This is a genomic window from Devosia sp. P1_H9 (assembly GCF_056405135.1).
The window spans coordinates 56,688-166,766 of record NZ_JBFUCQ010000006.1 but is presented as its reverse complement, the minus strand read 5'-3'; the positions used below and the strand labels follow the sequence as shown (position 1 = coordinate 166,766).

Annotated in this window: 118 protein-coding genes (2 of these 118 running past the window's edge); 48 read left to right on the top strand and 70 right to left on the bottom strand. The window is 65.9% G+C overall.

Annotation, left to right across the window (positions count from 1 at the left end; genetic code table 11):
- Both AC1DYL_RS13285 and AC1DYL_RS13280 read right to left on the bottom strand, forming a co-directional pair.
- Window positions 1-2,262, bottom strand: the 5' portion of a protein-coding gene (locus AC1DYL_RS13285) for an alpha-mannosidase (protein ID WP_477173510.1). Its footprint begins 780 nt before the window's first position; 2,262 of the gene's 3,042 nt are visible here — the first part of the coding sequence; its start codon is at window positions 2,260-2,262; its stop codon lies beyond the left edge, outside the window.
- Between the two features lie 114 nt (window positions 2,263-2,376).
- On the bottom strand, window positions 2,377-4,869 hold the full coding sequence (locus tag AC1DYL_RS13280; RefSeq protein WP_477173509.1) for a beta-mannosidase: 2,493 nt from the start codon (window positions 4,867-4,869) through the stop codon (window positions 2,377-2,379).
- A 159-nt stretch (window positions 4,870-5,028) separates the two neighbouring features.
- Here AC1DYL_RS13280 and AC1DYL_RS13275 point away from each other — a divergent pair, with 159 nt between their 5' ends.
- Complete coding sequence (locus AC1DYL_RS13275) at window positions 5,029-5,775, top strand: ArsR/SmtB family transcription factor (RefSeq protein ID WP_477173508.1); 747 nt, start codon at window positions 5,029-5,031, stop codon at window positions 5,773-5,775.
- Between the two features lie 32 nt (window positions 5,776-5,807).
- Window positions 5,808-6,116, top strand: a complete 309-nt coding sequence (locus AC1DYL_RS13270) for a YciI family protein (protein ID WP_477150239.1) — start codon at window positions 5,808-5,810, stop codon at window positions 6,114-6,116.
- Window positions 6,117-6,152: 36 nt separating this feature from the next.
- On the opposite strand, the gene AC1DYL_RS13265 is transcribed toward AC1DYL_RS13270, so the two are convergent.
- Window positions 6,153-7,325 (bottom strand): FAD-dependent monooxygenase, encoded by a 1,173-nt coding sequence (locus tag AC1DYL_RS13265; protein WP_477173507.1) that lies wholly within the window; start codon window positions 7,323-7,325, stop codon window positions 6,153-6,155.
- 113 nt (window positions 7,326-7,438) lie between these two features.
- Here AC1DYL_RS13265 and AC1DYL_RS13260 point away from each other — a divergent pair, with 113 nt between their 5' ends.
- The 4 genes from AC1DYL_RS13260 to AC1DYL_RS13245 all read left to right on the top strand — a co-directional run bounded on the left by AC1DYL_RS13260 (window position 7,439) and on the right by AC1DYL_RS13245 (window position 9,904).
- Window positions 7,439-8,005 (top strand): TetR/AcrR family transcriptional regulator, encoded by a 567-nt coding sequence (locus AC1DYL_RS13260; protein WP_477173506.1) that lies wholly within the window; start codon window positions 7,439-7,441, stop codon window positions 8,003-8,005.
- Between the two features lie 257 nt (window positions 8,006-8,262).
- Window positions 8,263-8,679 (top strand): DUF4260 domain-containing protein, encoded by a 417-nt coding sequence (locus AC1DYL_RS13255; RefSeq protein ID WP_477173505.1) that lies wholly within the window; start codon window positions 8,263-8,265, stop codon window positions 8,677-8,679.
- On the top strand, window positions 8,663-9,220 hold the full coding sequence (locus AC1DYL_RS13250; protein ID WP_477150235.1) for a TetR/AcrR family transcriptional regulator: 558 nt from the start codon (window positions 8,663-8,665) through the stop codon (window positions 9,218-9,220). Before AC1DYL_RS13255 ends, AC1DYL_RS13250 begins: the two co-directional genes overlap by 17 nt.
- Before the next feature lie 81 nt (window positions 9,221-9,301).
- A complete protein-coding gene (locus AC1DYL_RS13245) occupies window positions 9,302-9,904 on the top strand; it encodes a dihydrofolate reductase family protein (protein ID WP_477173504.1) in 603 nt (200 codons plus the stop codon).
- A gap of 6 nt (window positions 9,905-9,910) precedes the next feature.
- On the opposite strand, the gene AC1DYL_RS13240 is transcribed toward AC1DYL_RS13245, so the two are convergent.
- From AC1DYL_RS13240 to AC1DYL_RS13225, 4 genes are all read right to left on the bottom strand, one after another.
- Window positions 9,911-11,779 carry an ABC transporter ATP-binding protein gene (locus AC1DYL_RS13240; RefSeq protein WP_477173503.1) on the bottom strand — a complete coding sequence of 623 codons (1,869 nt, stop codon included), beginning with the start codon at window positions 11,777-11,779 and terminating at the stop codon, window positions 9,911-9,913.
- Between the two features lie 120 nt (window positions 11,780-11,899).
- Window positions 11,900-12,313, bottom strand: coding sequence for a cupin domain-containing protein (locus tag AC1DYL_RS13235; protein WP_477173502.1), 414 nt, complete (start codon window positions 12,311-12,313; stop codon window positions 11,900-11,902).
- A gap of 111 nt (window positions 12,314-12,424) precedes the next feature.
- Window positions 12,425-14,293, bottom strand: coding sequence for an ABC transporter ATP-binding protein (locus AC1DYL_RS13230; RefSeq protein ID WP_477150232.1), 1,869 nt, complete (start codon window positions 14,291-14,293; stop codon window positions 12,425-12,427).
- A 188-nt stretch (window positions 14,294-14,481) separates the two neighbouring features.
- Window positions 14,482-16,332, bottom strand: coding sequence for an ABC transporter ATP-binding protein (locus tag AC1DYL_RS13225; protein ID WP_477173744.1), 1,851 nt, complete (start codon window positions 16,330-16,332; stop codon window positions 14,482-14,484).
- Window positions 16,333-16,649: 317 nt separating this feature from the next.
- On the opposite strand from AC1DYL_RS13225, the gene pepN reads away from it, so the two are divergent.
- The 5 genes from pepN to AC1DYL_RS13200 all read left to right on the top strand — a co-directional run bounded on the left by pepN (window position 16,650) and on the right by AC1DYL_RS13200 (window position 22,713).
- The gene (pepN, locus tag AC1DYL_RS13220; protein WP_477173501.1) at window positions 16,650-19,289 is read left to right on the top strand and encodes an aminopeptidase N; all 2,640 of its coding nucleotides are present in this window, start codon (window positions 16,650-16,652) and stop codon (window positions 19,287-19,289) included.
- A gap of 179 nt (window positions 19,290-19,468) precedes the next feature.
- Window positions 19,469-20,725 (top strand): sensor histidine kinase, encoded by a 1,257-nt coding sequence (locus AC1DYL_RS13215; protein ID WP_477173500.1) that lies wholly within the window; start codon window positions 19,469-19,471, stop codon window positions 20,723-20,725.
- Window positions 20,726-20,835: 110 nt separating this feature from the next.
- Window positions 20,836-21,204 carry a hypothetical protein gene (locus tag AC1DYL_RS13210; RefSeq protein WP_477173499.1) on the top strand — a complete coding sequence of 123 codons (369 nt, stop codon included), beginning with the start codon at window positions 20,836-20,838 and terminating at the stop codon, window positions 21,202-21,204.
- 400 nt (window positions 21,205-21,604) lie between these two features.
- A complete protein-coding gene (locus tag AC1DYL_RS13205; RefSeq protein WP_477173498.1) occupies window positions 21,605-21,901 on the top strand; it encodes a hypothetical protein in 297 nt (98 codons plus the stop codon).
- A 305-nt stretch (window positions 21,902-22,206) separates the two neighbouring features.
- Window positions 22,207-22,713, top strand: coding sequence for a hypothetical protein (locus tag AC1DYL_RS13200; RefSeq protein WP_477173497.1), 507 nt, complete (start codon window positions 22,207-22,209; stop codon window positions 22,711-22,713).
- 14 nt (window positions 22,714-22,727) lie between these two features.
- Here the strand turns inward: AC1DYL_RS13200 and AC1DYL_RS13195 are convergent, their stop codons facing one another.
- Complete coding sequence (locus AC1DYL_RS13195) at window positions 22,728-23,432, bottom strand: helix-turn-helix transcriptional regulator (protein WP_477173496.1); 705 nt, start codon at window positions 23,430-23,432, stop codon at window positions 22,728-22,730.
- A 71-nt stretch (window positions 23,433-23,503) separates the two neighbouring features.
- On the opposite strand from AC1DYL_RS13195, the gene AC1DYL_RS13190 reads away from it, so the two are divergent.
- On the top strand, window positions 23,504-23,929 hold the full coding sequence (locus tag AC1DYL_RS13190) for a VOC family protein (RefSeq protein ID WP_477173495.1): 426 nt from the start codon (window positions 23,504-23,506) through the stop codon (window positions 23,927-23,929).
- A 57-nt stretch (window positions 23,930-23,986) separates the two neighbouring features.
- Here the strand turns inward: AC1DYL_RS13190 and AC1DYL_RS13185 are convergent, their stop codons facing one another.
- Window positions 23,987-26,755, bottom strand: a complete 2,769-nt coding sequence (locus AC1DYL_RS13185) for a bifunctional [glutamine synthetase] adenylyltransferase/[glutamine synthetase]-adenylyl-L-tyrosine phosphorylase (RefSeq protein WP_477173494.1) — start codon at window positions 26,753-26,755, stop codon at window positions 23,987-23,989.
- 92 nt (window positions 26,756-26,847) lie between these two features.
- On the opposite strand from AC1DYL_RS13185, the gene AC1DYL_RS13180 reads away from it, so the two are divergent.
- Complete coding sequence (locus AC1DYL_RS13180; RefSeq protein ID WP_477173493.1) at window positions 26,848-27,456, top strand: hypothetical protein; 609 nt, start codon at window positions 26,848-26,850, stop codon at window positions 27,454-27,456.
- Window positions 27,457-27,832: 376 nt separating this feature from the next.
- Here AC1DYL_RS13180 and AC1DYL_RS13175 read toward each other — a convergent pair whose 3' ends face one another.
- From AC1DYL_RS13175 to ccmI, 9 genes are all read right to left on the bottom strand, one after another.
- Window positions 27,833-28,042 carry a hypothetical protein gene (locus AC1DYL_RS13175; protein WP_477173492.1) on the bottom strand — a complete coding sequence of 70 codons (210 nt, stop codon included), beginning with the start codon at window positions 28,040-28,042 and terminating at the stop codon, window positions 27,833-27,835.
- A gap of 81 nt (window positions 28,043-28,123) precedes the next feature.
- The gene (locus AC1DYL_RS13170; protein ID WP_477173491.1) at window positions 28,124-29,533 is read right to left on the bottom strand and encodes a sensor histidine kinase; all 1,410 of its coding nucleotides are present in this window, start codon (window positions 29,531-29,533) and stop codon (window positions 28,124-28,126) included.
- Between the two features lie 2 nt (window positions 29,534-29,535).
- Window positions 29,536-30,207 (bottom strand): winged helix-turn-helix domain-containing protein, encoded by a 672-nt coding sequence (locus AC1DYL_RS13165; RefSeq protein WP_477150221.1) that lies wholly within the window; start codon window positions 30,205-30,207, stop codon window positions 29,536-29,538.
- A 128-nt stretch (window positions 30,208-30,335) separates the two neighbouring features.
- Entirely contained in the window at window positions 30,336-31,892 is a 1,557-nt protein-coding gene (locus tag AC1DYL_RS13160) for a Do family serine endopeptidase (protein WP_477173490.1), read from the bottom strand.
- Between the two features lie 117 nt (window positions 31,893-32,009).
- A complete protein-coding gene (locus AC1DYL_RS13155) occupies window positions 32,010-32,759 on the bottom strand; it encodes a sulfite exporter TauE/SafE family protein (RefSeq protein ID WP_477173489.1) in 750 nt (249 codons plus the stop codon).
- A 100-nt stretch (window positions 32,760-32,859) separates the two neighbouring features.
- On the bottom strand, window positions 32,860-33,306 hold the full coding sequence (locus tag AC1DYL_RS13150; RefSeq protein ID WP_477173488.1) for a cytochrome c-type biogenesis protein: 447 nt from the start codon (window positions 33,304-33,306) through the stop codon (window positions 32,860-32,862).
- Window positions 33,303-35,270 (bottom strand): heme lyase CcmF/NrfE family subunit, encoded by a 1,968-nt coding sequence (locus AC1DYL_RS13145; RefSeq protein WP_477173487.1) that lies wholly within the window; start codon window positions 35,268-35,270, stop codon window positions 33,303-33,305. Before AC1DYL_RS13145 ends, AC1DYL_RS13150 begins: the two co-directional genes overlap by 4 nt.
- Before the next feature lie 58 nt (window positions 35,271-35,328).
- Window positions 35,329-35,772, bottom strand: coding sequence for a cytochrome c maturation protein CcmE (gene ccmE / locus AC1DYL_RS13140; RefSeq protein ID WP_477173486.1), 444 nt, complete (start codon window positions 35,770-35,772; stop codon window positions 35,329-35,331).
- Window positions 35,769-36,836 carry a c-type cytochrome biogenesis protein CcmI gene (gene ccmI, locus AC1DYL_RS13135; protein ID WP_477173485.1) on the bottom strand — a complete coding sequence of 356 codons (1,068 nt, stop codon included), beginning with the start codon at window positions 36,834-36,836 and terminating at the stop codon, window positions 35,769-35,771. The genes ccmE and ccmI overlap by 4 nt, the downstream gene beginning before the upstream one ends.
- A 101-nt stretch (window positions 36,837-36,937) precedes the next feature.
- Between ccmI and AC1DYL_RS13130 the strand changes: the two genes are divergently transcribed.
- Window positions 36,938-38,035, top strand: coding sequence for a hypothetical protein (locus AC1DYL_RS13130; protein ID WP_477173484.1), 1,098 nt, complete (start codon window positions 36,938-36,940; stop codon window positions 38,033-38,035).
- Complete coding sequence (locus AC1DYL_RS13125) at window positions 38,032-40,038, top strand: FAD-dependent oxidoreductase (protein WP_477173483.1); 2,007 nt, start codon at window positions 38,032-38,034, stop codon at window positions 40,036-40,038. The genes AC1DYL_RS13130 and AC1DYL_RS13125 overlap by 4 nt, the downstream gene beginning before the upstream one ends.
- A 58-nt stretch (window positions 40,039-40,096) precedes the next feature.
- Here the strand turns inward: AC1DYL_RS13125 and AC1DYL_RS13120 are convergent, their stop codons facing one another.
- The 11 genes from AC1DYL_RS13120 to AC1DYL_RS13070 all read right to left on the bottom strand — a co-directional run bounded on the left by AC1DYL_RS13120 (window position 40,097) and on the right by AC1DYL_RS13070 (window position 52,230).
- Entirely contained in the window at window positions 40,097-41,302 is a 1,206-nt protein-coding gene (locus tag AC1DYL_RS13120; protein WP_477173482.1) for a hypothetical protein, read from the bottom strand.
- Between the two features lie 135 nt (window positions 41,303-41,437).
- Window positions 41,438-41,923: a hypothetical protein gene (locus AC1DYL_RS13115; protein WP_477173481.1), complete on the bottom strand. Its 486-nt coding sequence runs from the start codon at window positions 41,921-41,923 to the stop codon at window positions 41,438-41,440.
- Between the two features lie 26 nt (window positions 41,924-41,949).
- Window positions 41,950-43,371 carry a sensor histidine kinase gene (locus AC1DYL_RS13110; RefSeq protein WP_477150210.1) on the bottom strand — a complete coding sequence of 474 codons (1,422 nt, stop codon included), beginning with the start codon at window positions 43,369-43,371 and terminating at the stop codon, window positions 41,950-41,952.
- Between the two features lie 218 nt (window positions 43,372-43,589).
- Window positions 43,590-44,249, bottom strand: a complete 660-nt coding sequence (locus tag AC1DYL_RS13105) for a response regulator transcription factor (protein ID WP_291311524.1) — start codon at window positions 44,247-44,249, stop codon at window positions 43,590-43,592.
- 94 nt (window positions 44,250-44,343) lie between these two features.
- Window positions 44,344-44,622, bottom strand: a complete 279-nt coding sequence (locus tag AC1DYL_RS13100) for a hypothetical protein (protein WP_477173480.1) — start codon at window positions 44,620-44,622, stop codon at window positions 44,344-44,346.
- A 56-nt stretch (window positions 44,623-44,678) separates the two neighbouring features.
- Complete coding sequence (locus AC1DYL_RS13095; RefSeq protein ID WP_477173479.1) at window positions 44,679-46,220, bottom strand: hypothetical protein; 1,542 nt, start codon at window positions 46,218-46,220, stop codon at window positions 44,679-44,681.
- A 116-nt stretch (window positions 46,221-46,336) separates the two neighbouring features.
- Window positions 46,337-46,612 (bottom strand): hypothetical protein, encoded by a 276-nt coding sequence (locus AC1DYL_RS13090; protein WP_477173478.1) that lies wholly within the window; start codon window positions 46,610-46,612, stop codon window positions 46,337-46,339.
- Window positions 46,605-50,303, bottom strand: a complete 3,699-nt coding sequence (locus AC1DYL_RS13085) for a baseplate multidomain protein megatron (protein WP_477173477.1) — start codon at window positions 50,301-50,303, stop codon at window positions 46,605-46,607. Before AC1DYL_RS13085 ends, AC1DYL_RS13090 begins: the two co-directional genes overlap by 8 nt.
- Entirely contained in the window at window positions 50,304-50,720 is a 417-nt protein-coding gene (locus AC1DYL_RS13080) for an NlpC/P60 family protein (protein ID WP_477173476.1), read from the bottom strand. It abuts the gene before it with no gap.
- Window positions 50,717-51,607 (bottom strand): DUF2163 domain-containing protein, encoded by an 891-nt coding sequence (locus AC1DYL_RS13075; protein WP_477173475.1) that lies wholly within the window; start codon window positions 51,605-51,607, stop codon window positions 50,717-50,719. Before AC1DYL_RS13075 ends, AC1DYL_RS13080 begins: the two co-directional genes overlap by 4 nt.
- Window positions 51,604-52,230: a phage distal tail protein, Rcc01695 family gene (locus AC1DYL_RS13070; RefSeq protein ID WP_477173474.1), complete on the bottom strand. Its 627-nt coding sequence runs from the start codon at window positions 52,228-52,230 to the stop codon at window positions 51,604-51,606. The genes AC1DYL_RS13075 and AC1DYL_RS13070 overlap by 4 nt, the downstream gene beginning before the upstream one ends.
- Window positions 52,231-52,300: 70 nt before the next feature.
- On the opposite strand from AC1DYL_RS13070, the gene AC1DYL_RS13065 reads away from it, so the two are divergent.
- Window positions 52,301-52,576, top strand: a complete 276-nt coding sequence (locus tag AC1DYL_RS13065; protein ID WP_477173473.1) for a hypothetical protein — start codon at window positions 52,301-52,303, stop codon at window positions 52,574-52,576.
- Window positions 52,577-52,579: 3 nt separating this feature from the next.
- Here the strand turns inward: AC1DYL_RS13065 and AC1DYL_RS13060 are convergent, their stop codons facing one another.
- From AC1DYL_RS13060 to AC1DYL_RS13020, 9 genes are all read right to left on the bottom strand, one after another.
- Complete coding sequence (locus AC1DYL_RS13060) at window positions 52,580-53,116, bottom strand: phage tail tape measure protein (protein WP_477173472.1); 537 nt, start codon at window positions 53,114-53,116, stop codon at window positions 52,580-52,582.
- Complete coding sequence (locus tag AC1DYL_RS13055) at window positions 53,116-53,313, bottom strand: rcc01693 family protein (protein ID WP_477173471.1); 198 nt, start codon at window positions 53,311-53,313, stop codon at window positions 53,116-53,118. Before AC1DYL_RS13055 ends, AC1DYL_RS13060 begins: the two co-directional genes overlap by 1 nt.
- Entirely contained in the window at window positions 53,310-53,624 is a 315-nt protein-coding gene (locus AC1DYL_RS13050) for a gene transfer agent family protein (protein ID WP_477173470.1), read from the bottom strand. Before AC1DYL_RS13050 ends, AC1DYL_RS13055 begins: the two co-directional genes overlap by 4 nt.
- Window positions 53,624-54,037 (bottom strand): phage major tail protein, TP901-1 family, encoded by a 414-nt coding sequence (locus tag AC1DYL_RS13045; protein ID WP_477173469.1) that lies wholly within the window; start codon window positions 54,035-54,037, stop codon window positions 53,624-53,626. The genes AC1DYL_RS13050 and AC1DYL_RS13045 overlap by 1 nt, the downstream gene beginning before the upstream one ends.
- 12 nt (window positions 54,038-54,049) lie before the next feature.
- Complete coding sequence (locus tag AC1DYL_RS13040) at window positions 54,050-54,439, bottom strand: DUF3168 domain-containing protein (RefSeq protein ID WP_477173468.1); 390 nt, start codon at window positions 54,437-54,439, stop codon at window positions 54,050-54,052.
- Entirely contained in the window at window positions 54,436-54,756 is a 321-nt protein-coding gene (locus AC1DYL_RS13035) for a phage head closure protein (protein ID WP_477173467.1), read from the bottom strand. Before AC1DYL_RS13035 ends, AC1DYL_RS13040 begins: the two co-directional genes overlap by 4 nt.
- Before the next feature lie 17 nt (window positions 54,757-54,773).
- Window positions 54,774-55,337, bottom strand: a complete 564-nt coding sequence (locus AC1DYL_RS13030) for a head-tail connector protein (protein WP_477173466.1) — start codon at window positions 55,335-55,337, stop codon at window positions 54,774-54,776.
- A 65-nt stretch (window positions 55,338-55,402) separates the two neighbouring features.
- Entirely contained in the window at window positions 55,403-56,629 is a 1,227-nt protein-coding gene (locus tag AC1DYL_RS13025; protein ID WP_477173465.1) for a phage major capsid protein, read from the bottom strand.
- Between the two features lie 11 nt (window positions 56,630-56,640).
- Window positions 56,641-57,126, bottom strand: coding sequence for an HK97 family phage prohead protease (locus AC1DYL_RS13020; protein WP_477173464.1), 486 nt, complete (start codon window positions 57,124-57,126; stop codon window positions 56,641-56,643).
- 572 nt (window positions 57,127-57,698) lie between these two features.
- Here AC1DYL_RS13020 and AC1DYL_RS13015 point away from each other — a divergent pair.
- Together AC1DYL_RS13015 and AC1DYL_RS13010 are read left to right on the top strand one after the other, a co-directional pair.
- Window positions 57,699-57,929, top strand: a complete 231-nt coding sequence (locus AC1DYL_RS13015; protein ID WP_477173463.1) for a DUF2442 domain-containing protein — start codon at window positions 57,699-57,701, stop codon at window positions 57,927-57,929.
- A gap of 22 nt (window positions 57,930-57,951) precedes the next feature.
- On the top strand, window positions 57,952-58,530 hold the full coding sequence (locus AC1DYL_RS13010; protein ID WP_477173462.1) for a hypothetical protein: 579 nt from the start codon (window positions 57,952-57,954) through the stop codon (window positions 58,528-58,530).
- On the opposite strand, the gene AC1DYL_RS13005 is transcribed toward AC1DYL_RS13010, so the two are convergent.
- Entirely contained in the window at window positions 58,527-59,681 is a 1,155-nt protein-coding gene (locus AC1DYL_RS13005) for a phage portal protein (RefSeq protein WP_477173461.1), read from the bottom strand. The two genes, AC1DYL_RS13010 and AC1DYL_RS13005, sit on opposite strands and share 4 nt — an antisense overlap.
- Window positions 59,682-59,753: 72 nt before the next feature.
- Between AC1DYL_RS13005 and AC1DYL_RS13000 the strand changes: the two genes are divergently transcribed.
- A complete protein-coding gene (locus AC1DYL_RS13000; protein WP_477173460.1) occupies window positions 59,754-60,050 on the top strand; it encodes a type II toxin-antitoxin system Phd/YefM family antitoxin in 297 nt (98 codons plus the stop codon).
- Window positions 60,047-60,460 carry a PIN domain-containing protein gene (locus AC1DYL_RS12995; protein ID WP_477173459.1) on the top strand — a complete coding sequence of 138 codons (414 nt, stop codon included), beginning with the start codon at window positions 60,047-60,049 and terminating at the stop codon, window positions 60,458-60,460. Before AC1DYL_RS13000 ends, AC1DYL_RS12995 begins: the two co-directional genes overlap by 4 nt.
- Here the strand turns inward: AC1DYL_RS12995 and AC1DYL_RS12990 are convergent.
- Together AC1DYL_RS12990 and AC1DYL_RS12985 are read right to left on the bottom strand one after the other, a co-directional pair.
- Window positions 60,457-61,704, bottom strand: coding sequence for a DNA-packaging protein (locus tag AC1DYL_RS12990; RefSeq protein WP_477173458.1), 1,248 nt, complete (start codon window positions 61,702-61,704; stop codon window positions 60,457-60,459). The two genes, AC1DYL_RS12995 and AC1DYL_RS12990, sit on opposite strands and share 4 nt — an antisense overlap.
- Window positions 61,685-62,104, bottom strand: coding sequence for a hypothetical protein (locus AC1DYL_RS12985; RefSeq protein WP_477173457.1), 420 nt, complete (start codon window positions 62,102-62,104; stop codon window positions 61,685-61,687). Before AC1DYL_RS12985 ends, AC1DYL_RS12990 begins: the two co-directional genes overlap by 20 nt.
- Before the next feature lie 45 nt (window positions 62,105-62,149).
- Between AC1DYL_RS12985 and AC1DYL_RS12980 the strand changes: the two genes are divergently transcribed.
- Window positions 62,150-62,398: a KTSC domain-containing protein gene (locus AC1DYL_RS12980; protein WP_477173456.1), complete on the top strand. Its 249-nt coding sequence runs from the start codon at window positions 62,150-62,152 to the stop codon at window positions 62,396-62,398.
- 82 nt (window positions 62,399-62,480) lie between these two features.
- On the opposite strand, the gene AC1DYL_RS12975 is transcribed toward AC1DYL_RS12980, so the two are convergent.
- Together AC1DYL_RS12975 and AC1DYL_RS12970 are read right to left on the bottom strand one after the other, a co-directional pair.
- Window positions 62,481-62,873 (bottom strand): VOC family protein, encoded by a 393-nt coding sequence (locus AC1DYL_RS12975; RefSeq protein ID WP_477173455.1) that lies wholly within the window; start codon window positions 62,871-62,873, stop codon window positions 62,481-62,483.
- A gap of 33 nt (window positions 62,874-62,906) precedes the next feature.
- Window positions 62,907-63,866: a LysR family transcriptional regulator gene (locus tag AC1DYL_RS12970; RefSeq protein ID WP_477173454.1), complete on the bottom strand. Its 960-nt coding sequence runs from the start codon at window positions 63,864-63,866 to the stop codon at window positions 62,907-62,909.
- A gap of 128 nt (window positions 63,867-63,994) precedes the next feature.
- Between AC1DYL_RS12970 and AC1DYL_RS12965 the strand changes: the two genes are divergently transcribed.
- The 6 genes from AC1DYL_RS12965 to AC1DYL_RS12940 all read left to right on the top strand — a co-directional run bounded on the left by AC1DYL_RS12965 (window position 63,995) and on the right by AC1DYL_RS12940 (window position 68,305).
- Window positions 63,995-65,398 carry an MFS transporter gene (locus tag AC1DYL_RS12965; protein WP_477173453.1) on the top strand — a complete coding sequence of 468 codons (1,404 nt, stop codon included), beginning with the start codon at window positions 63,995-63,997 and terminating at the stop codon, window positions 65,396-65,398.
- A 127-nt stretch (window positions 65,399-65,525) separates the two neighbouring features.
- The gene (locus tag AC1DYL_RS12960) at window positions 65,526-65,939 is read left to right on the top strand and encodes a cupin domain-containing protein (RefSeq protein ID WP_477173452.1); all 414 of its coding nucleotides are present in this window, start codon (window positions 65,526-65,528) and stop codon (window positions 65,937-65,939) included.
- A 64-nt stretch (window positions 65,940-66,003) separates the two neighbouring features.
- Window positions 66,004-66,339 (top strand): ArsR/SmtB family transcription factor, encoded by a 336-nt coding sequence (locus AC1DYL_RS12955; RefSeq protein ID WP_477173451.1) that lies wholly within the window; start codon window positions 66,004-66,006, stop codon window positions 66,337-66,339.
- Complete coding sequence (locus AC1DYL_RS12950) at window positions 66,339-66,854, top strand: SRPBCC family protein (protein WP_477173450.1); 516 nt, start codon at window positions 66,339-66,341, stop codon at window positions 66,852-66,854. Before AC1DYL_RS12955 ends, AC1DYL_RS12950 begins: the two co-directional genes overlap by 1 nt.
- Window positions 66,854-67,426 (top strand): dihydrofolate reductase family protein, encoded by a 573-nt coding sequence (locus tag AC1DYL_RS12945; RefSeq protein ID WP_477173449.1) that lies wholly within the window; start codon window positions 66,854-66,856, stop codon window positions 67,424-67,426. The genes AC1DYL_RS12950 and AC1DYL_RS12945 overlap by 1 nt, the downstream gene beginning before the upstream one ends.
- Window positions 67,427-67,735: 309 nt before the next feature.
- Window positions 67,736-68,305, top strand: coding sequence for a TetR/AcrR family transcriptional regulator (locus AC1DYL_RS12940; protein ID WP_477173448.1), 570 nt, complete (start codon window positions 67,736-67,738; stop codon window positions 68,303-68,305).
- Here the strand turns inward: AC1DYL_RS12940 and AC1DYL_RS12935 are convergent.
- The 4 genes from AC1DYL_RS12935 to AC1DYL_RS12920 all read right to left on the bottom strand — a co-directional run bounded on the left by AC1DYL_RS12935 (window position 68,299) and on the right by AC1DYL_RS12920 (window position 72,233).
- Window positions 68,299-69,150 (bottom strand): NmrA family NAD(P)-binding protein, encoded by an 852-nt coding sequence (locus tag AC1DYL_RS12935; protein ID WP_477173447.1) that lies wholly within the window; start codon window positions 69,148-69,150, stop codon window positions 68,299-68,301. The two genes, AC1DYL_RS12940 and AC1DYL_RS12935, sit on opposite strands and share 7 nt — an antisense overlap.
- Entirely contained in the window at window positions 69,147-69,980 is an 834-nt protein-coding gene (locus AC1DYL_RS12930; RefSeq protein ID WP_477173446.1) for an SGNH/GDSL hydrolase family protein, read from the bottom strand. The genes AC1DYL_RS12935 and AC1DYL_RS12930 overlap by 4 nt, the downstream gene beginning before the upstream one ends.
- 934 nt (window positions 69,981-70,914) lie before the next feature.
- The gene (locus AC1DYL_RS12925; protein WP_477173445.1) at window positions 70,915-71,436 is read right to left on the bottom strand and encodes an AAA family ATPase; all 522 of its coding nucleotides are present in this window, start codon (window positions 71,434-71,436) and stop codon (window positions 70,915-70,917) included.
- A gap of 209 nt (window positions 71,437-71,645) precedes the next feature.
- Window positions 71,646-72,233, bottom strand: a complete 588-nt coding sequence (locus AC1DYL_RS12920) for a DUF308 domain-containing protein (RefSeq protein ID WP_477173444.1) — start codon at window positions 72,231-72,233, stop codon at window positions 71,646-71,648.
- A gap of 147 nt (window positions 72,234-72,380) precedes the next feature.
- Between AC1DYL_RS12920 and AC1DYL_RS12915 the strand changes: the two genes are divergently transcribed.
- Entirely contained in the window at window positions 72,381-72,962 is a 582-nt protein-coding gene (locus AC1DYL_RS12915; protein WP_477173443.1) for a TetR/AcrR family transcriptional regulator, read from the top strand.
- Between the two features lie 176 nt (window positions 72,963-73,138).
- Here the strand turns inward: AC1DYL_RS12915 and AC1DYL_RS12910 are convergent, their stop codons facing one another.
- Complete coding sequence (locus AC1DYL_RS12910; protein ID WP_477173442.1) at window positions 73,139-73,516, bottom strand: DUF2147 domain-containing protein; 378 nt, start codon at window positions 73,514-73,516, stop codon at window positions 73,139-73,141.
- Between the two features lie 324 nt (window positions 73,517-73,840).
- Window positions 73,841-76,468: an autotransporter family protein gene (locus tag AC1DYL_RS12905; RefSeq protein ID WP_477173441.1), complete on the bottom strand. Its 2,628-nt coding sequence runs from the start codon at window positions 76,466-76,468 to the stop codon at window positions 73,841-73,843.
- A 468-nt stretch (window positions 76,469-76,936) separates the two neighbouring features.
- On the opposite strand from AC1DYL_RS12905, the gene AC1DYL_RS12900 reads away from it, so the two are divergent.
- The 4 genes from AC1DYL_RS12900 to AC1DYL_RS12885 are packed head-to-tail and all read left to right on the top strand — an operon-like array spanning window position 76,937 to window position 77,929.
- Window positions 76,937-77,167 (top strand): hypothetical protein, encoded by a 231-nt coding sequence (locus AC1DYL_RS12900; protein ID WP_477173440.1) that lies wholly within the window; start codon window positions 76,937-76,939, stop codon window positions 77,165-77,167.
- Window positions 77,164-77,475: a hypothetical protein gene (locus tag AC1DYL_RS12895; protein ID WP_477173439.1), complete on the top strand. Its 312-nt coding sequence runs from the start codon at window positions 77,164-77,166 to the stop codon at window positions 77,473-77,475. Before AC1DYL_RS12900 ends, AC1DYL_RS12895 begins: the two co-directional genes overlap by 4 nt.
- Entirely contained in the window at window positions 77,472-77,678 is a 207-nt protein-coding gene (locus AC1DYL_RS12890; RefSeq protein WP_477173438.1) for a hypothetical protein, read from the top strand. Before AC1DYL_RS12895 ends, AC1DYL_RS12890 begins: the two co-directional genes overlap by 4 nt.
- Complete coding sequence (locus AC1DYL_RS12885) at window positions 77,675-77,929, top strand: hypothetical protein (RefSeq protein WP_477173437.1); 255 nt, start codon at window positions 77,675-77,677, stop codon at window positions 77,927-77,929. The genes AC1DYL_RS12890 and AC1DYL_RS12885 overlap by 4 nt, the downstream gene beginning before the upstream one ends.
- 34 nt (window positions 77,930-77,963) lie before the next feature.
- On the opposite strand, the gene AC1DYL_RS12880 is transcribed toward AC1DYL_RS12885, so the two are convergent.
- Both AC1DYL_RS12880 and AC1DYL_RS12875 read right to left on the bottom strand, forming a co-directional pair.
- Complete coding sequence (locus AC1DYL_RS12880) at window positions 77,964-78,347, bottom strand: response regulator (RefSeq protein ID WP_477173436.1); 384 nt, start codon at window positions 78,345-78,347, stop codon at window positions 77,964-77,966.
- 263 nt (window positions 78,348-78,610) lie between these two features.
- A complete protein-coding gene (locus AC1DYL_RS12875; protein WP_477173435.1) occupies window positions 78,611-78,910 on the bottom strand; it encodes a hypothetical protein in 300 nt (99 codons plus the stop codon).
- A gap of 342 nt (window positions 78,911-79,252) precedes the next feature.
- Between AC1DYL_RS12875 and AC1DYL_RS12870 the strand changes: the two genes are divergently transcribed.
- The 3 genes from AC1DYL_RS12870 (at window position 79,253) to AC1DYL_RS12860 (ending at window position 81,030) form a co-directional block, all read left to right on the top strand.
- Complete coding sequence (locus tag AC1DYL_RS12870) at window positions 79,253-79,594, top strand: cupredoxin domain-containing protein (protein WP_477173434.1); 342 nt, start codon at window positions 79,253-79,255, stop codon at window positions 79,592-79,594.
- A 9-nt stretch (window positions 79,595-79,603) separates the two neighbouring features.
- The gene (locus AC1DYL_RS12865) at window positions 79,604-80,437 is read left to right on the top strand and encodes an FTR1 family iron permease (RefSeq protein ID WP_477173433.1); all 834 of its coding nucleotides are present in this window, start codon (window positions 79,604-79,606) and stop codon (window positions 80,435-80,437) included.
- Between the two features lie 146 nt (window positions 80,438-80,583).
- Window positions 80,584-81,030, top strand: a complete 447-nt coding sequence (locus tag AC1DYL_RS12860; RefSeq protein WP_477173432.1) for a hypothetical protein — start codon at window positions 80,584-80,586, stop codon at window positions 81,028-81,030.
- A 48-nt stretch (window positions 81,031-81,078) separates the two neighbouring features.
- Here AC1DYL_RS12860 and AC1DYL_RS12855 read toward each other — a convergent pair whose 3' ends face one another.
- On the bottom strand, window positions 81,079-81,534 hold the full coding sequence (locus tag AC1DYL_RS12855) for a YcgN family cysteine cluster protein (RefSeq protein WP_477150156.1): 456 nt from the start codon (window positions 81,532-81,534) through the stop codon (window positions 81,079-81,081).
- Window positions 81,535-81,666: 132 nt separating this feature from the next.
- On the opposite strand from AC1DYL_RS12855, the gene AC1DYL_RS12850 reads away from it, so the two are divergent.
- The 3 genes from AC1DYL_RS12850 to AC1DYL_RS12840 are packed head-to-tail and all read left to right on the top strand — an operon-like array spanning window position 81,667 to window position 84,959.
- Window positions 81,667-83,832 (top strand): transglycosylase domain-containing protein, encoded by a 2,166-nt coding sequence (locus tag AC1DYL_RS12850; RefSeq protein WP_477150155.1) that lies wholly within the window; start codon window positions 81,667-81,669, stop codon window positions 83,830-83,832.
- A 36-nt stretch (window positions 83,833-83,868) separates the two neighbouring features.
- Window positions 83,869-84,414 (top strand): DUF1214 domain-containing protein, encoded by a 546-nt coding sequence (locus AC1DYL_RS12845; RefSeq protein WP_477173431.1) that lies wholly within the window; start codon window positions 83,869-83,871, stop codon window positions 84,412-84,414.
- A complete protein-coding gene (locus tag AC1DYL_RS12840; protein ID WP_477173430.1) occupies window positions 84,411-84,959 on the top strand; it encodes a DUF1254 domain-containing protein in 549 nt (182 codons plus the stop codon). Before AC1DYL_RS12845 ends, AC1DYL_RS12840 begins: the two co-directional genes overlap by 4 nt.
- 1 nt (window position 84,960) lies before the next feature.
- Here AC1DYL_RS12840 and AC1DYL_RS12835 read toward each other — a convergent pair whose 3' ends face one another.
- Window positions 84,961-85,752: a hypothetical protein gene (locus AC1DYL_RS12835; protein WP_477157236.1), complete on the bottom strand. Its 792-nt coding sequence runs from the start codon at window positions 85,750-85,752 to the stop codon at window positions 84,961-84,963.
- 364 nt (window positions 85,753-86,116) lie between these two features.
- Between AC1DYL_RS12835 and AC1DYL_RS12830 the strand changes: the two genes are divergently transcribed.
- On the top strand, window positions 86,117-87,259 hold the full coding sequence (locus tag AC1DYL_RS12830) for a DUF2336 domain-containing protein (RefSeq protein ID WP_477157235.1): 1,143 nt from the start codon (window positions 86,117-86,119) through the stop codon (window positions 87,257-87,259).
- On the opposite strand, the gene AC1DYL_RS12825 is transcribed toward AC1DYL_RS12830, so the two are convergent.
- Genes AC1DYL_RS12825 through AC1DYL_RS12810 form a run of 4 tightly spaced genes read right to left on the bottom strand, consistent with a single transcriptional unit; the run spans window position 87,256 to window position 91,398 of the window.
- Window positions 87,256-87,591, bottom strand: coding sequence for a DUF1491 family protein (locus AC1DYL_RS12825; RefSeq protein ID WP_477173429.1), 336 nt, complete (start codon window positions 87,589-87,591; stop codon window positions 87,256-87,258). The genes AC1DYL_RS12830 and AC1DYL_RS12825 overlap by 4 nt on opposite strands.
- A gap of 32 nt (window positions 87,592-87,623) precedes the next feature.
- Complete coding sequence (locus AC1DYL_RS12820) at window positions 87,624-88,205, bottom strand: shikimate kinase (protein WP_477173428.1); 582 nt, start codon at window positions 88,203-88,205, stop codon at window positions 87,624-87,626.
- Window positions 88,206-88,252: 47 nt separating this feature from the next.
- The gene (locus tag AC1DYL_RS12815; RefSeq protein WP_477173427.1) at window positions 88,253-89,587 is read right to left on the bottom strand and encodes a peptidoglycan-binding domain-containing protein; all 1,335 of its coding nucleotides are present in this window, start codon (window positions 89,585-89,587) and stop codon (window positions 88,253-88,255) included.
- Window positions 89,584-91,398 (bottom strand): PAS domain-containing sensor histidine kinase, encoded by a 1,815-nt coding sequence (locus AC1DYL_RS12810; protein ID WP_477150147.1) that lies wholly within the window; start codon window positions 91,396-91,398, stop codon window positions 89,584-89,586. Before AC1DYL_RS12810 ends, AC1DYL_RS12815 begins: the two co-directional genes overlap by 4 nt.
- A 388-nt stretch (window positions 91,399-91,786) precedes the next feature.
- On the opposite strand from AC1DYL_RS12810, the gene AC1DYL_RS12805 reads away from it, so the two are divergent.
- From AC1DYL_RS12805 to AC1DYL_RS12795, 3 genes are all read left to right on the top strand, one after another.
- Window positions 91,787-92,044, top strand: coding sequence for a hypothetical protein (locus AC1DYL_RS12805; RefSeq protein WP_477173426.1), 258 nt, complete (start codon window positions 91,787-91,789; stop codon window positions 92,042-92,044).
- 270 nt (window positions 92,045-92,314) lie between these two features.
- Complete coding sequence (locus AC1DYL_RS12800; protein WP_477173425.1) at window positions 92,315-92,734, top strand: SufE family protein; 420 nt, start codon at window positions 92,315-92,317, stop codon at window positions 92,732-92,734.
- 21 nt (window positions 92,735-92,755) lie between these two features.
- A complete protein-coding gene (locus AC1DYL_RS12795; RefSeq protein WP_477173424.1) occupies window positions 92,756-93,433 on the top strand; it encodes a class I SAM-dependent methyltransferase in 678 nt (225 codons plus the stop codon).
- A gap of 17 nt (window positions 93,434-93,450) precedes the next feature.
- Here the strand turns inward: AC1DYL_RS12795 and AC1DYL_RS12790 are convergent, their stop codons facing one another.
- The 10 genes from AC1DYL_RS12790 to mbhE all read right to left on the bottom strand — a co-directional run bounded on the left by AC1DYL_RS12790 (window position 93,451) and on the right by mbhE (window position 101,181).
- Window positions 93,451-94,212, bottom strand: coding sequence for a DUF6456 domain-containing protein (locus AC1DYL_RS12790; RefSeq protein ID WP_477173423.1), 762 nt, complete (start codon window positions 94,210-94,212; stop codon window positions 93,451-93,453).
- Entirely contained in the window at window positions 94,199-94,612 is a 414-nt protein-coding gene (locus AC1DYL_RS12785) for a helix-turn-helix domain-containing protein (protein WP_477157229.1), read from the bottom strand. The genes AC1DYL_RS12790 and AC1DYL_RS12785 overlap by 14 nt, the downstream gene beginning before the upstream one ends.
- Window positions 94,613-94,755: 143 nt before the next feature.
- On the bottom strand, window positions 94,756-95,178 hold the full coding sequence (locus AC1DYL_RS12780) for a Ros/MucR family transcriptional regulator (protein WP_477150141.1): 423 nt from the start codon (window positions 95,176-95,178) through the stop codon (window positions 94,756-94,758).
- A 153-nt stretch (window positions 95,179-95,331) separates the two neighbouring features.
- Window positions 95,332-95,658, bottom strand: coding sequence for a monovalent cation/H(+) antiporter subunit G (mnhG, locus tag AC1DYL_RS12775; RefSeq protein WP_477173422.1), 327 nt, complete (start codon window positions 95,656-95,658; stop codon window positions 95,332-95,334).
- Window positions 95,655-95,960 (bottom strand): MrpF/PhaF family protein, encoded by a 306-nt coding sequence (locus AC1DYL_RS12770; RefSeq protein WP_477173421.1) that lies wholly within the window; start codon window positions 95,958-95,960, stop codon window positions 95,655-95,657. The genes mnhG and AC1DYL_RS12770 overlap by 4 nt, the downstream gene beginning before the upstream one ends.
- Complete coding sequence (locus tag AC1DYL_RS12765) at window positions 95,957-96,436, bottom strand: Na+/H+ antiporter subunit E (protein WP_477173420.1); 480 nt, start codon at window positions 96,434-96,436, stop codon at window positions 95,957-95,959. Before AC1DYL_RS12765 ends, AC1DYL_RS12770 begins: the two co-directional genes overlap by 4 nt.
- On the bottom strand, window positions 96,433-98,010 hold the full coding sequence (locus AC1DYL_RS12760) for a proton-conducting transporter transmembrane domain-containing protein (protein ID WP_477173419.1): 1,578 nt from the start codon (window positions 98,008-98,010) through the stop codon (window positions 96,433-96,435). Before AC1DYL_RS12760 ends, AC1DYL_RS12765 begins: the two co-directional genes overlap by 4 nt.
- Window positions 98,010-98,387 (bottom strand): Na+/H+ antiporter subunit C, encoded by a 378-nt coding sequence (locus AC1DYL_RS12755; RefSeq protein WP_477173418.1) that lies wholly within the window; start codon window positions 98,385-98,387, stop codon window positions 98,010-98,012. Before AC1DYL_RS12755 ends, AC1DYL_RS12760 begins: the two co-directional genes overlap by 1 nt.
- A complete protein-coding gene (locus tag AC1DYL_RS12750) occupies window positions 98,387-98,809 on the bottom strand; it encodes an MnhB domain-containing protein (RefSeq protein WP_477173417.1) in 423 nt (140 codons plus the stop codon). Before AC1DYL_RS12750 ends, AC1DYL_RS12755 begins: the two co-directional genes overlap by 1 nt.
- The gene (mbhE, locus tag AC1DYL_RS12745) at window positions 98,806-101,181 is read right to left on the bottom strand and encodes a hydrogen gas-evolving membrane-bound hydrogenase subunit E (protein WP_477173416.1); all 2,376 of its coding nucleotides are present in this window, start codon (window positions 101,179-101,181) and stop codon (window positions 98,806-98,808) included. Before mbhE ends, AC1DYL_RS12750 begins: the two co-directional genes overlap by 4 nt.
- 167 nt (window positions 101,182-101,348) lie before the next feature.
- On the opposite strand from mbhE, the gene msrB reads away from it, so the two are divergent.
- The 4 genes from msrB to AC1DYL_RS12725 all read left to right on the top strand — a co-directional run bounded on the left by msrB (window position 101,349) and on the right by AC1DYL_RS12725 (window position 105,436).
- Complete coding sequence (gene msrB, locus AC1DYL_RS12740; RefSeq protein ID WP_477157222.1) at window positions 101,349-101,750, top strand: peptide-methionine (R)-S-oxide reductase MsrB; 402 nt, start codon at window positions 101,349-101,351, stop codon at window positions 101,748-101,750.
- 235 nt (window positions 101,751-101,985) lie between these two features.
- Window positions 101,986-104,058 (top strand): S9 family peptidase, encoded by a 2,073-nt coding sequence (locus AC1DYL_RS12735; RefSeq protein ID WP_477173415.1) that lies wholly within the window; start codon window positions 101,986-101,988, stop codon window positions 104,056-104,058.
- A 103-nt stretch (window positions 104,059-104,161) separates the two neighbouring features.
- Entirely contained in the window at window positions 104,162-104,770 is a 609-nt protein-coding gene (locus AC1DYL_RS12730) for a superoxide dismutase (RefSeq protein WP_477150129.1), read from the top strand.
- Window positions 104,771-104,929: 159 nt separating this feature from the next.
- On the top strand, window positions 104,930-105,436 hold the full coding sequence (locus AC1DYL_RS12725) for a response regulator (RefSeq protein ID WP_477173414.1): 507 nt from the start codon (window positions 104,930-104,932) through the stop codon (window positions 105,434-105,436).
- Window positions 105,437-105,498: 62 nt separating this feature from the next.
- On the opposite strand, the gene AC1DYL_RS12720 is transcribed toward AC1DYL_RS12725, so the two are convergent.
- The gene (locus AC1DYL_RS12720) at window positions 105,499-106,485 is read right to left on the bottom strand and encodes an NADPH:quinone reductase (RefSeq protein WP_477173413.1); all 987 of its coding nucleotides are present in this window, start codon (window positions 106,483-106,485) and stop codon (window positions 105,499-105,501) included.
- Between the two features lie 82 nt (window positions 106,486-106,567).
- Here AC1DYL_RS12720 and AC1DYL_RS12715 point away from each other — a divergent pair, with 82 nt between their 5' ends.
- Window positions 106,568-106,948, top strand: a complete 381-nt coding sequence (locus tag AC1DYL_RS12715; protein ID WP_477173412.1) for a winged helix-turn-helix transcriptional regulator — start codon at window positions 106,568-106,570, stop codon at window positions 106,946-106,948.
- Between the two features lie 80 nt (window positions 106,949-107,028).
- Here AC1DYL_RS12715 and AC1DYL_RS12710 read toward each other — a convergent pair whose 3' ends face one another.
- Window positions 107,029-107,595 carry a hypothetical protein gene (locus tag AC1DYL_RS12710; protein ID WP_477173411.1) on the bottom strand — a complete coding sequence of 189 codons (567 nt, stop codon included), beginning with the start codon at window positions 107,593-107,595 and terminating at the stop codon, window positions 107,029-107,031.
- Window positions 107,585-109,102: a helicase HerA-like domain-containing protein gene (locus AC1DYL_RS12705; protein ID WP_477173410.1), complete on the bottom strand. Its 1,518-nt coding sequence runs from the start codon at window positions 109,100-109,102 to the stop codon at window positions 107,585-107,587. The genes AC1DYL_RS12710 and AC1DYL_RS12705 overlap by 11 nt, the downstream gene beginning before the upstream one ends.
- Window positions 109,103-109,349: 247 nt before the next feature.
- Between AC1DYL_RS12705 and AC1DYL_RS12700 the strand changes: the two genes are divergently transcribed.
- Window positions 109,350-110,079, top strand: partial view of a TIGR03808 family TAT-translocated repetitive protein gene (locus AC1DYL_RS12700; RefSeq protein ID WP_477173409.1) — the 5' portion only. The gene runs 599 nt beyond the window's last position; the window shows 730 of its 1,329 coding nt (coding positions 1-730); the start codon lies at window positions 109,350-109,352; its stop codon lies off the right edge, out of view.

Sequence of the window (110,079 nt, the reverse complement as noted above, 5' to 3'; positions counted from 1 at the left end):
GTCCTCGACCACCTTGATGCTCTCGGGCCGGTTCAGCTCGATGCCCTTCTTGGCGTAGTCCTCCTCGATGTCCCAGGCGTCCCAGTCGCGCGGCTTGTCGGCCGGATAGACCCAGAGCTGGTTGCCCCGCCCGGCCAGTGCCTCGCGCCCGGTCGCCTTGTGGATGAGGCTGGTGACCGAGCCATCGAGCCCGATGGTTGCGCGGATATGCGCGTTCTCGAGATGCCCCTCGCCTACCGACAGCCCCGGTAGCGGCTCGAGATCGGCGCGCGTGAACACCTTGATGCCGAGCGGTGCCATCACGTCGGTGCTCGAGTAGTGCGCGCCATCGCTCATCGTCACGCGCACCGGCCGGCGGCTGAGCGAGGGGTTGACCACCACCACCGCATCCTCCACGTCGCCGTCCGGGATCTTCGCGACGATCGCCGACATCGCCATCTGCTGGCGCGCCAGCGCCCGCCCGATGGCCTCGTTCAGCTCGCGCTCAGCGTCGTCATACACCTCGGCGATCGAGGAGCCCGGCAGGATGTCGTGGAACTCGTTCTTCAGCACCACGCGCCAGATATGCTCGAGGCTCTCCGGCTGCTCGCCACCCAGCAGCGCCGCCAGTGACCCCAGGGTTTCCGCCGTGATCAGCGCGCGCTCCGCCTGCCGGTGGGCCTTCTTGGTGGCGCTCTGCGTGGTCAGCGTCGCCCGGTGCAGTTCGAGGTAGATGTCGCCCTGCCACACCGGCAGCTGCGCCCGCTTCCCCGTCTCATGCGCCGCCGCGAAGAAGTCCTCGACCCGGCTCCAGCGCGCCTTCGGCAGCACGGGGAAATCCCGCAACTGCATCTCGCGCTCGACATATTCCGGCGTCACCCCGCCGCCGCCGTCGCCATAGCCCACCGCCAACAGCGAGGTCGGATGCGCCGACTTCTGCATGAAGTTGCGCCAGGTCTTCAAAATGCTCAGCGGGTTCACCGCCCCGTTGTAGCCGTGCCAGGGGTTGTTGAACGTGTGGGTCAGCACCCGCGAGCCGTCGATCCCCTCCCACCAGAAGAGGTCCGCCGGGATGGTGTTGGTATCGTTCCAGTTCACCTTGATGGTGAAGAACGAACTGATGCCGCCTTGTTTGAGCAGCTGCGGTAGCCCCCCGGAGAAGCCGAAGCAGTCAGGCAGCCAGCACACCGTATGCCGCACCCCGAACTTCTGCTGGAAGTAGCGCTGCCCGTAGAGGATCTGCCGCGTCAGGCTCTCGCCCGTCGGCATGTTGGTGTCGGGCTCGACCCACATGCCGCCCACCGTCTCCCAGCCGCCGGCGCTGACCTTGGCCTTGATCTTCTGGAACAGCGCCGGATCGTCTTCCTCGATCTGCGCGTAGTAGTGCGCCGTCGACTGGTTGAAGCGGAAGCCGGATTGCGCCAGGTACTCGTTCGAGCCCTCCATCAGCGTCACCGCCGTGGAGAACGTCCGCCGCATCTTCCGCCGCGTCTCGGCATAGGGCCACAGCCAGGCGAGATCGATATGCGCATGCCCGGTGAGCGCGATCTCGCCCTGCTGCGGGAACCGCTCCTGCAGCTCGCGCAGCCTGCGGATCAGCTTGAGATCGGCCTTCACCACGCTCTGCCGCTGCTCATCGGTGAGCGGGGCTGGATTGTCCTTCAGCGGCGGCAACTGCCAGATCCGCTGCTGCCCCCGCTCCGCTGCGAAGCGCGAGACATAGTCCTGCGTCGCCGACGGCCACTCGAGCGCATAGAACGCCTCCTCGGCCGCCGCGACGAGATGCGGCACCACCTCGTGATCCCCGAGTTCCCCCGCTGCCTCATGCGCCTGCAGCAACCGCAAGCGCAGCGCATCCACCGCCCCATCGAGCCAATAGAGTTTCGCCTCGTTGAGGTGCGGCTTTCGCACCGGCTCGCCGAACGGCAACCGCGCCACCGCCTCCGCCTCGATGCGAAAGTTGTGGGCCCTGACCGGGAATTCCTTGTGATAGGGGTCGTTGCCGAAGCCGACATTCTCGTCCGCATAGATCAGCGTCGCCAGCGCCTCGCCACCGAGATCGAGGAACAGCCGCGCCTCACCAATCGGCCAGTTCGGCGGCACCGACACACCCACGGCAAAGCTCTGCACTCCGTCGCGACTCGGCCACGGCGCCCCGACCTCGATCGGCTTGCCGTTCAGCATCCAGCCGCTAACCGGAACGGTCTCGCGCTCCCGCCACCAGGTGAGCTCTTCCAGCCGCACCTTGATCCGGTCCAGCCGCTGCTCGATGGAGAGAGCCATGCGAATATCCTCTTTTGCAACGTTACAATGCGCGGCGGACAAAACCACAACTGCCCCCGCCTCGCTAGGGTCGGGACGCATTTTTGACGATGCGTCTCAACGGATCTTTATGGGTCAGTAGGTCTCGCGCAGATGGCTGAGCTTCAGCCCTTTAGCGAGGTCGTCCTTGCTCACCTTCGCCCCATGCCGCGGCGTGAAGCTCAGCTTTACTTCGCGGCCGGGGAGCAGGGTCACGGCGTTGTCGGAGAAGTAGCCCGGCACGTCCACCGTGGCGGTGACGAACACCGCCGGCTTGTCGGCGGTCAGCGTCAGCACCGGCGCCTTGTCGCCGCCCGACCAGCTTGCCTTTACCTTGGCTTCGGCGAGGTCGTAGGCCTTGTACGCTTTGGGGAAGTAGTCGTTCTCGCCCAGGAGCTTTCCGTCTTCGGCGGTCCAGGCGAAAAACAGGAACTCGTTCGGGCCGAGATCGCTGAGCTTCACCTTGGTCGCGACCACCGCCTTGTCAGGGTTGGTCTTCGCCTTCGCGGTAGCAATCACGCGGGCTTTGCCATTGGCATCCACCGCCTGGACTTCCACAGCGATTTCAGCCTTCTCGGCGGTATCGTTGATGGCTTTGAGGAGGATCGTGTCGCCGTCCGGCACCGCCACAACGTTGATGGGGTTGAAGAAGCGCTTCGCCATGTAGTGCAGCAGCTTCCACTGCCCGCCATAGTCGAGACTCGACCAGCTGGCGACCGGGTAGACGTCGTTGATCTGCCAGTAGAGCGTGCCCATGCAGCGCGGCTTGGTGGAGCGCCAGTACTCGATGGCAGTCTTGATGGCGAGGCCCTGCTGCACCTGGCTCAGGAACACCATCTGCTTGAAATCGGAGGGGAAGCGGAAGTAGCGCGTCATGGTCTCGAGGATGCGCGAGTTGCCACCGGTGTTGCGCTGGTGCGCTTCCATCACCGGCGAGGTCGGGTTGCGATCCTCGGGCTTGGTGAAGCTCTCGATGACGTTCATCGAGGTAAAGCTCTGGAAGCCGAATTCCGAGGCGAAGCGCGGGTTGACGTCGCGGTAGGCCGAGAAGTCCTTGGCCGAGTGCCAGACGCTCCAGTAGTGCGTGTCGCCGCGCGTATCCATCAACCAGCCGTCGGAATAGTCCATGTAGCCGAGCGATGGCGAGGACGGCCAGAAGCGGCGCGAGGGGTCCTCGTCCTCGACGATGTAGCCGAGCATCGAGTTCAGCCGGTCGTAGTTGGCGACATAGCGCTCGGGTGCTGCCTTGGTCTCGGGGTACCAGTGCAGCGAGCCGATCACCTCGTTGTCGCCGCACCACAGCGCAATCGAGGCGTGGTGGCTAAGGCGGCGGATCTGCTGGGTGATCTCGGTGCGCACGTCGGCGAGGAAGGCGCGATCCGAGGGGTAGCTCATGCAGGCGAACATGAAGTCGTGCCAGATGAGGATGCCGAGCTCGTCGCACATCTCGTAGAAATAATCCGGCTCGTATTGCCCACCGCCCCAGATGCGCAGCATGTTCATGTTCACGGCCTTCGCGCTTTCGAGCAGGTCGCGAACGGTGTCGGGGGTGATGCGCGAGGGGATGGCGTCGGCGGGGATCCAGTTGGCGCCGAACATCGAGATATCGCGACCGTTGATCCGCACGTTGAAGCTGTGGTCGATCTCGTCCTTCTCGACCAGCCACTCGAGCTTCCTCAAGCCCAGCTTGCGCTTGGTCACCTCGCCGTCGAGCGTGGTCCAGAGTTCGTAGAGCGGCTGCTCGCCCTGCCCGTTCGGCCACCAGAGCTTTGGGTTCTTGATGGTGACGTTGTGGGTGAAGACGTTCTCGCCCGCGCGCACCACCACCTTGTCGGCCAGCTTCTGGCCATCGACTTCGTGCGTCAGCTCAACCGAACCCTCGGCGAAGGCGAAAACGCGAGTCGTGATCGACAGTTCGACCGATTTCTTGCCATGCGCCTGCTCGACCGTGACGCTCTCCTGCCGGGCGAGGCGCGAGCGGCGGATGGCCATCTTGCCGTAGACGCCGGTCGGCATCAGGCAGATGCCCCAGTCCCAGCCGGCGTGGCAGGCGGCCTTGCGCACGAAGTTCATGTGCACGCCTTCGAGGCCGTTCGACAGGTAGTTGTAGGTGAAGGGGATCGGGAACGGGTGCGCGTCGGAACGGGCCTTGGCCACATCGCGGGTCACCGCGAACTCGATGCGCAGCGTGTTGGTGCCGACCTTGATCTTGTCGGTGACGTCGATGTCGTAACGGATGAACTGGTTCTGCGTCTCGGCGATCGCCTCGCCGTTGAGGATCACAGTGGCGATGGTGTCGACGTTGTCGAGCGTCAGCGTCAGGTAGCCATCGATGTCGGCGGCAGTGGCGTCGAACTTCCGCTCCACAGTCCACGGGGTCTTGTTGACCCACATGACGTCGACTTCGTTCTGGCCGAAATACGGATCGGGGATTTGTTTGGCGTCGAGCAGCGCGGTGTGCACGTCGCCGGGCAGCGTGATCGGCGCCTTGATCTTGGATTTTGGCGAGGTGAGTTGGAACTGGCCCGCGAGATTGAGTTCGCCATAGCCGGTTGCGGCCGAAACAGCCGCAGTCTTGGTCTTCGCCACTTTGGGGATCCTCCGATCGATGCGCGGCCGCGAAATCGATTTCACCGCCAGCGGACGACTCTCTAGCCGCTACCATTCCAGCTGCCAATCCCCTCCTCCGTAGCACCCGCAATCGTCCACACTTGACACGTGACCATTAAGTCACCTATTGTGTACCTCGTGGATGCCGTCTTCAAAGCCCTGGCCGATCCGACCCGAAGGCAGTTGCTCGACAGCCTGCGCGACAAGGCCGGACAGACCCTGACCGAGCTCGAAAGCGGGCTCGGGATGACGCGGTTCGGGGTGATGAAGCACCTCAAGGTGCTCGAAGAGGCGAAGCTGGTGACGAGCCGCAAGGAGGGGCGGTTCAAGTACCACTACCTGAACGCCGCCCCGATCCAGGAAGTCGCCGATCGCTGGATCGCGCCGTACCAGAAACCGTTCGCGCGCTTCGCACTCGATTTGAAGAACCAATTGGAGAGTTCAGTACCGATGGCCGACAAACCGAACTTCGTGCTCGAGACCTATATCCGGACGACACCGGAAGCGCTCTGGGATGCGCTCACCAAGCCCGAGTTGACCGCGCTCTACTACTACGGCACGCGCGTCGACAGCGACCTCAAGCGCGGCGGGGCGTTCCGGTATCTGAGCGGCGACGGCCAGGTCATGCTCGACGGCGAAGTGATCGAGATCGAGCCGCTCAAGAAGATCGTCTCGACCTTCATTCCGAGCTGGGCCGAGAACTCGCAGCCAACCGTCGTCACCTTCGCGATCGAGCCGATGGGCGAGGTCGTCAAGTTCACCATCACCCACCACGACTACGAGAAGGCCAATGCCGGCATCGATACCGGCTGGCCGGTGGTCGTCGCGGGTCTCAAGACGCTGCTCGAGACAGGCAAACCGCTGAACCTGCCGACCAGTATGTGACCGTAAGCAGCGGCAAACAGGGAAACAGAAAAATGGCGAAGTACATCCTGGGCTTTCACGGATCGCCCGCTTCCTCACCCGCAGACGTCGAAGACTCGATGGCCAAATGGATCGCCTGGTACAAGGGCATGGGCGGCGCGGTCGCCGACATGGGCAACCCGGCCGGGCCGAGCAAGACCATCGGCGCCGATGGACGCGTCACCAGCACCAACGGCAACGCGCTGACCGGCTACTCCATCCTCGAAGCCAAGAGCCTCGACGACGCGATTTCGCTCGCGCGCGGCTGCCCGATCTATGCGGCCGGCGGCTCGGTCGAAGTCGCCGAACTGATGCCGATGTGAATAGGATGGGCGGCGTTCCGACGCCGCCCACTCCACTCAGATGCTGATCGCGTTGGCCGCAGCGTAGGTCTCCTTCAGCATCACTTCGACCGGCAGCAGCGGCAGCAGCTTCATCATCAGGTTGCGCACCCAGATGCCGAAGTTGCCCTTCGGCACGAAGCCGCCGACCGCCTTGTGCGCTAGTGACTGGCTGGCGTTCACGAAGGGCTGAAGCTTCCGCTGATAGTTGTCGAATGCGGTCTGGTGATCGTCGCGCGAGGCGTTCAGTTCATGCGCCAAGATGTACGCCCCGACCACCGCCATGCCGGTGCCCATGCCCGATAGCGGCGAGGCACAGTGGGCGGCATCGCCAAGCAGCGCCACCCGGCCCTTCGACCAGCGCTCCATCACCACCTGGCTGATGGTGTCAAAGTAGAAGTCGGGCGCCACCTCCATGTCGGCGAGGATCTGCGGCACGTGCCAGCCCTGCCCGGCGAAGCGCTCGCGCACGAACCGCTTCTGCGCGCCGACATCGCGATAGTCGTAATCGCCGACATCGCCGTCGAAGAACATCAACGCCCGGGCTTCGCGGTTCTGCCGCGCGCTGTAGACGCCGGCAAGCGTGCCGGGGGCGCTGAACAGCCGGCCGGAATAATCGAGGCTCAGGCGGTTCGGCACGGTGAAGATCGAGGCATAGAGCCCAAGATCGCGCACGAACTGCTCCTCCGGCCCGAAGGCCAGCGCGCGCACGTTGGAGTGGAGACCGTCGGCGCCGATCACCAGGTCGAAGGTCCGGTGCATGCCGCTCTCGAAGCGGACCTCGACGCCGTCGCCCAATTCGGCGAGCTCCGCGATCGAATCGCCGAAGATGTACTCGGTGCCGGCCTTGGTGGCGTCGTAGAAGATCCGCGCCAGGTCGCCGCGCATGATCTCGAGCTCGCCGCTGAACGCGGCGGCCGGCATGGTGGCGACTTCCCGGTCGCGGCGGTCGACGTAGTACATGTCGCCCATATTGGTCGCCTCGGCCTGCACCGCCTCGAGCAGGTCCATGCGGCGCAGCGCTTCCATCGAGGTGCCGCGGAAATCGACCGCGTAGCCGCCCTCGCGCAGCTTCTTCGAGCGCTCGACGATGGTCGGCTCGAAGCCGAAGCGGCTGAGCCAGAAGGCGAGCGAGGGGCCGGCGACGCTGGCGCCAGAAATCAGCACGGTACGGATCGGGTGGTGGGTCATCACGGCATCTCCCTGTTGCGATGCCGATATTCATACGTATGTATAAAACGGTTGTCTAGATGAATTTCATACGCTCGTATAGAACCGACTCGTCGAAGCCGTTAGGAAGGGTTATGGGACACAAGGAAGATCTGCTCGCCGGCGCCAAGAAGTGCCTCCGCGAGAAGGGCTACGCCAACTCCACGGCGCGCGACATCGTCGCCGCCTCGGGCACCAACCTCGCCTCGATCGGTTATCATTTCGGCTCGAAGGACGCGCTGATGACCCAGGCGATCGTCGAGATGCTGGGCGAGTGGGGTGAGCATTTCGGCGCCGAGCCGGCCGCCTCGATCCCCGACTACGGCGAGCGCTTCGAAAAGCACTGGCGCGACCTCGCCGCGGCCGTCGCCAGCGACCGCCAACTGTCGCTCGCCAGCTTCGAGAACGCCGCCACCGCCATGCGCATCCCCGAACTCGCCACCATCATCGCGAGCGGACAGGAGGATGCCCGCGCCGGTCTCGGCGACGATTTCGCCGCCACCGATGCTGATGCCGAAACCAAACGCGCCGTCGGTTCGCTGATGCTGGCGGTGACCACCGGTGTCATTGCCCAGTGGCTGGTCGACCCGGAGAGGTCCCCTACCCCCGACGACATCGTCAAAGCCTTCCACGCCATCGCCGATGCGTTCGGGCGGAAATAGCGGAGCCGACCGCAGTAGCCGCGCCATTCAGCCCCCACTACTCCCTCCCACCGGCGTCATCCCCGCGGAGGCGGGATCCAGTGGGATTTCTCAACGTTCACTTGCGACGCAGCATCCCACTAGGTTCCCGCCTTCGCGGGAATGACGGCGGACGTGTATCCGCACCATCCTTACGCCCCGCATCACACACCGCTTGACTCTCATGGCTAACACATGTAGCTATCATGGCTACATACGTTAGCCATTGAGGTTCCCCCATGTCCGTCACCCCCGGCTTTCCGCCCAAGTCCGTCGTCACGCACCTGCGCATCGAAGGCTTCATGGCGCTCGCCGCCGCTGTTACCGCCTACTGGTTCCTCGGCGGCAACTGGTGGCTGTTCGCCATCCTGCTGCTCGCCCCGGACCTGTCGTTCTTCGGCCTCTATGCTGGTCCGAAGACCGGGGCGAAGATTTACAACCTGGCCCATACCTATGCGGTGCCCGCCGTGCTTGGCGCCATCGGCTGGTTCGGTGGCATCTTCTGGCTCACCGAACTGGCGTTGATCTGGGCCGCCCATATCGGCATGGACCGCGCTGTGGGTTACGGGTTCAAGTATCCCGGCTTCGACCACCACACGCATCTCGGCCTCATCGGCCCAGCCAGGAAGGCGCAAAAGCTTGCCGACGCCCGCTAAAACCTCGCCCAGAGAACTCGCCGCCATCGCCCTGACGCTGGTCGAGGCGTCGGGTCCGGAGGCACTGACCATGGGTGCCGTAGCACAGAGCGCGGGGGTGAAAGCCCCCTCGCTCTACAAGCATTTCGCCGACCGCGCAGCGATCCTGAAGGTCGTCGAGATCGAGATCCTCAACGGGCTAGAGGCCTATCTCCGTCGCGAAACCCAGGGCGACACACCCAAGGCGCGGCTCCTCGCCATGGCCACCGCCTATCGCCGCTTCGGCCTCACGACGCCCAACCGCTACAAGGCGATCTACAGCGGCAACGCCTTCAACGACCCGGAGATCCGCGCCGCCTGCCTGTTCTCGGCCCAGCCGCTGTTCGAGGAACTGAAGGCCGCCGGCATCGCCGAGGCGCGCATCCTGCCGCTGTCACGCACCCTGGTGGCGTTCCTCCACGGCTTTATCCTGATGGAGATCGGCAACGCCTTCAGCCTTGGCGGCAGCGTCGAGGAGGCGTTCACCTCGTCGCTGGAGACGATCTTGAAGGAGATCGGCTAGGCGCTGTCGAAATCGGGATCGCTCGTTCGTCGGGAACATAGGAGGCCAGTTCCGGCGTTCCACCGAAAAGGAGTGAAACCCATGTCTTCGAGCGTGCTCTACATGTCCATGTCCCTCGACGGCTTCATCGCCGGCCCCAACGAGCGCCCCGACAACGGCCTTGGCGACGGCGGCGACCGGCTGCACGAGTGGATGTTCCCCGATGCCGAAGGCGGCGATTTCGACGCGGCCTTGGCCCGGTTGAGCGGGGTAAACCGGCAGGTCTGGGATGAGATGATGGCGACCGGCGCCGTGGTCGCCGGACGCGGCACGTTCGAGCCGGCCGGCGGTTGGAACGGCGACAATCACGGCGGGGCCCCCATCTACATCCTCAGCCGCCACGCTGCTCCCGACTGGGCAGCCAAGTGGCCGTTGGTCCACTACGTCGACGATCTCGCCTACGCCATGCGCGAGGCCAAGAAGGCTGCCGGCGGCAGGAACGTGCTGGTGCACGGCGCGAGCGTTGGCCCCATGGCGATCAAGGCCGGCTTGCTCGACGAACTGGAGATCCACCTGGTGCCGGTGCTGTTCGGCGACGGCCGGCGCCTGTTCGAGCATCTCGGCGTCGGGCAGCGCGAACTGGAACGTGTCCGGGTGCTCGAGGGCGACGGCGTCACGCACCTCCGCTACCGCATCCGGCGCTGAGGGCCGTTACTCCGCCGCCTTGAGATCCAGGAACCCGCCCGACTGCCGGGCCCACAGCGAAGCGTAGTGCCCGCCCGTCGCCAGCAGCTCGGCGTGCGTGCCCTGCTCGACGATCCGACCCTGCTCCAGCACGATCAGCCGGTCCATTTCAGCGATGGTCGAGAGCCGGTGCGCGATCGCCAGCACGGTCTTGCCGTCCATCAGCGTCTTCAGCTGACTCTGGATCGCCGCCTCGACTTCGCTGTCGAGCGCCGAGGTCGCCTCGTCGAGCACCAGGATCGGCGCATTCTTCAGCAGCACGCGGGCGATGGCGACGCGCTGGCGCTGCCCGCCGCTCAGCTTCACGCCGCGCTCCCCGACGAAGGCGTCGTAGGCGGTGCGGCCCTTCTGGTCGATCAGTTGCTCGATGAAATCGTCGGCCTCTGCCGATGCCGCCGCGGCGAACATCTCGTCGTCGGTGGCATCCGGCCGGCCATAGGTGAGGTTGGCGCGGATCGAGCGGTGCAGCAGCGAGGTGTCCTGCGTCACCACGCCGATATTGGCGCGCAGCGACTCCTGGGTGACCTGCGCGATGTCCTGCCCGTCGATGGAGATCGTGCCGCCCTGCACGTCGTAGAAGCGCAGCAGCAGGTTGACGATGGTGGACTTGCCCGCGCCCGAACGCCCGATCAGCCCGACGCGTTCGCCCGCCTTGATCTGAAGCTGCAGGTCATCGATCACCGGCAGCGCGTTGTCGTACTTGAAGCTCACACGGTCGAAGCTGATGGCGGCTTTCGTCACCACCAATGGCTTCGCATCCGGCGCATCGACCAGCCCGAGCGGCCGCGCGATCAACTCGGCCGAGTTCTGTGCCGTGCCGTAATTGCGCATCAGGCCGTTAAGCTGGTTCATCAGCCGGCCGAGCAGATTGTATAGCCGAAGGATCAGGCCGGTGGTGAAGGCCACGCCGCCGACGCTGATCAGCCCTTCCGTCCACAAATGCACCGAAAGCGCCGCGATGCCAGCGATCGCCACGCCCGACAGCATGCCCATCGCCGTCCGCACGCCCACCAGGGTACGCGCCAGTTTCGTCATCGCCGCGATGAAGGTCTCGAACCCGCCTTTGACGAACTTGTCGTCGGTCTCGGCAGTACCGAACAGTTTCAGCGTCTGGATGTTGGAGAAGCTGTCGACGATGCGCCCGGTCAGCACCGAGGCCTGCTCTGCCGCTCCGGCCGAGAGTTTGCGCATACGCGGCACGTAGTAGCGCGCCAGCCCCGCGAAGGCCGCGACCCACAGCAGCACCGCCGCCGCCAGCCGCCAGTCGAGCTGACCGACCAAGACGATGGTGGTCACGGTGTAGATGCCGATGAACCACACCACCTGCAGCAGGCTGACCATGAAGTCGCCCACCGCACCGCCCGACTGCCAGACCTTCGACGCGATCGAGCCGGCGAAATCGTTCTGGAAGAAGGTCAGGTTCTGCCGGATGACATGCGCGTAAGCCTGCCAGCGCACCAGGTTGTAGAATCCGAGGTTGACCGTCTGCTCTTCCACCGTCGCCGACAGCCAGGTGATGACGAAGCGGACGCCCAGCGTCACCACAAGCATCCACACCAGTTCCGGCCCGAAGCCGGCGATCAGCCCGCCCCACCCCGAGGCCTGGTTGGAGCTATCGAGAATGTCAACGATGCGGCCGACGTAATAGAACAGCGCCGCCTCGACCAACGCCACCGCCCCGCCCAGCACCAGCAGCGCCAGGAATGGCAGCTTTGCCTGCGAGATATAGAACCAGAAGAACTGCCACGTCACCGCCGGCGGCCGCAGGTCGCCGGACTTCCCGAACGGGTCGATCCAGTTTTCGAACAGCCGGTGAATGGGTTCGAGCAGTTTCATGGGTGTTCTCGTCGAACACTCAATAGCTTGGATTCTAACCGAGCGAACATGAAATCTCGGAAAGCCTGTACTCAAAGGTTTCCGGGTGAACGGACATTGCCACGACTGCGGAGGACGGGCCTAGGGAACGACGCCATCCATCTCAGGGAACAGGACCACGCTCTCGTTCACGGTTGCCTCGTTACGGGAACCGACGAAAACGGCCGGGGTCGAACTGCGATTGACGGCGACATGCAGTACATTGGCGGGGATATAGAGGTAGTCGCCAATGTTAGGCTGCTCATGATGTTCGAGATTGGGTCCGGAGTACAGGTCCACCGCCTCACCGGACAGCATGTACATTGCTGTTTCGTGGAACTGATGCACATGAGCTTTCGTGCGCTTACCGGGCGGCAACGTCACGACGCCCAGGAACAAAGACCTCGCACCTACAGTCTCTGCACTCACCCCGGGGGCGTATACCGAGCCCTGTACAGCAGCTTCACTCTTCTGCCCCTTAACAACAGAAGCCCGACCCTCGTCGCCGACGCTCATCGACTACCCCCTGTTGAGGACAATACGGTTCCGATACTGAAGCCAGTAGTTATCGATATTTCCAGGGCAAGGGCAAGGGGCGACGGACCAGTGTCCGCCGCCCCCCAATTCTTACTCCGCGGCTTCCGCCTCGGCCTTCATATCCAGGAACCCGCCGGACTGGCGTTCCCAGAGCTGGGCGTAGTGCCCGCCGCGCGCCAGCAGTTCGGCGTGCGTGCCCTCCTCGACGATCTGGCCCTTTTCGAGCACCACCAGCCGGTCCATCGCGGCGATGGTCGACAGCCGATGCGCGATGGCGATCACGGTCTTGCCCGCCATCAGCGACACCAGCTGCTCCTGGATCGCTGCCTCGACCTCGGAGTCCAAGGCCGAAGTCGCTTCGTCGAGCACCAGGATCGGGGCGTTCTTCAAGAGCACCCGGGCGATGGCGACGCGCTGGCGCTGCCCACCCGAGAGCTTGACGCCCCGCTCGCCGACATGGGCGTCATAGCCGGTGCGGTCGCGCGGGTCTTTCAACCCGGCAATCACGTCGGCCACCTTCGCCTGTTCGGCAGCGCGGATCATCTCCTCGTCGGTCGCACTCTGGCGGCCGTACTTGATGTTCTCGCGCACCGAGCGATGCAGCAGCGAGGTGTCCTGGCTGACAAGGCCGATCGCGGCGCGGACGCTCTCCTGCGTCACTTCGCGAACGTCCTGTCCGTCGATGCGGATGGTGCCGGCTTCCACGTCGAACAGACGCAGCAGCAGGTTCACCAGCGTCGACTTGCCGGCGCCTGAACGGCCAACCAGACCCACCTTCTCGCCCGGCTTGATGTGGAGGTTGAAGTTCTCCATCACCGTGCCTTCCTTGCCGCGCCAGTAGTTGAAGCTGACGTTGTCGAAGGCGATGTCGCCGGCCTTCACCAGCAGCTTGGGCGCCGTCGGGCTGTCGATCATGGTGATCGGCTGCGCGATGGTGTCCATCGAGTCCTTCACTGTGCCGATCTGGCGGAAGATGTTGGAGCCGATCTCGAGGATCCAGCCCGACATGTTCATGATCTGCAGCGCGAAGGGGATGGCGGTTGCCACGGCCGCCGCGTTCAGCGTGCCCTGGTTCCAGCCGGTGAGCGCGATCCAGGTGATCGACACCACGAGGCCGGCGTTCAGGATGAACAGGATCGACCACATGTAGGTGAACACCCGCATGAGCTTCCTGAACTCGACCGTGTGCTCCAGCACCGAGTCCGACACGTACTTGTCCTCGTGCCCGTCGGTCGAGAACGTCTTCAGCGTGTGGATGTTAGTGTAGCTATCGACGATGCGCCCGGTCATCACCGACTTCGCCTCCGAGAGATCCTCGGAATGCTTGGCGATCAGCGGCATGGTGACCGTGAACAGGATGCCGTAGAGCAGCATCCAGACCGCGATCGGCACCAGCAGCACCCAGTCGAGCCGGGCCAGCACGACGATCGCGACAACGACAAACACCGCCGCATACCAGGCGGCGTCGATCGCTAAGTTGACCGCCGTCTCGATCGCCTCGCCCGCCTGCATGATCTTGTTGGCGATGCGGCCGGCGAAGTCGTTCTGGAAGTAGGTCCAGCTCTGCCGGATGACGTGCCAGTGGCTCTGCCAGCGGACGACGTTGACGAGGCTGGGGACGATCGCGTGGTTACGGATCATCGTATCGATGACGAAGGTGATCGGCCGGATGAGCACGACAACCGCGATCATCCACAGGAAGGTCTGCCAGTTGAGGGTGAACATTTCGCCCGGCGGCGTTGTCGCCAGCATGCCGACGATCAGGCCGACGAAGATCGGCATCATCGCGTCGGCGATGGAGCCGATGGCGACCAGCACCATGCGCAGCGCGAACGCCGCACGGAACTGGGCAACGAAGTAAGTAATGAATTGGCGCACGCCCTGCGGGGGCTGCGGATTTTTCGCCAACGCTACCGGAGAGTAACGGGCATTGAACCAGTCGATGACTCGGTTGAGCATTTTGAACTCATTTTCCCGAGCCCGGTATCCGACTTACTGAGTCAGGTCAGGGCTCTAACAGATTGTTTTCGCTTTAGTTTGGTCCAGCTGGCATTGGGGCCCGCGCTGAGGTCGATGAGTCCGATGAAGTTACGAGTTTCCATTTGATCCCTCCTTGGGATGGTTGAAGTTCTCTGTTGCGAGGCGGCCTACTCGGCCGCCTCCTCCTGCACGTCCATCTCCAGGAACCCGCCCGATTGGCGAGCCCAGAGCTTGGCGTAGGTGCCGCCCAGCGCGATCAGCTCGGCGTGGGTGCCCTGCTCGACGATCTTGCCCTCGTCGATCACCACCAGCCGGTCCATCATCGCGATGGTCGAGAGGCGGTGCGCGATGGCGATCACCGTCTTGTTGCGCATCAGCAGTTGCAGCTGGCCCTGGATCGCGGCCTCGACTTCGGAGTCCAGCGCCGACGTCGCTTCGTCGAGCACCAGGATCGGCGCGTTCTTCAACAGCACCCGGGCGATGGCGATACGCTGCCGCTGCCCGCCGCTCAGCTTCACGCCGCGCTCGCCGACATGGGCGTCGTAGCCTTTGCGGCCCTTGAAATCGACCAGCCCCTCGATGAACGCATCGGCCTCGGCCAGCCGCGCCGCGGCGAGCATCTCCTCCTCGGTCGCGTCGGGGCGGCCATAGAGGATGTTCTCACGCACCGAGCGGTGCAGCAGCGATGTATCCTGCGTCACCACGCCGATCTGCTCGCGCAGCGTATCCTGCTGCACGGTGGCGATGTCGGTGCCGTCGATGGTGATCTTCCCACTCTCGCGGTCGTAGAACCGCAGCAGCAGGTTGACGATGGTCGACTTACCGGCACCGGAACGACCGACGAGACCGATCTTCTCGCCGGGCGCGATCTTGAGGTCGAGGTGATCGATGACGCCGGACGCCTTGCCGTAGTGGAATCCCACGTCGTCGAAGCGCACATCGCCCTTCACCGGGCCGATCGGCTTGGCGCCGGGCTGGTCGGCGACGACGCGCGGCAGCGAGATCGAGTTGATGCCATCGCGGACGATGCCGATGTTCTCGAACAGCTGCGACATCTCCCACATGACCCACTGGCTCATGCCCTGGAAGCGCAGCACCAGCGCCGTGGCGACCGCAATCGCGCCCGGCGTCATCGAGCCGTTCAGCCACTGGTTGATGCCCACCGCCATCACCGCGAAGAGCAGCAGGTTGTTCATCAGCGGGATGACGATCTGCAGCAGCGCGAACATCCGCATCTGCTTGTGCACGGTGCCCATGAACTGATCCATGGCCTCATGCGCATAGGCTTCCTCGCGGTGCGAGTGCGAGAAGAGCTTCACCGTCGCGATGTTGGTGTAGCTGTCGACGATGCGCCCGGTCATCAGCGAGCGGGCATCGGCCTGCACTTCCGCGACCTTGCCGAGGCGGGGGACGTAGTAGCGCAGCAGCGACACGTAGACGACGAGCCAGACCAGGAACGGCACGGCGAGCCAGAGGTCGCTCATCGCCGCCAGCACCACGGCGCCGGCGAAATAGACGACCACGAACACCGTGACGTCGAGCAGCTTCATCACCACTTCGCGCACGGCGAGCGCGGTCTGCATCAGCTTGGCGCCGATGCGGCCGGCGAACTCGTCCTGGAAGTAGCTCATCGACTGGCGCAGCAGGTACCGGTGCGCCATCCAACGGATGCGCTGCGGCAGGTTGCCGATCAGCGTCTGGTGGATGATCAGCGTGTCGAAGATCTGCAGCGACGGCAGCACCAGCAACAGCAGCACCGTCATCAGGGCGAGCTTCCACCCCTCCGTCTGGAGGAACGTGGCGCGATCGGCTGTGCCGAGCCAATCGATGATCGAGCCCATGAAGCTGAACAGCAGAATCTCGCCCAGCGCGACGCCCGCGCCGAGCACGGCCATGGCGATCAGCCAGCGCTTGGCGCCCTTGCAGTAATGCAGGCAGAAGGCGACGAGGCCCTTTGGCGGCTGCACGGGTTCGCCCAGCGGATAGGGATTGAGCCGATCCTCGAACCACTTGAACACTCTGTCGAACACGACCGTCTCCCTCTTAGTCAGGATGGCGGCACGGCTACGACCTCAACATAGGTTGAGGTCAAGCGGCTCTTGCCATCCGAGGGCTTTACCCTCTTCTGTATTCTGGATTACGCACGCGTCGCGCCAATAGCGTGACGGAGGTGCGTGCTGGCGGGCCAGCCAGGCGCCAATCCCAATACTGCCGAAATCGGCAAGGATCGTGTCCAAATGGCTGGTTGTCAGCCGCACAGAATACACTAACCATGGGATTCGGCTGTTGCGCCTGCGCCACAGTTGGTTAACGAGTTGATGTTGCGGAGAATTTAATGCGCGGCGAGAACGAAGAGACGGTCTTCCTCAAGGATTATGCCGAGACGCCCTACGCGATCGAGAAGGTCGAACTGGATGTCCGGATCGCTCCCGACACCTCTGTCATCCGGGCGCTGCTGACGCTGGTGCCGCGCGCCGACACCCTGCCCGGCACGCCGCTGGTGCTGGACGGCGAGGAGCTGACGCTGCGGAGCGTCGCCATCGACGGGCTGCCGCAGGCGCTCACCGCCTACGAGGCGACGGCGACCGGCCTCACCATCCACCAGCCGCCGACCAAGCGCTTCGTGCTCGAGACGGAAGTCGCGGTCGAGCCAGAGAAGAACATCCGGCTAATGGGGTTCTATCGCTCCAACGGCACCTGGTGCACGCAGTGCGAGCCCGAGGGCTTCCGCCGCATCACCTACTATCTCGATCGTCCCGACGTGCTGGCGCCGTTCAAGGTGCGGATGACCGCCGACCAGGTGCTGGCGCCGATCCTTCTCTCCAACGGCAACCTCGTCGAGAAGGGCGCCCTGCCCGACGGCAAGCATTTCGCCGTGTGGGAAGATCCGTTCCCGAAGCCGGCCTATCTCTTCGCCATGGTCGCCGGCGATCTCGGCTCGATCCATGACAGCTTCACGACCTCGTCGGGCCGCAAGGTAGCGCTCGGCATCTACTGCACGCACGGCAAGGAGAACGAGTGCCTCTACGCCATGGATTCGCTGAAGCGCTCCATGGCCTGGGACGAGCGCCGCTTCGGCCGAGAGTACGATCTCGACGTGTTCAACATCGTCGCCGTTTCCGATTTCAACTTCGGCGCGATGGAGAACAAGGGCCTCAACATCTTCAACGACAAGCTGGTGTTCGCCAAGCCGGAGAGCGCCACCGACGCCGACTACATCAACATCGAGAGCGTCATCGCGCACGAGTATTTCCACAATTGGACCGGCGACAGAATCACTTGCCGCGACTGGTTCCAGCTCTGCCTCAAGGAAGGCCTGACGGTTTACCGCGATCAGGAATTCTCGATGGACGAGCGCTCGCGCCCGGTGAACCGCATCGACGACGTGCGCCAGCTGCGCCAGACGCAGTTCCCCGAGGATGGCGGCCCGCTGGCCCATCCGCCGCGGCCGGATCGCTACAAGGAGATCAACAACTTCTACACGGCGACCATCTACGAGAAGGGCGCCGAGATCGTCCGCATGCTGGCGACGCTGCTCGGCGAGGCCGGCTTCCGTAGAGGTATGGACCTATACTTCGAGCGCCATGACGGCGAGGCCACGACGATCGAAGCCTTCATCAAGGTGTTCGAAGACTCCTCGGGGCAGAACCTGCAGCACTTCCAGCAGTGGTACCTGCAGGCCGGCACCCCCGAAGTCACCGTCACCGACCGGTTCGACCAGGCTACGCAGACCTACACGCTCGACATCGTGCAGGAGAACAAGCCCACGCCGGGCCAGGACGAGAAGCAACCGATGGTGCTGCCGATCAAGTTCGGCCTCATCGGCCCCAATGGCAGCCCGATGAGCTGGGCCTCGGTCTCCGGCGGCGAAGTGCGCGATGACCTGATCGTCATGGACACCAACAAGATCAGTGTCAGCTTCACCGGCATCCCCAACCGCCCGGTGCCATCGCTGTTCCGGGGCTTCTCCGCCCCGGTGGCGCTCAACAGCAATGCTAGCGAGACGGATCAGCTGTTCCTCGCCCGGCACGATGCCGATCCGTTCAACCGCTGGCAGGCGCTGCAGGACGTCTCGATGCGCCTTCTCGTCGCTGCCGTCGGCGGCAAGCCGTGGAGCGACACGCAGGTCGCCTCCATCGCCGATGCGCTCGAGGAGACGCTGGCCTCGAAGGAACTCGACCCGGCCTATAAGGCGCTGGCGCTCGTCCTGCCCAACGAGCAGACCATCGCCCGCGAGATCGGCCACGATGTCGATCCCGACCGCATCCACGAAGTGCGGACGGGCCTCGTGACGGCACTGGTCGCCCGCCTCGCCCCGACGCTGGAGAAGGTCTACCTCACTAATGACAGCCGCCTCGCCTACTCGCCGGATTTCCAGCAGACCGGCCGCCGTTCGATGAAGAACACGGCGCTCGGCCTGCTCGTCCTGGGCAAGGCCACGGGCGCCGACCAGCTGGCGCGCGAGCAGTATGAGCGGGCGCTCAACATGACCGACCGGCTGTCGGCGCTCTCCACGGTCGTGCAGTCCTGGACGCCCGACGCCGATGCGCTGCTGTCGGACTTCTACCGGCAGTTCACCGCCGATCCGCTGGTGCTCGACAAGTGGCTGTCGCTCAATGCGCTGGCTTCCGATGATGCCGCGCTCGGTCGCATCAAGGCGATCCTCGCCTCGCCGGATTTCCCGCAGAACAACCCCAACCGGCTGCGGGCGCTGATGGCGACGTTCGGCATGAACAACCCGACGCAGTTCGCCCGCAAGGACGGCGCCGGCTTCCGCTTCCTCGCCGAGTTCGTGGGCGACGTCGACAAGCGCAATCCGCAGGTCGCGGCGCGCGTGCTTACGGCCTTCCGCGTATGGCGTAGCTACGAATCCGTACGTCGAAGCGAAGCCGAGAAAGCGCTGAAATCGCTTCAGGAATCCGGCACTCTCAGCCGCAACACCGCCGATATCCTCGAGCGTACCCTGGCTGGTTAACAGAACCTTAGCGCTAGAAGAATTTTTCTTCGGCGCTAAGTGATTCAGCCGACTCATGATTTTGCGCTTCGCCGCCGCCCGTTCAGAAACCCCTCTGGACAGTGACGGCGAAGCGGATTCAAAGTCCCTTCACCGGGGCAAATCACTGGGTCGTCCCAATCACATAGACGGAGAACTTGATGCGGCCGACGGAGCAATCCGGCGACGAGGCGAAGCGATTCCGTGCGCCTGACGGCATGGTGCGAAGCAGCTGGCTGCGTCGTACCGCGGTCGGCGTGCTGGAGTGGTTGCTCACCCGTTTGACTGGTCGCGATGCGACCAGCGGCTACGCTGCTTTGATCGAAACGCTGCCGTTCGGCGTCGCCTGCTGGGGCGCCGACGCCCGGCTCATCGCCAGCAACGGCCGCTTCGCCGAACGGCTCGGCGTGACGCATGAGGCGCTCCCCTCCGGCTCCGCCTACCATGAGGTGGTCAAGAGCCTCGCCCAGGGCGGCTACATGCAATCGGTCCGCGAGGACTGGGAGAACCGGCTGCTCGAACTCCACCGCGAGGACGGCTCCACCCTCCTCATCGAAGAGCGCCCGCTCGAAGGCTCCGGCTTCGTCACCCTGGTGATGGACGTCACCGAGAGCCGCCGCACCAACCAGCTGCTCACCTCGATCCGCGAAGAGCAACGCCTGCTGGCCCGCCGCTATCACGAGGAAAAGCTGCGCGCCGAAGCCGCCAGCCGCTCCAAGACCAGCTTCCTCGCCCACCTCAGCCACGATATCCGCACCCCGCTCAACCACATCATCGGCTTCGCGGACATGCTGCGCCAGCAGCCCTATGGGCCGCTCGGCGACCCCAAATACGTGAGCTATGTCGAGGCGGTGAAAAGCTCCGGCGAACGCCTGCTCGGCTTCTTCGGCTCTATCCTCGAACTCGCCGAACTCGAAGGCGGCCGACGCGAACTGAAGTCCGACCGCTTCACCGCCGACGAGTTGCTGGTCGGGGTGTTCCGGCGCTTCGCCAGCCAGGCGCAGCAGGCGGGCGTCACCTTCGGCCTCGGCGGCCCGTGCACCGCCTACCTCACCGCCGACCGCTTCGCGATCGAACGCATGATGTCCAACCTCGTCGAAAACGCCGTCCGCTTCACCCCCCGCGGCGGCAAAGTCACCCTAGCCGCCTACGCCGCCGCCGACGGCGTCGTCCTCGAAATCACCGACACCGGCATCGGCATGACCCAGGACCGGCTGGATACACTTTCGCAGCCCTTCGTGTTCGGCGACGCTGCACTGACGCGAGACCGCGAAGGCGCCGGGCTGGGGATCGCGATTGCGCGGGCGATAGCGGAGCTCAGCGGTGGGCATCTGGCCATCGACAGCCGGCAGGGGCTGGGTACAACCGTAGCGGTGAGCTTGCCGCTGCTGGCCGAGGAAGGCGCGAAGGCGGCTTAGTGCCAAACTCCTCCTCAGGGAGGCCGCCATGCATTTGGCTGGACTCGGCCCCGCTCCAGCAGGATAATCGGCATGTGGCGGACCCACTCGGCAGAGTTAGGGAGATCGCCATGTCTGCCACCAGCACGCTCACCCATCGTCTCAACGCGGCATGCGCCCTGAGGGCGCTATGGCCCGTGCTGTTGTCCGCGACGCTCGCGCTCGGCCTCTCTTGGTCGGCACCCGCAATTGCCGAATCCAATAACGACACCTGGGACATCGGGGAATACGACAGCTGCATCAAGATGCCGTACGACAAGATCGATGTGCTGACGTCTGACTACGTCGAGCACATTCGCTACTGCTGTCACAAGTCCGGAGGCATCTGGACCGGCCGAAAGTGCGTCGCCCCGCCCGCCAATCCACCGCAGAGCACATCCAGCGTGCCTAAGCCCGGTCTCAAGCTGCCGCTGCAAAAGTTCGAGGAGAAGGTACGGTAAGAGCGGGTCGGGCGCGACTGAGGACATCGAATTCACGCCAGCGATCACATTATCTCTCGCCTATTGCGATCGAGCATCCGTCGGCGCACAGTACAATTTGGCTAAAATCTAGCCAGGTCAGCGTATGGCGCCCCGGGTAGGGTGTTCGACTATTGAGTATGTCTTGTTAGTGCGTCTCCTATTCGGGGAATGGCTCGCTGCGTCTGCGAGAGCGTCTGTGTACCCTCTATCTGCAGAGCATATTGCCCAACTTTTTCTCTCATCCCAACCGACCCGGCCGTCCTGCATTGGCGGAACGTGCGTGATTCTACGCCGCACTGTGCTTCCGGCCACTGCCAGAGGTGGACGACTGCTTGCGGAGTAGTGGATCGGCTCTGGCGACGAGCAAAGGAGAGAAATCATGCGTAGATACACTATGGTCATGGCCGCGGCAGCGACGATCGCGTTGCTCGGCGGTGGCCTGCCGATCGGCACCAGCAGCGCTCTGGCGTCTGGATCATCAACGGCGTGCGAGGCCGACGGCGGCACCTACACCAAGAACGGGCCCGACTCTACCTGTACGTACCCCGTGACCACCAAGGACGTTAACGGAAACGCCAACGGCACGGCGACGCAGGATACGACGACCGGGCAAGGTAACCTCAGCAACGACCCCGTTACCACCTGCACAGGCAACCCGGGCCACTGCAAGCAGTGATGAAGCGGGTGCGTCCCGGTTGGTGCCGCCTCCTCGATGCGGCACCTCCCTCGATGCTGGCGGAGGAAAATGCGAACGCCGCCTAGGGGCGCCCGTACCGCATAGGTTAGTTCCCACGCCGATCTCCGCCGACAAGATCGCTGGCAATACAAATTCGCGAAGATTTGGCCGCACGCATTCGGCGATTGTTCGGTATGCTTTACACTGAACACGAAGTCATTTCTGCCACCGGTCGACATGACCGATGGATAGAGGCTAGATAGTGGAACAGGGCACCGCCGGATTGTCTGCATTTGGAGACTATTATGAGGCCAACCCACACCCTGCTTGCGGCCATCGCCATGACCTGCGCCGGCCTTGGGGCCGTCATGGCCCAGGAGGCACCTCCTCCGTCATGGCTGGCGGGCGGAACCTGCACCCTGCGCTCGCCCGCCACCCCGCAGCAGCCGAAGTTCCTGCTGACCGTCTTCAGTTCGCTCAATGGTGAGAACCAGCGGCAGCTGACGCCCCGGCTGCAAGTCACCGCCGCCGACGCCAGCATTCCGGCGGCCACTTCACTCAAGGGCCTTACACTAGACATCCAGCCGGCGCAGTGGACCGAGCTCAGCGGCAAGGTCGAGATTGTCGACGGGTTGAGCATGGTAACGGTCGCCCCGAAGGTAGCGCCGGCGGAGCTCGTTGGCCCGATCAAGCTGGCCCGTACATTGGTCCTGACCTTGCCGGACAGCGCCGGCCAGCTCGCCGTCGACCTCTCGGGTTCACACGAGGCCAGCGGCCCGCTGGAGGAGTGCATCGCGGCGCTGCCGAAGTAGCGGCATCGGCAAGATCAGGCAGTTGCCGGCCCTGTCTCGCGCGCCCGCAACTCCGTCAGGTAGTCCCGCAGCAAGGCCGCGCGCCGTGGCCGAAAGCTGGTCCCCGCCATCTGCAGCTCCGTGATCCGATCCGACCGGAACATGCGGAACGCCTCGCGCAGGCAGCACCAGGCGAGCACCGTCAGCGTCCGGTCTGTGTAGACGACAGCCAGCGGCAGGATGGTGCGCTCCGTCACCGCGTGGCCCTGATCGGCATAGCGGATGGTCAGAGCTTGTTCGCGCCAGCAGGCCTGCCGGATCAGGTTCATGTCCAGGGCCGAAGCATGGCGCACCTCGGGGCGATAGACCTGCGAGATAGCGTGGAACAGATGCTGCTCGCCGTCATCGGGTAGCGTCGCCGCGACCTTGGCCAGCACCGCGGTGGCGGCCTTCGCCAGGTCCGGATCGCCCATCAGCTTCACCTGCGCCAGGCCCAATGCCAGCGCCTCGATTTCCGCCCGATCGAAGGTCTGCGGCGGCAGCGCATAGTCCTCGATCAGCCGATAGCCATAGCCCCGCTCGCCCTCGATCCGGGCGCCGGCGGCCCGCAGGCTGTCGATATCGCGATAGAGCGAGCGCAGCGATACGCCCATCTCGTCGGCGAGACGGGTCGCGGTGATCGGCGCGGGCATGACGCGCATCGCCTGCAGGAGCCGGAAAAGCCGGTCGGGTCGGGCCATCATCCAACTGACAGAAAGTGGCAGTTGCTGTGGCGTATAGCAGCTTCAGGCCAAACTCAGAAGGAGCCACCATGACCCTCAAAGCCACGACCCACCTAAACTTCCGGGGCGATGCCCGCGCCGCGCTGGCGTTCTACCACTCCGTCTTCGGTGGCGATCAGGCACTGATCACCTACAGGGATGCTGGAGCGGTACAGAACCCGGCAGAGGCCGATCAGGTGATGTGGGGCCAGGTCGCCGCCGAGAGCGGCTTCCGCATCATGGCCTACGACGTGCCGTCGCGCCTGTCGTGGAACCCGGGCGAAATCCCGTTCTTCGTCTCGATCCGCGGCGACGGCGCGGACGAGATCAGCCGCTACTGGGAAAAGCTCTCCGACGGCGCCACCATCCTCCAGCAACTCGCCCCCGCCGGCTGGTCGCCGCTCTACGGCATGCTCAAGGACCGCTTCGGCGTTACCTGGGTGCTGGACGTGGAGGTCGCATACACCGCGGCATGATTGTGGGCGCGGGCACGGGAGGCCACTCCCCTGCCCGCTACCCGGCACCCGTGAGGGCTACATCCGCTCGGCCCGAGCGTACCAGCCTTCAGCCGCCGCGCTTACTTCAGCCTCCATCTCGCGCACATCTGACGCCAGCCGCTCGAAGTTCGGCGTGTTCGTTCGCTGCGCCAGCAGTTCGCGGAAGGCTTCGGTCCAGCCCTCGTCCTTGAACGGGTCGGCCAGCGCGGCGCTCATCACCTGCAGCACGGTCGAATAGAGTTCGAGGATCTCGGCCAGCCGCAGCCCTGCGGGGACCAGCCCAGTCTCGGCCAGCCGCCGCAGCACCACGCCGGTGGTGGCCTGGGGCGCCGCGACGGTGTCTCCCGCCACCAGTTGGGCCGATTGGGCGATGAACTCGAGGTCGACCAGTCCGCCCGGCGCCAGCTTCAGGTCGAAGGCGTGCCGCGGCGGCCGTTCCTTGCTCATCAGCGCCCGCATCGCCAGCACATCGTCGATGGTCTTTGCCACCTCACGCGGCCGCGACAGGATTTCCGCCACCGTTGCATCCACCTTGGCGCCGAGTTCGCCGTCGGCGTAGACGAAGCGCGCCCGGCTCAGCGCCAGGTGCTCCCAGGTCCAGGCGCTCTCGTGGTGATACTGGATGAAGCCCGAAAGGCTGGTGGCCAGGGGCCCGGCGTTGCCCGACGGCCTGAGCCGCATGTCGGCCTCGTAGAGCACACCCTCTGAGGTCGGGGCGCTCAGCGCCGCCAGCAGCCGCTGCGTCAGCCGGGCGTAATACTGGCTCGCCGCCAGCGGCTTCTCGCCGTTCGATTCCTCGCCGCTCGCGTCATAGAGCATGATGAAATCGAGGTCGGAGCGTGCCGTCATCTCGCGGCTCGCCATCTTGCCGAAGGCCAGCAATGCCACCCGCGCCCCGGGCACCACGCCGTGGCGCTTTTCGAATTCGCGCCGCACCGCGTCGAACAGCCGGGTCAGCAGCGCCTCGGCGAGCGTCGTGAACTGCTCCCCTGCCCGCGCCGCATCCATCGAGCCGGCGAGCAGTCCCGCCGCGATCAGGAACATCTGCTCCTGGCCGATGATGCGGGCCCGGTCGATCACGTCCTGGTAGTCGCGCGCATCGGCGAAGAACGCCTCGATCTTGGCCAGCAGCGTCTCGCGCCGCCGCACGTCGTCGGCGAAGGCCGGATCGATCAGCCCGTCCATCACATGCGCGCGGTGGATCACCGCGTCGGCCATGCGCGGCGCCGAGGCCATCAGCGCGACGAGGAGGCTGCGGAGGTTCTCGTGGTTGCGCAGCAGCGCGAAGAGCTGCACGCCAGAGGGCAACCGGGACAGGAAGTTGTCGAAGCGCCCCAGCGCCTCATCCGGGTTGCCGGCGCCCGAAATGGTCGAGAGCAGCGCCGGCAGCAGCTCGGTCAGATGCGCCCGGGCGGCCGAAGCGCGGGTCGCGGCGTAGCTGCCGTAGTGCCATTTCTTCACCGTCTCGATGGCTTTGGAGGGCTGCTTGAAGCCCATCCCCGACAGTGTCTCGATGGTCTCCGGGTCGTCGTCCGAGCCGGTGAACACCAGGTTGCCGCCACCCGCCGCAAGGCTCTCGCCCTCGGCGAACAGGTCCGAGTAGTAGCCCACAACCTGATTCAACGCCGCCCGGTAAACCGTTTCGAACGCTGGCAGATCCTTCTCGCCCATCAGCGTGCCAATCACCGCGATGTCGGCTTCCGCCTCGGGCATTACATGGGTCTGCTCGTCGCGCAGCATCTGCAGACGGTTCTCGACGCCGCGCAGGAACCAGTAGATGCGGGTGAGGTCGGTGGCCGCCCGCTTCGAGATCCAGTTCGCTGCCGCCAATGCCTTGAGCGCCTCGGCAGTCGGCCGCACCCTGAGCGTCTGGTCGCGCCCGCCGGCGATCAGTTGCTGCGTCTGGGTGAAGAACTCGATCTCGCGGATGCCGCCCAGCCCGAGCTTGACGTTGTGCCCGGCCACGCGCGCATCGCCGACGTTCTTGGTGATGTTGATCTGGCGCTTCATTGCCTGGATATCCGCGATGGTCGCGAAGTCGAGGTGCTTGCGCCACACGTACGGCGCGAGGTCCTTCAAGAACCGCTCGCCCACCGCCTTATCCCCAGCGCAGGGCCGCGCCTTGATCCAGGCCGCCCGCTCCCAGTTCTGCCCACGGCTCTCGTAATAGGCGAGCGCGGCCTCGGTCGGCAGCGCAACCGGCGTCGCGCCGGGGTCGGGCCGCAGCCGAAGGTCGGTGCGGAACACGTAGCCATGCGCGGTGCGGTCCTGCATCAACGAGGCAAGCCGCTGAACAATACGCGTGAAGAACTTCGTCTCCTCGCCCCGCTCCGTCACCGCGCCCTTCTCGGGATCGAAGAACGCCACGATATCGATGTCGCTCGAATAGTTGAGCTCGCGCCCGCCGTGCTTGCCGAGCGCGAACAGCGCCAGCCCGCAGTTCGCTGCCGTCGCCTCGATCAGCCCGCGCGCCGACGCCAGCCGCAGCAGCACCTCGAGCCCCGCATCGAGTGCAGCATCGGCGAGGTCGGACAGCGCCGCTGTCGATTGCGCCGTGGTCCAGCGCCCCTCGACCTCGGACACTGCGGCCAGCAGCGCCACGCGCCCCTTGGCGATGCGCAATTCCCGGCCGATTTCGTCCTCGGTAGCGGCCGATTGCCCGGCCTTCGTCACCTGATCGAGCACCGCCGCCAACGCGACGTCCGGCGACAGTTTCCGCGCCGCGGCGAACCAGTCGGCGTGGCGTTCGGCGAGATCCCTAAGGTAGGGGGCGGACGACAACAGGGTTTCGAGCGCGACTTTCATCCCCGTTCGATATCAAGCCCCGCCCAAATGTCACTGGATTTCGCCATCGGCATCGCTATGTTCCCGCGCCAGCGAAATCCCATGAGCTCCCGATGTCCCGCAAGCTTGCCGCCCTCGTCGCCGCCCTCACCCTGAGTGTCGTCCCCGCTTCCGCCGCCTCCCTGGGTGGCATGGGCGAAGCGATCTTCGGCAACAGCTTCAACTTCGCCAAGGCCAACCTCGAGAAGCCGCCGGTGAAGGCAATCGGCGTGGGCAAGCTGACCGTTCAGCTGCAGCGCACCAAGCTCAAGGATGTGCAGAAGGCCTTCGGCGGCACCATCCAGCACGAGGGTGACGGGGCCGGCCGGGCCGATTGGCTCTGCTACGGCACCGACGGCGCTAATGTGTGGTTCATCTCGAACGCGCTGGGCGGCTTCGAGTTCGTGATGATGGTGGCCGCGGAAGCCGCGAAGAAACCCGCCGCCGGCTGCGACGCCGCTCCCGCCGGCTTCGCGGTTCCGTCCTTCGGCATCCCCGGCCTCGGCGCCTCGACCGCCGACCTCAAGGCAACGTTCGGCGCCGCTTCAGGCGGCAAGATCGCCTACCGCGCCGACCGCCCGGGCGGCTACTCCGATATCGCGCAGTACATCGGCTACGTGATCAAGAGCGGCAAAGTCGCCGGCATCGGCATCGGCGAGACCTCGGTACAGACGGCGCATTGAATGGCCTCGTGGGAGCTCACGCGAGAGCAGTTGTCAGCACTGGCTGCCGCTGAGCCCAATATTCCAGCCACCATCTGGCGAGCTGTCGATCTGCTTGTCACAGCGGCCGAGGGACGTAGCCGGCCTCCGAACGAAGTTGGCCGTAGCTATTGGCCGACCGTCTCGTTGGCGTGGGAGGCGCCGGACGGGGGTGCGCTGGAGATCGAAGTCAGCGGCACAGACTACGAATACTACGGCCCCTCGGATCAGCCGACAGACTTGAAACATTTCCCGCATGACGGCGGGACGCAGGTTCCTAGCGGTCTGTTGAAACTACTGCCAGCGGCGTAGCGGCAGATCACCCCGGCATCGGCGAGACCTCGGTCCAGACCGCGCACTAGCCGCCGAGCAGCGCCTGGAACTGCCAGTCGGGAAACATCTTGGACAGCTTGCCGACCGTACGGAAGGTCGTGCGGACAAGCGTGATCCTGCGATCCGGCCTCAGGCTGACGAGTTGTGGGACATGTACCCGCTCGACCGATGCCTGGTCGAACATGGACAGCCGGTGAAAATCGGTTGCCGGCAGATGGACTATGAACGTGGTCATAGCCGCCTCATGCCACGGTGCCGGTCTCCATTTGCTTACGCGCCGCCAGCAATTTGCGCATAGTTTCGTAGCGCGGGCGCACTAGGCCGGCAGATCAATCACTGCCCGCACACCCGGAGCGTTATCCTCCAGCCGGAGCTCGCCCTTGTGCAGTTGCGCCACTGCCGCCACCAGCGACAACCCCAATCCGGATCCCGCCTCGGTCCGGCTTTTCTCCAGCCGCACGAAGCGCTCGACCACCCGGCCCCGGTCCTCGGCAGCGATGCCCGGCCCGTTGTCCGCCACCTCGATGCGCACCCGGCCCGGCTCCCGCTTGAGGCTCACCTTGATCCGTCCGGCCTTGCCTTCTTCCGGCTCGTAGTATTTCAGCGCGTTCTCGATCAGATTGACCAGCGCCTGCCCCAGCAGCTCGCGGTTGCCGTTGATCTTCACTCCGTCCGGAATGTCGGTCTCCAGGGTCAGCCCCTCTTCCTCGGCAAGAGGCCCGTAGAGCTCGGCGACGTCGACCAAAACGGCGCTCAGGTCGATCTCGCTCAGGGCCCCGGACGGTGTCCCCGCCTCGGCGCGGGCGATCATCAGCAGCGCGTTGAAGGTCTTGATGAGCTTGTCGCTCTCCTCGATCGTGGTCTCGAGCGCTTCCTTGCGCGTCTCCTCGCCCTGCCCCTCGCGCAGCGCCGACTCCGCCTTGTTGCGCAGCCGGGTCAGTGGCGTCTTCAGGTCGTGGGCCACATTGTCCGTCACCTCCTTCATCCCCTGCATCAGCTGTTCGATGCGGTCGAGCATGAGGTTGAGGTTGGTGGCGAGCGCGTCGAACTCGTCGTTGCGCTTGGTCACCGGCACGCGCTCACTGAGGTTGCCGGACATGATCTTGTTGGAGGTCGAGGAGATGGTGTCGATGCGGCGCAGCACGCGCACTGCGGTCACGACGCCGGCCACCAGCGAGAATAGCAGGATGCCTCCGGCGCCGACCGCGAACCATTGCAGCACGATGGCGGTAAAGCCGCGCCGCTCCACCACGTCGCGCCCGACCACGAGGATCAGCCCGCTGGTCAGCTTCTCGGAGCGCACCATGGCGTAGCCCTGGCGCTGCGGCGATGCGGCGTCCTCGGCATCCGGATCGTCGAACGGCCGCGGCTTGGAATAGTTGAAGCTGTAGGTGCCGGGCTCGGCCAGCACTTCGGGGGGCAGGTCGGTGACATTGCCGACGATCAGCTGCCCCGAGGGGTCGGCGAGGAAGTAGATTCCCGGCCCGGGCTGGCTCGCCAGCCGCTGCACGGCGACGATGGTGCCCCGGAATCCCGCTTCGCTGTCGAGGCGCTTGAACTGGCCCACCTCGCGATCGATCGCGTCGGTCTGCTGGCGCTGCAACTGCACCGAGGTCTGCCAGGTGATCAGCCCCAGCAGCACCACCGCGAAGATCACGAAGATCAGCATGAACAGCGCGGTGAGGCGCACAGTGGTCGTGCGCCAGAGCTGGGCCAGCCTGAACATGGTCAGTCGCGGATCATGTAGCCCGCGCCGCGGATGGTGTGCAGCAGCGGGTTGGCGTGGCCCTTGTCGATCTTGGCGCGCAGCCGCGACATGTGCACGTCGATGACATTGGTCTGGGGGTCGAAGTGATAGTCCCAGACATTCTCCAGCAGCATGGTGCGTGTCACCACCTTGCCGGCGTTCTTCATAAGGTACTCGAGCAGCCGGAACTCGCGCGGCTGCAGCAGGATCTGCTCGCCATCGCGCTCCACCTTGCGGCTCAACCGATCGAGCGCCAGCCCGCCGACTTCGAAGCTCGTCGCCGCCTCGGCCGGCGACGAGCGCCGTGCCAGGACTTCGATGCGCGCCAGCAGTTCAGTGAAGGCGTAGGGCTTGACCAGGTAGTCGTCGCCACCGGCGCGGAGCCCGGTCACCCGGTCGTCCACCTCGCCCAGCGCCGACAGGATCAGGACCGGCGTCTGGTTGTCCTCGGCGCGCAAGCTCTCGATGATCGACAGCCCGTCGCGGCGCGGCAGCATGCGGTCGACCACCAGCACGTCATAGTCCATCGACGACGCCATGGCGTAGCCGGTTTCGCCGTCGCTGGCGTGGTGGGCGATATGGCCCGCCTCGTCGAGCGCCTGGATCAGGTAGCTCGCCGCCTCGCGGTCGTCTTCGATCAGCAGAATCTTCATGTCGCTAGCCCTGCGCTATTCTGCGTCATTCCGGCAAAGACCGGAACCCTTGCGGATCCCGGTCTTTGCGAGGAGGACGTAAGGGAAAAAGGGCCCCGGAACGAGTGCTCCGGGGCCCGGTAGTGTGATTACGACTTGGCTTCAGTGATCGGCAGCCCGATGAACCGGGTGTTGCCGTCGCGCTGCGCCTTCACCAGGGCCGTGCTGCGGCCCGCATCCTTGACGGCCGTGATGGCCTTCTCGAAGTCCTCGACCGACTTCACCGCCTGGTTGTTGACCTCGAGGATGGTGTCGCCCACGGCGAAGCCCTTCTCGGCGGCCGGCGAGTTCGGATCGACGTCCTGGATCAGCAGGCCTTCGCCACCCGAGTTCGGCACCAGCGTCAGGCCGACACTGGTCGGAGCCGGAGCGGCGGGCTCTTCGGCAGGCGCCTGCTGCTGCTCTTCAGTCGGAGCGGCAGCTTCGTCGAGCTTGCCGAGCGTCACCGAGATCTTCTGCTCCTTGCCGTCGCGCCAGATCGACAGTTCGACTGCCGTGCCCGGGTTCTTGCCGGCAATGGTGCGGCTCAGATCGAGCGCGTTGCTGACCGACTGGCCGTCAACCGCAGTGATCACGTCGCCGGACTTCACGCCGGCCTTGTCGGCCGGGCTGTCCTTGGAGGGCTCGGTGACGAGAGCACCAGCCGCATCCTTGAGGCCCACGCTGTCGGCGATGTCGCTGGTGACATCCTGAATGCCGACGCCGAGGAAGCCACGGGTCACGGTGCCGCTCTGGATCAGCTGGCCGGTCACTTGCTTCACGACGCTGGCCGGGATCGCGAAGGCGATACCGACGTTGCCGCCGTTGGGGGAGAAGATGGCGGTGTTCACGCCAACCACTTCGCCGTTCATGTTGAAGTCCGGGCCACCCGAGTTACCGGTGTTCACCGCCGCGTCGATCTGGAGGAAATCGCCGTAGGCCGAGCCGGCGATATCGCGGCCACGAGCCGAAACGATACCGGCGGTCACGGTGCCGCCGAGGCCGAACGGGTTACCGACCGCGACGACCCATTCGCCGACGCGCACTTCGGTTTCCGACAGCTTGACGAACGGCAGGTCGGTCGCACCCTCGACCTTCACCACGGCGAGGTCAGTCTTCTCATCGGTGCCGATGACCTTGGCGGTCATTTCCTTGCCGTCGTCGAACACCACGGTCACCTTGTCGGCGTTCTCGACGACGTGGTTGTTGGTGACGATGTAGCCGTCAGCGGAAATGGCGAAGCCCGAACCGGCTGCCATGAACTTGCGCGGCGGCTGCGGCTGGCCGGAGCCCTGCCCGCCCTCCTGGCCGAACTGCTGGCCAAACTGGTCCATGAAGTCCTTGAACGGATGGTCATCGGGCAGATCGGGGAAATCGAACTTGAACTGCGGACCACCGCGCTGCAGCTGGCGCGTATCCTGCTTCTCGCCGCCTTCGACGATGATCGAAACCACCGCCGGCTTCACGGCTTCGACCAGATCGGCGAAGTTCGGCGCGTTGGTCACGGCCGGAGGGGTGATCTGCGCGGCTGGCAGGAGCTTGGCGCTCTGGGCGGTGGAAGGTGCGGTCGCCGCCACGAATGCGGTGCCGCCGCCGATACCGGCGAGGATCGCCAGAGCCGAGGCCCCGATCCAGCGGCGAGCGCGGGAAGAGTTAGTCGAGGGCATGATGATCTCCTTCAGTCAGGCACTCATTTATGGGCCAGACATATGGAGCCGGCCGCCTTTCTGCACCGTGACCCGGGTGTTAATAATCGGTAATGTTCAGCCCGGCGGAGGCCGCGCTCAGAGCAGCGCCTCGCGCAGCAGGTCGAGCGCCACCAGCGTCAGCACGATCTTGAAACCCCAGCGAAATGCCGCCTCCGGCACCTTCACAAGCAGCCGGCTGCCGATCGCCGTGCCGGCGAAGCCGGAAAGGATCATCGCCAGGATCAGCGGCAGATAGGCCGCGAACGCGAAGCCAAGCAGCACGAACATGACGACTTTGAAGCTGTTCTGCAGCGTCATCAACATGGCGTGAGTCGCAACCAACTGCCGCCGGTCCGCCAACCCCTTGATGAACACCGCCACCAGCGGCCCGGTGGCCCCGACCACCATCGACACCGCCGCAATCACCGCACCGCCGATCACCTGTGCCACGCGGGACTTCCCGACGACCTTCGGCTGCGGCAGCCAGGTGGTCAGCAACACGAACGCCGCGATGGCCACCTGCAGCGCCGTCGCCGGCAACAGGCTGGCGAACTGCCCGCCGACAACGGTGCCGATCACTCCGCCCAGCGACAACCACAGCACCAGCGGCCACTGGATATGCCCTCGCTGCACCACCGCCCGCCCGGCATTCGAGCCAAGCTGGATGGCGCCATGCAGCGGCACGACGACGGTCGGAGGGAAGACGAGTGCGAGCACGGCCACCATCAGCGTGCCGCCGCCGAGCGAGAAGGTCGCGGTGATGAGCGAGGTGATGAAGCTCAGTGCGAAGAGCGCGAGGGCGGTAGTGAGGGGGAGATCGGCGGGGAGCAGGTCGGTGAGGGACACGAAAGAGGACTACCGGTCGCGGACCGAGTCGTCACCGACCCCGAGCTCTCCACAGCGCCTTCTCCCCGTGTGGGAGAAGGCGACTGCGGCAGCATCGTGCCTACCGCTCCAGCTCCTCGATCGCCTTCGCCTCATCCTCGGTCAGCGCCGCCTGCCCCGCCACCCGTTTCCGTCGCGCGCCGATGAACACCGCGATCCCGCCGATCACCAGCACCACCGGCGCTGCGACCCACAGCAAGATCGTGTGCGGCGCCATCACCGGGTTCAGCAGCACATACTCGCCGTACCGCGCCACGAGATAAGCCCGCACCTGGTCGTCGGTATCCCCGGCGGTCAGCCGCTCGCGCACCAGCACGCGCAGGTCATGCGCGAGGTCCGCATCGGAATCATCGATCGACTGGTTCTGGCAGACGAGGCACCTCAGGCCCTCGGAGATCGTCCGGGCCCGCGCCTCGAGCACCGGGTCCGACAACAGCTCATCCGGCCGCACGGCCAGTGCCGGAACGCTCAGCAACGCCAGCATCACTAGCGCGAGGATCGCCCTCATTCGGCTGCCACCCGCTGCGCGGCGGGTTTTGGTGCGCCGATGCGCAGCCGGCGATAGCTCAGCGACAAGAAGCCGGCGCCGGCCATCAAGAGGCACCCGAGCCAGATCAGCGTCACGTAGGGCTTGAACCACAGCCGCACCACCGACTTGCCGTCGGGCTGCGGCTCGCCCAGTTGCAGGTACAGCTGGCTGAAGCCATAGGTCTCGATGGCCGCCTCGGTGGTCGGCTGGCCGCTGGCATTGTAGACGCGCCGCTCGGCCAGCGCCTCGCGCACCCCGCCGCCCGGCGCCCGGATCGAAAAGCGCCCGGTATCGGAGACGTAGTTCGGCCCCTCAACGTGCTGCATGCCGTCGAACGTCACCTGGTGGTCGGAAATCACCACGCCCTGCCCCGGCACCACGGTGGTCACCAGCTCGGTGCCCCAGGCGCTCGCCGCGACGATGCCGATCACCGTGACGCCAATGCCGAAATGCGCGATCGCCGTCGACCACGCGGTGCGCGGCAGGCCGAACAGCCGCTTGAACGAGGTCAAGACGTCCGTGCGGAAGAACTTCGCCCGGTCGACCAGCTCGGCCAGTGCCCCGAACGCCACCCAGAATCCGAGCAGCAGCCCCAGCGGCGCCAGCGATACCTCGGCTCCACCAAGAGCAAAGCAGAGGATCGCCGCGAACAGCGCCAATCCGGCTGCTCCCGCCAGCCGCTGCGTCACCGCGATCAGGTCGCCGCGCTTCCACGCAAGGAACGGCCCGAACGGCAGGATGATCAGCAGCGGCGCCATGATCACCCCGAAGGTCAGGTTGAAGAACGGCGCGCCCACCGAAATGGTCTCGCCCGCCAGCGCATCGAGCAGCAACGGATAGAGCGTCCCCACCAGCACCGCCACGGTGGCCGAGGCGAGGAACAGGTTGTTGAGGATCAGCGCCCCCTCGCGGCTGATCGGCGCAAACAGCCCGCCATGCCGCAGCGTCGAAGCGCGGAAGGCGAAGAGCGAGAATGCCCCGCCGATAAACGCCGCGAGCAGCGCCAGGATCACCATGCCGCGCGTCGGATCGGAGGCGAAGGTGTGCACCGAGGTGAGAATGCCCGAGCGCACCATGAAGGTGCCGAGGAGACTCAGCGAAAAGGTGATGATGGCGAGAAAGATGGTCCAGATCTTCAGCGCGTTGCGCTTCTCCATCACCAGCGCCGAATGCAGCAGCGCGGTGCCGGCGAGCCACGGCATGAAGCTGGCGTTCTCCACCGGGTCCCAGAACCACCAGCCGCCCCAGCCGAGCTCGTAATAGGCCCAGTACGAGCCCATCGCGATCCCGAGCGTCAGGAAGCACCAGCTCACCAGCGTCCACGGCCGCACCCAGCGCGCCCATGCCGCATCGATCCGGCCCGAGATCAACGCCGCCATGGCGAAGCTGAAGCAGACCGAGAAGCCGACATAGCCCATGTAGAGCAGCGGCGGATGCACCGCGAGACCGATATCCTGCAGGATCGGGTTGAGATCCTGCCCCTCGAACGGCGCCGGCGAGAGCCTGAGGAACGGGTTCGAGGTGAACAGCGTGAACCCCGTGAACGCCGCCGCGATCAGGCTCTGCACCGCCAGCACCAGCGTCAGCAGATCCTTGGGCAGGTTGCGCCCAAAAGCCGCGACGGCAGCGCCCATGATCACGAGGATCAGCACCCACAGGATCATCGAGCCTTCGTGGTTTCCCCACACGGCGGTGATCTTGAAGATCAGCGGCTGCGCCGAATTGGCGTGCTCATAAGCGAGCTTCAGCGAGAAATCCGAGGTGACGAACGCCTGGACCAACGCCGCGAACGCCGCCGCAACCAGCAGGAACTGCAGGATCGCCCCCTGCTGCAGATACCCGGCCAGCGCCTCGCGCTTCCAGAACACCAGCCCGATGGTCGCCGAGATCGCCGAGATGGCGAAGGCGAGAACGAGGGCGAAATGGCCGAGTTCGATGCTCATCGAGCACCCCCGATAGGCGCTGGTGCGGTATCTTTCAGCCCCGATGCCAAAAACATCCTCACAGCGGAGCCCCCTCGCGCTGCCACTCGCCGCGCTTCTTCAACTCCTCGACCAGCTCCTTGGGCATGTAATTCTCGTCGTGCTTGGCCAGCACGTTGGTCGCGGCGAACGTCCCCTCGGACGTAACGCTGCCCTCGATCACCACGCCCTGCCCCTCGCGGAACAGGTCGGGCAGCAGCCCCACATAATGCGCCGGCATCTCGGTCTCACCGTCGGTCACCACGAAGTCCGACGTTTCGCCGGTCTTCTTCCAGGTGCCTTCCTTGACGAGTCCGCCCAAACGGATCGGCGTGCCGACGGCGATCGACCGTTCCTTCACTTCGCTCGGCGAATAGAAGAACACGATCTGGTCGCGCAGAGCCACGAAGATCAGCGTCGCCGCAACGACCAGAACGGCCCCGAGGCCGCCGATGATGGCGAGACGTTTCTGCTTGCGAGTCAATTGCTTGCTACCAATCCATTATCCGCTGCGAGAACATCGAGTTCCGCGCGAGCGCCCGCATCGGGATAGGCCTTGCGGGCCGCATCATAGGCCAGTTGTGCCGCCTCGGTCTGCCCCAGCACCAGCCGCGAGCGCACCAGGCGCGTCCATTCATCGATCGTGCCGCCGCTCTGCATCAGACGCTTCGACAACCCCTCGACCATGCCGGCGACGTCGGCATTGGCAGGCATGTCGCCGCCAAGCCCCGCCTCGGCCGCTGCCAGTCCGGCCTCGGCATTGGCGACCCAGCTTTCGCCACCGGTGCTCAGCTTCAGCAGCGCTTGCCACTGGGCCTTGGCGTTGGCGAAGTCGCCCGCGCGCGTCGCTTCGCTGGCGAGGTAGTAGCGCGAGCGCACGTGCTTCACGTCGCGGTTCGACGCGCTGCGGAACAACTCCAACGGCTCGCCGCTGGCGTCGCCGTCCTTGGCCATCATCAGCGCCTCGCCCAGGTCGGTCTCGCGATCCGCGGTCGGCCCATCGAGCTCGATCACCTTGCGCAGTGCCGCTGCCGCATCGGCAAAGCGCCCCAGTTGCATGTAGGCTGGCGCGATCACGCTCCAGCCCCGCAGATCGTCGGGCTTGGCCTTGAGTTGCGCCTCGATGCGAGCGATCGCGTCGTCGAGCGTCATCTCTGGAGGCGGCACGTCCTTGCGCTCGGTCAGCGGCTGTGCCGGCAGGTCCGGCCGGCCAAGCGCGCTATAGACGCCGAAGGCCAGCAATGCGGTCGCCACCGCTGCACCCGCCACGATGCCGCGCCGCGATCCGGTGTCGGTCAGAGGCTTGGTCGTCCCCTTCAGCCGCATCAGTTCACGCGCTAGTTCACCTTTCGCGGCCACGCCCTCAGCCGGCCCGAGCCGCCCGAGCGCCAGGTCCGACTCGATTTCCCTCAGCTGCAGCTTCAGGTGCGCGACCTCAGGGCTGTCTACAACAGCGGCAGTCGCGTTGACCCTCCGCCCGGCCCCCGCATAATAGAGGGCGGCGCAGGCTATGGCTGTGACCACAAAAGCGAGCGACCAAAATATCATGTGCAGGGCTCTGCCTCATGCGAAGGTGCGGAAACGCGCCCGATCTATAAAGGCATTCTGGCAATTTATGCATACGCACACATCGATGTGTGGGAGGCGCATTGCCGCAGCCCGAACAATGGTCCGCTAAACTCATGGCCGATGGCAGCTACGACTACCTGATCGTCGGCTCGACCCCACTTGCCGGGCTGCTCGCCGGCCTGCTCGCCATCGAGCACAAGCGCCGCGTCTGCCTCGTCGGCGAGCCGTTCTCGCCGTTCCGCCTGCAGCGCAGCATCGATATCTCCGTCGCGCCGGTCACCCGGCCGGAAACGCTGCTGCTGACCAAGCGCGTCGCTGCCGAAACCACCAGGCTGGTGAGCGGCTGGGGCAAGGGCCTGCTCGGCCGCGTCGATCCGCTGTTCGTCGCCGAAACCCCCTACGGCATCGCGGCGCTCGGCCATTTCCGCCATCTGGCCCTGGCGCTCGACTATGCGGTCGAGCCGGTCGCCGACCGCAGCATCTCCGAAGGCCTCATGCTGCGCGTCCGCGATGCGCAGATGCTTTGCCACGGCCGACTGGAGCCGGCCATCGAGGCCTGGCTCGCCGCGCATGAGGTGCGCCATCTCGATCGCGCCCAGACTGAGCTCACCATCCGCAAGGACGGTACCGCCCGCATCGTCCATGACGGCCGCAGCGTCGAGGCGGCACAGGTGATCCTCGCGGGCGACGACGCCGTGCTCGAGCACCTGCCCGAGGACGCACGCGATCGTAGCCTCGAGGCGATATCGGGGTCCGCGCACCTCCTCGAGACCGGCAAGCCCCTCCCCGCCCCTTACATCGCCTTCCTCGACCGTGGCGTCATCCTCGGGCAGGACGGCAAGGTCAGCGTCTCGGCGCTGGTCGCCGGCGATCCGGCGACGGCGCGCGCTCGACTCGGTAGCGCCGCGGCGAAGACCGGGCCACTGCGCCTTGCTGGCGAGACCATGGTCGGCAGCCTCCGCACCAGCGATGGCGCGCCGTTCGTCGGCCAGGCCCGCGGCCAGAAGACCACCGTCATAGCCGGTCTCGGCCCGACCGCGGCGTTCCTCGCCCCCGCGCTCGCCCGCCATATCGCCGACGTTTCGCCCGCCGACGAGGCGCAATGGTTCGCCGCCCGCGGCCCCACCCGCGGCAACCTCCGGCTGCAGGCCGCCGACTACCAGGCGGTGCCGGCGTGAGCGACACTCCCCACCGGCTCCGGGCCGACGCCCCGCACGGGCTTGGCGGCGCCGAGCTCGATCGCAAGACGCCGGTACAGTTCCGCCTCAACGGGCGAATGATCGACGGCTTCCTCGGCGACACCGTCCTCTCGGCGGCCCTTGCGACCGGCATCCAGATCGCCGGCCGCCACGGCGACGACGCGCTGGCGCTCGACGAGAGCTTTTCGCCGCTGGTCTCCTCGGGCAAGGGCGGCGCGCTGCCGATGGACCGCACCCCGGCGTTGCCCGGGCTCAACCTCGTGACCATCGGCCTCCGCCGCGATCCCATTGCCTCGGGCGGAATCCTCGGCGCCTTACGGAACAAGCTGGTCGGCCCCGCCCGCACCCTCAACCACCGCTTCGGCGATGGTGCGGTAGGCACCCCGCCCTGGCACAGCGCCCCCATCGACGAAACCATCGAGACCGATTTCGCCATTGTCGGCGGTGGCGTCGCGGGCCTCAGCGCTGCAGCCGCCGCCTCGGCCGCGGGCAAGCGCGCCGTGCTGATCGAGCGCACCCCCAGTCTTGGCGGCACCATCCGCTATTTCGGCGCCGTCGATGCCGAGGCCTCGCCGGATACCACGATCGAGCAGCTGGTCGCCGGCCTCGACGGTAAAGGCCAGGTCACCACCCTCACCCGCGCCGAAGCCTTCGCCATCACCGGCACCACGCTACGCGTCCACCAGGTGGTGGTCGAGGCCGACAAACCCGCCTCGCGGGTGATCGCCATCGTCGCCAGGCACATCATCCTTGCCACCGGCGCGACCGAGCGCCTGCCGCTGTTCCCGGGCAACCGCACACCCGGCATCGTCGGCGCGCTCACCGCCTTCCTCCGCGCCGAGCGCTTCGGCGTCTGGCCCGGCCGGCGGGCGCTATTCACCACCCCGCACAGCTTCGCCTACCGGCTCGCTTTGCACGCCGCCGATGCCGGGGTCGAGGTGCAGCGCATCGTCGACAGCCGCCTTTCCCCCACCTCGCGCTTCGTCGATTTCGCCAAAGCCACCGGCATCACCCTCGCCTCGGCGCTGGCGCCCAGCCACGCCGAGCCGCTCGAGCGCAACAAGCCGGGCCTGCGGGTCGGCTTCGCCGTCGCCATCGACGAGATCCGCCAGGATTCGACCGCCATCGAGACCGACCAGTTGATCGCAGCCGGCGCCTGGCAGCCCGAGATCCTGCTCTGGCTGCGCGCCGGCGGGAGCGCCGCGTGGGACGCCGCCAATGGCTGGCTCGCCCCGCGCGGCACCCTGCCAGCGATGGCGCTCGCCGGGGCAGCCGCCGGGCTCCACACCACCGCCGCAGCCCTCAGCAGCGGCAAGGCAGCGGTGCTGGGCTTTCTCGGCAAGACCGCCCCACCGGTGGTCGACACGGTCATCGAGGAAGCGTTCGAGACCCCTAACGCGCGGACGCCCGTCTCGCCATTCCGCGACGCGGCCCGCGGCGCCACCTATCTCGATCGCGGCCCCTCGCTGATCACCCGCCGTGCCGCCGCGGCCAGCAAGCACGGCGTCTCGGGCCTCGCCACCCGCGCCGTACAACTCGGGCTCGGCGACATCGCCGCCGCCGTCGACATCGGCGCCATGGCGCCGCGCGATGCCGGCTCAGTGGCTGCCGAGCGCTGCGCCCTGTCGGGCGAAGTCACCGACACCGGCTGGCGCGTTCCCGTCACGCCGGCGCCGGAGGAGGAGGTCCCCACGCCGCCCGGCTATCTCACCGGCCGGTTCGGCGACAAACCGCAGATCTGGCTGCTCACCGCCGCCGATGCCCGCTCGTTCGAGCCCGGCTGCCTGATCTTCGAAAACTCCGAAACCAGCGACCCCCTCAAAGCCATCGGCGTCACCTACGCCCCCCACCGCCCCGGCGCCAACGGCGGCATTGCGATCATGGGGAAGGTGCCCGAGGCGGCTGAGCTCTACGTGCGAGATGCGGGGACTGCGGTGGCCTCAAGGCTGGTCGAGCGACTGAAGCTCAGAAACGAGCGCTGATCCCTCAGTGGTCGCCTTCTCCCACAAGAGGAGAATGCGATCACCGATGGCCTAGATCTTACCCCGCCCGCTTCTCCGCGCTCTCGCGCGCCCGGCGCAGCACATCCGCATATTCCGGGTTGAACCGCAGCTCGGCCATCTTGATCGCCGCATCGAGCCGCGCGCCGGTGACCCGGTCGCCGGGGTTCTGGCGGAAGATCTCGAGGTTGCGCTGCACGTGCACTTCCAGCGCCTGGCCCACCTGGGTCCAGGTCTGGTCGAACATGGCGTTGAGCGCCAGCGAATCGCGGCAATCGCGGACCGTCGCCAGCACGTAGCAGCCGTTGAGCGCGGCCAGCACCTGGTCGCTGTCGAGCCGGTCGGTCCCCTGGTGCCGGCGAAGCGCCAGGTTCACGTCCGGCGCCACGTCGCGAAGCTTGGGCTCCACCAGCTCCGACACGGTCTTGGTCAGCGCGGCCACCGCCGTCGACCAGCGCGTCAGCCGTCCGAGCTCGACATAGCCGGTCACTGCCCGCATCAGCCGGTGGAAGCGGTCGATTGCGCGGCAGGTCAGGTCGATGTCGGCGAAGGCGCCATATTGATGCAAGGCCGGGATCTGTGCCTGCGCCTGCGACAGCATGGCGTCGATCAGCGGCCCAAATCCGGCGCGCGCCACGGCGTTCTCGGTGGCCGAGCCTGCCAGCCGGATCGCCGCCGCCATCAGCCGGCCGGGATTGCCCACCTGCCCCATCGCCGCCTGGAACAGCAGCGCCGAGACGGCATGGTCGTTGAGCGGCATGGATTGCAGGGCCATGCCCAGCGCCGTCTCGTCGGTCATCGAGTTGGCGGCGCGGCCAAAAGCCTGCGCCTTGTCGAGCAGGCTCCGGCACTTGAGCGCATTGAGGACCATCGGCAGCCGTGCATAGGCCTCGTCGCTGCCGAACTGGATCTGCATCCGCCGCACCGATTCCTGCGTCGCTGCCGTCGCCGCAAAAGCGGTACGGGCGCGCTGCAGCAGCTCGGGCATCAGCAGCTCGAGGGCGGCGCGGGCGGCGGGGTCGCTGTCGGAGGCGTTGGCGTCGATCAGGTCCGGCGCCACGTCGCGCACCAGCCAGGTCCATGCCGCCTGGGCATGCGCCTCGGCGATGCCGCCGTCGAAATCGAAGCCGGCCGGATCAGGCACCAGCACCGCATCGATCAACCCAAGGAACGGCCGGCCGACGTGCCGGGACCGGCGCGACGTCGCGGTTTCAGAGGGCTGGGAACGAACGGAAGTGTCAGGCATGCAAACCGGTGGGCGTCATGGGTCCAAGGGTAGTCCCCGAACCTAGCGCTCGCCGGTAAACAAATGACTATGCAGGCCGTTTCTGGCCGATCACTTCGCTGCCGGCCGGCAATCAGCCGGCCACACTACAGGCGGTTAGCCGGCGACACTCCACGTGCCGTCGATCTCGCGGCAGGCGGTGCCCTTGCGGGCGACGGCGGTGCCACCGATGGTCACGGTGTGGGTGAAATCGCGGCAGTTGATGTTGTTGACGGTGACATAGGGGCCAACCGTCACGTTGCCGGAGGTGCCCTTGTCGCCGGTCCAGGCGCGCGGCGCGCCGGGGCGACCGAAGGTCAGCGCATTGAACTGTGCGCTCGCCGCCTCGGACTTGTCCTTGGCGCTGAGCTTGCCGATGATCGAGGCATCGAGGAACGCCGTCACGTCGTTCATGGTGGTGCCAGCGGTCTGGATGGCGCCGGCCGCCGGGAGCGAAGCGGGGGTAATCGTCGGCTGCGTCGCCAGCGCCGAATTCGGAGCCGGCAGCGTCGGGCCGAGGGCCATGTCGGAGGAGCCCGTGGTGCCGCAACCGGCGAGCAAGAGCATAACGAGGACTGGAAGGGCGCGGGCGATCAGCTGCATGTGGGTCTCTAGGGGTGGCCGGGCCCTTATTCCTTGCGTATTGAGGCGAAAGTGCGGAAACCCGCCACCTTTGCGGCCGGGAGCCGCAATTCTGCCAGGAGCCCCCCCAGCACTGAGCGCTTCAATTGCAGGGAGCCGCCGTAGACGTCAACCAGTTCCTTGACGATATCCAGCCCCAGGCCCGAGCCGGGGGTCTTCTCGTCCAGCCTGACACCGCGGCGCAACACCTTGGTCGCCTCCTCCTCGGTCAGCCCGGGCCCGTCGTCGTCGATCTTGATCAGGAGGTTTGCCGTGCCGCTGCCACGCTCCGCCACCACTGTGACGCCGATCGATGACTTCGCCCATTTGCAGGCATTGTCGAGCAGGTTCCCCGCCATCTCCTCGAGGTCGCCCTCGTCGCCGCGGAACCAGGGCAGCGATGCGTCGGGCCGCACCATGGCGATGGTCACCTGCGGGTTGAGCTTCTGCATCACCCGGGTCAACCGCAGCATCACATGGGTAGCGTCCGCTTTCTTACCCACCACGGTCGAGCGCGCCGCCAGCCGGGCGCGGTCGAGATAGGTGGTCACCAGCTGGCTCATCTTTTCGGTCTCGGTCGCGACGACCTTCGCAAGCCCGTTCTTCTTGTCGGCCCCCGCCTCGTTGCGCAGCACAGCGATCGGCGTCTTCAGCCCATGCGCCAGGTTGCCCACCTGGTTGCGCGCCCGCTCGACAATCTGCTCGTTGGAGCGCAGCAGCTCGTTGATCTCCTCCGACAGTGGCGCGAGCTCTGCAGGATAGGCGCCGGTGAGCGATGCCGCATCGCCCTCGCGCACCCGCTCCACCTCGCGCCGCAACCGGCCAATCGGCCGCAATGCCAGCCGTGCGACGATGGTCGACATCACCGCCAGCATGATCGCCACCGCGCCGAGCACGATCAGCGTCTGGCCGCGGAACTCGTCGACCAGCGACAGGATTTCGTCGAGCGAGCCCGTCACCATGATGTGCAGCGGCAGGCCGTTCACCGTCACGGCACGCTCGATCACCCGGATCTTGATGTTGAACGGGTCGGTGAGCACCGCCGACTTGGTGTTCGTCTCGTCGAATTCGCCGGGCAGCGGGCCCAGCACCATGCCGACATAGGAATTGGAGAAGTTGAGCAGCTCGCCCTTGTCGTCGCGGATCGCCCAGTACCAGCCCGAGCCGGTGCGATCGAAGCGCGGGTCGGCCACCTTGATGGCCTCCGATTTCGGCGTGTCGGAGAGAAGGCTCAGGTCGGTGAGCGTCTCGATGTGGAATTCCAGCGTCTCGACGAGGCTGTTGTCCAGCGCCCGCGAGTAAAGCTCGGTGAGCAGAAACGCCGTCGCCACCAGCGCTACGATCAGCCACCCCGCCGACAGCAGGAACAGCGACGCCGCGATCGAGCCCTTCCGCTGCGACGCGGGTTGCACCGGCGGTGCGTCAGTCACGGCCTGCCCCTGCTCTATCAGTCGGGATGCCTTCTCCCCTTGAGGGAGAAGGTGGCCGAAGGCCGGATGAGGGGTTCCGCAACCAAGGGTTGCGCGATCGGAGCAAAGCGACGAGCGACCAAGCGCGCGGAGAGATACCCCTCATCCGCCCTTCGGGCACCTTCTCCCACAAGGGGAGAAGCCCGCTCGCCGATAGTGTCCCGGTACGAATGACAGCCTCAGTCCTCAGCGATCTGGTAGCCCAGCCCGCGCACCGTCTGGATGCAATCCTCCGGCAATTTCTTCCGCAGCCGCCCGACGAACACTTCGATCGTATTCGAATCCCGGTCGAAGTCCTGGTCATAGAGATGCTCGGTCAGCTCGGTGCGCGAGATCACCTTGCCCTTGTGGTGCATCAGGTAGCTCAACAGCCGCAGCTCATGGCTGGTCAGCTTCACCGAGTGCCCGTCCACCGTGACCTTGCCGGCCTTCACGTCGAGCCGCACCGAGCCGGCGCTGATCTCGTTCGACGCCTGCCCCGCCGCCCTGCGCACCAGCGCGCGGACGCGGGCCAGCACTTCTTCCATATGAAAGGGCTTGGCCACATAATCGTCGGCGCCGGCATCGATGCCCTGCACCTTGTCGCTCCAGCGATCGCGGGCGGTCAGCAGCAGTACCGGCATCTTCTTGCCGGCGCGGCGCCATTCCTCAAGCACCGAGAGGCCGTCCATCTGCGGCAGGCCGATATCGAGCACCACGGCGTCGTACGGCTCCGTATCGCCGAGGAAGTGCCCCTCCTCGCCGTCGAACGCCACGTCGACGACGTAGCCCCCCTCGGTCAGCGCGTCCTTCAGCTGCCGGTTGAGATTGGTGTCGTCTTCCACGACGAGAATGCGCATCGATACGTCCCCTTTGCCGCCACGACAGCTCCCGCGCCCGGCGACAGCCGGCCCTACGCGCGAAGAACGTCCGACTTTGATTTTACGTGAGGCTTCACTGAGCCGGCAAGCTCACAGGTTTGCTTTCGCCATATTCGTCCATGACGTTGACCTGCCACTCCCACTGGCCGTCCACCATGCAGACCTTGGCCTGCGAACTGATGATCTTGCCATCGACCCCCGACGACGCCATCGCCTCGGACAGCTGGATCAGTTCACCGGTATCGATCTTTTCCTGAATCTCGCGCCGGCTCAGGCACTCCTGCGCCACCGCCGGCGCAGCAATACCAAGAGCCAGCCCCAACGCCAACGCGCCGGCCGCCACCAATGTCACTATGTGTTTCATGGGAGGGTTATGGGGGAGGATGGCTGAATGTGGGATGAACGGGGCTAGGTACCCGGCCGGAAGATGGGCCAAGACAATATCTTGCCAGTTGCCGCTACCGCCTCCCTCACCTCCGGGCGGTTCCTTACCTCATCGTAAAGTGCATCCATCTGCCGACCCATCTCGGTGTTTGTCGGTAGAGGTGAGTAGATCTGCAAGTCCCGCAGCATGTCACGCCGTGTCGCTGGATCCTGGAGCCGGGCAACAATGAGTCGGGCCAGGCGATCGCTGTCTCCTATGCACAGTAATCCCAACTTCGCGGAGAGAAAATTGTCGGCAACGTGCTCCACCAAGAGGTTAAGGGCTTCGGCCGCCTTGGCCGTCTCGCCCTGCTGGTGAAAGGCGCATGCCTCGACCTCCTTTGCCGCCGAAACACCGAACTCATTGGCCTTTTCAAGGTCCATGTCGCCGACGGCCTCCAGCGCCTTGGCCGGTTCGCCAAGGAGGTAGTAGAGGTCGCCAAGGTTGATGCTCTGACTCACTGCACCCGGATCATATGAATGTGAAATGTCGCGGGAGCGAATTTGCGACTCTATGGCCTCATCCCAACGACCCAACCGCATCAGAATACGCGTGCGCGCGTTGTGTATCCATTCCAGATACTTTTCTTCGTCGTCAAAAGCGGGCCGACCAATGGCCGCGTCCACCCGGGCAATTGCCTCGTCCAGAAGAGCTAGAGCCTCCGGCAAGCTGTCGACGTCCGCCAACGTATTAGCCAGCAATGCAACAGCGCGAGCATCGCGCGGGTAAGTGGCCAGCAACGCCCGCCCATCTTCGACTCGCTTGTCCACCGCCTCGCGGAACGCCGCTTCGAGATCGGAAGGCGCAAACACGGCAAGTCGACCGTCGAAACCGAGGGCCGCAATGCTCGTCGGTTGTGTAAGCGTCGCGGCAACGGCAGCGGCCTCGCTGTCTTCGCCATCTTCGAGATGTATGTCGACTAGATCCAGCCAATAATTCTCGAGCGACAGGTAACCGGATTTCGGCCGATATCCGCTGTTCAACAGCGCCTGGAGAACATGCTTTTTAACCGAGCGATCGGCAGATTTCCCGGCTTCACGCAATATTCGCGTAATAAAGCGCTCGTTCCAAGTGTCGAGCAGATCCGGGTACTCTACAGCGATCTCGGCCATCGCATTCGCGGCGCCTGTATAGTCCTCCACATCCGCGGATACTTGGGTATAGGCCTGCCAGTAGGTTCCATCGCGGAACTGCGGCTCCGCCTCGCCGGCGGTGGTGAGATGCTGCATCGCGACTTCAGGCGATCCCAACTCCCGTTCCAGTATCCCAGCCATCAAATAGCACCGGAATTGGAGAGCGGCGTCCATCGTCGCAAAATCCGGCCGTGCCAGGATACTCCTTGCCTCCGCAAGTGCTCCGTTTCCATCGCCGGCATACAGCTTCGACGTCAGTGCGTCGAACTGGGTAAGGATATCGATCTGCGTCTTTTGGTTCGGAGATTTGTCTGTTCGGGCGGTCGGTAGCTGGGGCGACGCCTGGGCAATTACCTCCGTTGTTCCGAAAACCAGCGCAAGCAGCAACGTCATGAGTATTCGCAAGTGCATTCTGACCAACACCCCAGCCGATTAGATTGGAATGCTTATCAGCTCAAACTGAGTTGTCCAGTTGGCCAACACCCGAGGGCGCGCTCACATTGTGTCCGCTACCCCTTAATCCCCTTCCGCAAAAACAAGATCGCCAGCCCCTCCATCAGCAACTGTCCCGCCGAGTGCCCGTCGAAGCTGGGCAAGTCCACGCCGACCAGTTGGCTGATTGCAGCCAGCACCATGGCGGTGGCGACGAGGTAGGTTTTGAAGCCGTCGAGAAAACCGAGGTTCATCAATAGTCTCCTGAGGTTGTGAGAAACGAGGCTGGCCAGCAGCCTGAGCCGCTGGCGGGCCAGGGCGTCGCCGAGGCCGTCGAAAATCGTCTTACGCATCGAAGCTCCCCGCCGCGGCGTGCCCGGTCCCGAACACCGGGCTCAGCTGCGCCACGGTGAAATCGAACGCCGCCGGCGGGGCGCCGAAATCAGCGGCCTGCATCGCGGCGGTGTAGAGCGCCGCGGGCGCCGCGACATCGAGGCTCCGCACCGGCGTCGCGCCATCGAGGATGGTCACCCGATAGGCCTCGGGCAGGTGCTCGAGCGGCACTTCCATCGCCGCCCAGGCGCCGGCATCGAACCGGCTCCGCCGCACCCAGCCCAGCGCCACGTCGCCCCCTGCCCCGCGCACCGCGCGCAGATGCACCGGCGGCAGCGGCAGCACCGGGCCCAACCCCAGCGTAGCTGTGAACGCCGTCCCGGTCGCATCGTGCCGCCCGGCAAAGGCCCGCAGCGCCAGCTCACCGCCGAGCCAATCCGGCTCCACCGGCAGCACCGCGACAGTTGTGTCGAGCACCACCAGCCGGTTGCCCACCGCGGCTGGGCCCATCGCCACATCGCTGCCCCCGAGCCCGCGCAGCAAATCCGTCAGCCGATAGCGCCCCGGCGCGATCAGTTCGGCGCCGGCAAAGCCCAGCACCTCCCATTCGCCCGCGTCGGTCTCCACCGCGATGCGGTTGCCACCCGCCAGCGCCACCTCGAAATCCGAGGGCGACAGATGTCCGCCGACCAGCGAAATCTCGACGCTCCGCCGATCCCGTAAATGCAGCGGCCCGGGAGTAAGCGGGGTCGTCAATTCACCCATCGCCGCCGGCCGAGCCAATCGCGCCAACCGCGCACCCGTCGCCGAAAGCTGGATGTCCACCTGCCCCGGCCACGGGCTGGCATAAGCCGCCAGCAGCAGCCGCGATTGCGATGGCGTCGCCGGGTCCGGCGGCAGGTGCGCCGCCAGCAGCGCCGGCACCGCCCCCGGCGCCGGTCCCGCCGCCGCCCTTGCCGGCCGGTCGCTCAGCACCGCGGCCCGCAACGCCGGCGGCACCGCCCGCGCCGAGATCTTCCGCGCCATCCCATCGCGGATCTCCGCAATCTCGAACGGCCCCTCGCCCGCCCCCGCCAACGCCACCACGTCGCCCACCTCGAGCCCGGCCGCCGATGGCGGCAGCGCAAATTCCAGCGTGTCCCGCCGCGCGCTCGCCGCCAGCAGCAGGTGCTCCGCTGCCGCCCGCGCCGACGCCGCATCGAGCACCAACGCCGAGTTCTCCGCCGCCACCGCCGCCCCCTCGGGCCGCATCGCCGTCACTGTGCCGGCCAGGTAATCCCGCTCGCGATCGACAAACCCCAGCGCCAGCCGCGCCACCTCCTCGGACGGATCCGGCTGCCGCCGCGCGGTCAGCGGTCCGTCCTCCTTCACCAGCGCATCGGCAGCCAGTGTCGCCGCCACCGCCCCCGGCCGCACCAGTTCCAGTCCATTCGCCCCGTCGCGGACGCTCAACCCGGCCGCCGCCAGCGCCGAGCCGGTCGCATCGCGCCACGACACCACGCCCTCGATCGTCACCCCGTGCACCAGCGGCGGCGCCACGTCGGCCGCCCCCAGCGTCACGCCGTAATCTGCCGCCACCGCCCGGGCCAGTTCATCCGCCGCCAGCGCCCCGAGCCGCCCGGTCAGCCAATGCCCCGCCGCATGGTTTTCGGCATCGGCCCACGTGCCCGCGTCCGACGGAAACGCCGGATAAGGCCGCGCGTCCCAGGTCCACAGCGACACCCGCTCGACCATCGGATCGCCCTCCCAATGGCTCAGGTGCGCCCGCAAGAACTGCCGCTGCATCAGCGCATCCGGCGCACCCGACGAGAAATACGGCCGCCCGCCCTCGGCGCTCTTCGCATCCGGGAACACGTTCGGCTGGTTCGCCCCCTTGTCGCCCGCCCCGCAACCAAGCTCGGTCAGCCACACGGGCTTCGATCCCGGCACCCACCCCGTCGGCGTCGCCGAACGCACCCCGCCCACCCGGTCGTGATGCGCATTGCCCCACCAGCCGGCGATATCCTTGAACCGCCAGACCCAAGGCTCGCCATGCGCCCCGTCACTGATCGGTGTCCGCGCCCCGGCCAGCCTGTCGGCCTCCGACGCGTAGTACCAGTCGAACCCCTCGCCCCCGTCGATCCCCGCCTCGATGTAGCCGAGCCCATACGGCCCGCCGGCCCCCGCATCCGGCCCGTCCTCGCCGTCGCGCCAGTCGGTGGTCGGCATATAGCTGTCGATCCCCACCGCATCGATGTTCGGGCTCGCCCACAGCGGATCGAGGTGAAACAGCTTGTCCCCCGGCGCCTCCGGCGGCTGGAACCCATGATACTCGGTCCAGTCCGCCGCATAGGTCAGCGTCACCTCCGGCGCGAGCGCCCGCGCCTCCGCCGCCAGCGTCACCAGCGCCGTGACGAACGGAAACCCGCTCGTCCCCCGCAAGGTCGTCATCCCGACCATCTCGGAGCCGATCACCAGCGCCTCGGCCCCCGCCTCTTCGGCCAGATCAGCGTAGTGCCGCACCATCCGCCGGGAACCCCAGCCGCTGGACGAACCGACAAACGCCGCCACCTGCGCATCGAGCGCCCCTGTCCCCTCGGGCGAGCCCACCGTCCCCGGCGCCGGGTCACAGCTGATCCGCCCGCGCCACGGATAAGCCGGCTGCCCCATTGGGTTGCCGGCGGGAATGTCCATCAGCACCATCGGATAGAGCGTCACCGCCAGCCCGCGCGCCCGAAGGTCAGCAATCGCCGCCAACACGCTCGCATCCGAAGGCGTCCCGCCATAAGCCGGCCCGCCATCGTACTGGCTCACCACCTCCGCCGTCGCCCGCGTCAGCCCGGCGACGCTCCAGCTCGCGCCCTGAACAGCACGGTTCGCAGCCTCAACCTTCGGCCGGATCGAACACTCCCCGCACCGCAGATCGTCGCCGAACCAGCTCACCACCAGCGACACGTGCTCGAGGTTGGGACAGAGCGCCGTCAGCTCGTCGATCGACAGCGTCCAGTCGCTCACCAGCGCCGAGGCGTGCGCATTCTCATGCGCCGTCGCCCCGCGCCCCAGCACCCGCACCCGCGCCACCGGGTCGTAGCCGAACTCGGTCGCCCCGGGGATCACCGTCACCGAGCGGATCAGCGGCTCCAGTTCCCCCACCACCCGGCACAGCTCCACCGCGATGTTGGGGATGCGGTTGCCAAACTCCGTGAGCGGCAGCCGCTCGAACACCAGGTAGCAGAGCCCCCGATAAGCCGGCGCCACCCCCTGCTTCGCCTCGATCAGGCTGTCGACGTCCTGCGTCTCGGTCCCGCGATAGAACCTCACGCTCAGCCCCTCGGTCTCGAGCAGTTGCCCATCGGCCCAGATCCGCCCCAGCCGGTGCACCTCGCCCTCGCACAGCCCCACCGCAAAGCTCGCGACGATCTCGCGCTCCTCCGGCTGCGCCGTGCCCTTGGCGCCAGAGTCCTCGGCTGCCAGCTCCTCGAGCTCGGTCGCCCAGATGATGTTCCCCGCCAGCCGCCCCCAGCCATAAAGCCGCGGCACCGCTCCACCTTCGGCCGACCCGGACAGTCGAATATCCGCCCCCGGCACCTGCTGCGGCTTCTCGCCGAACAGCGCCTGGTCCACCACGCTCCCCGCCAGCGCCCCCAGCGCCCGCCCAATGGTCGCTCCGACAGGCCCGCCAATCGCCCCGCCAACGAACTGCCCGGCAACGGACAGCGCCAGAGTTGCCATTCACTCCACCTCCGGAAACGCGAACACCCCAGCCACTCGCCGCATCCACCCGTCGGTGAGGTTCGCTTCCACCACGCCCAGCCGCTCCTGCGCGTGGACGAACCGCCCCTCGCCCACGAGGATCCCGCAATGCCGCGGCAGCACCGCCGCCCCAATGCGGAACAGCACCACCGCGCCGGGCCCGATCACCCCCGGCCGCAGCCAGGTCTCTGCCAAGGCCTGCAGCTCCCCCGCATGCGACGCATCCCGCCAATCCGCCCGATAGTTCGGCAGCTCCGGCGGCTCAGTCCCATAAACCGTGCGCCACACCCCGACGAGCAACCCGAGGCAATCGCACCCGGCCCCCAGCGTCGCCGCCCGGTGCCGATAGGGCGTGCCGACCCACTCGCGGGCCGCCGCCACGATGTCTGCCCTCATCCGACCAGCTTCCGCCCGTCCAGTTGCCCACCCGCCCGCGGATAGCGCAGCACGAAGTCGTTGCCCGGAATGTGCGGAAAGCCGCGGAACCGCCCGGCATTGCCGAACTTCGCCCGGCACGTCGCAAACCGCCGGTCGCACCCCGCCGTCAACACCAGCGCATCGCCTTCGACCACCCAATCCCCCACCGGCGCCGCGAACCCCAGCACATCCACCCCGCCCAGCCGCTCCGCCGTCACCACGCGATCGCGCAATCCCTCGCGCTTCCCCGATCCCCACACGGCAACCCCGAACGCGAACCAGCCCTCGGCAAACCCATCGATCCCCTCGAGCACCAGCCGGAACCGGTCCCGCACCCCGAGCACCGTCGCCTCAGCCCGAAACGCCGGATCCAAGAGGTCCACCCCGCACCGCACATCGCCCAGCTCGGCGTCGCACAGCGCCTGATAGATCCGCCCGCGCTTCTGGTTGATGGCGTGCTGCCCCGAGCGCAGCTCGGCCCGGAACACTCCGTCCTCGCGCACGATCTCGCCGATCGTCGTCCGGCTCGCCAGCATCCGTTCGGCCGGCGCGCGCCAGTTCACCCGCCAGGTCTCGACCTCGGCCCCATCGAACCGCCCGAGCAGGATATCGTCTTCGTCGATCGCGTCCGAATGCAGCACGCCCACCACCTCGGCGGTGTCCACGCTTGCCCCGAGCTTGGCCGTCCCCGTCCCGCCATCCAGCCCATGCGCCGGCAGGTAATCGGTGTCGCCAAGGCTCAGCGCCGCGTCATGGTCGGTGAACCCCAACACCAGCCCGTCGCTCCGCGCGATCCGCCAGCACGTCGCCAGCGTCGTCGCGCCGCTCGCGATATGCGCGGCGAACCCCGCCTCCAGCACCCTCATTCGCGCACCTCGATCAGGGGGATAGCCGGCACCTCGGCGGCGCCGAAGCTGGTCAGCTCGACATCCAGCCGGTCGATATCGAACCGCACCGGCACATCGAACAGGAACCCCGCCGTCACCGCCGCGCCCATCGCCGGCGCTGCGTCCAGCGTCACCAGCCCGGTCAGCGCATCCAGAGAAAAGTCGGCGGCAGCGAGGGAGGCGCCCGCCACCGCCACCATCACCGTCCCTGCAACGGGCTTGGTGATGGGTCTCAGATACGGGTCGAAGTTCGCCCCGTATCGCTTTGTCAGCGCAAACGAAACCCGCACCCCGTCGCCGGTCCCGATCACTTGGTCCAGCGCCGTTGGCTCCTCGGTTCCATCAGACGAATAGTCGAGCCCATCGCGCCACAGGAACGCATGAAACCGCCCCCGGCGCTCCTCGAAGAACGCCAGCACCGCCTGCATATCGGCCCGCGATTTCACCCCGTACCCGGCATTGTACCGCCGCCGCGAATGCACCCACCGGCTGTTCCGCTCCTCGCGGCCGGAGGCGAGCGTCACGACATCGGTGGCGCGCTCGGGGCCGCCGCGTGCGCCGAGCGAGATATCGAGTGGGAAGCGAACTGCATGGAAGGCCATCCAAGGCTCCGTAGTGGGATTGTCGTGCCGTCGGCGTTCGTGTCTGCTGCGACAACTGCCGGAGGGGGGCGTGGGCGTGGATCAGGGTTTCGACAATTATCTGCCGCCGATGGTCGAGCCCGGCTGCGGCGGTTACCTTGAGTTCAAGCCCTGTGCTTCAGACGGGGCCATCGACATCAGCACGCTGTTCGACATCATCCAGACCCCGCTGATGGGGGTGGTTGTTGGCTCGGTTCTCTATTTCCAGATCAAGAACCAGCAGGGCCTGAAGCGCCCGGCTATCTGGGCTGTTGCGTCGGGCATAGCCGCCTCGGCTGTTTATGGTGCTTACAAGTTCCTGCTCTAGGAACTAACTCCCCCGCGTCCCCCGCCGCACGGCCCGCAGCAGCATCGCCGACACCTCCGCCTCGCTCGCCGCAAAGCTCCGCGCATCGCTCGCCGTCACGTTGAACGTCACGTTCACCGCCCCGCCGCCGCCACTCGCCACGCCCAGCCGCCCATCGCTCCCCCGCGCCAGCGGCAGGATCGCCTCGGCCCCGGCCTCGCCCGCCAGCCCCAGCCCGCGCCCGAGCGGAAAATACGCCGGGCTCGCCAGCACGCCGCCCTTGGCGAAGGGCGTCACCGCCGGGTTGGTGGCCTGGAACAGGCTCTCGATCGCCCCGCTGACGAGGTTGCCGATCGGCTGAAACGCCGCCTTCAGCGCGATCTCAGCAAAGCTCCGCGCCACCTCGCCCAGCACCGATTTCAGCGATTTGCCATCGAGCACCGCGCCGCGAAACGCCCGGCTCAGCGACCGCCCGACCCCATCGGCCAGGTCGCCGATCCGCTCCAGCTCCAGCGACACATCGCCAAGCGCCTCGACGCTCTCGCCGAACGGGTCCGCCATCACCTCACCTCATCGGGAAACGCCGACATCAGCCGGCCCAACACCTCGCGCCCGGGTGCCTCGCCCCGCGCCCGCCCGCTGGTCGCCTCGAACGCCGCCGCCAGCTCCCGCGGCGTCAGCCCCCAGAACTCCTTCGAGCTCAGCTTCAGCACGCCAAAGCCCAACTGCATCGCCTCCGTCCACGGAAACGCCCTCATGCCGCCTCCCCGAACGTCGCGCGCAGCAGCCGCGCCGCGATCTCCGCCGCGCCCTTCAGGCCGCCCTCGATCGCCATCCGCGCCAGGTCATCGTCGGTCACCGCATTGCCGCCACCCCGCAGCCCCGCCCCGATGATCGCCGTCAAATCCAGCGCCGAAACGCGCCCCGAGCTGAACCGCTCGCTCAACCCGACCAGATCCCCCGCCTGCAGCCGCGCCTCGAGCTCCGCCAGCGCCCCCAGCGTCAGGCAAAGCACCCGCTCCTCGCCCTCGAACACGGCCGAGATTTCGCCCCTCTGTGCGTTCGCCATCAGGACACCGTGAACCCGAGCTGCCCGGCGCTCTCCAGCGCCAGCTCGAACGTCACTTCGCCGGCGTGGTCGGCTGAGAACTCCAGCGCGACGATCTGGAATGGTCCCTCGACCGTGCCGAAGTCGGGCAGGATCAGCTGCCAGTTGCGGATCGTCCCGGCAAAGAACAGCGAGCGGATCGTCGCGTCCGACGCCTGGTCCTTGAAGATCCCCGAGCCCGCCACCGCCGCCCGTTTGATGCCGCCCCCAGCCAGCAGCTCCCGCCACCGTCCGGCGCTCTCGGCATCGGTCACATCGATCGCCGCCGCGTTGAAGGCGAGGCTGCGCGAGCGCAGCCCCGCCACCGTCGCAAAGCTCCCCGACCCGGTCTGGTCGAGCTTCAAAAGCATGTCCTTGCCGCTCTGGGCCGCCATGTCAGGTCCTCATCAAATGGGTTCGGAGAAAAAGCGAAACGCCACCGCCGCCCGGGCCTGCCCGGTGTCGGTATCAACAGCCGTATCGGTCCGCTCATGCTGGCGATGCGTCACCCGGATCGCCGCCGGCGAGAGTGCGTCCGCCACCGCCACCACCCGCTCGGCAATGGCCAACGCCGCCCGCCGGCTCGGCTGCCCCGCCCACACATGCAACGTCACCCGATGCTCATGCCCGGGGGCGACATCACCATCACGCGGCAGCAGGTCGTGCCGGGCGATCGCGACATAGGGCGGCGTCGCTCCCTGCGGCGGCGCATCGAAGATGCCGACGCCGGCAAGGTCCGGGTCTGCCTTCAGCGCAGCAACCAGCGTGGATTGCAGTTCGATGATCGGATGCGTCACCCCACCACCCCCGTCTCCACGCAAGCGCAGCTCAGCCAGGCCCGCCGCCCGTTCAAGTCCGCCGCCGACACCACGCTCAGCCACCGCCCGCGATAGCCGAACCGGTCGCCCGCCTTCACGTCGCTGCGAAACCGCACCACCACCGAATGGCTCACCGCCACCCCGCGCGCATCGGCCTCGGTCACCTGCCGCCCGCTCAACGCCCGCACGCGCGCCCACAGCGCCGCCACCGGCACGAACAGCACCGCGTGGCCGCCTTCGTCCTCGCCGGTGGTCTCGCGCCGCTGCAGCGCGACACGGTCAGTGAGACTCCCCACCGCCGGCGCTGTCTCGCTCACAGCCGCACCTGCCGATAACCGGCCACCAGCCGCTCGAACCCCGCCGGCATCACTGCGTCTGGCACCGCATCCCGGTGCTCGAACCAGTGCGCCACCAGCGCCAGCAGCGCCTGCTTCAAATCCCGCGGCACATCCGCCGCCTCGCCGAACCCGGCGACATAATCGATCTCGATCCCCAGCCGCTCGCGCAGCACCGGCATGCCGGCCACCGTCCCCGGCAGCAGCAGTCGCGCCGGCGCCACCCCGGTCTCGGCCTGGAACTGCCCGAGCCCGATCACGTGCTCGTCGTCCTGCTCGTCGAACACCCGGATCTCAGTCAGCTCGAGCAACGGCGCCACCGGCAGCCGCACCACGCGCTCGGCCGGCCACGCATCGAACACCGCCCGCCAGCTCTGGCGCACCAGCGCCCGCCCGGTCGTCCCCTCGACATGCAGCCGCGCCGCCGCAATCAGCGTCGTCACCAGCGCGTCCTCGGTGTCGGCATCGAGCCGCAGGAAAGCCTTCGCCTCGACAAGCGAAACCGGCTCCTCCGCGGGTCCCGCGAGAAGATAGGAAATCATCGGATGTCCTTGGAAATGAATCAAAAAAGGAGCGCCAGCGGCGCTCCTCGACGACCTTCGGCCGATCAGCTCACAGCAAATTTCAGCAGCTTGATCGCATCAAAATCCTGCACGCCACCGCCAACCCGCTTCGTCGTGTAGAACAGCACGTACGGCTTGGCCGAATACGGGTCGCGCAGCACGTTCACGCCCGTGCGATCCACCACCAGATACCCGCGCCGGAAGTCCCCAAACGCGATTGGCGTCGCCGCGGCCGCCACGTCCGGCATGTCCTCGGCCTCCACAAGGTCGAACCCCAGCAGCGTCGCCTTGGCGCCTGCCGAAGCCCCAGGCGACCACAGATAGTTGCCGTCGGCGTCCTTCAGCTTCCGCACCGCGGCCTGGGTCTTGCGGTTCATCACCCAGCTGGCGTTCTGCCGGTAGCCGGCCTTCAGCGCGTAGACCAGGTCGATCAGCACATCGCTGGCATCGCCCGACGGCCAGGCGCCCGACACGCCCGTCGCGATATAGCCCAGCTTGTCCCAGGCCCAGGCGCTCTCGGCCACTAGCGTTTCCGTCAAAAACCCCTTGGGCTTGTTGGTGCCGTTGCCGTTGACGAATGCCGCCGTCTCCTGCTCGGCGAAGGCGGCGTTCACCTCGTCGGCGATCCACTGGCCCACGTCGACCGCCGCATCATCGAGAAACGCCGAAGTCGCCGCCGGCATGGCGTAGAGTTCGGCCGTGGGGAAATCGATGAGATCAATGGTCTGCGAGTTGGTCTGCGGGCGGCTCGCCGCCTCCGCCACCCAGCCCACTGCCGGCCCGGTCAGCGTCACCGGCTTCTTGTACACCGTCGACGACACGTTCCGCACCGAAGCAATCGCCCGGATCGGCGACACCGCCGTCAGCCGCCGGGTGATCTCGCTCTCGGTCTCCGACGGCACCAGGTAGCCACCATCCGGGTTCGAGCCGATCGACAGCGCCTTCTCCTCGCCGCGCTTCACATAGGCCGAGAACGCGTCCTTGTACTCGTCGCCGAGGTCCGGGCGCCCCGCTTCCAGTGCCGGGCGGGTGCGGTCGAGGCTCAGCCGGTCCATCGCCGCCTTGGCGCCGTCGAGCGCCTGGTTCAGCCGCCCCAGCTTCTCCTCGGTCAGCGCATCGGTCGTCCCGCGCTTCTCGAGTTCTTTCAGCCGCCCGTCATTGGTGCGCTTGAACTCCTCGAACGCAGTCATGAACTCGGCGAACATGCCGTCGGAATCCGACGCAGCCACCGTCGACGCCTTGATCTCAAGACGCTCGGTCATATCGGTCATTGGGTGGTCCTCTATTGCTTCAGAAGCGAAATGGCCGCGCGCAGCGACCGTTCATGCCCGGCCGCCCCGGGCGCGATGCGGGCATCCGCCAGCATCGGAAACGTCACGATGGAGATCTCCCACAGATCGATCGCCCACAGTTTTCTGTGCCCGCCCCGCACCTCGCGCGTCGCCCGCTCGGTGCGAAAGCCGATCGACAGCCCGTCGATCGCGCGCCGCTCGATAAGGCGCCGCAACGCATCGGCTCGCGGCACCCCGGGCACCAGCCGCCCCTCGACCCACAGCCCGAACCCGTCCTCGCGCGCCACGTCCCAGGTGCCCACCGGCTCCTTCGGATCATGCTGGAACAGCATCCGGAGCTTCCCCGCTCCACGCCGCGCCAGCGACTTGGCGAACGCCCCCGGCATCACCAGGTCACCTGCATCGTCGAGCCGCCCGAACACGCTCGCGTAGCCCGCAAAGCGCCCGCGCTCGTCGATGGGGATTGCCTCGCTCAAGGCTTCGACCCCACCGCCGGCCGCGGCTTCGTCGCCCGCCGGACCGGCTTCGCCAGCGTGCCGGCAAGGTGCCAGGCAAACTGCCGGAACACCTCGCCGGCTAAGTGTTTGTCAGTAGAATTGCCCTTTGCGCCCATAGGCTTATTTCTCCCGGCGGAACAATTGATTCAGCGTCGAAATCTCTTTGACGAAGTCGTTGAAGCGGCGATTGGCGGCCTCCAATTCCTTCAGCGTTCAGACGAGCAACCCCGTCGCCCCCGTCGCCCAAAGAAACAGCGCCAGATGCGCCAAATCCCCCCGTGTCACGATCGATTTGGTGAGCTCGTCCATAATGGCCTCCACTGCTTAGTTCGGTAGTTGATCTCAACATGCCCACCCCCCACCGGCTGTCATCCCAGCGAAAGCTGGGACCCAACTCTCAGCAGGTGCAGGCGGCGAAATGGGTCCCTGCTTTCGCGGGGATGACATCTGTGATGAGCAGCAACACACACGGTGCGCTCAGGCGTTTCCCACCTTCTCGCACCGCCGGAACGCAGCTACGCTCCCCCGGCATGCTCTGAGGAGGAGGACCAATGAGCACGACAACCAACACCGGCTCCCGGGCCATCGACGTCCGCTTCGGCACCGCCACGCTTGAAGTGAAACTCGAAGACGGCCGCGAGCTGATCGCCCCGCTCTCCAACTACCCCCGCCTCCGCGACGGCCCGCCCGCCGCCCGCCTCAACTGGCGCTTCACCGAAGGCGGCGCCGGCATCCGCTGGCCCGATCTCGACGTGGATATCTCGGTAGAGGAACTGGAGTAGGCCCGGCAGTACGATGCTCGTCATGCCCTCCAACAAGGCCAACAGCCTGCGTGGGTTCCGGCTCGCGGCCGCCGCGCTATGCGTTGCCCTCTCGGGCTGTACGATGGCGCTACAGAACGAAGCTCGTCTCGGCCGCCTGACCACCTCCGACCTGAAGCCCACGAAAGCGACGTTGGTTTTCGGCCTCGACGCCTCACGCGGTCCGATCGGTGTTGCACTGCGACGCTTTGATCCGCCGCCTTTAGTCGCTGACGCCGATGGCAAGTGCAGCGAAGCCAGCGCGTCGACGCCGGAAGGCTCGACCGGCAAGACGTACTTCGTGTTCGACGTCCCACCGGGGCGCTACGCAATGCAAAACCACGAAGCTCTCGTGTTTGTCGTTCCAGCAGGCAAGCAGGTCTACATCGGCGATTTCGTCGGTACGCCCGAAGGGCAAGCCCTGATTACGGAGATGCACACCTGGAACCCCAGCACGACCTTCACCAGCGACCTCGCAACTGCCAAAGCCGCTCTCGGCCCCAAAGCCGATCGCCTTGAGCTCGCCGAAACCGGTCCGCCAAGGGCGTCCAATGTTGTGTCCGTTTTCGTCTGCACCCCTTAGCTCCCCACCCCCAGCATCGCCCGCTTCTCCGCATCACTGAGGAACTCCGCACCCCCGACCCGCGCCCACTGCGCCGCCCTGTCCTCCGCCAGTGCCTCCACCCCATCGAGGTCCGGCACCAGCGTCACCCCGCCGAACCCTGGCGCCAGCCAGAAGCTCAAGTCGTCCGCCACGCGCCGCACCAGCGGGATCACCGTGCCGCGCCAGAACGCCCGGTTGGCCTCGGCGTAGTTGGCGTAGGTGTTGTCGCCCGGTATCCCCAGCAGCATCGGCGGCACGCCGAAGGCCAGCGCGATCTCGCGCGCCGCCGTGTGCTTCAGCTCGATGAAATCCATCTCGGCCGGGGTCAGCGCCATCGCCTTCCAGTCGAGCCCGCCCTCCAGCACCATCGGCCGGCCGGCGTTCTTGGCCCCCTGGAACCCCGCCTCCAGCTCGTTCTTCAGCCGGGTGAACTGCGCCTCGGTCAGCGTGCCTGAACCGGCCGAATAGACCAGCGCCCCGCTCGGCCGCGCCGCGTTGTCGAGCAGCGCCTTGTTCCACTCCGCCGCCGCATTGTGGATATCGAGGCTCTGCGCCGCCGCCTCCAGCGGCGCCATGCCGTAGTGGTCGTCGAGCGGGTGGAACAGCGCCAGGTGCAGCAGTCCTGCCACTGGCTTCTGATCAAGCCGCAGCTCCGTCGTCCGGCCGCCGGCGGTATAGGCATAAGCCGCCGGATACCCGTCCCGCCCCAGCACCACCTTCACCCGGTCGGGCCGCAGCAGATGCAACTCGCGCACCGCCCCATCGACGATCCCGGCCGCCAGATAGGCGTTCCCCGCCGTCTGCAGGTAGGCATACACTGCCTCCAGTAGCTCGCCGCCCGATTGCCGCGGGTTGGGCCGCCCGAGCAGCCCCAGCACCGGATGCTCGCTGAGCCGCCGCCCACCACCCTCCTCCGCCTTCAGCGGCACCCGGTTCGACGCCTCGGCGATCATCCGCACGCAGCGATGCACCACCGGGTTCCGGGCGTAACCGGCATTCGCCAGGCTCACGAACCCCCGCCGGCTCCAGCTGGCATCCCCCAGCGCCGTCAGCGTCATCAAACTCTGCGGCCCGCCAGACTTCCGCTCGGCCGCCATCGCCCCGCCGAGGCGGGTGAACCAGTTGGGCATTGTTGCTCCCTTGAATTGACCGTGAGCGGCACGATGTAGTAACGTTGCTACATCAGCTAAGCGAGGTATCCTATGAGCGCCCCCGCGAAGGTCCGGCCGAACGCCGCAACGATGACCAGCCGCGAGTTCAACCAGCACACCAGCCGCGCGAAGGAGGCGGCAGACAACGGCCCAGTCGTCATCACCGACCGGGGAAGGCCTGCCTACGTGCTCCTCAGCAACGAGGAATTCGAGCGCATCACCGGCAAGAAGAAGTTTGTCAGCATTCTGGAGTCACTCGCCGACACCAGTCCCGAGGGTGACTTTCCGTATGAGTTCGAGCGTGCCAAGGGTAAAGCTCGAGAAGTCGACTTCGGTGACGACGCGTGACCTATCTCTTTGACACCAATATCGTTTCCGAGCTTCGCCGCCCTGAACTGGCTAACAGTGGGGTCATAAGCTGGACGGCCACAATCTCGAGAGATGAGGTGTTTGTCTCCGCGATAACGTTGCTTGAACTTGAACGAGGCGTGCTGAAGGCGGAGAGAAATGACACCACCAAGGGGCACGCGCTGCGCCGATGGATGACGACGCACGTTCGCCCTACCTACGATGCGCAAGCGCTGCCGGTCACGACCGAGATCGCACTTCGCGCGGCGCCGTTTGCACAGCTGCCGACAGTTGATCTCGCTGATCACCTGATAGCGGCAACCGCGATTGTGCATGACTTCACGCTAGTAACCCGCAACGTCTCGCACTTCACATCCACCGGCGTCCGTCTCTTCAATCCCTTCACCTAGATCGCTCGCACCCGCGGCACCGCCACCACCGGCATCAGTTCCGTCAGCGCCCAGACCAGCGCATCCACCCGGTCCGGCGAATGTCCCTCCGCCAACCCATCGGCCCCAAACGCGCACATCTCGTCCTCGAGCGCCGTCAGCCCCGGCCGATGCGCCACCCGGCCATTGGCATAAAGCGCCGCCACCGGCTCGGCCCGCATCCATTTGCCACGGCTCGCCCGCACCTCGCGCACCGGCACGTTCCGGTCCTCCTGCGCAATTACCGCCTTCACCATGTCGCCGCCCTGATTGACCTCGGCGACGATGCAGTCCGCCCCATACTCATGGAATGCCGCCACCGCCCGCCGCGCCCAGGCATCGGGTGCCGCCGGCGCAAAGCTCATATCCGCCAGCACCACCGCCCCCTCGCCGGCTCGCCCAGCCACCACGATCCCGCATGCATCCGAGCGCTTATGCCCGCTCACCGGCGGATCCACCGCCACCACGATCCGCTCCAGCGGCCCATCCTCCGCCACCCGAAACACCGACCGCGACCAAAGCGCATCCGGCCGATCCTCGATCAGCTCACCCTCGAGCTCCTGCCGCCCGAGCACGGTGTTCTCGTACCGAGCGACGATCGCCTTCAGGAACGCCTTGGCCAGATTGTCCTCGTTCTGCCGCGTCGCCATCCGCGTCACCACGGTCAGCGGCTCCGCGATCAATCGCCGGATCAGTGGCGTTGTCCGCGGCGTGGTGGTCGCCACCTGTCGCGGCCGGTCGCCCACCCGCAGCCCGAACTGCAGCATGTCCCAGGCCGCCTCGGCGTTGGGCCATTTGCCGATCTCGTCGCACCAGGCCGCCGCAAACTGCGGGCCGCGAAACCGCTCCGGGTCCGACGCGCCCAGCAGCATGCCCTCGACACCACCAGGCCACAGCAGCGTGTGGCCCCGGATGATTGGCCGCTCGTCCTGCGGCGTCACCTTCAGGATCCCGCTCTCACCGCGCACCATTATTTGCAGCGCCTCGGTTATCGTCTCGCCGACGATGGCGATCGGCCCGATCTGTTGCGCCGCCAGACTGCGCACCCATTCGGCGCCGGTCATGGTCTTGCCCGAACCGCGCCCACCCATCAGCAGCCAGGTGTTCCAGTCGCCAGGCGGCAGCTTCTGCTCGTCGCGGCTCCAGAATTCCCAGTCGAAGGCGAAGCGGCCCAACTCCTCGTCTTCGATCGCTGCCAGCAGCGCCTTAACGGACTTTGAGAGCATCCAGCCGCTTTGCGATCTTGGAGCGGAGTTCCGTCATCTCCTTGCTCTGTTTCGGTGTCGGCGGCTTGCCCCTCACTCTTGTCTCGAGTGCGATCAGCCGGTCCAGCGTCGTCGTCAGCCGCCCCAGCAGTGCCGTTTCGCGCGTCCCGTCGCTATCGCTCATTCTGTTCTCCACGATGCGGTCGATCTCATGTTCGACGGCGAGCATGAGCTTGCCGACGATGATCCCGCGGTCCTGCTCGCCGGTATCGACTTCGACATCCCACTTCTTCTCCCTGATGTGTCGAGCCAGCCGTTGCGGCGTGATGCCGTGCTCGGCACAGATCCTGTTGCGGGTCAGCTCGCCGCGCTCCACCTGGAGCCGGACCACCTCCCAGGGGATCTGTTCGTCCGAAGGCAACCGTCTCTCCAATGGCTCGTTGATTCCGCGACCGAGGAGGCATCCATGCCATCCACCGTGATCGCCGACATGGCTTACGACCCGGAGACCCAGACGCTTTCCGTCTGGTTCCGCCCCTCAGGCCGCCGCTACGATTATTTCGAGGTGCCGGCGGTCGTGTACGACGCGCTCCGGCACTCACCGTCCAAGGGTCGCTATTTCAACGCCCACATTCGCGACGGCTACGAATTCACCCAGTCGGACCGCTCCGATCCCCACCGCCGGCTGCAGCCCCATTTCTCCGACCGTAGCTGAACTATACCCGCCCACCGTGACGCGGGGATTCGATGGGCGAAAGAAATGATAAGTGATTGATTTCGCTGGAAATTCTACAGCATCACTCCGCATCAAACAGCGTCAACTGCACCCCGTCTGGCGCCTCCAGCCGCGAGTTGGTCGACCTGAACGGAGTCGGCCGCGGCGTACCCAGCACCTTGGCCCCCGCCGCCTCCAGCATGTCGGTCGCGGCAGGCACATCGTCGAAGCGCAGCGCCACGCGGAACTGCCCGCCCATCGCCCTGCCCACCTCGATCTTGTCGATGAACTCCGCGTGCTTCCGGTCGCTGATCTCGAGCGTCGCGATCCCTGCCCCGAGGATCGCCACATGCCCGTCGTCGTCCCCGACGGAGATCTGCTCCTTCAGCCCCATGGTGTCCCGCCAGAACGCCACCGCCCGCTCGAAGTCGTCGACAGTGATGACGAGGCGAAGTTCATGCACGGTATTCGACATCAGTCTCTCCAAGTAGGTTCCGAGAGTTTGCCCTCAGGCCGCCTGCATGATCCCGCAGCTGCACCCGCTCGCCTCCAGCGCTTCCGCGGCCACCTCGACGAACACCCGGCGGAACCACTGCGCCCGCCCATCCGCCCGGTCCACCCGACGATAGAGCAGCGACACCGGCGCCGCTTCCAGCGCCACCGGCGGGGCGGAAATCGCCAGCCCGTGCAGGGTCGCCATGCAGCGCGCAATCGACTCGGGGATGGTGGCAATCGCCGGCATGGCGCTCAGCGCCGTGGGCAGTGCCGAATACCGCGGCACCGTCGCCACCACCGATCGGCTGCGGCCGACCTTCTTCAGCGCCGCATCGACGTCGCCCGACATGTCACCCTCGAACGACACCGCGATGTGCGCCTCGCGCGAGAAATCCTCGAGGCTCAGCGGCGCCTTCAGCTTCAGCTGATCGGGGTCATAGATCGAGATCGAAGCCTGGTTGAACAGCGGCTGGCGGATGTGCCACGAGGCCGGCTCGGCATGCACCGAGACGCTCATGTCGAAGTCGCCGTTATCGAGCTGTTGCTCGGGGTGATGCGTGTGCGACGCCACCGACACCAGCCGAGCCTTCGGTGCCTCGCGGCGGATCCGTGCCGCCAGCGGCCCGAAGAACGCCGTCTCGAGGTTGTCGCACATGCCGATACGGAACGTGCCCTCGAAGCTCCGTGGATCGAACGCCTCCGGCACCCGGATCGCCCGCTCGATATTGCCCAGCGCATCCTCGATCGCCGGGGCGATCTCGAGCGCCCGCGGCGTCGGCTGCAGCCCGCGCCCGACGCGCACGAACAGCTCATCGTCCAGCGCCTCGCGCAGCCGCTTCAGCGCAGCCGAGAGCCCCGGCTGCCCCAGCAGCAGCCGTTCGGCGGCGCGGCTCACGTTGCGCTCCTGCATCAGCACCGAGAAGGCCAGCAGCAGGTTCAGGTCGATCTTGCGGAGGGCGGTATCATTCATCATTGCCAGTGATACCTCGCATGATCACTATCAATTTGCAATATGGATGGCAGATCGTCAGGTTCCGCTGCCTCTGCCGTCCGGCGCGAACCTCCCTTCGCGACGCCGGCATAGCGAAAGGGATAATTTCGATGACCTCCACCAAGATCGGAGGCGTCGCCGGGCTGGCTCTGTTGCTGCTCTGCGCCGCCAACTTCCTCGACGCCATGGACGTTTCGACCATCGGCGTCGCCCTCCCCGCCATCCAGGCCGAACTCGGCCTCCAGCCGAACGTGCTGCAGTGGGCGGTAAGCGCCTATGTGCTCGGCTATGGCGGCTTCCTACTGCTCGGCGGCCGCGTCGCCGATATCTTCGGCCACCGCCGCGTCTTCCTCTGGGCCCTCGGCATCTTCGCCGCGGCGTCCATCGCCGGCGCCTTCGTCGATTCGGGCCCGACCCTGATCGCCGCCCGGCTGATCAAGGGCATCGCCGCCGCCTTCACCGCGCCGGCCGCCCTCGCGCTGCTGCTCAACGTGTTCGGCGAAGGCCAGGCCCGGGCCAAGGCGCTCGGGCTCTTCGCCTCCACCGGCGCGGCCGGCTTCGTCCTCGGCATGGTGCTGGGTGGCGCGGTCACCGTGTTCAGCTGGCGCGCCACGCTGGTGATGGCCGGGCCGGTCGCCCTACTCGTCCTGTTCATCGCGCCGTTCGTCCTCCCGCCCGATCAGAAGAGCGGCAAGTCGCGCGCCTCGTTCGATTGGGCCGGCGCCATCACCATCACCCCGGGCCTGTTGCTCTTCGTCTTCGGCGTCACCAATGCCTCGGCCGCCGGCTTCGCTGCTCCCCTCACCTGGGGCCCGCTCGTCGCCTCCGTCGCGCTGATCGTCATCTTCCTCATCGTCGAGGCCCGCCATCACGATCCGATGGTGCCGCTGTCGATCTTCAAGCGGCGGAAGCTCAGCCACGCCAACATCGTCGCCGCGCTGTTCCAAGGCGTCTATGTCGGCTTCCAGTTCCTCGCCACGCTCTACTACCAGCACGTCTATGGCTGGTCGGCTTTCGCCACCGGTTTCAGCTTCGCCCTCGGCGGCGCCTGCGTCATGTTCCTCGCCCCGCGTCTGGCCGGCCTCGCCCAGCGCAAGGGCACCACGCGGCTGATGGCTGGCGGCGTCGCGCTGCAGGCCGCCGGTTACATCTTCTGGGTGCTGGCCATCGGCCGCTTCGATCCAATCACCCTGGTGATCATCTCGCAGCTGCTGCTCGGCCTCGGCTACGCCGCCACCTATCCCTCGGTGCAGGTAGCGGCCCTCTCGGACGTCGAAGACGACAAGTCCGGCCTCGCCTCGGGCCTCTTGTTCGCCTCGTTCCAGATCGGCGGCGGCATCGTCTTGGCAGCGGTCTCCGCCATCTTCACCGCCGCCCCCGGCTTCAGCTGGGAGCCCTACATCGCAGGCGGCACATTCGTCGCGCTACTGGCCGTAGTCACGACCCTGATCGCCGCGTCCGGCCCCCGCGCCAGCCGCAGCGTCCCGAGCGCCGTCCCGCAGGCGGCGGAGTAAGCACCCGCACCCCACGCTCAGAAGCGGCGTGGGGTGTCCGCGAGGCCATAACGCAGCACAGCTGCGCTTCCGAACCATCTCTTCACCCAGGCGCGCCGGATGTCGTATGGTCAGGAGGAGGTTCATCATGCAGACCCGCCCGTTTCCGCCCGCCCCGCATGCCCGATCGCCCGCCCGGGCAGAGGTCCGCTACCTGATCGGCGGCGACACGGGCGACATGATCCACTCCACCGTCCCACCGGGTCAGGTCAATCGGGCCACCGTCCACGCCACCGTGAGCGAGTTCTGGCACGTTCTCTCGGGCGAGGGGCAGATCTGGCGGCGCGACGGCACCGGTGAGGAGACGACCGACCTAAAGGCTGGCGTATCCATCGACATCCCGGTCGGAACCGCCTTCCAGTATCGCTGCACCGGCACCGACCCGCTCGAGTTCCTCTGCATCACCATGCCCCGCTGGCTCGGCGACCAGGAGGCCACGATCATCGAGGGGCCCTGGACACCGAATGCCCCCAAGGGTTGGCCACCTGAGTCAACACGCTAGACGGCCCTGCTGATGGCGCTGGGCGCGCCTTGACTAAACACATGCACAACAATACATATGCATCATGATGCAACAAATCGTATTCCAGACATTGGCCGATCCTACGCGGCTTCGCATCGTCGAAGCACTGGCAGGCGGCGAGCAGGCTGTGGGTGACCTCGTTCGCGCCGTGGACATCGATCAGTCAGGCGTTTCGCGGCACCTGCGGATTCTCGGCGAAGCTGGCTTCGTCACGATGAGGCCTGATGGGGCGAGGCGCCTCTATTCGCTCCGACCCGAGCCGTTCCAGGCGATCGACGACTGGGTTAGGAGCTATCGCAAGCTTTGGGAGAGCCGGCTCGATCGCTTCGACGCAGCCCTGGCTAGGCGCAGCTCGCGGCAATCCGAGGGGAAGAAGTGATGGCGCACGCCAGCGAGCTCGGTGCGGAGACCATCAGGTTCGAGCGGGTCTACAACGCATCGATCGAGGACGTCTGGGCGCTGTGGACGACGAAGGAAGGGCTCGAGGAGTGGTTCGCCCCCGAGGGAATGCGCTTCGAGGTGTCGATCCTCGAGCTGTGGGTCGGCGGTGCGTTCGATCACGTGATGACCGCGGTGGGTACTGAGCAAGTCGCCTACCTCGCGAACCTCGACAGGCCGCTGTCAGTCTGGGTAAGCGGTCGGTTCCTGGAGATCGAGCGCCACCGTAAGCTGCGCATTCGCTTCGACATCGACTTCGTCCCTGGCGTCGAGTCGTATCCCTACGACATGGCGGTCGAGCTCCGCGCCGAGACCGGGCAGGTTCGGATGATCCTGACGGCCGATCGTCACCCGGACCCCGAGATGACACGCGGCGCAATCGTCGGACTGACCAGCCAGCTGCAACGCTTCGACCTGGCCATCGCGGCACGAGCGACAAAGGACCAGCGACCGTAATGCGCCCTCTTCTCTACTCCATCAACGTGACGCTCGACGGGTGCGTCGACCACAACGCCATCCCGGCGGACGAGGCGCTGCAGCACGAGCAACTGCGTGCAACACATCGCCACGCCACCGCGAGCCTCGGCCGAGCCGACGCCCTGCTCTTTGGTCGCGTCACCTATGGAATGATGGAACAGGCGTGGCGGTTGGCGACGCGGACCATGACGCCGCCCGACTGGACGGAGCCTTTCGCGCGCAGCATCGACGCGATGAAGAAGTACGTCGTTTCGAGCACCCTCGACCGGGTCGACTGGAACGCCGAGCTCCTGAGCGGAGACCTGGGCGAGGCCGTCCAGGCGCTCAAGCAGCAACCGGGCAAGGCGCTGCTCACGGGCGGCGTGAAGCTTCCGATGGCGCTGGCGGAGCTGGGCCTGATCGATGAGTACGAATTCGTGGTGCAGCCCAGACTTGCCGGTCATGGACCCACTTTGTTCGCCGGGCTGTCCAGGTACGTCGAGTTGAGGCCCGTCGACCGCCTGGAACTCAGCTCAGGCGCCGTGGCGCTACGCTACGAGCCGAGAGGGTAGTGGGTGAGCACCCGACGATGAACCACGGTTCGCGCCGGAGACGATGCCCGCTTCTGGCGTAGCGGACGAAGGTCTGCTTATGGCCCACAGCGGACCTTGCTGAAAGCGCGTGGTCATGATTCGGCGAAATTCACCTGTCGACTCGTCAAGACTTGGCTGGCTCTCGTGGCGCGTTGCCCGTGAATGTCGCCGCTGTTATCGTCCTGTGTCGGGGTTCGGCCTCGCGATCACCTAGAGCAAGGCAGCATGACAACGGCCGAAAGTACCCTCACGCGGCGAGAGCCAAGGCAGCAGCGCTCGCGGCGGACTGTGGACGACGTGCTGGAGGCGGTCCAGCTTGTGGTGAAGCGCCACGGCGCGCGAGCCATTACCACGAACCGCATCGCGGAGATCGCCGGAGTCAGCGTCGGGTCCCTGTATCAGTACTTCCCCGACAAGCACGCAATCTTCACCGCCATCCATGATCGACACGTCGCCGATGTCCGGCAGGTCATCGAGCAGACGATAGCCGCGTGCACCCCGACTTCGCTGGAGGAATTCGCGCGCGAACTCGTCCATGGTCTGGTGAAGGTGCACGCGGAGATGGCGGAACTGCACGAGGTCGTTTCGTCCGCCGTTCCCGAAAGCGCGCTCGGCTTCAGGAGCGGGCTACAGCACACCTTCGAGCGGGTGCTGTCGCCGGCCGCTCAGGATCGGTACAGCGCCGACGAGACAGAGCGGATGCTCTTTGTGCTGCCACGCATGGTGGAATCGCTCGTTCACGGAGCGGCCCACGAGGCGCCGACCGCCCTGTCGCGTGACGGCGCCACCAGCGAGGCAATTCGCACCGTGCTCCTCTACGTAAATTCCTTCCGGAGCAGCGCGCCAAAGCCCTACTGAAACGAGGCAGCGTTCTCGGCGGCCCATTGCGCGAAAGGGATCGGTTGCCGCCCGGTCACCCGCTTCACCCCGTCCGTCATCGTTTCGAGCCGACCCTCGCGCACCGCACGCCAGATGTCGACGAGAGCGTCGGCGTAGGGGCCCTCTCCGGCCCATCGGACGATGCCGGCATAGGCCTGCCGGTCGGAGATTTCCTCGAAGCCGACGGGCCGGTCGATGGCCCTGCCGATGGCGGCCGCCATCTCGCCATACGACAGTGCCTCACGGCCGGTGATCACCAGAGCCTCTCCATCGTGGTCGCGCGTGGTCAGGGCGGCGGTGGCGACGGCGGCGATGTCGTCCGGATGGATGAAGGCGATCTTGCCTTGACCCGTGGATGAGCGCAGCACCCCGTCGCGGCTGATGGCTGCCGACCAACCAAGCGCGTTGGTCATGAACCCGGCCGCCTGGATGAACGTGAACGCCACCCCGCTTTCCCGCACCGCCTGTTCGCCGCGTGCGTGCCACGGACCGGTGCCGATCCCTGTGCGAACGTCGAGGGTCGAAAGCTTGACCACATGCCGTACGCCAGCATCGCGGGCAGCCAGGGAGACCGCGCGATCCCGCGTCTCGAGATCCCATCCGTCCGTCACGAGGAATACGCCGTCGACCCCGGCCAGTGCAGTTGCCAGCGCGCGGCCAGGCGTGTCGAGGTCTCCGGTATGGATATCGACCCGGTCGCCGAAGAGCGCTTTGGCCCCCTTCGCGCTGCGCACGAAAACGGAGGGACGGGCTCCGGCATCGACAAGCCGCTGCGTGACCCGGGAGCCGATGTTCCCGGTGGCGCCGATGACGAGGTATTTCACTGGAGCATGCTCCAGCCGCGGAGCACTTCGAGGGCCATGCGCTGCTGCCCCGCCAGCGAGAAATGCAGGCCATCGTCCATAAGCAGGTCGGACGGAGGCGGACTGCCCAAGCTCGAGAAGGCGTCGACGACCGGCCCGTCGCCTTGGCGGACGATCGTGGCGACCCGTTCCAGGTCTTCGTTGCGGAACCGAACCCCGAACCTCACCAGCCCCGGATGCGCGGCGACCTGCGCCTCGTTGACCGCGGGCGGAGTGATCCAGAGGCACTTCGCCGTGGTCTCGTCCGCAACGCGCTGGCGCAGCTCCGCCATGTTGCGGGCAGTCTCCTCATGGTGGACCAGCGTCTTAGTGGGATGCCGGCCCTGCGTGCGGGCGTCGTTCGTGCCAAGGAGGAAGAGGATCCAGTCGGGCTGAAGACTGGCGAGCTGTCCGGCCCGCACCAGGGCGTGCGTGGTCGTTTCGCCGCCGACGGCGCTGACGGTCGGCGAAATGTCGTCGCTGCCGCGGCGCAGCGCCAGCATGTCCCTGAGGATCACCGCCCAGGACTGCGGATCGGACGTTAGGCTGTCGCCGAACGCCACGACCTTGTCCTCCTTCCGCAGCGGCAGCCGGTCGACCATCGACGCCACGGCCGGGTCGGCAAGCAGCGCGCCGGCCGCGTCCGTGGCCTCCTGCCGCATGCGGCCAAGTTCGGCCGCGTAAGTCTTGATCGGGAGGCCGAGGAGCGCGGCGTGCGCCTCCTGACCAAGGCTGGCGCCTCCGGGAAGCGAGGCAAGGGTGCGCTCGGGCTGGATGACCTTCAGGAGCCAGCGCAGCTGCTCGTTCGACATGGGCTTCACCTCACCTTTGAATCCGTTAGCGGATGGGGAGATGACTAGCCGCGCGACGGGGACGTCGCTACTCGCGTTTCCGGTTCGTCAAAGCATTGTAATTTCATGGCAATTTGCCACCGCCCCGAGATCTCGTCAGGTTCAAGGACGGCCAGAGAGCAGCCCCCGCTCCGCGGAAGGTATGAAGAGCTTCTCAAATTTCATTTGGGTTGCAGCAGTCTATGGGGGAGTCTGCGCTAAGCTGCATCTCCTATTTGTCGATTCCACAGACAGCGGACAAGTGAGCGACGGAACTAATACATCCGAGGCCTTGCGCTTCGAGGAAAACCCTTTGCGAGTTCTCGGGAACATTGCCTTGTGCGTTGCCCTCGCAGGCATCGGTGCGCTGATGATCTGGGTTCCCAATCGAAGCGCTGGCTGGGACCAACCATTTTGGGGATGGGTCTGTCTGCTCATATGCGGAGGCCTGGCTGCCACGAGCGTTTGGCGCTTTTTCAGGTCGCCCGTCGACAGCATAGTTCTCTCGCCCGCGGGAATTCGAGTCTCACGGTTTGGGCCAAAGATTATCCCCTGGTCTGAAGTTCAGTCCGTCGGCGAGCGGACGATTCGCTTCAACAAATTCCTAACTCTGCGTCTCACGCCAGAGGGCATGGGTTGATCCGACGGTCCCGCATCTCGAGGCTTCTCTACGGCATCGATCGGGTGCTTGGCATAAAGTACGTCATACTGCCGCATGCCGCGTTGGACGTTTCTCGACGTGACTTCCAAGCGTCGCTTGCTGCGTACGCTCGAGCGCAAGGTGTGCACGTGGAGTATGAATTAGCCTAGACTCCAGTCGACCGACCGGCGCGTCGGGGCGCCAAGCTCCCCGTTCGGGTCCCCGGCCTCAATGTGTCGATCGCGATGGTCGCCTGGGGCTAGCGTCCTCCACACTTCATCGACACTTCGCCAGGATCTCATCGACGACGTGGGCGATCGGCGCTGTAGCGTCGATGCTCACCGCATTATCAGGAACATCCTCTCTGGTTGCCTGCAGTCGCAAGGCCAGCTCCCGTTCGACTGGCTTGCCACCGAACACGTCCTCAGGTCGCGCGGCCAGCCGCCGGTTCAAACTGCCCGGATCGACTTCAAGAACGAAAACGGCATCGAACAGATCGATGAAGCGATGGCGATTTCTCGAACCGCCGCAGAAGAAGGTCATCGCGTCGCGTTGATCGGCGATCAGCAGCCTGACCTTTTCGAGCGGCCAGATCCAATGCTGGTAGCCCCAGTCCACGGTGTCCTGTTCAGTCTTGCCGGTCGGCCAGTCCAGCGGTTCGCCGCTCTCCGGATCGCCGTAATAGGCGAACTGCCGGTCACCGTGGATGACGTGGTGGCCACGCCGCTGCAGTTCTTCGGCCACCGTGGTCTTGCCGGAGCCGGAAACGCCTTCGATCAGGTAGTTTCGAACGCCCATCTTCCCTTCCCCGACTGCCGGTCCCTTTTGGCGGGTCGCGTGGGACAGCGCAACTGCTTCGCCCCGCAGCCATTCTGCCGGTCACAGGCTCGGTGCACTTATCCCCCAGCCCTGCCCTCACCCGCATACTCGCAATAAAAGCCCCGCGCCGGCGGAGGCGCGGGTTTCGAGTTCGGCAGTTCGTGAAGGCTGCCTACGCTCGATGCCCGTCAGTTCAAAACTGGCGAGCGACGGCGGGTCGGCTTGACGGTCAGCCAGATGGCCGAGAGAAGGAAGTAGAATGCGCCGAAACCCGCATAGCCAGCGATAGGCGTGATGTCGACAGGCGTGGGGGCGACCGCCATCAGGATGAAAAAGCCGCCAGCCAGCGCTGACTGTGCTCCGCTGAGGATCATCACCCACTGCGCTCCAGCGGACTTCCAACGGCGGATGGCCGTTGCGAGCTGGAACAAGCCACTCAGTATCGCCCACACGCCGAAGACCACCAGCACGGCGTTCATGCTGACGCCCAGCGCGAAGGCGACGGCGACCGCGACGACGGCGCTCACCACGAGGTTGAGCGCCTGGGTCGGGTTGGCACGCAGCCCGCCAGTGTTCTTCGCGTCGAGATAATTCGCAAGCGCGTCCCAGGCGGGGTAGGCGACGAGCAGGACCGCGGCAATCGCGGGATTACCCCGCCCTACTATGAACGCCAGGGTTATCCAGACGATCGAAACCGCCGCGCGGGTGAAGTAGTAGGTTCGCAGCCAGTCGCTCGAAGCGAAAGGGAGGGACTGGTTTTCCGGCTGGTTCGCCATGGCGCATCTCCATTTTGACTACCTACTAGAAGGTAGGCTGACAGGAGTCAATCGGCGCAGCGGCCGGAAGAGCGTTGTCATGCTGCGCAGACCATCGGCTGCGCCCTGGGATTGACATCCAGACCTACTAGAAGGTAGGCGGTCAAGATGACAAACACGTCCACGACTTCGGATCAAATCCTGACGTCTGCTCGCAGCTTCATCATCTCGGGTGGCTATAGCGGCTTCAGCTATGCGGATATTTCCGCCGTGGTGGGGATACGCAAAGCCAGCATCCATCATCACTTCCCCAGCAAGGTCGATCTCGTCCGCACGCTGGTGACGCGGTACCGCGAGGATGCGGAGACTGGCCTTACCCAACTGGCTGGTGACGTTCCCGATTCACTGGAGTTGCTCCGGTCCTATGCCCGCAATTGGGCCAAGTGCATCGAGGATGCGAGCATTCCGTTTTGCGTGTGCGCTCTGCTCGCCTGCGAGCTACCGGCTCTGCCGCCCGAGGTGGCATTGGAGGTGACGGCGTATTTCCGTTTCCTCTCGTCCTGGCTGACCGCGGCTATGGAGCGCGGCGCCGATCAGGGCACTGTCGCGATCGAGGCATCGGCAGAGGTCGAAGCCGAGATGTTCATGGCGACCGTTCACGGCGCGATGCTGTCGGCGCGGGCGCAGAACAGCCCGGCCCTGTTTGACGCCATCCTCAAACCCACACTTGCAAGGCTGACGGCTCGCTGAACCTTGTTCGGTCAGTCGACTTCGACGCATCGGTCTTGAAGTCGCATCCGCACACCGGTGGAGTTTGTCCCCCTCCCCCCGCCCCGCCGGCATACTGACAATAAAAAACCCGCGCCGGCGGAGGCGCGGGTTTCGAGTTCGGCAGTTCTTGAAGGCTGCCTATTTCAAGCAGCGCCTCAGACGCGGCTGAGTTTGACCGTCTGGCAGAAGACGCCCTGGCAGCCGTTGACCTTGAGGCTGTTCTCGCCGGTCATGACCATCGTGCCGGAGTAGACGTCGCCGGCGTTCTTGACGGTGCCCGTCCACTTGTTGTCGGAGGCCTGCGTGCCCTGGACAATGACCTGGTTCAGGTACTGCCGGTTCTGGTCATCCTTGTCGCGGAGCCAGATCAGGCGCGCGCACAGGGCGCCGCTGCCACATTGGGTGATCTTGTAACGGCTCTTGCCGTCATCGGCTTGCCAGGTGCCTGTCGGGTCGGCGGCGAGGGCGGCGAGGGGGGCCGTGGCGCAGATAGTAGCGAGCACGGCGGCGGCGAGTTTGGTCGCGAGGTGCATGGTCATGCGTCTCCGGAAACGATCGGGGTCAGTTCGGGTTCGGTTGGTGCTGGCCCGATAAATGGGAACTTTGGCTGAATCTTGAATAAAGGGCTCGTTCATCTGCCGTTCATCTCTGCGGCAAAGTACGGCCCCGAAATGGCAGCGACGCTGACTTGCTGGCGAGACGGTTGTTCAGCATACATTCAGCCTGCCACAATCTCGTCTTGGCGAGACGGCCCGGCCATGCATGACGTTTCGATCACGAAGTCGTGAAGAAGCAAAACTGGCCGTCAGATCGCTCCGACGGCCCCGGTCAGGCCTGTCGCACCCGCGACGCCGCCTCTACCACTTGCCGCTGAAGCCGACCTTCGCACCCACGGCGTTGTTGCCGCCAAAGTCCTCCACGCTGCCCCGGACCAGGGCCTCGCCGAAGACGCTGTACTGCTCGTCGGCCCAGCTCAGCGAGCCGCCGACGCCAACGCCGCCCCACAGCCCCTGGTTCTGCGACACGAACTCGGTCCCGGACACGTCGACCGACGTACCATTGAGGAAGTCGTAGTAGAGGTTGGCCACGCCATAGAGGTGCCTGCGGTTGGTCGCGCCGGACGCATCCCGCCACTCATCCTCGTAGTCGGCGGAGAGGCCAAGCCGGCCCACCAGCGTGTCGCCGCTGTTGAGCGACACCGTGCCGTCATACTGGTCGGTGAAGTCGCTGAAGCGCACTGCCGAGTAGCTGAGCTGCGCCTGCGGCGTCAGCGACCAGTTGGCGTCGAGCCCGATCTTCTGGCCGGCTTCGAGGCTGAGCCCATAGCCGAAGGCATCGTTCCCCTCGACCAGCGTCGTCCCGGTGTCATCGGAGACGATATCGGCCGAGTACCAGGTCGCCTGCGCCTGCCCGTCCAGATAAAACCCGCCGGCGCCGTACCAGGTGAGCGTGCCGCCCACGCCGTAGCCCAAGGCGTTGACCGAGCCCGCGCCATAGAGCGACGTGATATCGGAGCTGACCGTGCCGAACTGCGCATTCACCCCGGCCACGAGCGAACCGGCCTCGCTCTGCTGCAGCACCCCATCCATGCCGGCCTGCAGCCGCCAGGTGGATACGTCATAGCTGGCGCCGGTCGTCGAAACACCCGGCTCGAAATGCGCCTGCGAGGCATCCATGCGGGCCCAGATGGCGTCGGGCGCAACCGCGCCGTCCTCGCCCGCCTGCCCGCCATTCAGCCATTCGCGGCTGCCGACGCGCTGCTGCAATGTGCCGAGCTCATTGAAGGCCTGCAGCACATTGGCGTAATTCTCGTAGAGCGGCACGGTGGGCGCATAGAGTGGGCCCGCGTCGATGATCTCGGACCGTAGGTACCAGTCACCGTTCGTGGGGTCGCTCACGCTGCCCTGATAGAGCCGATAGGCGTACGCGCCGCCGACCACCGCCTGGTCGCCTTCGAACACGTAGTCGCCGATGAGCGCGAAGGTGCCGGCCGAGGTGCCATCGACATTGATGACCTTGATGCCTTCGACCGTCTGGGCGCCGGTGCCCCCGACATTGGTCACGACGAGCGACGAAGTGCCGGACGTGTTGCCGTCCACGTCGAGCAGGTCGGTGGTCGAGTTATCGAGGCCAAGCGCCGTGTTGATGTAGACCACGCCGCCGCTGCCCACATAGTTGCCGGTCACGGTGAGCGTGGTGCCCGGCGCGCCGCCGAGCCGTACCGCCCCGGCATTGTCGAGCGAAACGAGCGTCTGGTCGAAGCCGGCAAGATCGAACGTGCCGCCGGAGGCGACGCTGAAGGCCGACGTCGTGCCGAAGATATTGGTGGCGCCTGCGCGCAGGGTGCCGCCGCTGACGTTGGTCGTGCCGGTATAGGTGTTGGCCCCCGAGAACGTCTGCGTGCCGCCGATGAGTGTCAGGTCGCCGCTGCCCGAGATGATGCCTGAGAACGTATCGTTAGCATTGGTGATCGTCAGGTCCTTGGTGCCCATCACGACGAAGCCGGTGCCGGCGAGGCTCTGGATGCTGGTACCGGTTGCGGAAATCCCAGAAATGCTGAACGTCCCGTTCGCCACCACCCGGGTCGACGCGGCGATCGAGCCATTGCTCGTCAGTGCGAGCGTGCCCGCCTGGATCACGGTCTCACCGGTGTAGGTATTTGCGGCCTGGAGAGTGAGGGTGCCGGTGCCGGTCTTGGTCAAACCGCCGACGCCGGAAAACCCGCTACCCGCGCGCACATTGAACGCCTGGGTATCAACGGTCAGACCGCCTGCAGCAATGTTGAGCGCTCCCGTCGAGAATCCGCTGATGAAGAAGTTGTTGTTAGCCCTCGCTCGTAGGGTGGCGTTGTCGAAATTGACTTGACCGGCTCCAAGATTGGTACGTGAAAGTCTGCTGGTTTCGAGCGTGCCGCCGCCATTGATGTTGAGCGTGCCGTCTCCACCGGCGAAGGTTCCGAAAGTGACCCCTCCTTGTGCGACAACCGTACCGCCGTTCTGAATGTTGAGCGTACCATTGCCGCCAGCGCCGATTTCGATCGTGGCACCGGATGTAGTCCACTGCGACCCGGCTCCGGTGACAGTGACTATGCCAATGCTCCCGGCACCGTTGCCGATGTGAAACTCGGTGCCAGTGCTTGTGAGCGTGCTGCCGTTCTGAATGGTCAGATTGCCAAACAGCCCAGTCGTACCGGCGACGTACAGGTCTCCGCTCGTGCCGACAGCGGCCCCACCAACGCCAAGGACAGTCGGATTCGGTGAGATTGTACCAATGTGCACGGCGCCGCCCGCTGGGACCGTGCTGGTCGACCAGTTCGTTCCGACCATCCAGTCGTTGCTGGTGTTTCCGGTCCAGGTCTGGGCCGTAGCCGAGCCAGCCGACAGCGCTATGACCAGCGCCGCAGCACCAACCCCCGAGAGCAGCTTGGCCGTGCCAAGATTCCGGACACGATTAGCGTAGCCGCGCCCGGTCGCCCCAATAGACATGCCGCCTCAAAATCCGCAAAACTACGACTGTAAGTAGTGAACCCACGTTGCCGGGATTCTGAAGCTTAGACAAGCACACCTTTGGACCTAACGCATTGTCATAATTAAGAAAGATTTGCGACAGAGCTTCGACGCGTCCTGCGCCCCAGTCGACAGCAAGCTCAGCTCGGCCGAGTGCTTCACTGGTGAAGCAACGTCCCGAGCTGGCGCGAAGCGCTCCCGCGCCACTTGCGCCGCCGCCGCCCGCAAAACGCACGCCTGCGGAGACAGGTGGCTCCTCCTCACCAGCCACGAAATTCCATGCTGAACTGCACAGGTGAGTTCGACCGGAACCGGCATCGACCCTTATAATTGGCTCGCCGAAGTACCATATGAGAGTGCGGCCAATGTGCCGCGTCCTTGGTCCCCACTCCCGCCGCCTGACCCTGGATTCATCCGCACAGCGGATTTGGCGGGCTGGACCTTCCAATGACACATTTAAATCGCGCCACGGAGCGCAGCCACTTCGGCAACTATCGCGCCGAGTTGATGTTCTCCCGGCACTTACAGAGGCATCGTCGGGCCAGCGCGTCCTGGTTCGGCGCGATCCACGAGGGCACCGAACCGTTGATCGAAGGCGTCGAGTTGCGGCGCCAACAGATACGCAATTCCCTGCTGGGTTCTCGCAAGGTACCCACCTCGGCAGCGATCGTCCGATGATGGCGACGTATCATGCTTACTCCAATGCTCCCCGGCTGCACGCCGGGGCTGTTGTTCTAATCACCGGCGGTTCCCAGCAAGTCGCGGTCAGAACCGGAGACCAGCTAGCGATCGAGGCACCCCAATACAGCCGCACTTCGGCAGTGGTGGTTGAGCGGACGGGCAGCAAATTGCTTCTCGGGCTTCCGGACGGGACATCGATCTGGCTCGAGCGCGCCCACGGCGAAACTTTTGACGAGCTGAAGCTGTCCGACGGCTTTTCACGCGAATCTTGGACCATCACGCGATGTCGAGAGGTTCTGCAATGAACACGGTCATGCGCAGCGATTTCGACCGCATCTACGACGAGTCCGGGCCGGCGGGCTTGATGCGTACGCTGCAGTTGCGGCTCGGAGATACGCCGAGGCTGGACAAGGAACTGGTTCGCATGGGCAGGTCCGGCAAGTGGAAGATCGTTTGGGACGACGAAACCGGCAAGGGCCAGGTCGTCACTCGATTGGCTGCGGAATGACCAGCACCTCGGAACTCGTCACGTTCCATCATCCGTTCCAGCTTCCGGGGCTGGATCAGCCGCATCCGGCCGGCGCGTTCACCGTCGTCACCGATCGGGAGGCATTGGATGTATCTTTCCCGGCATTTCGCGTGACGACGACGATCATGCTGTCTGATGGGCGTGGAACGATCGAGGCCCTTCAGGTCGCAAGGGCAGCGCTCGATGAGGCACTTGCACGGGACCAAGCCACTTCGAAGGCTCCCTCGTGATCCTGGGCCGTGTGCGTCGTCTGCCGAGTTCCCCTCACGCCCCCTGGTAGAAACGTTCGGGGGAAGACAGGGCGGTCACGGCCGCCACCAGATCGTCGTCGCTGAATGGCTTAAGCATCACGCGCGCACCGGGGAAGTGTTCGCAGACCTCTTCCGCGCTGGCCGCGGTGCAGATGATGAAAGGAATACCGCGCCGATCCAGCTCGGCGACGAGCCCTTCGGGCCCGCCATGGTGCAGGCGGAAGTCGATCAGGGCGAGATGCACCTGATGGGCATCCATCAACGTGAATGCCTCGGCCGGGTCCGTGGCAATCAGCACCCGATACCCGGTGTTCGCCAGCGGCGCTTCAATCACCGAGGCGACAAGAAAGTTGGTTTCCACGACCATGGCCGTGTGGGGGAACTGCTGAGTTGACATGCTCACTCACAAACGCGGGACAACCGTCCACCGGCTGGTGAACTGGCATAACTCAATGCGCTTGCTAGACGCCCGGAAGCAGCGAGTTCGGTGGTGCCCCGCAGGGCATCGGGCTCGTCCGGTAAACAACACTTTATGCCGATCCGGAGCCAACCGCACCTAAGAAAGACATGTCCGCGTACGCTTCCCCGAGCAGCCCGGCACTGCATTCAAACCCAACGGGAACCGTTCCGAGTCGGATCTGACTGCTTATGACACAAGGCTCAAGTGACAGCCGCAGTCTTCCGAGATCGACTGGCTCGCTTCGGAACACGCTCCCGCAGCAGCCGCAGCGTCTCCTCGAGGCTGCTCCGCATGGCGACGACCAGGTCCCGGACGCACCCAACCCTTATGGCATCGAAGCCGGTGAGGCCCGGGCTCACGCTGTCGATTGCGTCCAGTTCCTCCTGCAGGCTGGCAAGCAGCTTCTGCGCCCGTGTCACATGGTGTTTGCGCGCCGTGCCCAGACCATTTCCCAGCCGCCGCAACTGGTCCGCTTCGTCCTCCCAGTCCGAGTAGGACAAGCCATTTATCATCAGATACGTGCCAGCGGGCCGATCCAATATCTCCATAGGCACGGAAAGTACTTAGCCCAATGGGCCAAAATGCGACGGCTACGTCGCTCAGTGTTTCCAGGCTACGACCTGGATTGCACGGGCCGTTTTCCAGGCCATGGCCTGGATTCCTTCCAGCCCAGATCCCCTCCGCGGCCTCCCTCAGGCTGCGGCACCTGCTGCCGTCACCAGCCTTGGCGTAGGCCTCGGTTCCGTCCGCCAACCAAAGTAAGTTGACATGCGCGATCACCTTTCCTACTGAGCGGCCTGACCTGAAGACGCCGATCACCGGCCAGACCCGAACGAGGTAACATGATCCGCCAGACGACCCTTGGGGGGATGCTCATCGCCGCTGCCATCTGTGTCACCGCAGCGCCGGCCATCGCCGCCGAGCCCGAATTCACCCTGACGATCAAGGACCATCTGTTCACGCCGGCGACGCTTGAGGTCCCGGTCGGCCAGAAGATCAAGCTCATCGTCATCAACCAGGACGCCTCCGAGGAGGAGTTCGAGAGCCACGACCTGCACGTCGAAAAGATCGTCTCGGGCGGCAAGACCATCAGCGTCTTCGTCGGCCCGCTCGAGGCCGGCACCTACAATTTCGTGGGCGAGTTCCACGAAGACACCGCCAAGGGCACCCTCGTCGCAAAGTAGGAGCCCACGGTGGGTTCGACCTTCATCATCGCCTTCCGCGAAACGCTCGAAGCGGCCCTGATCGTCTCGATCGTTCTGGGCGCGAGCCGCGACATCCCGGGCCGGACCCTCTGGGTTGCCGGGGGGCTGGTTGCGGGGCTCCTCGGCGCCGGCCTCGTCGCGCTGTTCGCCGACGCCATTTCCGGCTTCTTCGACGGCATGGGCCGCGAGCTGTTCAACGCTGGCGTGCTGCTGATCGCGGTGCTGATGCTGGCCTGGCATCAGGTGTGGATGGGGGCGCATGGCGCTGAGTTGGCGGCCGAGAGCCGCCAGCTGGGCCAAAGCGTGCAAAAGGGCGTACGCCCGGTATCGGCGCTGGCGCTGGTGACGGCGATCGCGGTGCTGCGCGAAGGCTCGGAAACGGTGCTGTTCATGTACGGCATCGCGGCCGACGGCACCGCCGACACCAAGTCCATGCTTATGGGCGGGGGCCTCGGCGTCCTCTCCGCCGCGGCGCTCGGATGGGTGCTCTATGCCGGCCTCGTGCGTGTGCCGGTCAAGCACATCTTCAAGGTGACCGGCATCATCATGCTGCTGCTGACCGCAGGCCTCGCGGCGCAGGCCTCGGCCTATCTCGTCCAGGCGGGGTACCTGCCGGCGCTCGGCTACGATATCTGGGATTCCTCGGCGCTCCTCGCGCAGGACAACCCGATCGGGGTGTTCCTGCACATCCTCGTCGGCTATGTGGCCCGGCCGATGGGCATCCAGGTGCTGGTCTACGCGGCCACCCTCATCAGCATCCTTCTGGCCTCGGCCCTGGTGCTTCGCGCGCATCGTGCGCCCGCTCGGTCTGCTGCTGGCTAGGCCGGAGCGGGGTTGCATCAGTGCCCGGATGCTGACACCGCGAGCGACCACTTGAACCCACCGCCCAAAGCGACCGGTGCGGGGGGCCAGCTTGACAACCAACTACTTCTGCCACTCACCTAGCCCCGAGAACGCAGGGGGCTGGATTGAAACACTTGGCGTCGTCATGCCTTGCCGCCCTCGTCGTCATCGTGCTGACCGCCTCCGCTCAATCCTGCCCGCTGGTGCGGAACGGTGAATTGGCGCAACGCCTTGAGGATGGCGGCTTTCCCTTGGCCTTACTCAGCAAAGCGCACGTTGCGGAGCTCAATCACTACGGCGACTTCCTTCAGTGCGAATGGGGTTTTGGTCCGTATGAGGTTTGGTCCCTGTCTGCCTCCCGCCGATTGGACGACATCTATTGGGAGACAGTCGTTTTCAGCGCCTTTGGCTTTCCTACTCACGCGGTCGCAGTTGCAGAGATCGGCGGTCGCACGTCTTGGGAGGCCCACGCCAAGAACAACCCGGACACGGACATCTACTACTACCTCGCGCCTGGAAGTAGCACGGCATTCAGGGTGAGCCGGGCACGCCACACTCTGGGAGAGGAGTGAGCCGACGTTCGGTCGGCCACCTGGATTTAGGAGCGCGTTGGCGCTCCCCTAAATCTCCTCCGGTGGCTCCCAGTTGGGCCAATCCGCCACGTGGTCTTCCCACTCGCCCGGCTTCACCGATTGCTCCGGCACGGTGCGGCCGCGCACCGAGACGCCGACGGCCATCACTGTCTCCGGGTCGCCCGAGACCAGCGGGTGCCACCAGGCGAGGCCCTTGCCTTCGGCGATGCGGCGATAGGCGCAGGTCTTGGGGATCCACTCGATGGTGCGGACATTCTCGGGCGTCAGCTTGATGCAGTCGGGCACCACCTTCAGCCGGTTGGGATAGTCCGAGCACTTGCAGCTGTCGCCGTCGAGCAGCTTGCAGCGCACATCCGACACGTAGATGTCGCCGGTGTCCTCATCCTCGAGCTTCATCAGGCAGCAGCGCCCGCAGCCGTCGCAGAGGGCTTCCCACTCCACGTCAGTCATTTCCTCGAGCGTCTTTTCTTCCCAGAAGGCCATTCAGAATTCCCGTGTGGCGCCAACACGCTTGCGCAAACTATCCGCTGATCATATTCGAGCGACTGCCTTGCCAATGCGCCCCAAATTGGGGAGATTCAAGACCAGCGTCGGGGCACGTCGCGGAGTTTTCGGTTGCAGGACCCGTTCTACCACAAAGAGAAGCGGCGCAAGAAAACCCGCATGCTGGCAGCCGATGCCTGGCTCGACTCGGCGCTCTACGAGTTCGGCCAGTCGCTTGGCCGCGGCTTCACGCAGGTCGAAGACTTCTTCTCGCGCTTCCGCGTTTCGGGCATCAAGCGCTTCTTCGTCGAGATTCTGTCGGACGGCTTCAGCTTCCTCGCCATCGGCATGGTGCTGGTCACCGCGCTGGCGCTGCCGGCGTTCGATGCCACGGTCAGCGGCCGCTTCAACAAGGCCGAGGACTTCGCCGTCACCTTCCTCGATCGCTACGGCAACGAGATCGGCCGGCGCGGCATCCGGTCGGACGATTCCTACCCGCTCGACAAGCTGCCGGACTATTTCGTCAAGGCGGCGCTCGCCACCGAGGACCGGCGCTTCTACGACCACTGGGGCATCGACGTTGTCGGCACCATGCGCGCGCTGGTCTCGAACGCCCAGGGCGAGAATTCAACGCAGGGCGGCTCCTCGATCACCCAGCAACTGGCCAAGAACCTGTTCCTCAGCTCCGAGCGCACGCTCGAGCGCAAGATCAAGGAAGCCTTCCTCTCGGTCTGGCTCGAGTGGCACTATACCAAGGACGAGATCCTCAAGCTGTATTTCGACCGCGCCTATATGGGCGGCGGCAACTTCGGCGCCGCGGCCGCGGCGGAGTTCTATTTCGGCAAGAAGATCACCGAGGTGAACCTTGCCGAGGCCGCGATGCTGGCCGGCCTGTTCAAAGCGCCGACCAAGTATGCCCCACATGTCGACCTCGCCGCAGCCCGCGGCCGCGCCAACCTGGTGCTCTCCAACCTCGTCGATGCGGGCTTTCTCACCGAGGGGCAGGTCACGGCGGCGCGGCGCAACCCTGCCGTGCCGATCGACCGCTCGGCTGAGGCCAACTCGCCGAACTACTTCCTCGACTATGCCTTCGAGGAGGCCAAGAAGGTCATCGAGACCTCAAGCAGCAACTCCAACACGTTCGTCGTGCGCACCACCATCGATCCGGTGCTGCAGTCCTATGCCGAGGACGCCGTCACCTCCGTCGTCCGCGAGCAGGGCGAGGCCTACAACGTCAGCCAGGCGGCGATGGTCGTGCTCGAGCCCAACGGGCAGATCCGCGCCATGGTCGGCGGCATGGACTACGGCAAGAGCCAGTTCAACCGCTCGATCGTCCCCAACCGCCAGCCGGGCTCGGCCTTCAAGCTGTTCGACTATGGCGCGGCGTTCGAGAACATCCCCGAGTACGACCCCGACACCGTCGTCAGCGGCGCGACGCAATGCATCGGCAATTGGTGCCCGCGCAACTATTCGGGCAACGCCGTCGGCCGCATCAGCCTGATCTCAGCCTTCCAGCAGTCGATCAACACCGTGCCGGTCAACCTCTCGATCAAGATGGGCCGGCAGCCGATCGCCGATTTCGCACACAAGATCGGCCTCACCAACGATTTCCCGGTCACCCGCTCGCTGGCGCTCGGCGCCGCCTCGGTCAGCGTCATCGACATGGCGTCGTCCTACGCCGTGTTTGCGAACCACGGCTACAAGACGCCGGCCTACGGCATCACGCGCATCACCACGCTGGCCGGCGATCCGATCTTCGACGCCGAAGCCAACCCGCCGCAGGTGCGCGTGGTCAGCGAGCAGACCGTGCAGTACATGAACCGCATGATGCGCGCCGTGGTCGAAAGCGGCACCGGCCGGCGTGCGCAGATCGAGGGCGTGCCCTCCGTCGGCAAGACCGGCACCACCTCTTCCTATCGCGATGCGTGGTTCTGCGGCTTCACCGGCAACTACGTGGCGGCCGTCTGGTTCGGCAATGACGACTACCGGCCGACCAAGAAGCTGACCGGCGGTATCCTGCCGACTATCGCGTGGCAGAAGTTCATGGCCTACGCCCATACCAATATCGAGATCAAACCGGTCGAAGGCGTCGACTTCCAGCCCGCTCCGTTCGTCATCGCCAACGCCGAGGAAGGCCAGCCGCTGGCCCCGGTCGCCGAGCGCCCGCCCGGGCTGAAGCCCCGCGCCGCCGACAAGCTGCTGGAAGTTGCCGATCGGTTGCGCAGTGCCCTGGGCGGCGCCGGCAACCAGGCCGCACTCACCGTCGCCGCTCCCCCTACTCCAGCCAAGGCGCTGTAACCCTTGCGCTTTCTCGTTCATCTCGGGGCCATGCTGATGGTCGCACTGGTCGTGGGCTTCGGGCTCAGCTGGTACGCGCTCAGCGACGGCCGGCTGTTCGGCGCCATCGAGATCGGCCCCTGGTCCGCCTGGCGCGATGTCGGCATCCCCACGCCCGATCCCTACACCCGCGCCTTCATCGCCCGCTCCGGCGCACTCGAGCTCGGCGCCAGCGAGGGCATCCAGTTCGTCGCCACCACTGACAGCGACAACCGCCGGCTCGATCGAGCCTGCCGCTACCGCATCGATGGCACGACGCCAGCCGCGCGCTTCTGGACCCTGGTCCCCGTGGCGCCCGACAATGGCGCGCCGATCAGCCGCGAAGATGGCCCCATGGACTTCCACAGCGCCAGGCTCAGCCGGGCCGGTGACGGCTCGGTCGAGCTCTATGTCTCCAAGACCCTTGCCCCGCAGAACTGGCTGGAAATCACCGGCAATGGCGCCTTCGACCTGATCTTGACGCTCTACGACACATCCAGCCTCTCCGGCGTCGGCGCTGATGTCGCGGCCCTGCCCTCGATCATCCGCGAGGCCTGCGCATGATCCGCACCCTGCTCTGGCTGTTCGGCGGCGTCGTGCTCGGCGGCATCATCCACATCGCGGTGATCCTCAGCCTGCCGTCGCTGTCGGCCACCGCCGCCTGGGATCGCGTCGCCGTAGTCGGCGCCGGCCCCGGCCCCACCGTGCTGCCTGCGGCCAAGGCCGGCGAGGCCAACCCGCTGCGGCTCGACCCCGAACTCGCCTACGCCGTCTGCAAGATCGACCTCAGGAACGGGCCCGCTTCGGTCAGCGGCACCCTGCCCCAGGCCTATTGGTCGGTCGCGGTCTATAGCCGCGCCGGCACGGTGGTCTATTCCACCACCAACCGCGACGGTATCGGCACGGCGCTCGACCTGGGGATCTTCAACCCGGGCCAGACGCGCCTCCTCGCCGAGCAGAAGCTGGATGTCGCCGAAGGCCTGCTGATCGTCGAAGCCAAGGAAGACGACCTGTTCGTCGTCGTCCGCCTAGCCCCGTCTCATCCGGAAATGCGCGCCCGCTACGAGAAGGCGCTGACCGGCCTCAAGTGCGGCACCATCGCCACCTGAGCTACTTCCGATACTCGCCCTCGCTGGGCGCATCGAGCAGCACGCGGCCGGGGATGGCGGCTTCGTCGTCATCCCAGCCGTTCGGACCACCGCCGCAGAAGTCCCAGGCTTCGGCCCGATCGACCCACGGGGCCATGCGGCTCAGCCGTTCATCCACCTCGATGGCCTCGCCGTGCGGCGTCTCCACCAGGAAATGGTCGAGTGCGTAGCTGTAGGAGCCATAGCGGTAGCCGAGCGCGGCGATGAAGCGACCGACATAGAGGTCGTTCTCGGCCTTGCGCAGGTGCATCTGCTCGATCATGCCCGCCTCGATATCGCCAATCTCGGCGGCTGCCACCGCGCGCTGCCGGTCAATCTCGATCACCGCGCAGATCGCCGCGAAAGTGGTCGGCAAAGTCAGCAGGTCCGCCCCGATGTCATCGGCGATGGTGTTGTAGCGCACCCGCGACGAGGCGTAGCGCTCGTTGGTCAGCCAACGGTAATAGAGATCAACCCTGTCCGGGCGAGAGCTGAACACGCCGGCCACGAAAACGATCTGCTCGTAGTCGAAGGCCCAGTCCCTGGCGTGGCGCGCGATGAGGAACCGGTACACCCGGTCGTGCATCTCGCGCTCCTGGTCGGTGATATTGAAGTTCGAGACAGGTTGGTTGCCCAGCCGCCGCATCAGCCGGTCGGTCTCGGGAATGATCTCGTCATTGAGCACGCCGGGCTTCACCCGGCCGAAATCGCCAAGCTCGTGCCCGGCCACCGGCGCAGCACAAAGCAGCAGCGCCAGCCCCAGCGCGCGAAGCATCGTCCGGTCAGCCACGGCGGCGCTTGCCGCCCGATGCCGTTCCGACCGGCTTGTCCGGCAGCGGCGAGTTGCCTCCCCGCTCGTAGCGTATCCCGGTGAACAACAGGACCTCGCCCGTGCCCGCCGATTGGGAGCGCGTTTTCGTGCGTCCACGCTTTGGTAGTTGAACCAGCTTTCCCAACCTTGCCTCCGGCGGGCGGGCGATATCTGCCGGGGACCCATTTCCATCGGCAGATCGGGAGCGACGCAGGGACCCGATGAAAGCCATTAAGAGTTCGTCAAGGTTAACAGTTCGCTAACGATTTCCCTGAAATAGTCAGGCCAGTGGTTGAGGCCCGAATCCTGGGGCCTTTCAGGGCAAAATATGATCGGTTTCCAGCCTTACGAGACGTTTCAGCTCCTCATCGAGACGGGCGGCGTCGATCGAACGAACACGCTGCTCTGCGCAGCATGCGATGCGTTTGCGCGTCGCGGACGGCCGACCAGTGCCGAAATGGAACAGTTTGCGGCGCTGGCCCAGCGCCTGTTCCCGGCTGCGGCGCCCGCTGCCCGCGCCAAGGCTGCGGCAACGCTCGGCCGGTCCGAGGACCTGTCCCCCGAGCTCGAGCAACTCGTCGTGCGCCACCTCGGCGACGACCTGCCGGATTTCCTCGTTTCGGCGCCAAAGCTCTCCGAAGGTACGATGCTGAAGGTGATCTCGTCGAACGACGTGACGCTTGGTGCCGCCCTCGCTCGCCGGGCCGATCTCTCCAACAACGTGCTCGGCCGCCTGTTTCAGATGAACAGCCGCAAGGTCTATCGCGCGCTCGCCACCAACACGGCGATCTCGCCGCGTGGCCCCTATCTCAGCGCCCTCGCCCGCTCGGCGCAAATGGATCACCAGGTCGCCTGGTCACTCGCCGCCCGCGAGGATTTCGATGCCGCCCTTCTCGCCCCCGCCTTCTTCGATCTGGGTGAGAACGACCGGGTCAAGGTGATCAACGCCTTCGCCAAGCGCGAGACACCGGACGCCCCGATCAAGCGCACGCTCGAGCAGCTGTCGGTCGCCACCGGCGAGCTCACCCGCGCGCTGATGAAGCTGTTCTCCGAGAACCGCCGCCCGGAAGTCACCAAGCTCCTGCATCAGATCACCGGGCTCGACGAAGTCCGCTGCGGCCAGATCGCCCACGATACGTCCGGCGCCGCCCTGTTCGTGGTGCTGCGCGCCTTCGGCTGCAACGCCCAGGACGGCCTCAAGGTGCTGATCCACGCCACGTCCCACGACGAGGACCGCTCCAAGGCGCTTGCCGAGTTCTCCAAGCTGTTCGACAGCGTCAGCGTCGACGCCACGGCCTTCCTGATGAGCGCCTGGCGCGGCGAGGTGAACCTCCTCGACATGACCAAACCGGAATACCGGCCGTTCGAAATCGAACGCCGCCGCATCCCGCCCCCGCAAACCCGCGAGCGCAACCCGGTGGTGGATCAGGCGATCGAGGCGCTGGCGCGGATCGGGGCCAGGGCGAGCTAGCCCCTCGCCACCTCCAGCCCCAAATCCCCGCTCCGCATCTCCAGCGACACCACCCATAAATCCGGGTCGAAATCGTGCTCGCGCGCAATCCGCTCGCGCACCTTCTCGGGCTCCACATGGTCGAAGCGTAGCTGGAACACCCGGGCCTCGGAATTGTCGCCGAGGCTCGTCGCCGGCGCCGGTGTGTAGAGCGAAACTTCCCCGTTGAGGTGATCCACCTCGACGAAGATCTGCCCGGCGATCGGATCGCCGCGGCGGGATACCACGCACATGTGGCCGATATCGTTATGCCGGCGAACGAACGCCGAAACCCAGAGGTCTGTGCGAAACATCGTTCACGTGTGCCGGAAAACCCGGCGCCTGGCTAGGCTGGCGCCGTCAGGCCAAGGCTGGCGAGCACGGCTACCGCGATCTGGTCAGGCGCACCCACCGAGCAGACAAGCATATCCCCCGTCTCCCGGTAGATCTCGTACCGCACGCGAAACTTCTGATCCTCCGACTCGCGCTGAAACCCAAAACCACGCGTCAGCTGCCGCTCCACCACGATGGAGGTAGCAATGTCGATGTCGAGCGAAGGCAGCAGGGTCACGCCATAGCCGGAGGCAACCAACCGGTCAGCACGGCGGCGATCGTCGGTGGCCGGCGTTGCCGCAAGGAAACCGGAGGACGTAACGAAGATGCTCGACGGAGCCGCCTCGCCAACCAGCCGCTCGGCCAAGGCAAGATTCTCGGCCCGATACAGCTCGTAGCCATGCGTGCCGATGAAGCTGCCGATCACCTCGATCCGCTCGCAGAACTCGAGATCGAGATCGATCAGCGACCAACCGAGCGTTCTGGCCAGCGATCGACCAAGCGTCGACTTGCCGACGCCTCCCGGCCCCAGCAGCATGAGCATCTCACCCTGCCGCCAGGGTCGTCGCGTCTCGATATGAACCGCCGAATCCATGCCCCCATCGGACCGCGACCGGACGATGGGTGCAATCTCAAACGGCGCTAGATCGAAGCGCCGTTGTCAACCAGGAGGTCAAGCAGCTCGGGCGAGATCCGGCCGGTCACCTTGTAGTTGAAGTAGACCTCGAAGTTGCGGATCGCCTTGGCGGTCGCTTCGCCGGCCACGCCGTCGGCCGGGCCATGCAGGAACCCGAGGCTCCCCAGTCCGCGCTGCACCTTGGCAACGATCACCGGATCGGTCACCGAGAACGGCGCCATGATCTGGTCGGGGGTCGCTTCGGTGTCGAGCACGGCAATATCCTCGCCCGGCTTGGGCGGCGCTTCCTCGATCTGCAGGGGCACGCCGACCTGCGGGTTGTCGGGTAGAGCCGCGACCTCGGTTCGCTGCTGCGACTTCGGCACCAGCGGGATCGGCGCGACGGCTTCCGCCGTCGTCAGCGCGTTCGTCTCCGCGGCGAACTGCTGCTTCACCGGCTTCTTCTCGGGCGCCGTCGTCATCGCCATCGACTGCACACCGTCGATAATGGTGTTGATGGCGTCGCCTGCGGTATCGGCCGCCATCTCCAGCGCCGCTTCCGGCGTCTCGGGTACGGCGCGGCCGAGCACGGTGTTGGATTTGGCGCGCTTCACCGGTTCGATCGAGCCGGTCGTTTCTACGTCGGCGGTCAGCGGCTTCGGCTTCTCCAGCGCTGCCAGCGACTGCGGCTTCACCTTGGTGGCCGCCGGCAGGTCCGCCTCGACAGGCGGCGCCTGCAGCTTGGGCAGCGTCACCGCGGCCGGCTGTTCCGCCGCGACAGGCGCGGCAACCGGTGCCGCCGGCTTCGCCTCGGGCGTCGACAGCGGCGCTGCCAGCACCATCTCGATAATGTCGCGCGTCAGCTCGCCGGTCGGCTTCAGCCCGCGCAGCTCTTCGAACTTCTTCAGCGCCCGCGCCGTCTGCGGACCGTAATAGCCGTCGACGGTGCCGGTAAACAGCTGCAGCCGCTCGAGCTTGCGCTGCACCTCGAACACGTCCTTGTTGCCGATCGGCCCGCCCTGGGTGTCGACCGGCGTCGCCACTGCGAGCTGGCGCTGCACCTTGGCCGGCGTTGCCACGACGAAGCTCTTCGGCCGCGTCTTCGGAATCACCGGTTCGATATCGGCGGTGATCTGCGAATCGATCCCGGCCGAGAACAGCGGCGCAGGATGCTGATGGCGCTGGCCATAAAGTGCGTTCGAGCCGGCCATGGCGGTGGTTACCACCAGCGCGGCGATCGCGGAATTGGTGAGGGGCGAGCGCATGTAGCGCGCAATGACCCAGAGCGCCGCCCGGCCCGCCTGGGCCAATGCGACGCCGCCGACCTGCAAGGGCAGGTGCGCAAGAGTTGCTGCCGTCATAGGGCTCTTTTTCTTTCGTCGTGCCATGTGGTGGGCATTTGCTGCTGAACCGGGTCCCGATGAAGGGGCGTAACGGCAGCAGTTTCCTCCACCTTGGTTTCCGGACCGTTTATCGGCAGCAAAACCGTCATCACGGTGCCCTCGCCCGGCGACGAGCTGGTGTGCAGCACACCATCATGCAATTCGACCAGTCCCTTGACGATCGAAAGCCCCAGTCCGGTGCCTTCGTAGCGGCGCGCCAGGCCGTCCTGGGCCTGGAAGAACGGCTCGCCGATTCGGCGCACCGATTCCTCGCCCATGCCGATGCCGTGGTCGGCCACCGAAATGGCGAGATGCCGGCCCTGCCGCTTCATCGCGAGGGTCACCACCGAGTGCTCGTTGGAGAACTTCACGGCATTCGACAGCAGGTTGATCAGGATCTGCCGGCAGGCGCGCTCGTCGGCCACCAGCATCGGCAGGCTGCGCGGAATATCGGTCATCAGCCGCACCGATTTGGCCCGCGCCATGGCGTCGACCATCTTCAGGCACGGCTCGACCAGCGATTCGGGCGCGATCGGCTCGGTGGTCAGTTCGAACTTGCCCGCTTCCAGCCGGCTCATGTCGAGCAGCATCTTCACCACCTCGATCAGATGGTGGCCGCTCTGCTGGATCAGCGTGGCGTATTCCTTGTGCTGCGGCGAAAGCTCGCCGACGACGCCCGAGGTCATCATCTCGGAGAAGCCGACAATGGCGTTCAGCGGTGTGCGCAGCTCGTGCCCAATGGTGGCGAGGAAGCGCGACTTGGCGTTCGACGCCTCTTCGGCGATCTTCCGGGCCCGCTGCAGCTCGTTCATGTAGTCGTGCCGCTCGGTCACGTCGCGCAAGAGCACCACGACCTCGTTGCGCGCTCCGGGCGCATCGGCGTCGATAACCGGCGAAAGCGAGGCTTCCACCCACACGTAGCGCGGCGCGGCGGCGGAAGGGCCGGGCTCGTCGCGGCGCATGCGGATCTCGACGCGGCGGGTCTGGCCGTCCTGGTTGGCTTCGGCGAAGGCGGTGAGATAGGTCGGGCGATCCATCACGTGGATGCGCTCGACGAGGCCATTGCCGCTCAGTTCGAACCGCCGGCAGCCGAACAGCTTTTCAGCCGAGCGCGAGGTGAACAGCACCGTGCCGTCGCTGGCAAAGCGCATCACCGCGTCCTGCACATGCTCGATCAGGTGCCGATAGGCGTTGATCTGCGCCTTCTCGTACACCTCGAATACCGAGTTCAGCCGGTTGGCCGAGTGCGCGACGATCGCCGCCGAGGCGAGAAACACGAAGCCGCCGAGGAGCGTATTGCCGAAGTGGAACGGCTGCGGCCAGGCGAGAATGCCCAGGCTCGCCAAGACTCCGAGCGCCACCACGACGACGAGCATCGCCCACGCGCGCTTCTTCACCGGGGTGCGGGTCAGGAGCGACGCGTGCACCGGCCCGAGCACCGCCACGGCGAGGCCGAAATCGGCGATCGACGGGTCGGCGACGGTCAGAAGCGCCCCGCAGAGCAGCGTGGCATAGACCTGCCCGGCCGCCGCGCGCTCATACTGGCCACGCTGGCACCAGGCCATGGTCAGCACGCCCGCGGCGATGCCGGTGGTGGCGAGGACGAAGGGCAGCAGAATGGACTGGGTCAGCGCATAGAGCGCCGCCGGCATGCCGATGAGACTGAGGATCAGGATCAGCCGGGCGTTGGTTGCAATGGCCTGCCGCCGCAGGGCCTCGGGACGGCCGCCGGCGCCTCGCACCGGCTCGGTGCGCCACACATCGCTCAACCATGACCAGAGGCTACGCATAACTCGAACCAAACGCCCCGCCACCCTTTTTCTTGTTGCCCGGAGCTTCCACCCGAACGCCTAATGCGGGTTTAAGGGGAAGCCGTCCCGAGCGGGTTCCGCACCCGTTCCACGGGGTTACGCGGGGGCTTTCTGGGGTTAGCGTAAACAGTTCCTTGCAGCGACGCGTGGTTCCGAGGCGGCGGCCCGTCGACCCAACTCCCGCCGCACTCGCAATAGTCGCGATCCGACTCGACGCGACGCGACGCATTTGTGTCTAATTTTATCGAATAGGCGAAACCCGACTTAAGCCGCCGCGCCCAATGTCCCCCCAACAAAGGCAGCAGGTCTGCCGGTACGGGAAGAGGCGACGATGTTCTTGTTGAGGTCTGCATTCTGGCTGACGGTGATGTTTCTCATCATCGCGCCGAAGGACTTCGATCTGGGCAAGACCGCCGGCGAGGCATCCGAGCAGGCCCTCAAGGCCGGCCAGCAAGCCATCGTCTCTCAGGTTCTCGCCAGCGAATGCAGCACCCTCGAATGTGCCGGCGGCAAAGCCGCGCTCACGGTGCTCGCCGGCAGCAAGTTCCCGTCCGTCGACATGCCCATGCAAATGACGTCGAACCCGGTCCCGCTCCCCCGACCGCGACCGGATCGGATGGGTTAAGCCAGGGGTTGCGTCGCTTCCCCGACGCTACTCCAACAGCGATCCCTGGCCGAGCCGCAGTGCGCTGCCCCGCACTGCGGCTCTCTTTCTTCTGCGACGAGGAACCCTGCACATGCCCGGCGAGTTCAGGGGGCATGGCCACGCGATAACGGGCGGGCACTTCTTCCCCGAGGAGCATCGGGCCGAGACCGCCGCCGACCTCGCCACGTTCTTTGCGCGATTAGTCGGGAAGCGCTTCAATCGCCGCCCTTGATCGCCTATCTATCCCCTATGACTCATCCGCCAGCCTTCGCCGAGATCGCCGAAAACCTGTCCTTCCTTGACGATTGGGAGGACCGCTATCGCTACATCATCGAACTCGGCCAGGCCCTGCCGCCGCTGGCCGAGAGCGAAAAGAACGCCGAGAACAAGGTGCACGGCTGCACCTCGCAGGTCTGGCTGGTCTCCAACCACAACGGCGCGAGCCTCACCTATCGCGGCGAATCCGACGCCATGATCGTCCGCGGCCTCGTTGCCGTGCTGATCGCCCTCTATTCCGGCCGCCCGGCTCGCGAAATCGCCGAGACCGACGCCATCGCCATCTTCGACGAACTGGGCCTGCGCGAACACCTCACGACGCAGCGCTCGAACGGGCTCGTCGCTATGGTCAACCGCATGCGCCGTGAGGCAAAGGCGGTTGCGGCAGCTTAGCCGGTCGTACCGAAACCTCCGATGACCCAAACTCCCTTCAGCGCCAGCGCCGCCCATACCTATGCCGAGGGCCCGCCGCGGCAGGTGCCGGGGTTTGCGAGCCTCCATCGCATGGTCTCGCTGCTGCTGGCTGAACGCACGCCGCCAGAGGCCAGCGTACTGGTGCTGGGCGCCGGCGGCGGGCTCGAGCTCAAGGCGCTTGCCGACGCGCATCCCGGCTGGTCCTTCGTCGGCGTCGATCCGTCCGCCGACATGCTCCGGCTGGCTGAACACACGGTGGGTGAGCACCTGCCGCGGATGCAGCTGCACGAAGGCTATATTGACGGCGCTCCTTCGGGCCCGTTCGACGCGGCCGTCAGCCTCCTCACCTTCCACTTCATCCCGCGCGACCAGCGTCTCGAAACACTCCGGCAGGTTCGCACCCGCCTGGAGCCGGGTGCCCCCTTCGCCTTGGCGCATATCAGTTTCCCCCAGACCGAGCCCGAGCGCTCGCAATGGGTCGCCCGCCACGTCGCCTACGGCGCCCCGGAGGGCAGCGACCCCAGCAAGATGGCCAGCGCCCGCGAAGCCATCGCCACGAGGCTGACGATCCTCTCGCCCGAGGAAGACGAAGCCATGCTCCGCGAAGCCGGCTTTACTGAGGTCAGCCTGTTCTACGCCGGCCTGAGCTTCAGGGGCTGGGTCGGTTACGCTGGCTAGCGCCACTCCGCAGAGCCTCACCTAAACATCGCAACCCGCACCCCATCCATCCAGGCCCGCCGCCGCCTCGTCTCAACCCCGATCGCCATAGCACCGATCCCCCAGATCTCCGCCAGCCGGTCGAGCCCGATCCGCAGCACCAGCTTGGCGCTGCGGCGGGGCCAGCCGCGCTCGGTCTCGATCTGCTGCAGGCCCTTGCCGAAGCCGCAGACGTCGAGCACCACCTCGGCGCAGTCATGCGGAAGTTGCCGGTGCAGATCGGCCAGGCCGTTCCGCGCATCGGCCGCCATGTCGCCGATTTCGCTGGCATGCGCGGCTCCCTTGCCGGCGGTGTGCGCTGCCGAATAGCTCATCGTCAGCCGCGGCTGCAGTTGCGCCCGCTCGACCAGCCGGCGCAGCCGCTCGCCCGCCTCTACCTGGTGCGGCGCAAGAAAGGCTTCGCCCTCACCCGTCGCCACCGCCAGCCGTGCCAGCGGGCTCTCCACGAGGTTGAGCACTGTGTCGCCCTCACCGCGTGCCTCGACCCGGTGCTGCGCCGCAAACGCGTCTTCCTCGAGCATCTGCCGCTTCAGCCACTGCGCCGTGCCCCGGTTGGCCCGACAGGTCCCGGCATCGGCGTCGAGCACACCGAGCGACGCCAAACCCTGCACCTCCCCGGCGGCCAGCGACACCTGACGCCCGTCATGTTCAACGGCGAACACCTCATCCCCAACTCGTGCCACCCCATCCGGCAACAGCGCGCGCACGAACCGCAATGCCGCTTTGCTAGGCCGCTGCATCAGCAGCCTCCCGCTCGCGCTTTGCCTCGTCGAGGAGCGCCAGCCGCAGCCGCTCCAGCATCGCGTCGAACTCGCAATCGTCGCGCAGGTCTTCGATCAGCGCACAGGCGTGCGACACCGTCGTGCGGTCGCGATGGAAGAAGCGACCGACATCGGCATACAGCCGGCCAAATTCGACATGCATCAGGTACATCGCCAGCTGCCGCGCCAGCGCGATATCGGCCTGTCCGCGGTCTGGCTGGAACAGCGCCTTGAGGCGCACGCCGCGCTCGGCCGCCACCAGTTCAGCCAGCCGCCAGCCACGCGGGTCGGCGCGGCGCGGGTCGAGCCGCAGCAACCGCCCCCGGGTTCGCAGTCTCGATGCGGGGGCCTCGCCCGCCTGTGCCAATTCGCTCCGCATTGCCACCTCCGACGATATAGGACGATATTCCTATAACGGGCAATGCTGGAGCGGGGATAAGTCGGCCGAGATAGTCCGGAAATGCAGCGTGGCCGCCCCTTTCGGAGCGGCCACGGACGAAGTCGGCTATCGACTGGACGAGATCAGGCAGCCTTGCGGCCGAGACCATTGTCCTTGGCAAGACGCGAGCGGGTCGCCGAGTAGTTCGGCGCGACCATCGGGTAATCAGCCGGCAGGCCCCACTTCTCGCGATATTCTTCGGGCGAGAGATTGTAGTGCGTGCGCAGGTGCCGCTTCAGTGACTTGAACTTCTTGCCGTCCTCGAGGCAGATGATGAAGTCCGGAGCAACGGACTTACGAACCGGGACGGCGGGCTTCAGTTCCTCGGCCGGTTCGGCGGCAACGGGGGACTGCAGGTTACGCAGGGCGGAGTGTACGTCTGCAATCAGCTTGGGCAGGTCGGTAACGCTGAGTGCATTGTGGCTAACATAAGCGGAGACGATGTCGGCGCTCAGATCGATGAGATCGTTGTCAGCCGCGGCATTGCCGCTGATGATGTCGGTCATTTCGGGTCCTTTTCTGCGGTATGTCAGGGCGAAGGGGTGGCAGCCTTGCCCTGGACTGTTCATTAGAACCGCTGCACTGCAAATGCAATAGCAACTGTCGTCGATGTGTATAACCTTTGATTTGCGGCAATAATGTGCAGTCGCATTAGCACATCAACTGAAATCGTCGACAGTCGTCGCGGGCGTCGGGGCCTCGCCGCAGCGATATGCCGCACGGGCCAGCAGATGCGCCGAGACCGGCGTCGACAACAGCAAGAAGACAATGCCCAGCAGCGCGCGTAGCACCACCGCGCCGTCGAACGACGTCACTGCGAGGGCGAGGAAGACCAGTCCCGCACCTACGGCGCCCGCCTTGGAAGCTGCATGTAGCCGAGTATAGAGGTCCGGCAGCCGCAAAACCCCGATCGCGGCGATCAGGCTGAACAACGCCCCGGCAAGGATCAGCAACGCCGCAAGATATTGAGCAAGCTCGACGATCATTGCTCGGTCCCCTGCTTCTGGCGTCCCGCCGCCCGGCTCATCAGGTAGCGCGCCAGCGCCACAGTGGAGAGAAATCCGACCAGCGCCAGCGCGATGGCGATATCGACATAGAGCGAGAAACCGGTCAGCACCGCCACCCCGACGATGAAGCCGGTGGCGAGCACGGTAATCAGGTCGAGCGCCAGGATGCGGTCACCCAGATTCGGCCCACGGATCAGCCGAATCACCGCCAGCAGCATCCCGAACAGCAGCAGCCCCAAGGCCGCCTGGCTCGCCCACTGCAGTGCCAGCGCGCCGCTCATCGGAACGCTCCCATCACCTTCGCCTCGAAGCCGTCGGCGATATCCTTGATGAACGCCGCACGGTCGGTGACGTGGATGACGTGGATGTAGAGGAACCGCCGATCTTCGGAGACATCGACGCTCAGCGTGCCCGGCGTCAGGGTGATCAGGTTGGCCAGCAGCGTGATCTCGGCGTCGCTCGTCACGCTGAGCGGAAACGCGATGATCGCCGGCCGGATATGCGCGTTGAGATCAGGCCGGATCACCAGCCGCGCCACGCGCAGCGCGCTGATCACCAGCTCGCCGATGAACAGCAGCGCCAGCGAGACGATTCGCCAGGCGCGCGGCAGCAGTTGCGGGCGCGACACATACCGGCGCACCACGAACAGTCCGGCACCGCTGACCAGAGCGCCCAGCAGCAGGTTGGGTAGCGTGAAACTGCCGGTCGCCGCCGCCCAGCCCAACGCGAGGACAATAGTAAGGAGGACAAGGCTCATGGCACGGCTCCCTCCAGCCCGACGGCGGCAATGTACCCCACCGGCCGCAGCAACCCAGCAGCCGCCTGTTTGCCGAAGCCGAGCAGCGGCTCCGGCCACAGCCCGAGCGCCAGCACCACCAGCGCCAGCACCCCGGCCGAGCCGAGCCCCAACCAGCTTGCCGGTCGCGTCAGCGGCCTCAGGTCCGGGTTCGGCGCCTCGGACGCGGCCCCCTCATGCCCGGCGCGCCAGAAGATATGGGCCCAGAGCCGGCTCACCGCGATCAGCGTCAGCAGCGCGTTCACCAGCACAGCGACCCAGACCGCCAGCCCCCAGCCATCGCGCCCGAGACCCCAGTCCTCGATACCGCCCTGCACCAACAACAGCTTCGGCCAGAAGCCGAGGAACGGCGGCACCCCCGCCACCGCCAGCATCAAGACGAAGAACAGCAGCGACGGCCACGACGCCGCAGCATAAATCCCGCCCATCCGTCGCGTATCCGTCTCGCCGGTCATAGCCTCGAGCAGCCCAGCGACCAGATACAGCCCGGTGATCGTCAGCATGGCGTGCAGCACGTAAGTCGCCGACCCCGCCAGCCCCGCTGCGTTGCCCAGCGCCGCGCCGGCAATCGTCGCGCCGATCCCGCCGATGACGAGGAACCCCAGGGCCCGCCGCAAATTGGTCTCGGCGATCGCCCCCAGCGGCCCGAGAATCAGCGTCGCTATCGCCACTACCGCCAGCACCGGCTCCAGCACCTCGCGGCTCGCCGGCAGCAACATCACCAGCGCGCGCAGCAGCGCGTAGACGCCCACCTTGGTCAGCAACCCCGCCAGCAGCGCCGAGATCGCCGCCGGCGGCGCGTGGTAACTCGCCGGCAGCCACGCATTCACCGGGAACGCCGCCGCCTTCATGCCGAAGGCCAAGAGCAGCAATGCCGCGATCGAGGCCATCACCGCCGGGCTCGCCACGCTGGCGCGCGCCACGATGTCGGCCATGTTGAGGGTACCGAGCGTGCCGTAGAGCAGCCCGAGCGCGGCGAGGAAGAACGTCGTCGCGAGGAAATTGAGGAAGCCGTACTTCACCGTGCCGTCGAGCTGGATGTTGCGCCCGCCCAGCACCATCAGGCCGAAGCTGGCGATCAGCATCACCTCGAACCACACGTAGAGGTTGAACAGATCGCCGGTGAGGAACGAGCCGCTCACCCCCGCCAACAGCAGCAGGATCAGCGGATAGACCCCGTCCCGCCGCGCCCGGTCGGGCATGTCCATCCGCAGGTAGACCAGCAGCAGCAGTGTCACCCCCGCCGCCGCCATGGCGAACACCGCGCTGGTGATGTCGGCGACAAAGCTGATGCCGAAGGGCGGCAGCCAGCGCCCCATGGTCATCGCCACCGGCCCCAGCTCGCTCACCCGCAGCGCCAGTGCGATGTCGGAAACGAAGATCACCGCCACCACCGCCAGCGCCAGCCAGAACTGCGCCTCCTTCGCCTCGCGCAGCATCAGCAGCACGGCGCCACTGAGCAGCGCCAGCACCACCGGCAGGATCACCAGCCAGTCGGTTGGATGCGTCGCGAAATCCTGGAACGCGCCGGCCATCAGTAGCTCATCGGTGGTTTGGGGCCACCGCGCGGCTCGGCGACGCGCATCCGGTCGGTATCGTCTGCCTCGAGCGATTGGTAGGCCCGATAAGCCAGCACCAGCAGGAACGAAAACATCGCAAAGCCGATGACGATCGCAGTGAGGATCAGCGCCTGCGGCAGCGGGTTGGCGGCGCCCTCCAGCGGCGCCCTCGCGTCACCCAGCGCGATCGGCGGCACGATCCGCCCCAGCCGCCCGGCGACGAGGATCAGCAGGTTCACCGCGTTCCCCAGCAGCACCAGCCCGAGCAGCATGCGGATCAGCGAGCGCGATAGCAGCAGGTACATCGCGGCGGTGAGGAACACGCCCGAGAGCGCGGCGATGACGTGATCCATCAGCCCTCGCCCCCCTCTTCTTCGAGGGCCAACGCCACCGCGGAAATGGTGCCGAAGACGACGAAATAGACCCCGATGTCGAACACCATCGGCGTCGACACCGCGACCTCCACCTCGTCGAACTCGAAAATGGTCCAGAGCCCGGTAAGGAACGGCACGTCGAACAGGATCGACAGCACCCCGACCAGCGCCGCCAGCGCCACGCCGAAGCCGGCATAGGCTAGCGGATGCGCCTTCAGCGCGGTGCGCGCCGCGTCAGGGCCCATGGCCATGCCGTAGATCGCCAGTGCCGACGCCGCGATCAGCCCGCCGATAAAGCCGCCGCCCGGCTCGTTGTGCCCGCGCAGCAGCACGAACACCGAGAACACCAGCATCACGGCGACCAGCAGCGGCGCGATGGTGCGGAAAATCAGCGAGTTCATGCCGCCGCCTTTCGCGTCCGCCGAGGCTTCGACGCAGGCGTCGGCTCCGTCTCAGGCACTACCGGCTTCCGCCGCTTCGCCCCGCGGATCAGCGCGAGAATGGCGATCCCCGCCGTCATCACCACCGAAATCTCGCCCAGCGTATCCAGCCCGCGGAAGTCGACGAGAATGACGTTGACGACGTTGTGGCCATGCGCCAGCGGCACGCTGTGCGCGTTGAAGAACGTCGAGAGCCGCGCATCGAACGGCCCCTCGATCACCGCCCAGAGCAGCATCGTCACCGCCACGCCCCCGAGCAGCGCCACGGCGCCGTCGCGGGCCCAGTCCTCGAGCGGGCGCGGGTCGGCGGTGTCGAGATCGAGCCGGGTCATCACCAGTGCCAGGATCACCACACTGAGGATCTCGACCATGAACTGAGTGAAGCTCAGGTCCGGCGCGCCGACCAGCAGATAGAGCAGCGCCACCGCCAGCCCCTGCACCCCGAGCGCCAGGATCGCGAACAGCCGGCTCCGCGCATAGACCACCGTCACCACGCCGAGCACGGCCAGCCCGACCAGCCCCCATTCGTAGAACTGCAGGTCGACCCTCCGAGGTCCCCGCGGCAGCCCGTCCATCAGCCAGAGCGGCCCGATCGCCGCTGCCGCCAGCAGCACGAACACCACGAGCAAATACAGCTCCAGCCGCCCGTGATGCAGCAGCCGCGTCACCCCGCCGGCAATCCGCACGATGCCGAAATACACCCAGTCGAAGCCGATATCGAAGCTCCAGCCGATCACCGTCGCCGCCCGCCGCAACAGCGTCCGCGCAAAGTCGAGCCGCATGAACAGCCCGATCGCCAGCAGCCACGTCGCCACCGACAGCCAGAACGCCGGCCCGAGCAGGTCCAGGCCGAACGCCAGGTGCGTCACCACCTCGACCCCGAGGATCGCCGATGTCGCCGGAGCCACCGCCAGTTGTCCCGCCAGCGCCGGCACGAAGCCGAAAAAGATGCCGAGCACCCCGAGCACGATAGGCCCCGCCAGCATCGCCACCGGCGCCTCGTGCGCCTCGATTGGCGTCGGCAGCAGTTGCCCCATGAACGGCTTGATCAGCAGCGCCAGCCCGATCGCCCCGAGCAGTGCGTTGCCGGCGACCAGCGCGGCCAACGCCACCAGCGACTCGAACTGCCCGAGCGCCAGCGCCGCGTACATCTCTTCCTTGGCGAAGAACCCGATCAGCGGCGGCAGCCCGAACATCGCCGCGCTCGCCATGATGGTGCCGATGAAGCTCACCGTCATCGGATCGCGCAAACCCCCGAGCATGGTGATGTCGCGCGTGCCGGTGCCATGGTCGATCGCCCCGGCGACGAGGAACAACCCCGCCTTGTAAAGCGCATGCGCGATGAAATAGAGCACCGCCGCGGTCACCGCGAGTTCGGTCCCTGCCCCCAGCAGCAGCATCAGCAGCCCGAGCGAGGCCAGCGTCGTCTGCGCCAGCATCTGCTTCAAATCGGTCTGCCGCAGCGCCGCGATCGCCCCCCACAGCAGCGTCGCGCCGCCGAACGCCATGAGCGTCAAGTTCCAGATCGCCTCACCGCCCAAGTGCGGTGTCATCCGCGCTACGAGGTACACGCCGCCCTGCACCATGGTCGCCGAATGCAGGTACGCCGAAACCGGCGTCGGCGCCTCCATGGCGTTGGGCAGCCAGAAATGGAACGGCAGCTGCGCCGATTTGGTGAAGGCAGCGAGCAACACCAGGCCGACCAGCAGCGGATAGGCGACGTTGCCCTTGAGATCGCCTGCCGCACTCAGCTCCCAGCCACCCGAAATGCTGTAGATCACCACCCCCGCCGCCAGCAGCGCCAGCCCGCCGAAGCCGGTCACCACCAGCGCCTGTATCGCCGCCCGCCGCGCCGCCTGCCGCGTATGGTCGAAGCCGATCAACAGGAACGAGGCGACTGAAGTCAGCTCCCAGAACAGGTAGAGCGCCACCAGATTGTCAGCCAGCACCAACCCCTGCATCGCCCCCATGAAGGCCAGCATGAACCCAAGGAACCGTCCCTGCTTGTGCCCCTTCAGGTAAGCGCCGGAGTAGAGCAGGATGAACGCCCCGATCCCGGCAATGGTCAGCGCAAAAACGAGGCTCAGTCCATCGATCAGGAAGCTCAGCTCGAGCCCCCAGGATGGGGCCCAGGGCCAGGCGACGGTGATCATCTCGCCGTCGGAGACCCGCCCGACCAGACCCCAAAGCGCGATGAACCCGCCAACCGGGACCAGCGCCACCACCCAGCCGGCGAAGTCGCCAACCAGCCGATGGACCAGCGGCGCCAATGCCGCCACCACGAAGGGCAGCAGCACGACGAGTGCAATCGCTATTGCCGGTGTGGCCTCCACCCGGGTCCGCCCCCTGTGGGATTCGCTGGCGCCAGCTTAGCCCCTCCCCCCGCCCCGGCAAGGCAAACCGGTCGGCCCAGTCAGATGCACCACAGCTTTGTGAGTGCTCGGGGATTTGCGATCCACGGCCACAATCGCCATATCTTGCGCCGTAACGGAGATTCCCGATGAGCGAGACCTTCAAGGTTCAGAAGTCTGATGAAGAGTGGCGTGCCACGCTCACCCCCGAGCTCTACCGCGTCGCGCGCGAGCACGGCACCGAGCGTCCGTGGTCCCACATCTACAACACCGAAAAGCGTGACGGCATCTATCACTGCGCCTCGTGTGGCGCTGCGCTGTTCACGGCCGACACCAAGTACGAATCCGGCTCCGGCTGGCCCAGCTTCTTCAAGGCCATCGAGGGCTCGGTCGCCCAGACCATCGACAAGAGCCACGGCATGGTCCGCGTCGAAGCCCACTGCGCCAACTGCGGCGCCCACCTCGGCCACATCTTCCCCGACGGCCCCAACCCCACGGGCGATCGTTACTGCATGAACGGCACGAGCTTGCAGTTCGAGCCGAAGGCGTAATCCTCTAAACCTCCCCCACGCGCTCTTGCCTTCTCCCCTTGAGGGAGAAGGTGCCCGAAGGGCGGATGAGGGGTATCGCATCGCCTGGCGATGCGCGCTTCGAGCGCCAGCGAGAAGCGAGTGCCCCTCACCCGTCTCGGCTTCGCCGAGCCACCCTCTCCCTCACGGGGAGAGGGACACCACGTCCTCAGCCGGTGTATAGGCGCACCTGTTAACTCCCCCGAGACCCTCCCCCATGCCCACCCCACCCGTCGCCGAACGCCGCCAGCATGCCACGACCAATCACGGCATCACGCGACTGGACCCCTACCATTGGCTGCGCGCCGACAACTGGCAGGAGGTGATGCAGGACCCGTCCACCCTGCCCGCCGATATCCGCGGCTACATCGAGGCCGAGAACGCCTATTTCGCCGAAGCCTTCGAAACCCCGCACGAGGCGCTGACCGATAAGATCTACCGCGAGATCCGCGGCCGCATCAAAGAGGACGAGACCGGCATTCCGTCGGCCGATGGCCCCTGGGCCTACAACTCGCGCATGGAAGAAGGAAAGCAGTACCCGATCCTCGTTCGCACACCGCGCGACGGCGGCGCGGAACAGCTGCTGCTCGATTGCAACATCGAAGCCGGCGACGAGTATTTCGGCTTCGGCGGCGGCGACCACGATCCGTCGCATCGCCTGCTCGCCTGGAGCGCCGACCGGCAGGGCTCGGAGTTCTACACGCTGCACATCCGGGATCTCGCCACCGGCAAGGACACCGGCGAGATCATCGAGGACATCGCCGGCGGCGGCGTCTGGTCAGCCGATTCCAGCGCCATCTACTATTCCGAGTACGACGACAACCACCGCCCGTACCGCGTCCGCCGCCACGTGCTCGGCACGCCGCAGGCCGATGACGAAATCGTCTATGAGGAAAAGGATCCGGGGTTCTTCGTCGGCGTCGACGAGACGCTGTCGCGCAACTACATCGTCATCGACGCGCACGACCACCAGACCTCCGAGTTCTGGCTGATCGACACCCGTACCGGCGGCGCTCCCAAGCTCGTCTCCCCCCGCCTCACCGATCGCGAGTACGATGTCGAGGACCGCGACGGGGTGTTCTACATCCTCACCAACGCCGAGGGCGCCGAGGACTTCAAGATCGTCACCGTGCCGGCGGATAACCCCGCCGCCGAGAACTGGATCGACCTCGTGCCGCACCGGCCGGGCGTGTTGATCCTCGACATCATCCTCTTGCAGCATCACCTCATCCGCCTCGAGCGCTCCGAAGGCCTGCCGCGCATTGTCGTGCGCGACCTCGAGGATGGCGACGAGTGGACGGTGAAGTTCGATGAGGAGGCCTATGCGCTGGGCATGTCGGCCGGCTACGAGTTCGACACCAAGACTATCCGCTTCACCTATTCCTCGCCGACGACGCCGTCCCGTACCTATGATCTCGACCTCGTCACCGGCGAGCGTACCCTGCTCAAGGAGCAGGAGGTCCCTTCCGGCCACAACCCTGCCGACTATGAGACCAAGCGCATCTTCGCCACCGCCACGGATGGCGAGCGCGTGCCGGTCACCCTGCTCTACCGCAAAGGCCTGAAGCTCGACGGCACCGCACCCGCCCTGCTCTATGGCTATGGCGCCTACGGCATGGCGCTCCCCGCCGGCTTCTCCGTCTCCAAACTCAGCCTCGTCGATCGCGGCTTCGTCCACGCCACCGCGCATGTCCGCGGCGGCATGGACAAGGGCTATGCCTGGTACAAGACCGGCCGGCGCGAGCAGAAGACCAACACCTTCACCGATTTCATCGCCGCCGCCGAAACGCTGATAGAGCTCGGCTACACCAGCCAGCGCCGCATCGTCGCCGAAGGCGGTTCCGCCGGTGGCCTGTTGATGGGCGCCATCGCCAACCTCCGCCCCGACCTCTGGGCCGGCGTCATCGCCGAGGTGCCGTTCGTCGACGTGCTCAACACGATGCTGGACGAAACCCTGCCGCTCACCCCGCCCGAGTGGCCGGAGTGGGGCAACCCGATCACCGACAAGGCGGCCTACGACCGCATCGCCAGCTACGCCCCCTACGAGCAGGCCGGCGCCATCGACTATCCGCCGATCTTCGCCCTAGCGGGCCTCACCGATCCGCGCGTCACTTACTGGGAGCCGGCCAAGTGGGTAGCCAAGCTCCGCGCCACCAAGCTCGGCGACGCGCCGCTCTATCTCAAGACTCACATGGGCGCCGGCCACGGCGGCGCCTCGGGCCGCTTCGACCAGCTCAAGGAGACCGGCCTGAGCTACGCCTTTGCGCTCTGGTGCGTAGGATTGGCATAAATCCACCCAAAGCGGGAATTGTTGAGCAATGCCAAAGGGCCTATATCGGAGCCAGCCCAGCGGCCAACAATCATAGAGACTGTCCCCCAAGGAGGCATCCAGAATGGCATACGAACTTCCCCCCCTGCCCTACGCCTACGATGCGCTCGGCCCCTACATGAGCAAGGAAACGCTTGAGTTCCACCACGACAAGCACCACCAGGCCTATGTCACCAACGGCAACAAGCTCGCCGAGGGCAAGGGTCTCGAAGTGCTCGAGCTCGAGGACGCGGTGAAGGAAGTGTTCGGCAAGGATCCGGCGCTCTTCAACAACCTTGGCCAGCACTACAACCACGTGCATTTCTGGAACTGGATGAAGCCCAATGGTGGCGGCGGTGCCACCAAGGTCCCGGCGGCGCTGCTCAAAGCCATCGACTCTGATCTCGGCGGCTTCGACAAGTTTCGCGCCGATTTCATCGCGGCCGGCACCACCCAGTTCGGTTCGGGCTGGGCCTGGCTGTCGCTGAAAGATGGCAAGCTGCAGGTCACCAAGACCGCCAATGGCGAGTCGCCGCTGGTGCACGGCAATGCCAAGCCGCTGCTCGGTGTCGACGTGTGGGAGCACTCCTATTACATCGACTACCGCAACGCGCGCCCGAAGTACCTGGAAGCCTGGTTCGACAACCTGGTGAACTGGGAACATGTCGAGCTGCTGTTCGACGAAGCCAAGTAAGCCTTTCCGGCCAAGCCAGTTCGAGGGCCCGTCTGCTCAGCAGGCGGGCCTTCTCTCTTTACGAATATCGTAAAATTGTCGGCAGCCGCGCTTCTGTCGCTTCCGCTCGCCTCCACACAATGGTAACAATTGCTTAACCATTCGGAGCTTCGCGAGACTTTGGCCGAACCAGTCCGCACCATCGCCGTTCTTGTCGCCAATCCCGCGCTGAGCTCGATCCTCAGCATGGTGCTGGCCTCGGTGCCGAGCTTCCGCGTGCGCCCGTTCGAATCGGAACTCGCGCTCGTCACCTATATGCGGCTGGCGCCGGTCGATGTGGTGGTTACCGATTTCGACAGCGCCGGCGCCCGCGCCGACCGCGTCACCCGCGACCTCCGCGCCGATGCCGCCATTCCCTACCGTGACTACCAGGTGATCGCGCTCGCCAGCACGGTGTCGCCCGAGACCAAGGAACTGTGCATCGCGTCGGGCATCGACGAAATAATCGTCAAGCCGATGTCGCCGAAGTATTTGCTCGAGCGGGTGCAATCACGCCTCGCCCGCCGCGCCGCCAGCCTCTCGGGCTACCGCCCGACTCGCCAGCCAACGCTGCGCCGCCCGGATTTCTCGCAATACAGCAACGTCATCCCGCTCTGGACCCGCGAACGACCGCTGCCGACCCACTGACAGCCGGGCTCCGCGCCCCCTCATCCGCCCTCCCTCCCCAGTGGACCAATCAGGCTGTTGCCTCAGGCCAGCGTAATAATCGTCTTGCCGAGTTCGCCGCGTTCGACGGCTTCGTGGGCGGCGACGATGTCGTCGAGGGTCAGCACGCGGCCGATCTGGTGGGTGAGTTGATTGGCCTCAAGCGCGGCGTTGATGCCGGCGGCGGCTTCGCGGTGGGCCTCGGCAGTCATCACATAGACCAGCACGAAGCGGATGGTGGCGTCGAGAAAGATCATCGGCCAGAACGGCAGGGTGGGCTGAGGCACGGTATCGCTGGCATAGGTGGCGACGACGCCGTTGGGCGCCAGGGTCTTGCCGATCAGGTCGAGATTGGCGCCAAAGGCGACTTCGACGAAGCGGTCGACACCCCTGCCCTTGCTGTCGCCAGTGAAGGCAGCAACCCGGGCGGGCAGATCATCAGTATGGCGGTTGAGGACCAGATCGGCACCGGCCGCAGTGGCTGATGCGGCGGCCTCGTCATTGCCGACCGAGGCGATGACGCGGGCACCACCGAGCTTGGCGAACTGGATGGCGTAGCGGCCGACCGCGCCGGCACCGCCGGAGACGAAGACGGTTTTACCAGTGACCGGACCATCGACGAAGACACAGCGATAGGCGGTCATGGCGGGAATGCCGAGGCAGGCGCCTTCCTCGAAGCTGACGCCATCGGGCAGGTGGACGGCCTTCCAGGCGGGGAGCGTAGTGTATTCGGCGGCTGAGCCGTTCCAGCGGCCAAGCTGGGATTCGTAGAACCAGACGCGCTCACCGATCCGGCTGTCGAGTTCGGGGGAACCGACGGCGACGATCTCGCCCGCGCCATCCTGATTGGGCACGACCTGCGGGAACGCCGGGGCACCGCTGCCGCTGCGACCCTTGGTGTCGGACGGATTGATCCCCGAGGCGCGGACGCGGATCAGCACTTCGCCGGGCGCGGGTTGTGGCGTCGGCAACTCGCCGACCTGCAATACGTCGCGGGCGGGACCCTTGGTGGAAAACCAGGCAGCTTTCATTCGCATGTTCCTCTTGTTTCCCAGCCTAACTAGGTCTTCAATGCATCTGAGAACAGTACGTACAAAGGCAACATGTACTATCATGAATGATAGCACCCCTATCCTGACCCGCCCGCGCCGCAGGGCTGGCCGCACCGGTTGCGCGGTGGAAGTCACCCTTTCGGTAATCGGCGGCCTGTGGAAACCGGTGATCCTGTTTCACCTGCTCGACGGCAAATTGCGCTTCAATGCGCTGTGCCGGATGGTGCCCAATGCGACGGCGCGCATGGTGACGCTGCAATTGCGCGAACTGGAGCGCGACGGGGTGATCAATCGCATCGTCTATCCGGAAGTGCCCCCGCGCGTCGAATATGAGCTGACGGAACTGGGCCGTTCGCTCGAGCCGGTGCTGCTCAGCATGCGGAATTGGGGGATGGGCTTCAGCTCGGACGAGGAGCGCGAGCACCTCCATGTTTGCCCCTGAGCCCGCTGTCGCGGCAGTCCGCCTAGGCTGACCCTCCGACGCGGGGATGACATCAGGTGTGGTTTGGAGAGCGTGCTGCCCTAGGCCGTCACGTTCAGCGCCCAGGCCACCTTGTTCCAGAGGTCGTCGACATTGTCCGTGAACACCACCACGCGATCCGCATGGCTCACCGAATGGCTGAGGATATCGGTCGCCATGCCCCGCATCGCCTCGAACGCCCGGTGATGGTTTAGCAGCACCACCGGCTTGCCGCCGCCGCCCGCGCCGGTGCGCACCCAGGTACGGTAGAGCGCCGCCGCCGAGGCCAGCGAGCCCGGCAGCCCGACAATGGCCTGCGCCAGCTCACCCACACGCTTCACCCGCGCCTCGGGGTCGTCGATGCGTTCCACCGGCACCTCGGCCAGCGCCGCCGGTGCCTGGAACGCCGCATCGGCGACGATCAGCACTTCGCCGCCCGCCGCACGGGCGCTGGTGATCAGCGGAATGTTGTCCAGCGTCTCGTCGGCGAGGCAAATGATCCGCGCCCCATGCCGCGCCAGGAGCGTTCCCGCCTGCGACATGATCGAGCTGCGCTCGGCGTCCCCCGGCCCCTTGTCCGAGGCAAACACCGCCAGCGCCGGGTGGTTCTGCGCGACGTTACCGGCCACGGGTCAGGCCACCGAGAATGCCGCGCAGCAGCGCCTTGCCGAGCCCGTTCGCCATGGTGCGGCTGAACGAGGTGATCGCCGCTTCGGTCGGCGACTGCCGGGTCGACCGCCGCGGCTGCGCCGCCCGCTCGGCCCGCTCTTGCGCCGCCGCAGCCTTGGCTTCCGCAGCAGCCGTCTTGGCGTCGAGCTCGGCCTGCCTGGCCTCCGCCTCGCTCGCCTGCCGTTCCTGGGTCTTCTTGGTCAGCACCTCGAACGCCGACTCGCGGTCCACCGGTGTGTCGTAAACTCCGGCTACCGGCGAGTTGGCGATCACCGAGCGACGCTCTTCCGGCAACAGAGGCCCGACCTGCCCTGAAGGCGGCCGGATCAGCGTCCGCCCGACGATCGACGGCACGCCCTTCTCCTCCAGCACCGAAACCAGCGCCTCGCCGGTGCCCAGTTGGGTGATCACCTCGGCAGTCGAGAAAGCCGGGTTGGGGCGGAACGAGTCCGCGGCCATGCGCACCGCCTTCTGTTCTTTCGGCGTGTAGGCGCGCAGCGCGTGCTGCACGCGGTTCGACAGCTGCGCCAGCACCGGATCGGGGATATCGATCGGGTTCTGCGTCACGAAATAGACGCCGACGCCTTTCGAGCGCACCAGCTTCACCACCTGCTCGACCTTGTCGACCAGCGCCTTGGGCGCATCGTCGAACAGCAGGTGTGCCTCGTCGAAGAAGAACACCAGCTTGGGCTTATCCGGGTCGCCCACCTCCGGCAGCACCTCGAACAGCTCCGACATCAGCCAGAGCAGGAACGTTGCGTAGAGCCGTGGCGCGCGCATCAACTCGTCCGCGGCGAGGATCGAGACATAGCCTTTGCCGTCGGTCGTGGTGCGCATCAGGTCGCGGATGTCGAGCGCCCGCTCGCCGAAGAACTGGTCGCCACCCTGCTGCTCGAGCACCAGCAGCGAACGCTGCACCGCGCCCACCGTCGCCGAAGCGACATTGCCATACTGCACCGAGATGTCCTTGGAATTGTTGGCGATTTCCACCAGCAATGCCCGCAGGTCCTTCAGGTCGAGCAGCAGCAGCCCGTTATCATCGGCATACTTGAAGGCGATGTTCAGCACGCCTTCCTGCGTATCGTTGAGATCGAGGATGCGGCTCAGCAGCAGCGGCCCCATCTCCGAAATCGTGGTCCGCACCGGGTGGCCCTGCCGCCCGAACAGGTCCCAGAAGATCACCGGGAACTTGTCGGCGACATAGTCGGTGAAGCCGATCTCCTCGGCCCGCTTCACCTGCCAGTCGAGCATCTTGCCCATGGCGGCAATGCCCGACAGGTCGCCCTTGATGTCGGCCGCGAACACCGGCACGCCGGCCGCCGAAAACCCCTCGGCCATCGACTGTAGCGTCACCGTCTTCCCGGTGCCCGTGGCGCCGGTCACCAACCCGTGCCGGTTGCCGTACTTCAGCGCCAGATATTCCGGCCGAGTGCTTTGGCCGAGATAGATCTTGTCGGGAAGGAGCATGACGCCTCACTGGATTCGATGGCCGGTTCAGGACTCTATAGCGGCGAGGGGTTGGGCTGCCAAATGAAAGCGGGGCGACGGAGGCTGTGCGCCACGTCCATCGTGCGCAAAGGATACCCCCACCAGCCTATCCGCGAGCCGGCCCCGTGAACCGGTGTCCAATTTCAACCCCGCATCCCCTGGGGAAGCCACAGCATTCGGCAGTTCCCAAAAGCGCCCCTACGCCCTTACACTCCGTGCCATGCGCATGAACCGCCGTCACATCCTCGCCGGCCTCGCTGCCCTGCCGCTCGTCGGCGCGGTGCGCGCGCAATCGCTCGATTCGTCGTCGCTCAACCTGACGCCGGGCAGTCTCGACGATCAGAGCAGCGCGATGCAGGAGGCCCTGCTGCGCGCCGCGGGCGAAGGGCGGCCGCTGTTCCTCCAATCCGGCAACTACTACGTGCAGAACCTTCAGGTCCCCAGCAACGTGGTGGTCCATGGCATCCCGGGCGGCACCATCCTCGCCGCCGCAGACGGCGCGCCGGTGATCCGCATTGCCGGCAGCGCCCATGTCAGCTTTTCCGGCGTCACCTTCACCCGTGGCAATGGCGGCCCCTCGGGAGCCGACCGCGGCCTTGTCGAGATCGAAGCCAGCGACCACGTCACCATCAGCAATTGCAGCTTCGTCGGCGGCGCGGCTAATGGTCTTGCCGTACGCGATGCCGGCGCCGATATCGAGGATTGCGATTTCACCGGCCACGCACTCGCCGCGATCTTCTCGGTCGATGGCCGCGGCCTCAACATCGCATCCAACCGCGTCGACAAGTGCGGCAATGGCGGCTTCCTGATCTGGGGCAGCCAGCCGCGCCACGATGGCTCGGTGATCACCGGCAACACCATTACCGGCGTCGGCAACACCAATGGCGGCAACGGGCAGAACGGCAACGGCATCAACGTCTTCCGCTGCAACGACGTGATCATCTCCAACAACCAGA

Coding starts and splice junctions, on each gene's coding strand:
- ccmI (WP_477173485.1), bottom strand. CDS start 36,836: ATGATATTTTGGTCGCTCGCTTTTGTGGTCACAGCCATAGCCTGCGCC.
- AC1DYL_RS12900 (WP_477173440.1), top strand. CDS start 76,937: ATGACACATTTAAATCGCGCCACGGAGCGCAGCCACTTCGGCAACTAT.
- AC1DYL_RS12960 (WP_477173452.1), top strand. CDS start 65,526: ATGCAGACCCGCCCGTTTCCGCCCGCCCCGCATGCCCGATCGCCCGCC.
- AC1DYL_RS13030 (WP_477173466.1), bottom strand. CDS start 55,337: ATGATTTCCTATCTTCTCGCGGGACCCGCGGAGGAGCCGGTTTCGCTT.
- AC1DYL_RS12835 (WP_477157236.1), bottom strand. CDS start 85,752: ATGCTTCGCGCGCTGGGGCTGGCGCTGCTGCTTTGTGCTGCGCCGGTG.
- AC1DYL_RS12980 (WP_477173456.1), top strand. CDS start 62,150: ATGCCATCCACCGTGATCGCCGACATGGCTTACGACCCGGAGACCCAG.
- AC1DYL_RS12945 (WP_477173449.1), top strand. CDS start 66,854: ATGCGCCCTCTTCTCTACTCCATCAACGTGACGCTCGACGGGTGCGTC.
- AC1DYL_RS12755 (WP_477173418.1), bottom strand. CDS start 98,387: ATGGATCACGTCATCGCCGCGCTCTCGGGCGTGTTCCTCACCGCCGCG.
- AC1DYL_RS13075 (WP_477173475.1), bottom strand. CDS start 51,607: ATGAGGGTGCTGGAGGCGGGGTTCGCCGCGCATATCGCGAGCGGCGCG.
- AC1DYL_RS12720 (WP_477173413.1), bottom strand. CDS start 106,485: ATGAAAGCTGCCTGGTTTTCCACCAAGGGTCCCGCCCGCGACGTATTG.
- AC1DYL_RS12930 (WP_477173446.1), bottom strand. CDS start 69,980: ATGTCGAACGAGCAGCTGCGCTGGCTCCTGAAGGTCATCCAGCCCGAG.
- AC1DYL_RS12780 (WP_477150141.1), bottom strand. CDS start 95,178: ATGACCGACATCATCAGCGGCAATGCCGCGGCTGACAACGATCTCATC.
- AC1DYL_RS13105 (WP_291311524.1), bottom strand. CDS start 44,249: ATGCGCATTCTCGTCGTGGAAGACGACACCAATCTCAACCGGCAGCTG.
- AC1DYL_RS12830 (WP_477157235.1), top strand. CDS start 86,117: ATGATCGGTTTCCAGCCTTACGAGACGTTTCAGCTCCTCATCGAGACG.
- AC1DYL_RS13190 (WP_477173495.1), top strand. CDS start 23,504: ATGACCCTCAAAGCCACGACCCACCTAAACTTCCGGGGCGATGCCCGC.
- AC1DYL_RS12825 (WP_477173429.1), bottom strand. CDS start 87,591: ATGTTTCGCACAGACCTCTGGGTTTCGGCGTTCGTTCGCCGGCATAAC.
- AC1DYL_RS13180 (WP_477173493.1), top strand. CDS start 26,848: ATGTCCCGCAAGCTTGCCGCCCTCGTCGCCGCCCTCACCCTGAGTGTC.
- msrB (WP_477157222.1), top strand. CDS start 101,349: ATGAGCGAGACCTTCAAGGTTCAGAAGTCTGATGAAGAGTGGCGTGCC.
- AC1DYL_RS13175 (WP_477173492.1), bottom strand. CDS start 28,042: ATGACCACGTTCATAGTCCATCTGCCGGCAACCGATTTTCACCGGCTG.
- AC1DYL_RS12815 (WP_477173427.1), bottom strand. CDS start 89,587: ATGACGGCAGCAACTCTTGCGCACCTGCCCTTGCAGGTCGGCGGCGTC.
- AC1DYL_RS13185 (WP_477173494.1), bottom strand. CDS start 26,755: ATGAAAGTCGCGCTCGAAACCCTGTTGTCGTCCGCCCCCTACCTTAGG.
- AC1DYL_RS12845 (WP_477173431.1), top strand. CDS start 83,869: ATGGTCGCACTGGTCGTGGGCTTCGGGCTCAGCTGGTACGCGCTCAGC.
- AC1DYL_RS13025 (WP_477173465.1), bottom strand. CDS start 56,629: ATGACCGATATGACCGAGCGTCTTGAGATCAAGGCGTCGACGGTGGCT.
- AC1DYL_RS12760 (WP_477173419.1), bottom strand. CDS start 98,010: ATGGCCGGCGCGTTCCAGGATTTCGCGACGCATCCAACCGACTGGCTG.
- AC1DYL_RS12950 (WP_477173450.1), top strand. CDS start 66,339: ATGGCGCACGCCAGCGAGCTCGGTGCGGAGACCATCAGGTTCGAGCGG.
- AC1DYL_RS13050 (WP_477173470.1), bottom strand. CDS start 53,624: ATGGCGAACGCACAGAGGGGCGAAATCTCGGCCGTGTTCGAGGGCGAG.
- AC1DYL_RS12905 (WP_477173441.1), bottom strand. CDS start 76,468: ATGTCTATTGGGGCGACCGGGCGCGGCTACGCTAATCGTGTCCGGAAT.
- AC1DYL_RS12820 (WP_477173428.1), bottom strand. CDS start 88,205: ATGGATTCGGCGGTTCATATCGAGACGCGACGACCCTGGCGGCAGGGT.
- AC1DYL_RS13070 (WP_477173474.1), bottom strand. CDS start 52,230: ATGGCCTTCCATGCAGTTCGCTTCCCACTCGATATCTCGCTCGGCGCA.
- AC1DYL_RS12915 (WP_477173443.1), top strand. CDS start 72,381: ATGACAAACACGTCCACGACTTCGGATCAAATCCTGACGTCTGCTCGC.
- AC1DYL_RS13060 (WP_477173472.1), bottom strand. CDS start 53,116: ATGGCGGACCCGTTCGGCGAGAGCGTCGAGGCGCTTGGCGATGTGTCG.
- AC1DYL_RS12880 (WP_477173436.1), bottom strand. CDS start 78,347: ATGTCAACTCAGCAGTTCCCCCACACGGCCATGGTCGTGGAAACCAAC.
- AC1DYL_RS13195 (WP_477173496.1), bottom strand. CDS start 23,432: ATGGCCCGACCCGACCGGCTTTTCCGGCTCCTGCAGGCGATGCGCGTC.
- AC1DYL_RS13120 (WP_477173482.1), bottom strand. CDS start 41,302: ATGCCTGACACTTCCGTTCGTTCCCAGCCCTCTGAAACCGCGACGTCG.
- AC1DYL_RS12735 (WP_477173415.1), top strand. CDS start 101,986: ATGCCCACCCCACCCGTCGCCGAACGCCGCCAGCATGCCACGACCAAT.
- AC1DYL_RS12840 (WP_477173430.1), top strand. CDS start 84,411: ATGATCCGCACCCTGCTCTGGCTGTTCGGCGGCGTCGTGCTCGGCGGC.
- AC1DYL_RS13085 (WP_477173477.1), bottom strand. CDS start 50,303: ATGGCAACTCTGGCGCTGTCCGTTGCCGGGCAGTTCGTTGGCGGGGCG.
- AC1DYL_RS13045 (WP_477173469.1), bottom strand. CDS start 54,037: ATGGCGGCCCAGAGCGGCAAGGACATGCTTTTGAAGCTCGACCAGACC.
- AC1DYL_RS13090 (WP_477173478.1), bottom strand. CDS start 46,612: ATGCGTAAGACGATTTTCGACGGCCTCGGCGACGCCCTGGCCCGCCAG.
- AC1DYL_RS13080 (WP_477173476.1), bottom strand. CDS start 50,720: ATGAGGGCAGACATCGTGGCGGCGGCCCGCGAGTGGGTCGGCACGCCC.
- AC1DYL_RS13230 (WP_477150232.1), bottom strand. CDS start 14,293: ATGCTCAACCGAGTCATCGACTGGTTCAATGCCCGTTACTCTCCGGTA.
- AC1DYL_RS13215 (WP_477173500.1), top strand. CDS start 19,469: ATGCGGCCGACGGAGCAATCCGGCGACGAGGCGAAGCGATTCCGTGCG.
- AC1DYL_RS13160 (WP_477173490.1), bottom strand. CDS start 31,892: ATGCCCTCGACTAACTCTTCCCGCGCTCGCCGCTGGATCGGGGCCTCG.
- AC1DYL_RS13055 (WP_477173471.1), bottom strand. CDS start 53,313: ATGAGGGCGTTTCCGTGGACGGAGGCGATGCAGTTGGGCTTTGGCGTG.
- AC1DYL_RS13240 (WP_477173503.1), bottom strand. CDS start 11,779: ATGAAACTGCTCGAACCCATTCACCGGCTGTTCGAAAACTGGATCGAC.
- AC1DYL_RS12975 (WP_477173455.1), bottom strand. CDS start 62,873: ATGTCGAATACCGTGCATGAACTTCGCCTCGTCATCACTGTCGACGAC.
- AC1DYL_RS12925 (WP_477173445.1), bottom strand. CDS start 71,436: ATGGGCGTTCGAAACTACCTGATCGAAGGCGTTTCCGGCTCCGGCAAG.
- AC1DYL_RS12810 (WP_477150147.1), bottom strand. CDS start 91,398: ATGCGTAGCCTCTGGTCATGGTTGAGCGATGTGTGGCGCACCGAGCCG.
- AC1DYL_RS12955 (WP_477173451.1), top strand. CDS start 66,004: ATGATGCAACAAATCGTATTCCAGACATTGGCCGATCCTACGCGGCTT.
- pepN (WP_477173501.1), top strand. CDS start 16,650: ATGCGCGGCGAGAACGAAGAGACGGTCTTCCTCAAGGATTATGCCGAG.
- AC1DYL_RS12970 (WP_477173454.1), bottom strand. CDS start 63,866: ATGATGAATGATACCGCCCTCCGCAAGATCGACCTGAACCTGCTGCTG.
- AC1DYL_RS12910 (WP_477173442.1), bottom strand. CDS start 73,516: ATGCACCTCGCGACCAAACTCGCCGCCGCCGTGCTCGCTACTATCTGC.
- AC1DYL_RS13150 (WP_477173488.1), bottom strand. CDS start 33,306: ATGAGGGCGATCCTCGCGCTAGTGATGCTGGCGTTGCTGAGCGTTCCG.
- AC1DYL_RS13205 (WP_477173498.1), top strand. CDS start 21,605: ATGCGTAGATACACTATGGTCATGGCCGCGGCAGCGACGATCGCGTTG.
- AC1DYL_RS12795 (WP_477173424.1), top strand. CDS start 92,756: ATGACCCAAACTCCCTTCAGCGCCAGCGCCGCCCATACCTATGCCGAG.
- AC1DYL_RS13245 (WP_477173504.1), top strand. CDS start 9,302: ATGTCTTCGAGCGTGCTCTACATGTCCATGTCCCTCGACGGCTTCATC.
- AC1DYL_RS12895 (WP_477173439.1), top strand. CDS start 77,164: ATGATGGCGACGTATCATGCTTACTCCAATGCTCCCCGGCTGCACGCC.
- AC1DYL_RS13200 (WP_477173497.1), top strand. CDS start 22,207: ATGAGGCCAACCCACACCCTGCTTGCGGCCATCGCCATGACCTGCGCC.
- AC1DYL_RS13005 (WP_477173461.1), bottom strand. CDS start 59,681: ATGCCCAACTGGTTCACCCGCCTCGGCGGGGCGATGGCGGCCGAGCGG.
- AC1DYL_RS13260 (WP_477173506.1), top strand. CDS start 7,439: ATGGGACACAAGGAAGATCTGCTCGCCGGCGCCAAGAAGTGCCTCCGC.
- AC1DYL_RS12965 (WP_477173453.1), top strand. CDS start 63,995: ATGACCTCCACCAAGATCGGAGGCGTCGCCGGGCTGGCTCTGTTGCTG.
- AC1DYL_RS13145 (WP_477173487.1), bottom strand. CDS start 35,270: ATGAGCATCGAACTCGGCCATTTCGCCCTCGTTCTCGCCTTCGCCATC.
- AC1DYL_RS13010 (WP_477173462.1), top strand. CDS start 57,952: ATGCCCTCCAACAAGGCCAACAGCCTGCGTGGGTTCCGGCTCGCGGCC.
- AC1DYL_RS12790 (WP_477173423.1), bottom strand. CDS start 94,212: ATGCAGCGGCCTAGCAAAGCGGCATTGCGGTTCGTGCGCGCGCTGTTG.
- AC1DYL_RS12870 (WP_477173434.1), top strand. CDS start 79,253: ATGATCCGCCAGACGACCCTTGGGGGGATGCTCATCGCCGCTGCCATC.
- AC1DYL_RS12805 (WP_477173426.1), top strand. CDS start 91,787: ATGTTTCTCATCATCGCGCCGAAGGACTTCGATCTGGGCAAGACCGCC.
- AC1DYL_RS13015 (WP_477173463.1), top strand. CDS start 57,699: ATGAGCACGACAACCAACACCGGCTCCCGGGCCATCGACGTCCGCTTC.
- mnhG (WP_477173422.1), bottom strand. CDS start 95,658: ATGATCGTCGAGCTTGCTCAATATCTTGCGGCGTTGCTGATCCTTGCC.
- AC1DYL_RS12765 (WP_477173420.1), bottom strand. CDS start 96,436: ATGAGCCTTGTCCTCCTTACTATTGTCCTCGCGTTGGGCTGGGCGGCG.
- AC1DYL_RS12890 (WP_477173438.1), top strand. CDS start 77,472: ATGAACACGGTCATGCGCAGCGATTTCGACCGCATCTACGACGAGTCC.
- AC1DYL_RS13270 (WP_477150239.1), top strand. CDS start 5,808: ATGGCGAAGTACATCCTGGGCTTTCACGGATCGCCCGCTTCCTCACCC.
- AC1DYL_RS12920 (WP_477173444.1), bottom strand. CDS start 72,233: ATGGCGAACCAGCCGGAAAACCAGTCCCTCCCTTTCGCTTCGAGCGAC.
- AC1DYL_RS12990 (WP_477173458.1), bottom strand. CDS start 61,704: ATGCTCTCAAAGTCCGTTAAGGCGCTGCTGGCAGCGATCGAAGACGAG.
- AC1DYL_RS13115 (WP_477173481.1), bottom strand. CDS start 41,923: ATGCAGCTGATCGCCCGCGCCCTTCCAGTCCTCGTTATGCTCTTGCTC.
- AC1DYL_RS12730 (WP_477150129.1), top strand. CDS start 104,162: ATGGCATACGAACTTCCCCCCCTGCCCTACGCCTACGATGCGCTCGGC.
- AC1DYL_RS13265 (WP_477173507.1), bottom strand. CDS start 7,325: ATGACCCACCACCCGATCCGTACCGTGCTGATTTCTGGCGCCAGCGTC.
- AC1DYL_RS12855 (WP_477150156.1), bottom strand. CDS start 81,534: ATGGCCTTCTGGGAAGAAAAGACGCTCGAGGAAATGACTGACGTGGAG.
- AC1DYL_RS12770 (WP_477173421.1), bottom strand. CDS start 95,960: ATGAGCGGCGCGCTGGCACTGCAGTGGGCGAGCCAGGCGGCCTTGGGG.
- AC1DYL_RS12785 (WP_477157229.1), bottom strand. CDS start 94,612: ATGCGGAGCGAATTGGCACAGGCGGGCGAGGCCCCCGCATCGAGACTG.
- AC1DYL_RS13000 (WP_477173460.1), top strand. CDS start 59,754: ATGAGCGCCCCCGCGAAGGTCCGGCCGAACGCCGCAACGATGACCAGC.
- AC1DYL_RS12885 (WP_477173437.1), top strand. CDS start 77,675: ATGACCAGCACCTCGGAACTCGTCACGTTCCATCATCCGTTCCAGCTT.
- AC1DYL_RS12750 (WP_477173417.1), bottom strand. CDS start 98,809: ATGAACTCGCTGATTTTCCGCACCATCGCGCCGCTGCTGGTCGCCGTG.
- AC1DYL_RS12705 (WP_477173410.1), bottom strand. CDS start 109,102: ATGCTCCTTCCCGACAAGATCTATCTCGGCCAAAGCACTCGGCCGGAA.
- AC1DYL_RS12800 (WP_477173425.1), top strand. CDS start 92,315: ATGACTCATCCGCCAGCCTTCGCCGAGATCGCCGAAAACCTGTCCTTC.
- AC1DYL_RS13170 (WP_477173491.1), bottom strand. CDS start 29,533: ATGTTCAGGCTGGCCCAGCTCTGGCGCACGACCACTGTGCGCCTCACC.
- AC1DYL_RS12715 (WP_477173412.1), top strand. CDS start 106,568: ATGAATGATAGCACCCCTATCCTGACCCGCCCGCGCCGCAGGGCTGGC.
- AC1DYL_RS13255 (WP_477173505.1), top strand. CDS start 8,263: ATGTCCGTCACCCCCGGCTTTCCGCCCAAGTCCGTCGTCACGCACCTG.
- AC1DYL_RS13235 (WP_477173502.1), bottom strand. CDS start 12,313: ATGAGCGTCGGCGACGAGGGTCGGGCTTCTGTTGTTAAGGGGCAGAAG.
- AC1DYL_RS13165 (WP_477150221.1), bottom strand. CDS start 30,207: ATGAAGATTCTGCTGATCGAAGACGACCGCGAGGCGGCGAGCTACCTG.
- AC1DYL_RS13095 (WP_477173479.1), bottom strand. CDS start 46,220: ATGACGTTGCTGCTTGCGCTGGTTTTCGGAACAACGGAGGTAATTGCC.
- AC1DYL_RS13210 (WP_477173499.1), top strand. CDS start 20,836: ATGTCTGCCACCAGCACGCTCACCCATCGTCTCAACGCGGCATGCGCC.